Consider the following 113398-nt stretch of genomic DNA (forward strand, 5'->3'; position numbering starts at 1 on the left):
CGGAAAGGTGAACGGCTGATGACGACGCTGACCAAGTTCGACCAGCCGGTCAAGGCACCGACCTTCCGGGACATCAGCACCTCCCGCAAGGTCAAGAACCACATCGCCACCGCCGTGGTGAGCATCTGCTTCGCCGTCGCGCTGATCCCGCTGGGCTGGGTGCTGTGGATGGTGGTCAGCGAGGGCATCGGCGCGGTGCTCTCCTCCACCTGGTGGATGAACTCCCAGAAGGGCATCCTGCCGGACCAGTCCGGCGGCGGTGTGTACCACGCGATCTACGGCACCATCATCCAGTCGGCGGTGGCCGCGATCATCGCGGTGCCGCTGGGCATCATGGCGGCGGTCTACCTGGTCGAGTACGGCCGCGGCCGGCTGGCCAAGGTGACCACCTTCATGGTCGACATCCTCGCCGGCGTGCCCTCGATCGTCGCCGCGCTGTTCATCTTCGCGCTGTGGATCGCGACCCTCGGGTTCCCGCAGAGTGCCTTCGCGGTGTCGCTGGCCCTGGTGCTGCTGATGCTGCCGGTCGTGGTGCGCAGCACCGAGGAGATGCTCAAGCTCGTGCCCGACGAGCTGCGCGAGGCCTCCTACGCGCTCGGCATCCCCAAGTGGAAGACCATCGTGCGCATCGTCGTCCCGACGGCGCTGCCCGGCATGATCAGCGGCATCCTGCTGTCGCTGGCCCGAGTGATGGGCGAGACCGCGCCGGTGCTGGTGCTGGTCGGCTACGCCAAATCCATCAACACCAACCTCTTCGACGGCAACATGGCCTCGCTGCCGCTGCTGATCTACCAGGAGCTGGCCAACCCCGAGGCCGCGGGTCGGGAGCGGGTGTGGGGTGCGGCGCTGACGCTGATCCTGCTCATCGCCCTGCTGTACGCGGCGGCCGCGGTCGTCAACAAGCTGCTCACGCGGAACCGATAGAAGCGAACGGAAACTCACATGGCCAAGCGGATCGACGTCAAAGACCTCAACATCTACTACGGCAAGTTCCACGCCGTGGCCGATGTCTCGCTGACCGTGCTGCCGCGCAGTGTGACCGCCTTCATCGGTCCCTCCGGCTGCGGTAAGTCCACCGTGCTGCGTTCGCTCAACCGCATGCACGAGGTGACCCCCAACGCCCGCGTCGAGGGCGTCGTCGCCCTCGACGGCGAGGACATCTACGGCGAGAACGTCGACCCGGTCGGCGTGCGCCGCACCATCGGCATGGTGTTCCAGCGCCCGAACCCGTTCCCCACCATGTCCATTCGCGACAACGTGGTGGCCGGCCTGCGCTTGCAGGGCGTGCGCAACAAGAGCGAGCTCGACGAGGTCGCCGAGCGCTCGCTGCGCGGAGCGAACCTGTGGAACGAGGTGAAGGACCGCCTCGACAAGCCGGGCGGCGGCCTGTCCGGCGGTCAGCAGCAGCGCCTGTGCATCGCCCGCGCGATCGCGGTCTCGCCCGACGTGCTGCTGATGGACGAGCCCTGTTCGGCGCTGGACCCGATCTCCACCCTGGCGATCGAGGACCTGATCACCGAACTGAAGAAGGACTACACGATCGTCATCGTCACGCACAACATGCAGCAGGCGGCGCGGGTGAGCGATCAGACCGGCTTCTTCAACCTGGAGGCCCAGGGCAAGCCCGGCAAGCTGATCGAGATCGACGACACCGAGAAGATCTTCTCCAACCCCGGCCAGAAGGCGACCGAGGACTACATCTCGGGCCGCTTCGGCTGATCGACCCCGGATACCGGAAAGGCCCGCGTGAATCGCGCGGGCCTTTCCCGTCTTTCGGCGCTCTGCCCGGGCGTGACCCGGGCCGAGCGTCCGGTCTCAGTTCTCGACGTCGGGGTCGGGCGGCAGGGTGCCGGTGACCAGGAAGATGACCCGGCGGCCGATCTCCACCGCGTGGTCGGCGAAGCGCTCGTAGTAGCGCCCCAGCAGCGTGACATCGACCGCGGCGGCGACGCCGTACTTCCACTCCCGGTCCATCAGCAGCGTGAACAGATGGCGGTGGAGGTCGTCCATCGCCTCGTCGTCCTCGTTGAGCTGCGCGGCGCGCTGCGGGTCGCGGGTCTCGAGCACCTCCTTGGCGCCCTGGCCCATGCTCACCGCGATCCGGCCCATCTCGGCGAAGTAGCCGTTCACCGCCTCCGGTAAGGCGTGGTTGGGGTGGCGTCTGCGGGTGACCTTGGCCACGTGCAGTGCCAACGCGCCCATCCGGTTGACGTCGTTGACGATCTGGATGGCGCTCACCACCTGGCGCAGGTCGCCCGCGACGGGCGCCTGCAGCGCCAGCAGAGCAAACGCCCGCTCCTCGGCATCGGAGATCATCTCGGCGATCCGGTCGCCCTCGCTGATCACCTGCTCGGCCAGGGCCAGGTCGGCCTGGAGCAGCGACTGGGTGGCCCGATCCATCGCCGAGCCGGCCAGGTCGGCCATCTCGCCCAGCAGGCGGGCGAGATCGGTCATTTGCTCGTTGTAGATGACACGCATGAACGCTGACATTAGTGCGATGCGGCGACCAAGTCACCAACACCGGGTTAACCGGAGGTGGGCGCGTCCGCCGAGGTCACTCGCAGGTCACGGCCGCGCCCACCGGGTTCGATCAGCTGTAGACGTAGAACCGCCGCACCTGCCACGAAGATCAGCTTTCGTACCACCGGAACCCCCCTTCTCGATGTCGAACACCGTCGAGTACTGCGGGCGAGGTGGGAGTTCCGCGATTTCGCCTGCTGCCGAGCATATTCCGGAATGCAAGGCACAGCTGACGGACCGTCTACTTGCAGATCTCGTCGGCCGCGTTGACGTGTTCCAGATCCGCGGGGAGGACGGCCGGAGCCGACTCGACCGACGTGCTCGTCGCGACGTTGCTGATCACATCACCGACCGGGGTCGGAGCCTGCACGGTAACGCCGTTGGCGGAGTCGGTTCCGACGACCACCTCGACGATGCCGCCGAGGTCGTCGGCGGCCTCGATGGTCGCGCCGGGGACCGCCGAGGCCACCGTGGCGGCCTCGGCTTCGAGCCCCGCGCCGTAGCGAACCTTGGTTGTTGCCGATGTGCCGTTGGCGTAGTTGCTGACGTTGTAGATCGTGAAGCCGTGGTTGTCGAGCTTGGTGGCCGCGGTGCGGGCCAGGCCGTCGTAGCCGGAGCCGTTCGAGACCAGCAGCGAGACCGTGGAGGGGTCCACCGCCGTATACGTCGACGGGGTCGGCGCGGCCGGGGCCGGGGCCGGCGCGTCGGCCGGGGTCGTCGGCTTCTCGCCGGGCAGTGGCTGGTCGTCTCGGATCGCCTTGAAAATCGCCTTGATGTCCGATTCGCGAGGGATCTCGTTGCCGTAGGCGGTGGTGCCTGCGGTCGGCACGGTGAGGAAGGTCACCGTACCGGCGTCGAGTTTTTGCAACGAGCGGCCGAGCGTCAGCAGATCCTCGGGCTTGGTCGTTTCGTCGACCATCGTATGAGCGGTGAATTCTTTGATGAAACCGTTCAGCTTGCCCAGATCGAGGAACACATTGCTCGACAGGGCGCCGCGCAGCAACGAGGCGAGGAACCGTTGCTGGCGGTTGATCCGGTCGTAGTCGCTGCGCTCCTCGCCGTAGACGTGCCTGGCGCGCACGTACTTCAGTGCTGTCTCGCCGTTGATGCGTTGCTTGCCCGGTTTCTCCAAAATGGTGCCGAGCACATCGTCGACGAGTGGCTTGGTCGCGCAGACCTCGACCCCGTCGATCTTGTCGACCATCGCTTCGAAGCCGGCGAAGTCGATGGCGATGAAGTGATTGATCGAGGCGCCGGTGAGGCGCTGGATCGTGGAAACCAGGCACTGCGGGCCACCGAGGGCATAGACAGCGTTGAGCTTGTCGCCGATGGCGGGCGGGAAGGTCTCCTTGGTGTAGGTCTTGTCGCCATCCCAGCCGTTGCACTTCGGCCTGGTCACGTCGAGATCACGCGGGAAGGACACGATGACGACCCGGTTCCGCGCCTTCGGAATGTGCACGAGCATGGTGGTGTCGGCGCGAGAACCCTCGGCGTCGTCCAGGGTGCCTGCGCCCAGTTGCCCGTTGGCGCCCGCGCGGGTGTCGGTGCCGACGAGCAGGTAGTTCTCGTCACCGAGTTGTGCGTCGGAATCGACGATGTCCTCGGAGTTCTCGTCCAGCGCCGACACCTGGGTGAAGTCGTTGCCGGTGGAGCGCAGGTAGCTCCAGCCACCGCCGGTGATCAGCAGGGCAAGCACGGCGGACAGGGCCGCGGCCGAGCGGCCGAAGGCCTTGGCGCGCCGGGTGCGGCGCTGCCTGCTCGCGGCCAGCCGCGACAGCGGCGGGCTCGGCACGGCCTTCGGCTCGGCGGGCTTGTCCGGCTCGTCCGCCACGTCGTCGGTGGTGGGCCAGCCCATCGCGTTGCGGGCGGGCTCCGGCTCGGCGACCGGCGGGATGATGTCGGTGACCTCTTCGGCGTCCTCCGGCGGCGCCACGGGCTCGGCGTGCCTACGGCCGCTCGTCGGCTTGGGTGCGGCGGCCTGGCCGCCGGTGATGTCGTCGACGATGGGGGAGGACTTCGACCGGCGGCCCGGCTCGGGCCGTGCCGTGGGGGGTTGGGCTGGGCGGCGCGCGGACGGGGCTTCCTGGCGCGGGGCGGCGGGCGACGCGGCGCGCGGGTCGGTCGCGCGCGATGGTGTGGCAGGTGCGGCCGTGCGCGGGTCGGTCGCACCCGGTGCCGTGGCCGGCGGTGCGATGCGGGGGTCGGCTGACCGCGGCGGCGTGGCGGGCGATGCCGCGCGGGGGTCGGCCGAGCGCGGTGGGGTGGTGGGGATGCGGCGCGGGGGTCGGCCGAGCGCGGTGGGGTGGTGGGGGATGCGGCGCGGGGGTCGGCTGACCGCGGAGGGGTCGCGGGTGAAGCGGCGCGGGGGTCGGCCGAGCGGGGTGGGGTGGCCGCTGATGTGGCGCGCGGATCGGCGGCGCGGGGTCGGTGGCGCGCGGATCGGTTGCGCGCGGGGCCGGGCCGGGTGCGGCGGGCCGGGGCTCGGCGGCGTGGCCGGGCTCGCGGCGGGCGGTGCGGGCGGCGTCCGGGTCGGCGCGGCGGCGCCGGGCGACCCGCTCGCTGTCGACCTTCTCGACGAGGTCCTGAACGGTCAGCGGGGTGCCCTCGTCGGGGGCGTCGAGGTGCCGGGACCGCCGCGACGTGCGCGATCCCTCACGATCGGGCGTCTCCGCCGCGGGATAGCGCTCCCACGGGGCGCGACCTCCGGGCCGCTGGGCATGCCCGTGCCGATCGTCACCCACCAACGAACCTCGCTTTACTTCTTTGCTGTCGCCCGGGCCGAGCTCGACCGGCATGACACGATTGCGCCAATGATAACGATTCCGCCACGGTGAGCCACTCTGGTGCGAATCCGGCTGTGCCGTCACACCGTTTCCGCAGATCAGCCCCCGCTGTGCATGACGTCGGCCGCGGTGGGCACGGCGGGATCGTCCGGGTCGTCGAGCCAGCCGTGCGGCAGCGCCACCTTGCCCGGGGAGCCCTGGCGCCCGCGCGGGCCCTCGGCGTCCTTGGGGAACGGCGCGGTCGGATCGAGCCGGCCGATCAGGTCACGCAACTGGGCCAGGCTCGACACCGTCGCGAAGGACCGGCGCAGGTCCGCGCCGACCGGGAAGCCCATCAGGTACCAGGCCATGTGCTTGCGCAGATCGCGCATGGCCTTGTCCTCGCCGAGGTGTTCGGACAGCAGCGCACCGTGCCGGTACAGCACTTCGCCCACCCGGCCCAGGTTGGGCGGCTCCGGCAGCGGCTGACCGCGCAACGCCGCCTGCAACTCGGCGAACAGCCAGGGCCGCCCCAGGCAGCCGCGGCCGACCACCACGCCGTCGCAGCCGGTCTCGGCCATCATCCGCACCGCGTCCTCGGCGGCGAAGATGTCACCGTTGCCGAGCACCGGGATGGTGGTGACGGCCTCCTTGAGCCGGGCGATCGCCGACCAGTCGGCCTGGCCGGAGTAGCGCTGCGCGGCCGTGCGGGCATGCAGCGACACCGCGCGGGCGCCCTCGGCCTCGGCGATGCGGCCGGTGTCGAGGTAGGTGTGATGATCGTCGTCGATGCCGATACGGAACTTCACCGTCACCGGCACGCCCGCCGGTTCCGCGGCGGCGACCATCGCGCGCACGATCCGCGCGAACAGCGCGCGCTTGTAGGGCAGCGCGGCACCGCCGCCGAGCCGGGTGACCTTGGGCACCGGGCAGCCGAGGTTCATGTCGATGTGGTCGGCCCAGCCCTCGCCGACGATGATGCGCACGGCCTCGCCGAGCGTCTGCGGGTCCACGCCGTAGAGCTGCATCGACCGCGGATGCTCGTCGGCGTCGAAGGACATCATGTGCAGGGTCTTCTCGTTGCGCTCCACGACCGCGCGGGCGGTGATCATCTCGCACACGTAGATCGAGGTGGCGCTGCCGAACTCCCGGCACAGCTTGCGGAACGCGAGATTGGTGATGCCCGCCATCGGCGCGAGCACGACCGGCGGATCGACCGGATACGGGCCGATCCGCAGCGTCGAGGTCGCCTCGGTAGTCATCGTCACGCCCTCCAGTGTCTCATCAGGGCACTACCGGCTGGTAAGCGCCCGAGCGCGACCCCCTAGTCTGTGACCACCCACAATTAGCGATACCGGGCGTAACGCATTCATCTGGACGCCTGCACGACGACATCGGAGTTCCCCATGCCAGCCGAGGACATCGAACCGGGCCAGCCGCGCGAGGCGGCCGAGTCCGCGCCCGCCCGTCCGAAGGGCGCCACCGTGTCGATCCCGCTGTCGACGATCGGATGGTCGGTGGCGCTCGCCGTGGCCACCGTGCTCGCCGTGGTGTTCGGCGCACTGTGGTGGTCGGCCCGGGACGACCTGGACGAGCGTGACGCCCGCGCGGCCGACGAGCGCCGCGCCGAGCAGGTCGCCACCGATTACGCCGTCGGCGCGGCCACGGTGAACTACCAGGACGTCACCGCCTGGGTCGGCAAGCTGAAGGCCAACACCACCCCGCAGCTGGCGACCAAGTTCGACGCCACCGCGCCCAAGCTCGAGCAGATCCTGGTGCCGCTCAAGTGGACCTCCACCGCGTCGCCGATCGCCGCCGAGGTCGCCTCCGAGGCCGACGGCACCTACAAGGTGAACGTCTTCGTCAACGTCACCTCCACCAACGCGCAGAGCCCCGAGGGCGCGCAGACCACCGTCACCTACACCGTGACACTCGACAAGAACGCCGACTGGAAGATCACCGACGTCGGCGGGGTGGACGGCGCACTGCCGATCAAGTGACCCGACACGACAGCGCCGCCGCCGAGCGATTCGGCGGCGGCGCTGTGCTGTTCGGGAACGACGCGCTGTTCGGGAACGACGCGCTGTTCGGGAACGAGGCGCTGTTCGGGAACGAGGCGCAGTCCGGGTCGAGCTGTGGGTCAGCTCGCGGCGGCGTCCGCCATCTCGCGCTTCTTGGCCTCGCGAGCCAGCATGCGGTCGCGCTGCTCCTCGAACTTCACCACGTCCTTGGACAGCTTGTCCAGGAAGGCGGCCAGCCGCTCGCGGGTCTGCTCACCGCGCGCGGTGAAGTCGGTGCGGTCGAAGACGTTCCACTTCTTCAGCACCGGCTGGACGACCTCTTCCAGGTGCTGGCGCAGGTCGTAGATGCCGTGCTTGGCCATCAGCACGCCGTTGCGGCGGAAGTTGGGCATGCCCGCGCCCGGCATCTGGAAGTGCTCCAGGATCAGCGTGATCGCCTCGATGGCCTGGTCGGGCACCAGGTCCAGGGCCGCACCGCACATGTTGCGGTAGAAGATCATGTGCAGGTTCTCGTCCGCGGCCACGCGCTGCAGCATGCGGTCGGCGATCGGGTCGTCGCAGACCTTGCCGGTGTTGCGGTGGCTCACGCGGGTGGCGAGTTCCTGGAAGGTGACGTAGGCGACCGAGTGCAGGAAGCCCGCGTCGGCTTCGGCGGGCGAGGCGAAGCCGTTGGTCATGTGGATCATGCGGGCCTGCTCGAGCGCGACCGGATCCACACCGCGGGTGACCACCAGGTAGTCGCGCATCACGATGCCGTGCCGGTTCTCCTCGGCGGTCCAGCGACCGACCCAGGTGCCCCAGGCCCCGTCCTGGGAGAAGTTCTCCGCGATCTCGCGGTGGTAGGAGGGCAGGTTGTCCTCGGTGAGCAGGTTGGTGATCATGGCCGCCTTGGCGACCTCGCTCAACTTGGACTGTTCCGGATCCCAGTCCACGCCGCCGAGTGCCGCGAAGTTGCGGCCCTCGTCCCACGGGACGTAGTCGTGCGGATGCCATTCCTTAGCCAGGGAGAGGTGACGGTTGACGTTTTCCTCGGCAACCGGCTCCAACTCCGTGAGCAGCTCGAGTTGAGTCAGATCCCTTGCCATGTATCAGCCCTTCATTGTCTGCGTGCACGCTTGCAGGTCGTATTTCCGGAGTAGACCGTGCCCGATGCGGCCATACCTTACGGCACCGTAGGTGTGAGGCGAAACGCATCGGGCGGTGACAGGGGGAAGTCACGACCGAAGGCCCCGTCGGTTGGGACGAAGGTCCCGGTTTCGGCGGCGAAACCCGGCCCGACCTCCCCCGAGTGTAGGCGCAGGTGGCCGCCGAGTGGGCTCCTTGCTCGCTCGTTCGGTCCCCGACAATCACCGATCTATCGCCGCGCCCGCGCCGCCGTTACGCCGGATCGCCGGATTCAGCGCTTCCCGCCGAGCAGGCCGCCGAGCACGTTGCCGAGGGCGCCACCCGCGTTCTTGGCGATGGCTTCGCCGATGGCGCCACCGATGCCGCCCTTGCCGCCACCGAGCAGGCCACCGAGGATGTCGCCGATCGCGCCGCCGGCGGAAGGCGTGGGCGCGGGTGCGGGCGCCTGGGGTGCCGCCGCACCACCGGTGAGCTGCTTGGCCAGGTAGGCGAGCACGATCGGGGCCAGGATCGGCAGCAGCTGGGCCACCAGGTCGTTGCCGCCGGTTCCCGCGGTCGAGCCGAGCGCGCTGATGACCGTGTTCTTCTCCGCGCCGAACACCTTGTCGACGATCTTGGCGCCGTCCGCCACGTCCACCTGGGCGATGTCGACCGCGCCCTGGCCCTCGACCAGGCCGGGGTCGTGCTTGTCCAGCGCGCCGACCAGCGCGGTCGCGCCCGCGGGCTCGGCGGCGTTGGCCTGCAACCCGCCGAGCAGCGTCGGCAGCGCGGCCTGCACGGCGGTGCGCGCGGTGGACTCGTCCACGCCGAGCTTCTCGGCGATCTGGCTGATCGGAACGTTGGAGAGCAATTCGTCGAAGGAAGTCATCGGCTCCGCCTGTCTCGAAGGATGCCCCCGATGTGCCGGGGACGGCCTCACAGTAAAGGAAACCCCGGTCGTGCTGCCGACATTCATGGTTGCTGTGGCCGCTGGGACCGCCCTGTGTGCCGGCGGTGGATCCCCTGGGAACGACACAGGCGCCCGGGCGACCCCGGGCGCCTGCCGCCTGGTGCCCCCACCAGGGCTCGAACCTGGGACCTGCGGATTAAAAGTCCGTAGCTCTACCAACTGAGCTATAGGGGCGCGAGGGGCAAGTGTAATGGGCTCGGGCGGGGTTGGGGAAACCGGGGGAGCGGAGCCGCGGGGCGGCATGGTAACGGCGCGGCCGTGGTGACGGCAGCGGTGGGCTGGGCGTGGGGGCCGGGGGTGCTGGTCGCGGTATCCGGTTGGGGCCGAGCTTTGTTCATTTCGGCCGGGCGCGGATACTATCGAATCGTGTTGCCTACCAATCAGTTTGGTTTCGCAGTCGGTAGGTCGTCCGGCGCCGCTGCGGCGAGGGCCGGCGGATGCGGGTCGGCGCGGACGATCGGCGGCGGCGCCGGGCGCGGTCGCGTGGTGCCGGGATGTCGGCATCCGTGGTGAATTGGAAATCCGCCCCGGACAATCATTTTCGATTGCGCAATGTTAGCTGTCACAGTTATCCGCGCGGTCGGCTATCTGACTCGCCGGTTTGCCGCGTGTCGGAACGCGATTGCGGGTACGGTGACGCTCTGGTGAATTCCGGAAGAATCGCCGTGCCACCCGGGGCGGTCGGAATTCGACTCGTCATCGTGGTGCCCGCAGGTGTTGCGACCGGCCGGTCCGGTTGTGGCAATCAAGGAGTCTATGCCGCAGGAGGCTGATCCGAGACAGGTCCGAGACGTAGGTACGCCCGGGTGCGCACCCCCTGCGGCGCACCCGGGCAGAGAAATTATACCAGCTGGTGTGTTTAACGGAATTCTCGAGTTTTCGTACCTCAGGTCCGAATTTCCGCGAGAAACCGGGCTTCAAGTATTTACCTTTATTAACTGTGCGCCAGGGGTCCAGTCCTACGGGGGGCTTCGATTGGCGGTGAGTAGCTTCGGAGGCGTTTCGAGCATGGCACGGCAGCAAGAGCGGGCCCGCCGGACACGGGCGGCGATTATCAGGTCCGCCGCCGTCGAATTCGGGAAGAGCGGCTATGCCGCGGCATCGCTGAACCGGATCCTGGAAGGATCGCGCGCGACCAAGGGTGCGATGTACTTCCACTTCGACTCCAAGGAGGACCTGGCAAGGGCGGTGCTGGAGACCGCGGTCGAACGCTACCGTTCCTCGGCCGAGAGATGGCTGGCCAGAACGGATCTCGGTCCACTCGACGTACTGCACGGCATGATCGACGAGCTCGCGCTGCGGCTCGAGCACGACATCATCGTGCAGGCGGAGTACCGGCTCATCATCGAGCCCGACTTCTATCGCGACGTGCAGGTCGGTGGTGGGCGCATCCTCACCCGCGCCACCCGCTCGCTGGCGGTCCGCGCGATCGACCACGGTCAGCTGCGCGAGGACGCCGACCCGGACCGGTTCACCCGCACGCTCACCGCGGCGCTGGCCGGCCAGCGCTACCTGGTGGACCTGCTCGGCGGCGCGTCCGATCTGCGCAGCCGGTTCCAGGAGGCGCTCGAGGTCGTCGTGGCGTCGATGGCGACGCCCGAGTGGTGCGAGAAGTTCGCGGTGGACGGGTGGGGTGCCTCGGCACGGCTGGAAGAGCTCGGACTGGGCCTCTGACCAGCCGATTTGGGAATCTCGGCGAAGCTGTCATAAGCTATGCGAGCTCCCAACGGACAGCCGTTGAAAGCCGGTCCGGAGAAATCCGGGACGAGCCCCCTTCGTCTAGCGGCCTAGGACGCCGCCCTTTCAAGGCGGTAGCGCGGGTTCGAATCCCGTAGGGGGTACGGTCCACGGATCGTTGGTAGCAGAGCATGGCCCTGTGGCGCAGTTGGTTAGCGCGCCGCCCTGTCACGGCGGAGGTCGCGGGTTCGAGTCCCGTCAGGGTCGCAAGTAAGCGCCGGAGCAATCCGGCGCTTCGCGTATGGCAGCGTTTCGCGCAGTAGCCCGGAACGGGTGCCTGCGGCCAGGTAGCTCAGTTGGTACGAGCGTCCGCCTGAAAAGCGGAAGGTCGCCGGTTCGATCCCGGCCCTGGCCACCGAGAAGACCACCTGGTGACAGGTGGTCTTTTTTCGTCTCCGGGGCTGGATGCGCCGGGCGGGGTTCTGGAATCGAGTAGTGCGGTACGCGTTCGCGGACGAGTCCGCCTCCCTACCGTCGTCGGTGTGATTCGGCGCACTCTGTGGTGATCTCCGCTACGGCGCCGATCCGGCCGGGCCGCACTCGCGGGTGCCGGTCCGAGCCGTCCTCGGTGGAGGAGGCGATGGTGGTGCGCGGCGCGGTGGTGGGAGTGCTGGCGGTGATCGGGGTGGCGGTGCTCGGGTGCGCGGAGGACGGCAGTCCGGCCGGACGGGAGCCGGTCACCCGGGCCGGTGCGGGGGCCGTGACACAGGACGACTCCGAGGGTGGGCCGCAGGCGCCGGGGATGCCGGAAGGCGGGAACTCCCAGGGCGCACCGGGGAATCCGGGCGGGCAGCAGCAGGGACGGGTCGCGAAGGGGCTGCCGGTCGATCTGGGGGAGTACCAGTTCAGCTTCCAGAACACGGCCCAGTCCGTGGCGGAAGTGCTGGCGGGCCGGGTGGCGGTCGGGTGCCGGGCGCAAGGGCTGCCCGCGGACTGCGTTCAGGTGCGGGTGGTCGTCGATCCCGCGGCCGTCGAGCCGGAATGCCCGAACCCGTCGGGCGAAGAGACCCCCTACCCGGCGGGGACCGTGCTGCTGTCGAGCGCGTCGGGCGTCAACGGGATCGACCGGCCTTTCCCCTCGGGCGGTGTCGGGCCGAAGGCCACCGCCGCCCCCGGCGAGACGGTGACCGTGTACGGCGTGCCGTGCCGCGCCGCGGTCACCACCGCGGGGCCGACCACCGACACCGGGCCGTCGACACCCGAATCGACCCAATCGACCACACCCGAATCGACCCCGCCCCGGGCGACCACGACCGAACCGATCGAACCGGGCCCGACCGAACCTGGCCCGACCGAACCGGCGAATCGGCTTCCCGAGGGCACCCCTGCCGCTACGGAGCCCGGCCATGGCTGACGAGCCGGCCCCGGTCCGCGACAATTCCACCTTCGCCGGCCTCTCCCAGGTTGCCCACGTGGTCGGCCAGTTCGTCGCGCCCGCCACGCTGCTGGCCGGTCTGCTGTTCTACTGGGGCTTCTTCCACGCGCGGGGGTTCTGCGGCTACCTCGGTGTGAAGTCGGATGTGCTCGGCCTGAGCACCACCGACTACGTGATGCGCAGCGCCGACGGGCTGTTCGTGCCCTTGGCGGTGGTGGGTGTGACCGCGCTGGCGCTGCTGTGGGGCTGGGGCGTGCTGCCCAACCGGGTGCGCCGCGCGCCGTGGCCGCCGTGGCTGCTCGTCGTTCTCGCCGGGCTCGCGGTGCTGCTGATCGCCAACGGCGCGTCCCGATTGCTGTTCGAATGGTGGGGCAACCGGCGTCTCGCGGTCGCGCCCGCCTGCCTGATCGCGGGTGTGCTGCTGTTGCGGGTGGTGGTGCGGGCGCGCCAGTCGCCGCTGCACCGCGCCGACGGCGAGCGCGGTGCGGTCGACCGCTCGGTCGCGCCGCTGGAATGGGGCCTGGTCCTGCTGCTGGTCGGCGGCGCGTTCTTCTGGGGTGCGACCGACTATTCGATGGCGGTCGGCACCGGCCGGGCGGCCACCTACATCGCGGAACGGTTGGCGAAGGAGCCCGGCGTCACCGTCTACAGCGAGAAGAACCTCGAACTCGCCGTGCCGGACGTCACCGCCACCGCCTGCACCGACCCGGCCGCCGCCTACCGTTTCCGTTACGAGGGCCTGGTGCTGGTGATGAGCACCGCCGACAATTTCGTCCTGCTCCCGCGCACCTGGAAGCCCGGCACGGGCACCGCGGTGGTCCTGCCGCGGTCGGGTATCGGGGCCACCAGGGTCGAGTACTCCGGTACCGACGCGGGGCCGCGCCCGGCGTGCTGATGCGCGCCCGGCGCCCGCAGCGTGGTGACCCGCCTGTCGAGGGCGCGCCGCACCTGGCGCGAACCCGACCCAGCGAACCGCGGAGGTGGGATGCTGGGGGTATGGCTGAACGGTGGTACTACTGCTTGAAGCACCAGCGTGCCGAGCGGGGCAGGCAGTGCTGGTTCCGGGACCGGATGGGGCCCTATCCGGACCGCGCGACGGCCGAGCGCGCGCTCGAGATCGCCCGGGCCCGCAACGAGTACGAGGACGCCCGCGACCGCGCCTGGCGCGAGGGCGACCGATAGCGCCGCTGCGGCGCAACCCTTTTCACCGGCCACACCGGTGCGGCGGCGTCGTCGCAGGTCGGTGACTTGATCTTGGTCCGGCGCCGGGGCGCCGGCCGGGTCGCGGCCGCTCAGGTCCTCGTCAGGTGGATCAAGTACGGTTTCTCAGAAATCGACGATTGCTCGGCGGTCCGGCGTGGGCCCGCGAGCTGGACCAGGTGAGCAGGGAGGGCGACCCTTGAGGGTTACCGTTGTTGTGCCGACCTACAACGAGCGGGAGAATCTGCCGGTGGCGGTGGCGCGGCTGACCGCGCTGCCGGTGTCGGACCTGCACATCCTCGTCGTCGACGACAACTCGCCGGACGGCACCGGGGAGGTGGCCGACAAGCTGGCCGCCGATCTGCCGAATGTCGTCGGGGTCCTGCACCGCACCGAGAAGGACGGCCTCGGCCGGGCCTACGTGGCGGGCATCACCCGCGCGCTCGACGAAGGCGCCGATGTGGTGATCCAGATGGACGCCGACCTCTCCCATCCCGCCGAGGTCATCCCCGCGATGCTGGACAAGCTGCGCGACACCGACGCCGGTGTGGTGCTCGGCTCCCGCTACGTGCCGGGCGGTTCCACCGCCGAGGAGTGGAAGTGGTACCGCAAGGCCCTGTCGGCCTGGGCGAACTTCTACGTCAACCTGATCCTGCGGCTCGGCGTCAAGGACGCGACCGCCGGGTTCAAGGCGTGGAAGGCCGAGACCCTGCGTGCCATCGACGTCGCCTCCATCCGCAGCAACGGCTACTCGTTCCAGGTGGAGATGAACTACCGCACGGTCAAGAAGGGCATCACCATCGCCGAGGTGCCGATCCGCTTCGAGGAGCGCACCAAGGGCGCGTCCAAGATGAGTCTGAAGGTGCAGCTGGAGTCGGCGCTGATGCCGTGGAAGCTGCTGTTCGGCCGCTCGGTCTGAGTCAACGGTCCGGCTCCGGCCAGTCCAGCAACGTCCGCAGGAACAGCAGGCGGACCTGCTCGACGCGTTCGTCGAGGTCGGCGGGATCCCAGCCGCGCACGTCGATCGGGTCGAGGATCGCCACGTCGACGGTGCCGCTGCGCGCGATCATCGAGTTGCGCCAGGCGATGTCGCCGGCGTTGCGGATCACCACCGGGATCACGGGCACACCCGCCTGGAGCGCGATGTGGAAGGCGCCCTTCTTGAACGGGCCCACCTCCGGGCTGTAGGACCGGGTGCCCTCGGGCGCGACGGCGATCGACAACCCGCTGCGCAACGTGTCCACCACCGGGGCCAGTGCCGCCCTGGCCCGTTCGGTGCTGGAGCGGTCGATGAAGGTGACCCCGACGAACCGCATGAGCGGTCCGAACACCGGATTGCGGGTGAGCTCCTTCTTGCCGATGCCGGTGACCCCGCCGCCGAGCACGTACGGGACGATGATGACGTCGAATTGGCTCTGGTGGTTGAACAGGAACACCGCAGGCCGCGGCGAGCGCGCGTTGTGCGCCCCGCTCACCCGTACTCGCACGCCCAGGGTGGCCAGCGTGGCCCGCGTGCCGAGGGCCATCAGCCCGTCGGCCATCGCCCGGCGCCGCCGGGTGGGCGCCTTGACCAGCACACCGGCCGACGCACCGCCCAGCAACGCCGCGAACCCGGCGACGGTGCGCGCGTAGTCCACCGGCCGCGGGTTTCGCCTGCGGCGGAACGACGCCGCGTCGATCGGCGCGGGCTCCGGGCACACCGGAACGGGGTGACCGGCCAGGCCGAGCAGCGCGGTGTCCCCCGCGTTACCGGTGTAGACCCAGCCGCGGGCGGGATCCAGGCCGCGCGCCCGTGCGAAGGCGCGGACGGCCTCGGCTTTGTCGCCGCGCCACAGCGCCTTTCCGCGTACCTGGCCGGTGAGCACGCCGTCGCTGTCGGTGTCCAGGGTGGTGCCCAGCACGTGCTCGATGCCGAGTTCCTCGGCGACGGGGGCGAGCTGGTAGCGGGTCTGCTCGCCGACCAGCACCACCGTGTGCCCGCGGGCCCGGTGGGCCCGGACCAGCTGCCAGGCTTCGGGATACAGATGCCCGTAGACCCTGCTGCGGAACAGTCGGCGGCCGACCGCGGTGATCTCCTCGTGCCGCCGCCCCGCCAGCGTCGTGCAGGCGCGGTGCAGGAACCGGCTGTACCGGCCGTCGTCCATGCCGCCGCGCAGGCCGTCGAGCAGCACCCGCGCGACCGGGTCCGTGCGCCGGGGCAGCAGGCGCCGCGGCGGCGGGGTCTCGTCGAGTACGGCCGACAGATCGAAGACCGCGAGCACCGCGGGGCCTTCGGGTGCCGCGCGCACGGCCGCGAGCAGCTCGTCCTGCCGCACGCTCATCGCGTCACCGGGCCGAGGGTGTTGGAGGGGTCGAGCGTGGCCGCCAGCGAGATACGGGCCCCGATCGCGCGCAACTGCTCGGCGAATTCGGCGCGGCGCCGGGCCAGGTCGGCGCGCTCGGCGGTGTCCTCGGGGTCGGCCGGGCCGAGCAGGTCGTGGTTGTCGGCGAGTTTCACCGCGGACGCGAACAACTCGGTCGACACCGATTCCGGGCTGTGCAGACGCCGTTGCAGCAGCATCTGTCGGCCCACCGCCACGCATTCGGCGATGAGTTCCTTCCGCTCGATCGGGGTGGCCGGGTCCTTGTCGGCCAGCCGCTCGGCGAGCACCAGTTGCGCGTCGAAGAAGGAGCGCAGCACGCGGTGGGCCATCATGAAGCCCGAGGCCCGCAGCTTGGCGACGATCTCGCTGCCGAGGGTGTCGCGGCGGCGGCCGTTCCAGTCCGGGTCGACCAGCAGCATCTCGGCGGTGAGCTGCGCGGTGAACTCGGCACGGTCGGGGAAGAAGAACTCGAACTTCAGCAGGTCGCGCAGCCGGAAGGCCTCGTCCCAGCCCGCGCGCAACTCGTCGGTGCCGGTCGTCTCCACGGCGGCCAGGATGGACAGTTCCATGATGGCCCGGTTGACGAACCAGTGCACCGCGCTGTTGCGGTAGAACGCCGCCTCCAGATGCGCGCCGCTCTCGATCGAATACACCGGCTCGATACCGCCGCGATAGACGGTCACCACCTTGGCCAGCGACAGTTGTTCCAGCACAACGGCCAGCGAGCGCTCGTCGCACAACGCGTCCAGCTCGCCCGAGGGCAGCTCGCGTTTGCGGATGTAGTCGATCACCGGCGCCAGCAGGGTGCGCACCTCGCCGAGGGTGAGCGCGCGTTCCTCGACCCCCAGCAGGGCCAGCGTGACCAGTGCGTTCACCGTGATCGGGGTGACCTTGTTGATGCCGACGGCGACCTCGAAGGCCAACCGCTGCACGGCCCGTCGCTCGCGGTCGGCGAGTTCGGCGTCGGCCTGTGTCGCGCCCGCCTGCTGCCCGTCGCCGCCGTGCAGCGGGATGGTGAGCGGCGGAGCGTGCAGCGGGTCACCGTGCGCGGCGAGCCGCTCACGCGCGGAGAGCGGATCGCCGAAGCGCACGTAGACGTGCCCGGCCGAATGCTGCTGGCTGCGGATGTAGCGGGCCAGCCAGGTCAGGCCCTCGGGTTTCTTGGTGCCGCCCAGTTGTTCGGTGGCGATGGCGCCGAGCTCGTTGAGCCGTTCGTAGGTGATCGAGACCGGCACCAGCATCACGTCTTCGATCCGGTCGGTGCGCACCGCGGAGGCGAGGTAGTTCAACAGGCCGTAGCGGGGCGGGCGCAGTTTGCCGGTTCTGGTTCGACCACCCTCGAAATACCACTCCATGTTGAAGCGCTTGGTCAACAGGTAGGCGAAGTACTCCTCGACGACGGCCTTGTAGACCTCGTCGTCGCCGAAACTGCGGCGGATGAACACGGTTCCGGTGCGCCGGGCGATCGGCCCGATCGGCCAGAACCGCAGGTTCGCCCCGCCGATGACGTGGTTGGGCGGGAAGTCGTTGCGGGCGAGCACGTCACCGAGCACGAAGGCGTCCACATACGAGCGGTGCGAGGGCAGGAACACCAGCGGATACCGCCGGTTGAGCGCGCGCAGCTGCGCCAGGCCGGAGGAGTCGGTGTCGACTTTCCAGGTCGAGGCGTGCACCGGCCGCATGGCCTGGGTGAACAGGTCCGACACGAACCGGGATTGGGCGGCGACCAGTTCGTGCAGCGCCTTCTCCGCGCGGCGATACACCTCCTGCGGATCGGCGCCGATCCGGTCGGCGATCAGTTCGAGCCTGCGGAGGAAGTCCGGTGAATCCAGGATCTCCTCGGCCACCAGCCGCGGCACCTTGTACCGGTTGCCGATGATCGATCGCTCGGCCCGCTCCAGTGCCACCACCGCGGCGCGCACGATCGCGCGGGCGAACGGTTCGCTCGTTCCCGCGGCGTGCAGCGCGGCGGCTTCGGGGTTGTTGGCCCGCAATTCGCTCAGCCGGGCGGGCTGACCGGTCAGGATGACGTGGCGGTCGGGCGCCTTGCGCACCAACCGCCGCTGCACCAGCCGATTCGGCTTGCGCGGGTTGGTGAGCAGCGCCAGGTCGGCGAAGCTCATCCGCCGCACGCCGTCGCGTTCGGGCGGTAGCCACAGAACCCGGACCGGCACCACCAGCGGATCGTCGCGGCGGCCGACCAGCCGGGCGGCGACGGCCTGCGCGTCGAGATCGAGTTGCGTGACGGGCGCGCCGGTGCCGCATTCGCGGGCGACGCCGCCCTCGGCCACCCAGGTGCCGATCAGCTCGCGTTCCACCCCGGAGCTCGCGTCGACCAGGGCCACCACCGACCGTGGCCCCGCGTCCGTGGTGTCGGGAACGCCGGCGTGATCGATCATGGGGGCCTCCGTGTCTGTCTGCCGTGCCGGGCATCCCGGCGGGCTCCCCATTGTCGCGCGCCGGGTCCCGCGCGCGCCGCGACTTCGCCGTAGCGGGTGCGTTGCGGGGGACGTGCCGCGGTCTCCGCTGTGGTCCCGGGCACACCCGTGCGACACCGAGGTAATGCTAACCTTACCTCTCACAAGTTAGGTCAGCTTAACCTTTGGAGGATCGTTGTCGACCACGGACGAGCGCTCGCGCGTTGAGTATGTGACCGATCCGGCGGCAGCGATGTCCCGGTTGGCGTCGGCGGACCGGTTCGGCGAATACGTGATGTACGAGCGCCCCGGGCAATGGGTGTTCGCGGCCGACCCGATCGGCAGCATCGAACTCGACGCCAGCGAACTGCGGGTCACGTGGGAAGGCGAGACCACGGTGTCGCGGTGGGAGGGCTCGCCCGCGCGCGCCCTGGACCGCGCGCTCGGCATGCTTCCCGCGGGCTCGGCCAAGGCCTACGGCTGGATCGGTTTCGAGTTCTGCGCGTGGGCGCTCGCGGCCACCGACCACGTCGACGAGCGGACCTCGCTGGCGCACCTGATGATTCCGCGCATCGAGGTGGTCGTGGACGAGTCCGGCGTGCGGGTCGGCGGCGCGACGCCCTCGGAGACCGCCGACATCCACGATCTGATCGCGGCCGCCCAGGACACCGACCTACCGCAGCCGCATCCGATCGACGTGCGCATCGATCCCACCGGCTATCGGGACCGGGTGGCCGAGGCGGTCGCCGAGATCGGCGCGGGCCGCTACCAGAAGGTGATCCTGTCGCGGAAGGTCGACTTGCCCTTCACCGTCGACGTGCCCGCCACCTACCGGCTCGGCCGCGCGAACAACACGCCCGCGCGCTCGTTCCTGCTGCGGCTGGGCGGCCTGGAATCGGCGGGCTTCAGCCCCGAACTGGTCGCCTCCGTCGACGAGGACCGGGTGGTCACCACCGAGCCGCTGGCGGGCACCCGCGCCTTCGGCCGCGGCCACGAGGTCGACATGGCCGCCCGCGCCGACCTGGTGAGCGACCCGAAAGAGATCGTGGAGCACGCCATCTCGGTGCAGACCTCCTTCGCCGAGATCAGCGCGGTCGCCGATCCGGGCACCCCCGCGGTGTCGGACTTCATGGCCGTGCGCGAGCGCGGCAGCGTGCAGCACCTGGCCTCGACCGTGCGCGGCAGGCTCGCGGCCGACCGCTCCAGCTGGGATGCCCTGGAAGTGCTGTTCCCGTCGGTCACCGCGTCGGGCATCCCCAAGCGCGAGGGCGTCGACTCGGTCTTCCGGCTCGACGGCGCACCGCGCGGCCTGTACTCCGGTGCGGTGGTGACCGTTTCGCCGACCACCGGCGCGCTGGAGGCGACGCTGGTGCTGCGGGCGGTCTACCAGACCGCCGAGGGCGCGTGGCTGCGCGCGGGCGCGGGTGTGGTCGGGCAGTCGCGGCCGGAGCGGGAATTCGAGGAGACCTGCGAAAAGCTCGGCAGCATCGCGCCCTACGTGGTCAAGGCCTGAGACACCCGAGACGACACCGGCGAAACCACAACGGGCGGCGCACCTTTCCGGTGGGCCGCCCGTCGTCGGTCTCAGGAGTCGGCCTCGGCGACGGGTGTCAGGACTGGGTGGCCCGCAGCACCTTCTTGTCGATCTTGCCGACCGCGGTGAGCGGCAGGGTGTCGGCCTGGCGCAGCACGTCGGGCAGCTTGAAGGTGGCCAGGCCGCGGCCGAGCAGGAACTTCTTGACCTCCGCCAGACTCGGCATGTCCCCGTCGACGACCAGCACCGCGCAGACCTTTTCGCCGAGGGCGGCATCGGGCAGCCCGACCGCGGCCGCGTGCCGCACGGCCGGATACGCGAGCAGGTGCTCCTCGAGCTCGTCGCAGGAGATGTTCTCCCCGCCGCGGTTGATGACGTCCTTGATCCGCCCGGAGACGATCAGGTGTCCCGACGGCAGCACCCGCACCAGGTCCCCGCTGCGGTAGTAGCCGTCGGGGGTGAACGCGCGGGCGTTGTGCTCGGGGGCGCGGTAATAGCCGCGAATGGTGTAGGGGCCGCGGGTCAGCAGCTCACCCTCCTCGCCGGGCGCCACGTCGTTGCCCTCGCCGTCGACGACGCGCACCTCGTCGGCGGGGGAGAGCGGGCGGCCCTGCGTGGTGCAGATCAGGTCCTCGGGGTCGTCGAGACGGGTGTAGTTGAGCAGGCCCTCGGCCATGCCGAACACCTGCTGCAACGTCGCGCCCAGCGCGGGGGTGACCTCCCTGGCGTTCACGTCGGCCAGGCGCGCGCCGCCCACCTGCAGCAGCCGCAGCGAACCGAGGTCGGCCTCCTCCCATTCCACGGCCGCGCACCACAACTGGGCCAGCGGCGGCACCACGGCGGTGACGGTCACCCGGTGGCGTTCGATGACGGCGAAGGCGTTCTCCGGGCTGGGATCGGTGACGAAGGCGACCGCCGCGCCGACGCTCACGCTGCCCAGGATGCCGGGGCAGGCCAGCGGGAAGTTGTGCGCGGCGGGCAGGGTCGCCAGGTAGACGTCCTCGGCGGTGAGTTCGCAGAGCTCGGCGCTGGCGGTGGCGTTGTAGACGTAGTCGTCGTGGGTGCGCGCGATCAGCTTCGGCAGGCCGGTGGTGCCGCCGGAGACCAGCATCAGCGCGATGTCGCTCGGGTCGATCTCGGGCAGCGAATCGCCGTCGCGGGCAATGCCGCTCAGGTCGGTGAACGGGCCCGCGTCGCCGAGGACGAGCACGTGCCGCAGGCTCGGGACGTTGTCGCACACGGTCGCGGCCAGTTCGCGGTAGTCGAAATCGCCCTGCCGGTCGGCGATGATGTAGGCGACGGCCTCCGACAGCGTGGCCAGGTGCTCGATCTCGGCCCGGCGATGGGCGGGCAGGGTCAGCACCGGGATGATGCCGGCACGGAGCAGACCGAACAGCACGGTGAGGAATTCGGGCACGTTGGGGAGCTGGACGACCACCCGGTCGCCCGGGGCGATGCCCAGCGCGAGCAGGCCGTGGGCCATCCGGTCGGCCTCGGCGTCGACCCAGGCGTAGTCGCGGGCGCCGTCGTCGGTGAGCAGGGCGGTGCGGCCGGGATGGGCGCTCGCGGTGGCGCGCAACAGGTCGCCCAGCGGCCTGCCGGTCCAATAGCCCGCGGCCCGGTACGCCTCGGCCGTCTCGGCGGGGAAGGGCACGTAGCCGTCCCGATGGTCGGTGGTTGTCGTCACGGTTGCCTCACAGGTCCGGATATTTGGTTAGGCAACCCTATCTCAGTCCTCGGCGGCGCGGACCCCGGCGGGCTACACTCGCCGCATGAGCCGTTGGGACACCGCGAACATCCCGGATCAGAGCGGTCGGACGTTCATCGTCACGGGGGCCAACAGCGGGCTCGGCGCCGTCGCCGCTCGCGCGCTGGCACGGGCGGGCGCGGACGTCGTGTTGGCCTGCCGCAACCTCACCAAGGCGGAGAAGGTGGCCGCCGAGATCGGCGCGCGGGCCACCGTCCGCGAACTGGACCTGGCGGATCTGGCCTCGGTGCGGGCCTTCGCCGCGGGTACCGAGCGGGTGGACGTGCTGATCAACAACGCGGGTGTGATGGCGGTGCCGCACCGCACCACCGCGGACGGTTTCGAGATGCAGATCGGCACCAATCATCTCGGTCACTTCGCGCTGACCGGGCTGCTGCTGGACAAGATCACCGACCGGGTCGTCACGGTGTCCAGCGGCGCGCACGCGGTCGGTCGGATCGACCTGGCCGATCTCAACTGGGAGCGGCGCCGCTACCAGCGCTGGCTCGCCTACGGTCAGTCCAAGCTGGCCAATCTGCTGTTCGCGTACGAATTGCAGCGCAGGCTCAGCGCGGCGGGCTCACCCATCCTGTCGGTGGCCGCGCACCCCGGCTACGCGGCCACCGAATTGCAGTCGCACACCGAGACTTTCCTCGATTCGGTGATGAACGTGGGCAACCGCATCCTCGCGCAGACCGCGGAGATGGGGGCGCTGCCCGAACTGTTCGCGGCCACCATGCCCGTCGAGCCGGGCGCCTTCTACGGCCCCACCGGGCTCGGCGGCATGCGCGGCTACCCGGGCCGCTGCGGCTCGACCAAGGCCTCCCGCGACGAGCGGGTGGCCGGCGAGCTGTGGGCGTTGTCGGAACGGCTCACCGGGGTGACCTACTCGTTCGACTGACCGCGCTCCGGTTGCTGTGACGGGCCTCACAATTCGCGGTGTCACAGTCCGGCGGGCCACGTCGTCGTCTCGGTATACACGCCCGGTGACGGACCGGGCGGGAGACGTGACAGGAGCAGGTCATGGAACAGCGGTTCGACTTCATGGGGCAGCAGGCCGGCGCGAAGTTCATCAAGCGGATCAACAACGCGGGCATGGTGGTCGGGGAGACCACGCTGCCGCGGTCGACGCAGGAACTGGTGCTGCTGCGGGTGAGCCAGGTCAACGGCTGCGGGTTCTGTGTCGACATGCACTACAAGGACGCGGTGCACGAGGGCGAGGATCCGGTGCGGCTCAACCTGGTCGCCGCCTGGCGGGAGGCGACGGTGTTCACCGAGGCCGAGCGGGCGGCGCTGGCCTTCGCCGAGGAGTCGGCCCGGCTCGCCGACGCCCACCAGGGCGTGTCCGACGAGACCTGGGCGCAGGTGCGCAAGCACTACGACGACGATCAGATCGCGGGCCTGATCATGGTCGTCGCACTGATCAACGCATACAACCGGATCAACGTCATCACCCGCACCCCCGCGGGCGGATACGTGCCGGGGCAGTTCGCGTGAGCGTCGCTCGGGCGACATCGGGCACTGCCTGAGGGTGAATTCGCGGGGGTCATCGGCGTCCTCCGTTGGCCCCCGCGTCACCCGGCTGCCTGTGCCTGGTACAGTCTTCGTCGTGCAGCGCGCGTATTTCTGGTTTAGCAAGCCGGCCCTGGGTGGGTCGGTCTGCGGCAACCACATGCGCTGACTCTTCCACCCCGAGCCGGATGATGGACCGGCTCGACGGTGTTCGCAATCTTCCGTGGGTCGGCCTGACGAAAAGGAAACCGACACACGATGACTACCGCAGCCGATGTCGACGCGCGGCATTCCGATCTCGACGACCAGCGCACCCTGTCGGTGAGCCCGTTGCGCTCGCCCGCCGAGGTGCGCATGGTGCACCCGATCACCGACGACCTCGCCGATACCGTCCGGGCGGGCCGTAAGGCCACCGTCGAGGTGCTCGACGGCACCGACGACCGCCTGATGGTGATCGTGGGCCCGTGCTCGGTGCACGACCCCGCCGCCGCCCTCGACTACGCCCGGCGCCTGGCCGCCAAGGCCGCCGAACTCGACGACCGCCTGCACGTGGTGATGCGGGTGTACTTCGAGAAGCCGCGCACCAGCCTGGGCTGGAAGGGCCTGGTCAACGATCCGCACCTGGACGGCTCCTTCGACGTCAACACCGGTCTGGGCATCGGCCGCAAGTTGCTGGTCGACATCACCGCGCTCGGCCTGCCGGTCGCGTGCGAGTTCCTCGATCCGATCACCCCGCAGTACATCGCCGATCTGGTGTCCTACGGCGCGATCGGCGCGCGCACCGCGGCCAGCCAGGTGCACCGCCAGCTCAGCAGCGCGCTGTCCATGCCGGTCGGCATCAAGAACGGCACCGACGGTGACGTCCAGGTCGCGGTCGACGGTGTGCGCGCGGCCGCGGCCAGCCACGTCTTCCCCGGTACCGATCTCGACGGGCGCGCCGCGCTGATCCGCACCACCGGCAACCCGGACTGCCACGTCATCCTGCGCGGCGGCAGCAACGGCACCAACTACGACGCGGCCTCGGTGGCCGAGGCGTGCCTGCGGCTGGAGAAGGCCGGGCTGGCGCGCCGGGTCGTCGTGGACGCCAGCCACGGCAACAGCAACAAGGACCACAACAAGCAGGTCGACGTGGTGGCCGACATCGCCGAGCGGATCGCGGGCGGTGAGCGCGAGGTCGTCGGCGTGATGCTGGAGAGCTTCCTGGTGGCGGGCCGCCAGGACCTCACCCTCGGCCGGTCGGCGGATCTGGTCTACGGCCAGTCGATCACCGACGCCTGCCTGGACTGGGAGACCACCGCCGCACAGCTCGACCGCCTGGCCGAGGCCGTCGCGGCGCGCTAGCCTCGCGCGATGGGCGACGAGCGGTTCGGCTGGTTCGCCGAGATGCTCGACCTCGGCGAGGGTGATCTGGTGCTCGAGATCGGCCCCGGATCCGGCGCCTCGCTGGGGGAGCTGGCGCGGCGGCTGGTCCGGGGGCGGGTCGTCGGCATCGATCGGTCGGCCACCGCGGTCGACCGCGCCGCCCGCAGGTACGCCGCCGCCATCGAGTCGGGCCGGATCACGGTGGCGCACAGCGACTTCCGTGCCCTCGACGCCGGCCGGGTCCGCGCCGACTTCGACGCGCCCGCGGGTTTCGACCGGATTCTCGCGGTGAACGTCAACCTGTTCTGGACCACCCGGGCGAGTGCCGAGCTCGCGTTGATCCGCGCGTTGCTCGCGCCCGGTGGTTCGCTGCTGCTCGGTTACGGCTACGGCGTGGTGTCCGAGGGCCCGGTTCCGTCCGCCGACCGGCTCGTCGAGCATCTGGCCGCGGCGGGTTTCGGGTCCGAGGTCCGCACGCGTGGTGCGCTGCTGGCGGTGCGGGCGAGGCCGTCCTGACCGGGAAACGGCGACGGTGCCGCACGAAGAACTCCGTGCGGCACCGTCGTCCGGCTCGTTCGGGAAGGATCACGGGTAGCTCGAGCCGGTGAACCAGTCACCGGTCGAGGAGCCGACACCGCCGTCGGGGGTGGACGAGCCCAGGCCCGCGTCTCCGGTGGAGGAGCCGGTGAACCAGTCACCGGTGCCCGCGATCAGATCGTGCGCCACTTCGCGAACCAGACCGAGTACCGTTCCGGCGACCTCCGACGCGGCCGGATGCAGCAACAGGTCGAGATAGGCGGCCATGTGCGCCCCTTTCGATGCACCGCCGCCTGGGCGGCGGCTGTGTTGTGAGGTAGAACACGCAGAGGCTAGCTGTCGCTCGGTCAATCCACAACAGCGCAGGTAGAAGCGCGAAATTGAATGTGAAATATAGCCTTTCGCTATCTGTTCGCAACTTTGGCGATCGCCCGGCTAACCCGACTACCCTCCGGATATGCCCTCACGCCCCGCCACGGTCGAGCGCCTGCGCCCCTTCGCCTCCACGATCTTCGCCGAGATGACCGAACTCGCCGTCCGGCACGAGGCGGTGAACCTCGGCCAGGGCTTCCCGGACACCGACGGCCCCGCCGGGATGCTCGAGGTGGCACGGCAGGCCATCGCCGACGGCGTCAACCAGTACCCGCCGGGCCGCGGCATGCCGGTGCTGCGCCGGGCGATCGCGGCCGACCGCGCCCGCCGTTACGGCACCGAGTACGACCCCGACACCGAGGTGCTGGTGACGGTCGGCGCGACCGAGGCGATCAGCGCCGCCCTGCTCGGGCTGGTCGAACCCGGCCAGGAGGTGGTGCTCATCGAGCCCTACTACGACTCCTACGCCGCCGCCGTCGCGCTGGCGGGTGCCCACCGCCGCACCGCCCACCTGGTCGCCGACGGCGACCGCTTCGTGCTCGACCTCGACAGCCTGCGCGCGGCCGTCACACCGCGCACCCGGATGCTCGTGGTCAACTCCCCGCACAACCCGACCGGCACCGTGCTCGGCCGCGCCGACCTGACGGCGATCGCCGAACTGGCCCGCGAGCACGACCTGCTCGTGCTCACCGACGAGGTGTACGAGCACCTGGTCTACGACGACAACGAGCACATCAGCCTGGCCACGCTGCCCGGCATGGCCGAGCGCACCATCGTGGTCAGCAGCGCGGCCAAGACCTTCAACGTGACCGGGTGGAAGATCGGCTGGGTCTGCGCGCCCGCCTACCTGGTGGATGCCGTGCTGGCCGCCAAACAGTTCCTCACCTTCGTCGGCGGCGGACCGTTCCAGCCCGCCGTCGCGCATGCGCTCACCGAGGAGCAGGAGTGGGTGGCCCGGATGCGGGAATCGCTGTCGGACAAGCGGATCCGGCTGTCGGCGGCGCTGGCCGAGACCGGCTTCGGGGTGCGCGCGAGCGGGGGCGGGTACTTCGTGTGCGCCGACGTCACCCCGCTCGGCACCGCCGACGGACTCGCGTTCTGCCGCGCCCTGCCCGGCACGCTGGGGGTGGCGGCGGTGCCGGTGAGTGTGTTCGCCGACGACACCGCCGCCTGGAACCACCTGGTGCGCTTCACCTTCTGCAAGCAGGACCGGACCCTCGACGAGGGCGTGCGGCGGCTGCGGGCGGGCGCGCGAGTCGGCTGAAAACCCTGCCGCTCGTTGTCAGGTTTTGCTGCGACGATCGCTGCATGACGACGACGCAGTTCTACACCGCCACCACCCTCGACGGCTTCCTCGCCGATTCGGACAATTCGCTGAGCTGGCTGTTCGCCGTGCCGGGTGCGGGGGACGCCGAGGCCGAGACCGAGACGTTCTTCGCCGGGGTCGGTGCGATGTGCATGGGCGCCACCACCTACGAATGGATCCTGGCCAACGACGCGCCGGAGAACTGGGTGAAGAGCTACGGTGACACGCCCTGCTGGGTGTTCACCCACCGCGAGCTGCCGCGCGTTCCCGGCGCGAACCTGCACTTCGTCGCCGAGGACGTGCGGCCCGTCCACGAGCGCATGCGCGAGGCCGCGGGCGGGGCCAACATCTGGGTGGTCGGCGGCGGGGATCTGGCGGGCCAGTTCGCCGACGCGGGTCTGCTCGACGAACTGATCCTCGCCTACGCCCCCGTCACCCTAGGCGCGGGCGCGCCCCTCCTGCCCCGCCGCATCCTCGCCGACCGCCTCACCCTGACCAAGTCCACCACCGTCGGCCAGTTCGCCATGCTCACCTACCGCCTCGCCGCCCCCGCCTGATCGGGATCAGGTGCCGGGCTCGGCGCCGTCGGGAGCGATCGCCGGCAGTCGCGGGCGGTAGGTCCGGTAACGCGCGACGTCGCGCGTCGACAGCCGCGGTCCGGGCACCGCCGCGGGTGGGCTCGCGGCGGTGCCCGGACCGGTGTTATGCGGGGGTCGGGCGGGTGCGGTCGGTGACGAGGGCGAGGGCGACGCCGGCCAGGGCGGTGCCCATCAGGTAGCGCTGGGTGCGCAGCCAGGCGGGGCGGCGGGTGAGGAAGGCCACGAGGGTGCCCGCGCCGAGGACGATGAGGGCGTTCACGGCCAGGGCGACGGTGATCTGGACGGCGCCCAGGCTCAGGCTCTGCAACCAGAGATGACCGCGGGCGGGCACCACGAACTGCGGGATGAGCGCCATGTACATCACGGCGATCTTGGGATTGAGCAGGTTGGTGACCAGGCCCATGGTGAACAGCCTGCGGGCCGGGTCGGCGGGCAGGTCGGCGGGCTCGAACACCGAGGCGCCGCCGGGACGCAGCGCCCGCCACGCCAGCCACAGCAGGTAGGCCGCGCCGGCCAGCTTCACCGCCAGGTACAGGCCGGGCACCAGGGCGAAGACGGCGGTCAGGCCGGCGGTGGCGGCCGCCAGATAGACCGCGAATCCCGCCGCGACACCGCCGAGCGACACCAGCCCGGCCCGCCTGCCCTGCGCCACGGTCCGCGACACCAGGTACATCATGTTCGGTCCCGGCGTGAGGACCATCGCCAGCGCCGCCGCCGCGACACCGAGCACCGCCGCACTCTCGATCATGTCTCGATCCTGGCCCGGCCCGGTGGTGCCCGTCTCGGTCCAGTCGGACATCGCTGGACCGCGCATTCCCGGCCCGCGCATGTCTGGACCGAGCATCCCGGCCCGCGCATCTCTGGACGCGCGTCTCTGAACGCGCATCTCTGGCCCGCGGAACAAAACGCGCACGTCGGACGCTGGAGGGGGGAGAGTGTGCCGCGGGGCCTGTCGGTGGGGTCGGGGACAATGGGCGGCGAATCACGAGTGCGCGGGCCGACCCTGCCCGGCGTGCCGACGACGAGGAGAGACTGTGACCGACGGTCCGCTGATCGTGCAGAGCGACAAGACCCTGCTGCTCGAGGTCGACCACGAGTCGGCCGATATGGCCCGGCAGGCGATCGCGCCGTTCGCCGAGCTCGAGCGCGCCCCCGAGCACGTGCACACCTACCGCATCACGCCGCTGGCGCTGTGGAACGCGCGCGCGGCCGGGCACGACGCCGAGCAGGTGGTCGACGCGCTGGTCAGCTACTCCCGCTACGCGGTGCCGCAGCCGCTGCTGGTCGACATCGTCGACACGATGGCCCGCTACGGCCGGTTGCAGCTGGTCAAGCATCCCGCGCACGGGTTGACCCTGGTCAGCCTGGATCGCGCGGTGCTGGAAGAGGTGCTGCGGCACAAGAAGATCGCGCCGATGCTCGGCGCCCGCATCGATGACGACACCGTCGCCGTGCACCCCTCCGAACGCGGCCGCATCAAGCAGATGCTGCTCAAGATCGGCTGGCCCGCCGAGGACCTGGCCGGTTATGTCGACGGCGAAGCGCATCCGATCGAACTGGACTACGAGGGCGGGCACTGGACGCTGCGCGACTACCAGGAGATGGCCGCCGACTCGTTCTGGGCGGGCGGCTCGGGCGTGGTGGTGTTGCCGTGCGGCGCGGGCAAGACGATGGTCGGCGCGGCGGCCATGGCCAAGGCCAAGGCGACCACGCTGATCCTGGTCACCAACACCGTCGCGGGCAGGCAGTGGCGGCGCGAGTTGCTGGCGCGTACCTCGCTCACCGAGGACGAGATCGGCGAGTACTCCGGTGAACGCAAGGAGATCCGCCCGGTCACCATCGCCACCTACCAGGTGATCACCCGCCGCACCAAGGGCGAGTACAAGCACCTGGAGCTGTTCGACAGCCGGGACTGGGGCCTGGTCATCTACGACGAGGTGCACCTGCTGCCCGCCCCGGTCTTCCGGATGACCGCCGACCTGCAGTCCCGGCGCAGGCTCGGCCTGACCGCCACCCTGGTGCGGGAGGACGGTCGCGAGGGCGATGTGTTCTCCCTCATCGGGCCCAAGCGGTACGACGCGCCGTGGAAGGACATCGAGGCGCAGGGCTGGATCGCGCCCGCGGAGTGCATCGAGGTGCGGGTGACCCTCACCGACGCCGAGCGCATGGCCTACGCCACCGCCGAGCCGGAGGAGCGGTACAAGCTGTGCTCCACCGCGCGCACCAAGATCCCCGTGGTCGAGTCGATTCTGGCCAAGCATCCGGATGCGCCCACCCTGGTGATCGGCGCCTATCTCGAGCAGCTCGAGGAACTGGGCGCGGCGCTGGACGCCCCGGTGATCCAGGGGTCGACGAAGAACAAGGAGCGCGAGGCGCTCTTCGACGCCTTCCGGCGCGGCGAGATCCCGGTGCTGGTGGTGAGCAAGGTGGCCAACTTCTCCATCGACCTGCCGGAAGCCTCGGTGGCCGTGCAGGTTTCGGGCACCTTCGGTTCCCGGCAGGAAGAGGCGCAGCGCCTGGGCCGGCTGTTGCGGCCCAAGCACGACGGCGGTCAGGCGCACTTCTACTCGGTGGTCGCCCGCGACACGCTCGACGCCGAATACGCCGCGCATCGCCAGCGTTTCCTCGCCGAACAGGGCTACGCCTACCGCATCACCGATGCCGACGATTTGCTCGGCCCCGCCATCGGATAAGCGGAGGCAAATCCTCCGCAACGTGTGCTAGGAAGGGTACGTGCGACGCTTCGAATTCGCGGTGGACCGCGGACATGCACACGCGGTGAACGAAGTGCTCGCCGCCATGCGTCGCAGGCGCGTGCTCGCGATCGCCACCGCGATCGCGGCGGCGCTGATCACCGCCGGTCTGATCCGGCTCGACCACCCGTGGTCCTACCTGCTGGCCGTGGCCTTCGCCCTGTGCGCGGTCACGGCGCTGTGGGTGGCGCTGTGGGCGCCGCACCGGTTCGGCATCGAACGGCTCTACGCCGAGGGGGAACTCGTGCCCGCGGTGGTCTCGCAGACCCGCCCGCGCGCCCTGGTGCTGTTGGCGCTGGTCGACGTCTCCGGGCCGGACGCGGCCGATCCGCGCTACGCCCTGGTCACCCGCAAGGTCCGCGAGCTGCCGGGGCACGCGAAGCGGCGCGGGGAGCGGGTGCCCGCCGTGACCGTGCGCACCGACGGCGCGCCGCGCCGGGTGGGGGAGCGCAGGCAGTCGGTCAGCGCGATGCCGATCGCCTGGGCCACCAGGGACCCCGCGGTGATCGACAGGGCCCGCGCCGCCATCACCGAAGTCGAATGGCGGCTGCTCACCGAAAACCTGGATCTCGCCGAACGGGTGCGCCGCACCGCGGCCAAGCGCCTGCTGCTGGACAACCGGTATCTGCCCGACCTCGGTTCCTGACCACCGCCGGTGCGGCATCATGGGCAGATGGTGCCCATGGCGAACCTCCTGGCCTTCACGGCGGCGGCCACCCTCATCGTGGTGATCCCCGGTCCGGGCGTGCTGTTCGCGATCGGCCGGGCACTGGCCCTCGGCCGCCGTGCCGCGCTGGTGTCGGTGGTCGGGCACGCCGCGGGCGTGCTGGTGTGCCTGCTGGTCGTCGCGGTCGGGCTCGGCACCGTGCTGGCCGCCTCGGCGGTCGCGCTGACGGTGGTGAAGATCGCGGGCGCGCTCTACCTGATCCACCTGGGCGTGCAGGCCATTCGTGAGCGCAAGGCGCTGCACACCGCGCTCGGCGCGCCGGTCGCGGCCTGCGCCGATGCGCGGGTGTTCCGCCAGAGCGTGCTCGTCGGGGTGACCAATCCCAAAGCCATCGTGTTCTTCTCGGCCGTGCTGCCGCAGTTCGCCGATCCCGCGGGTTCGCTGCCGGTTCAGTTCCTGATCCTCGGCGCGGTGTTCCTGACGATCGCACTGGTCTCCGACAGCGCCTGGGCGTTGCTGGCGGCCTCGGCGCGGTCCTGGTTCGCGCGCTCGCCGCGCCGGCTGGAAGCTGTCGGCGGCGCGGGGGGAGCGATGATCGTCGGCCTCGGCGCGTCGGTGGCGTTGACCGGTACCGCGAAGTGAACCCGCTACCGTGCTGGTCGAGCCGGTGCGACCGCACCGGCGCGGGGCACGGTCGGAAGGGGTGGTGGCGGGTGCGCTGGGCGGTTCTCGCGGGTGTCGCGACGCTGGGGCTGGTGCTGACGGGTACGGGCGCGGCCCCGGCCGGGGCCGATCCGTTCGTCGGGGCGCCCGGGCTGGACGACCCCTACTATCCGCTCGACGGCAACGGCGGCTACGACGTGCGCCACTACGACGTGCGCATCGGCTACGACCCGCCCAGCCGGTGGCTCGACGGCACCGCCCGCATCGACGCGGTCGCCGCCCAGCTACTGCGCGCCTTCAACCTCGACTACAGCGGTCCGCCGGTCGACGCGGTGACGGTGAACAACCAGCCCGCGGCCTTCGAGCGACACGGCGAGCACGAACTGACCGTCACGCCACTGCTGCCGCTGCTGCCCGGCCTCCCGTTCACCGTGACCGTGCACTACGCCGGACCGGCCGCCGACACCGCGGGCGCGGGGTGGACGCTCACGCCGAGCGGCGGTGCGTTCGCCGCGGGCCAGCCGCATTCGGCGAGCACCTGGTACCCGCTCAACGACACGCCACGCGACAAGGCCACCTTCGCGTTGCACGCCACCGTCCCCGCCGAGTGGGAGGTGGTGTCGAACGGAGTGCGCACCGAGAACACCGTCCGGGACGGGTCACGCACGGTCGGCTGGGCATCCGCGTACCCGGTGATCGGCTACCTCACCACGATCGCGATCGACCGGTTCTCGTTCCTGGAACAGGCCCGTGCGAACGGCACCCCGATCCTGAGCGCGTTCGCCCCGGCGGCCGAGCGCAACCGGGCGACCGAGCAGCGGCTGCCGGAAATCCTCGATTTCACCGAGGAACTGTTCGGGCCCTACCCGTTCGACGCGGCGGGCGGCATCTACGTCGACGCCGACCTGTCGTTCTCGCTGGAGACCCAGACCCGTCCGGTCTACGCGCCGTGGACCGACCTGGCCACGGTGGTGCACGAGATCGCACACCAGTGGTGGGGCGATTCGGTGTCGGTGCGGTCCTGGTCGGACATCTGTCTCAACGAGTGCTTCGCCAGCTACACCGCCGACTATCTGTGGCCGGAGCGGATGGACGGGGTGGACGTGGACGCCCGCTATCGCGAGACCGTCGCCGAGTTCCACGACAATCCACGATTCTGGGAGATCCCCCTGGAGAATCCCGGCGCGGGGCGGGAATTCACCTCGGTCTACTATCGCGGGCCGCTGTTCCTGCACGCGCTGCGCAGGCAACTCGGGGACGAGGTGTTCTTCCCCGCGCTGCGCGAATTCCTCGCCACCCACGCCTACGGCAACGCGTCCATGCCGGAACTGCGCACCTTCCTGCAGTCGAAGAGCGCCACCGACCTGACCGGTTTCTTCACCGCCTGGCTGAACGACACCGCGCCGCCACCGGCGGAATACCTCTATCCGGGGACGCTGGGCACGCCGGACCGCTGAGCGGACCGGTGCGCCGACCACGGTCGGGCACGGCTAGGACAGGTCCTCGACGCGGGCGCGCGCCCGCCGCGCCCAGCGCTCGACCCGATCGAATTGCCGCTGGGCGGTGCGGAGTTCGTCCTGCGCGGCGCGATCGGCGGTGCGGGCGAACTGTCGCTGCTGTTCGGCGCGTTCGAGTTCGGCGCGCAGTTCCTCGATCCTGGCCTCGTCGTCGGCCAGCGTGCGCGCGGCCTGCTCGGCCTCGGCCTTGGCCGAATCCAGTGCGGTGCGGGCGGATTCCACGGCCTCGAGCGCGTCGTCGAGTTCCTGGCGGGCCTCGTCGAGTTCGCGCCGCGCGGCTTCCTCGGCCTCGCGCGCCTTGCGCTGCGCGTCGCGCGCCTTCCGCTCGGCCCGGGTGCCGCCCTCGCTCCCGGTGTCGCGGCGCGCGGGCTCGGTGTCGCGAGAACCGGTGCGGCGCTCGGTCTTCGGGGACGCGCCCCCGTCCAGCGCCACCAGCTCCGGGCCCGCCGGGCCGAAACCCTCGTAGCTGGCGGCGGTGGCGAGCGTGCCGCTGCGTACCTGCTCGGCGACCTCGGCGTCGGCCAGTGCCGCGGTCAGGGTCTGGGTGACCTCGCGAAGAATGTTCTCGCCCACGGGCTTTCCGTGCTCCTCGGCGATGGCACCGGCGCGGCGGGCCAGCGCGGAGACCACCTGCTGGCGCTGTGCGGTGAGGGCGCGCAGCTGGTCGCCGGACAGTTCTCGCTGCGCCTTGCGCAGTGCGTCACCGAGGGCGAGCAGCGCGTTCACCTCGTCGGGAACCGTCCTGGCCAGCAGATTCACCGTCCAGGCGGTGACGGTGGGCTTGCGCAGCTTGCCGATGGCGACGGCGAGCTGCTTGTCGCCCGCCTTCTTGGCCGCGGCGACCCGCTCGGCGCGGGCGGCGACGAACTCGGACGGGTCGATCCCGTACAAGTCGACGGCGACGTCTTCGAGCGTCATACTTGCCAAGCGTAACGACCCGGCTCCGGGCGACGACACAGTCCAAGAATTGGACATACGTCCACATAGTGGACGTTCTGCGAAAGGCTTTGTCAGTGGATTACTTCGGATACCAATTGCTCGGCCAGCTGCTTCCGCGCGTGCTCGGCCTGTCCCTGCTGGGGATGTACGGACTGAGCATCTGAGGCCGGGCCGGGGTCAGGGTATCCTCACTCCGCGTTCACGACCAGCGTGAACGCTTTCGGTGAGAGAGGTTTCCACGTGAAGTTCCCAGGAACGAGGCTGCTGGCACGGCTCGTGCTCGCCCTCCTGGCGGCGGCCGCCCTCGCGGTGGCGATGAGCGGCTGTTCGGTGATCGATGACGCGACGAAATCCGACGTCGCCAAGACGAAGGTCGGTGACTGCATCAACATCACCGACAACTCACCGACGGCCACCGAAGGCGAGCCCATCGACTGCTCCTCGCCCAAGGCCGTGTACAAGGTGCACCAGACCTTCGACGAGGCCACCCAGTGCGCGTCGAACGAGTACACCAGCTACACCGAGCAGCTGCCCAGCGGCGGCACCACCTTCATGTGCCTGGCCCCGAACTTCGCGCAGGACAACTGCTACAACGACGTCAGCACCTCGCCGTACATGTGGGTGGACTGCTCGTCGACCGAGGCGACCTTCAAGGTGTTGCAGCGCATCGACGGCCAGACCGACGAACTGCTCTGCGAGAGCGGCGACGAATTCCTCGTCGTCTCCGACCCCAAGACCCTGTTCTGCCTCGGCAAGCCGAACGCCTGAGACACTCCAGCGCCTGAGGCGATCCGGCGCACGAGTCACTCCAACAGGGCGACCGACGCGATCCGGTGCAACGTGAAGTGCCGGACCGTGCCGGTCACCGGATCGAGCGCGTCGAGCTGGCCGTTGCCGACCTTCAACGGCTCGACCACCCGCTGGGACGCGACGCCCTGCGCGTCGACGTAGCCGATGTTCACCGGCCGCCGCACCCGCGCCGCCAACTGCAGCAGCGCGAGTGTGGCGGCCGTGCTCGTCCTGGTGCCGTCGGTGCGCACCGACCGGGCCGCGCGGGCACTCGCCGCGCGCTCGCCCGCGCGCAGTTCGGCCACCAGCAGTTCGAGTTGTTCGGTGGTGGGCGGATTCGGCCGGTAGCTCTGCCGCGCGTTCGGCCGGGTCGCGATGCGGGCACCGCGCGGGCGCAGGTCGACGATCCCGCCCGCCGAATCCTCGCCCGCCGGTGCGAAACCCGCGGCGCGCAGTTGTTCGAGCACCTCGCCGAGCGGAGCCTGGGAGATGGCGACCGTCGGCGCGACGGCCCGCAGTGCGAGCACGCCCGCCACCGGTGCGGACAGCACCTGGGCCAGCAGCGCCGGATCGTCGCTGCGCACGAACGACTGCGCCATGCCCGCCCGCAGCTGGCCGTGGCGGCGGGCGACGTCATCGATCAGGTAGGTCAGCGCCTGCGGTACGGGCGTGCGCGAATGGGTGGCGAACAGCGCGTGCAGTTCCGCGGCCGTCAACCCGGCGTCGAGCGCGCGCCGCACCGAACTCTCGCCGATGCGGTAGACGGTTGCCGCGCCCGCGGATTCGACGTCGGCGACCAGTGCGATGCGCTGGGCCAGTTCGGGCACCAGCGGGCCGGGCGCGACCACCGTCAGGTCGGCCTGCACCAGCACGTGGTCCACCGGCTCGGGCAGTGCCGCCGCCATCTCGGCCTCGGCGTCGGCGGCGCTGGTGGCCGCGCCGTGCAGCAGGGCACGGGCGGGGGAGGCGAGCGCGCCACGGCCGAGCAAGCCGAGCGCTGCCGCCTCGGCGAGGGTGTGCTCGACCGCCTCGCGCCGGAACTGCCTGCGCCGCCGCGGCTGCCGCCAGGCCAGCACCCGGCCCAGATCCGCAGGATCGAGCGCGGTGCCCGTCGGTTGCTCGGCCAGCAGCCCGAGAATCGCCCTGCGGTCGCGCGGCGCGTGCGGCACCCGTAACTCCACCGACAGGGCCGCCAGCGGCTTGTCGTTGGTGTCGCGCATGCCGATCATCCACGGCATCCGGTCCAGATCCAGCCAGACCATCGCCAGCACCGTCCAGCGCCGGGCGGGCGGGCTCTCCAGCCAGCCGTCCGACGCCGGGGTCGGCGCCCAGAAGTCGTCCACGGAATCGATGTCCGGGGGCGGCTCGGGGATGCCCTTCTCGATCAGTTTCGCCGCGGCCAGCACCTCGACCAGCAATCCGGCGCGGGTCTCGTCGATGCCGGTCTGCTTGGCGATGCGGCGCAGTTCCCGCACCCCGAGACCGCCCGCCCGGAGTGCGGGCGCGGGCGACTCGCTCAGCGCGGCCAGGATGTCGGCGCAGTGCCGCAGCAGCTCGCCGACCTCGCCGGCGGCCACCGCGTTGACCTCGGCGGGGGTGTGCTTGGTCGACGGCGGCTTCGGCGGGGTGAGCACGCTCGGCGCGGTGACCGGTTCCCGGCGCAGGACCTGCCCGACCGTGACGGGCAGCTCGACGGTCTCGTCGTCCACCCGGCGCAGCAGCCCGCGCGCCAGCAGCCGCGGCACCGGGCGGTCCGTGGGCGCGTCGGGCGCGGCATCGCGGGTGCGCCCGCGCGGACCGGTGGTGGCCAGCTTGTCCAGCAGCGCGCGCTCGGGCGGGGTGATCTCGGCCAGCGCGGCGTGCACCTCGGGCTCGGTGAGCGCGTCGGAGAGTTCGGTGGCGCTGCCCATCGGCCACGGCAGCGCCTCGGCCGCGGCGGGCACCAGGTGCAGGGCCTCGCCGTCGGTCCACACCAGGGCGCGGTCGGTGAGGCGTTCGAGCGCGGCATCCACCGCCGCCTTGGTCGCCCGTCCTTTCAGGTGCGCGTGCAGCGCCTTACGGGTGAGCGGGGTGCCGTCGCCGGGGGCTTGCCGGGTGCCGTGCACGGCCAGGCTCTCGATGATCGCGAAGTCGAGGGTGTCCAGCTCCTCGGTCGCCCGCAACACCGAGGCGCGCTGTTCGGCCCTGGCCGCCAGCACCGTCATCGAGGAGGGCAACGGCACCGCCAGATCCGGCCGCAGCTGCAGCAGCGCCACCAGTCGGGCATCGCTCCGGGATCCCAGCCATCCCGCCAGTGAATCGGTCGCGCTCATCCTGACCAGCCTACGACCCGCTCGGTCGCGCTCCGGCGGCGCGGCGGATTCTGCCCATGTCAGAATGACCTTGTGGTGAACAAATCGAAGAAGCCCTATGTGGACAACGGTTGGCCGAAGGTGGCGGACGGAGACCATGCGGTCACCGAGCTTGCCGCCAGCAGGGCAGGCAATCTCTCACCCTTCGGGGAGGACACCGAATTCCCGGTGCCCGCCGAGCAGTTGCCGTACCGGCACCCCTACACGGTGATCAACCGCTGATCCGGGGCGCGTGTCGCGGATACGAATCAGGCCCCCGCCTCGAAAGGCGGGGGCCTGATTCGTGTTCGGGGGAGGATTACGAGGGCAGCAGGCCCTTGTTCGCCTCGAAGAAGTTGACCACGTGCGGGTCGAGCTGCACGTTGTTGGCCTTGGCGGCGTTGAAGAAGTCCAGCGCGGGCTGCGGGATCTGCACGCCCTGCTGCTGCACGGTGGCGATGGCGCGGTCGACGGCCTGGAACAGTTCCTGGTTGGCGTCGGGCGCGGCCTGCGGTGCGGGCTGCGCGGGGTTCCAGCGCGGGGTCTCGGGGGCGCTGGGCACCTCACGCGGGGTGGCGCTGCTCTTCAGGCCGAGCGCGGCCGAGCAGGACGGCCAGGCGCCCCAGCCCTGCGAGGCGAGCACCTTCTCGGCGACCGCGATCTGCTCTTCGCGGGTGGCCTGGTTGGCGGTGGGTGCGTACTGCTGGCCGCCGTGGGCGGTCCAGGTGCTCGGCGAGAACTGCAGGCCGCCGTGGTAACCGTTGCCGGTGTTGATGGCCCAGTTGCCGCCTGCTTCACACTGCGCGAGGCGATCCCAGTCGGAGTCGGGAGCCGCGCTGGCGTTTCCGGCGAGGGCGGCACTGGCGGTGCCGAAGATCGCGCCGGTGACGGCGACCTTCGCAACGGTGCGCCCGGTGGAGGTCGGCTTGCGATGGCGTCCACTCATATCGGGTGTCTTCCTCTCGTACGCACCTGCGAGGATTCGCTCGGGTTCGGACTGAGAGGTCGTCCGTCCCGCCCTCGCCCCTGGCTCCGTCGGGGTCCGGTACCCGCGGGGCGAGGTTCGGTGCGGCGGGCCGGTGGTGCCGGGTGTCCCCGGCTGGGATAGACCGTACGACGATCGCCGCGAAAAATCACTATTTGGTAACCGGCGTGTACGGACCGGTCTCAGGGCGTTATCGGACACTCGCGGAGGGCGTCTGCGCAGCTAGAAGTGGGGTCTGGCGGGCCTTGCGCCGCCGTGCCCGCGCCGTTACCTCGCCGTTATGTGAGGAGGATCACAATACGATCGGTAACGATCACCGCGCGGGTATCCCGGAGGGCGGCCTTCAGCGGGCGCGGCGGCCCGACCACAGCGCGAACACGATCGCGCAGAGGAAACCCAGCGGGGTCAGCATGGCCGTCAGATACAGCCACAGGCCCGGCTCGCCGTCGGTGAGGATCGGGGTCAGGAAGATCGCGATGATCGCCACCAGGCCGACGGTGAACAGGGTGAGCGCCAGCTTGAGCAACCAGGTGGCCGACTGTCGAGAGTTCGTCACCGCAGCACCGTAAAACTGATGTGCTCGGCGTATCGCCACCGGGGTAGACTCGACACCGATCGCGTCCTGCACCGCTTGTGGGGCGCGTTCTTTTGCAAACTGGCCGAAGTTGTCCCGCGCGGCTCTCGCGCGGTGGCTTCGAGCAGACGGATGTGCTCGGACCAGATGGGTTCGAGTGTCGAACGATGAACGGGTGAGCGCAGTGCCGACCGGCAGGGTTAAGTGGTACGACGTCGAAAAGGGCTTCGGCTTCCTTTCCCAGGACGAGGGTGAGGACGTCTACGTCCGCTCCTCGGCGCTCCCCGAAGGGGTCGAAGGGCTCAAGCCGGGGCAGCGCGTCGAGTTCGGAATGGCCGCGGGCCGTCGCGGCCCGCAGGCGCTGAGCCTCAAGCTCATCGAGGCGCCGCCGTCGCTGCGGCAGGGCCAGGACCGGGGCCGCAAGGAGCCCTCCGGCCCGCGCCGCACGCCCGACGAGCTACACGGCATGGTCGAGGACATGATCACCCTGCTCGAGACGAAGGTGCAGCCGGACCTGCGCAAGGGTCGCTACCCCGACCGCAAGACGGCGCGCACCATTTCCGAGGTCGTGCGCGCCGTCGCGCGGGAGCTGGATCACTGATCGCCGGCCTCGCCCGCGCGCGGCTGGGTGCTGATGCTCCAGGACGCGTGCGGGACGGTGGTCTCGCGGCCGAACTCGTCGATCGCGGGCACCGGTAGCTGGATCTCCACACCCACCAGACGCAGTTCCGGCGCGGGCTGGGAATCGATGGTCAGCGCGGGCGTGCCCTTCGGGTGGTCCTTGTGGCTGATCACCTCGGTGACGGTGGTGTCGTCGGGCAGCGCGTAGACCAGGTAGGCCAGCCACGGCGCGTCGGCGATATCGCGCGGCAGCGACAGCTGCAACGGGTAGCCGGGCGGCACCTCCAGCTCGACCGGCTCGCCCTGCCTGCAGTTCGACATCTCCAGCCGCTCCTCGTCGAGCAGGCGCAGGTCGCAGAACTGGTAGGGCGGCACGGTCACCGCCCGGCCGTGCGCGTAGGCGGTGATCTCGGGATCGTGGTCGGGCGCGTCGCGTACCGCCAGCGCCACCGTGCCCGCCACCACCGCGACGAGCAGCAACAGGCCCGCGCCCACCAGCGCGGCGATCAGGCGTCCCCGGCCGCGGCTCACGAGCGCGTCCCCGGTTCGGTCGGTCGGCTGGAGCTGCTCGGCTCACTCACGGATCGGATCTCCCGTCGCTGGTCGGCTGGTCGTGGTCTGCCCGCGCGCGGTGTGCGCCGCCGGGACTTCTTGTTCGGCGTGCTGGGGTCGATTGCCGCCGAGGCCGGGCAGCAGGCTGTGGCCGCGGTAGCTGAGGAATGTCTGGATCAGCCCCAGCACGAGTATTCCCGACACCACCGCGAAGCCCTTCCAGTAGTCGGTCGGCAGCAGCACCCCCGCCGCGCCGCCGATCACCCAGCTCAGCTGTAGCACCGTCTCCGACCGGCCGAACCCGGAGGCGATCGACTCCGGCGGCAGGTCGTCCTGGATGGAGGCGTCCAGCGAGACCTTCGCCAGCGCGCTCGCCGCGGCCGCCACCAGCGCCGCCACCGCCGCGCCGAGCAGGTTGTCGGTGAACACCGCGAACAGCGCGACGGCCGCGCAGGCCGACGTGCAGCCGATGACGATCACCGATGGCCTGCCCAGCGGGATGCGGGCGCCGGTGGCGTTGCCGGTGAAATTGCCGATCGCCGCGGCCGCGCCAACCACGCCGAGCATGGTGGCCTGCTGCAACGGACGGTGCTCGGTGGCCTTGGCGACGAAGGCCACGTAGAAGGTGAGGAAGCCGGTGAGCACGCGGATCGTGCCGTTGCCCCACAACCCGGACACCACCGCCCGGCCCAGCGGCTGGCGGCGCTTGCGCGGCGGCACCGCCGATTCCGCACCGGGCGCCAGCACCTCGGTGCGGGTGTCGTCGCCGCGATAGGTCAGGGTCGCGGGCACCTCGCCCTCGGTCACCTCCACCCAGCGTGGAATGCGCAGGCTCAGATAGGCGCCGCCCGCGGCGATCAACCCGGCCAGTACCAGCGCGCCGGTCGACCCGGCCAGCGCCGCCACCAGGGCCGCCACCGAGCCCGCCCCCATGGTGCCGCCGACCAGGCCGAAGACCGTCAACCGGGAGTTGGTGCGGACCAGATCGATCTCCGGTGGCAGTACCCGGGGTGTGACCGCGCTCTTGAGGACGGAGAACGACTTGCTGCCGATCATCATGCACAGCGCCAGCGGATACAGCGCCCAGGTGTCGAACTCCAGGATCAACACCACGGCCAGCACCGCGCGCACAGCGAAGGAGGTGGCCAGTGCCAGCCTGCGGCCCCGCTGCAACCGGTCGAGCAACGGGCCGATGAGCGGTGCGATGACGGCGAACGGCGCGATGGTGATGAGCAGATACAGCGCGACCTTCGATTTCGATTCCGCGGTCGCGCTGGCGAAGAACAGGGTGTTGGCCAGCGCGACGGCGATGGCGGCGTCGAGGGCGAAGTTCGCCATCGTCGCGTAGGTCAGCGCGGTGAGCCCGGACTTGTCGGCACCGTCGGCCTTGGCGGCGCGCTGGAAGGTGGCGATGCCTTTCTCGGTGAGCTGACGCGAGCGCATCGCGGCGACCCTGGTGACGGTCAGCTTGCGCGGCATGCGCGGCGCGCCGGGGCCGGTCTCGGCCTGCTCGTCCACGGCATCGGTGGCTGGCGGAAGCTGCGGGGAGGTCCGCCGCACCGGCTTGTCGACCCGGCTCGTCGATCCCCGAGTCCCCGGGTCGTGTTCCGGTGGTCCACCCCGTTTCCCGAGCGGGCGCAAGGGGGGCGGCGCGGTGTAGCGGTCGGGGTCCAGCGGCGGCAACGGCCTGCGGCGCCGCGTGGGCGCGTTGGGCGGGGGATACCGGTCGTAGCCGGGATGCCGTTCGATCGGCGGCGTCTCCTCGTCATCCCACGGACCACGCTCGGGACCGTAGGGATCGCGCGGAGTAGTCACCCCTCAATTCTGGCGTACAACGCGGTCGGCGGTTCACCCGCGCTCGTCGTGGCGCGCGAAGGTGAGCGAACCCACCCTCACTCGGGAACGAAGCGGACCTCGAACATCGTCGGCCAGTACTTGCCGGTCAGCAGGAACCGGTCGGTGCCGGGTAGCGCGGCGATGCCGTTGGGCACGTCGGCGTCGGCGCGTTCGGCGCGGGTGAGCAGGCCGCCGGTGTCGGCCACCCCGGTGACCTCGCCGGTGTCGGGATCGATGCGCAGGATGCGGTTGCTCGGATAGTCGTTGGCGTAGACCGAACCGTCGGGGGCGCAGTCCAGTTCGTTGAGCCGGGCGCCGCGCCGGTCGCGCAGCGTGCGGGTGCCGGTGACGGCGAAGGTCTCCGGGTCGCGGAAGGTGAGCGTGTCGCTGCCGTCGCTCATCACCAGGCGCTCGCCGCGCGTGCACAGTCCCCAGCCCTCGCCCTCGTAACGGACCTCGCGCAGCACCCGCAGCGTGGCCGGATCGCGGGCGAAGGCCACCCCGTCGCGCCAGGTGAGCTGCCACAGCGTCGCGCCGGCCTTGGTGATCCCCTCGCCGAAGTACTCGCCGGGCACGTCCGCCCGCGCCAGTTCCGCACCGGTGGCCAGGTCGGTGGCGCGCACGAACGAGCGGCCGGTGAGCCCGGTGCCCTCGTAGAGCACGCCGCCGGCGACCTCGAGGCCCTGGGTGAAGGCGGTCCGATCGTGCGGCCGGGTGGCGACCACCTCGATCCGCAGCCGGGGTGCGGGGTCGGCGGGCCGGCCACATCCGGCCGCGACGAGCGCGCCGACCAGCACCGCGACGGCCGACGAACGCCGATTGCGTTCCATACGGCAAAATGTAGGCCGTGAGCGCAGTTTCTGTTTCCGAGCCCGACGTGCGGCCCGTCCTGGCCGATGCCGTTGACCTGGCTCGCCGTGCGCTCGTGGAGCTGGAACCGGACGCGGTCGGCGCCTACCTCGGCGTCACGGCCGAGGACGAGACGGCCGCGACCCACCGTTTCGAAGCCACCCTGCCCGGCTATCGCGGCTGGCAGTGGGCGGTGGTCGTGGCCGCGCCGCCCGGCGCCGCGCATGCCACGGTGAGCGAGTCGGCGCTGCTGCCCGGCCCCGAGGCATTGGTCGCACCCGAATTCGTGCCGTGGGAGCAGCGCATCCGCCCGGGCGACCTCGCCCCCGGCGACCTGCTGGCCCCGCCCGCCGACGACCCGCGCCTGGTGCCCGGCTACGTCGCCAACGGCGATCCGGAGATCGACGAGCTCGCCCGCGAGGTCGGCCTGGGCCGCACCAAGGTGATGAGCCTCGAGGGCCGCCTCGAAGCCGCCGAGCGCTGGTACGCCGAGCACGGCCCCGACACCGAGATGGCCAAGGCGGCGCCCGCCACCTGCGGCACCTGCGGCTTCTACCTGCCGCTGGCCGGTTCGCTGCGTGCCGCCTTCGGCGTGTGCGGCAACGCGATGGGTGCCGACGGGCACGTGGTCCACGTCGAATACGGTTGCGGCGCGCATTCCGACGTCGAACTGCCCACCGGCGACGGGTCGCCCCGATACGAGGCGTACGACGACGCGGCCGTCGACGTCATCCCGGTCGAGGAACTGCGCGGGGACGCGGGGGAGTCCGGTGGCGCGCAGGCCGCGTCCGGGGACACGACGGCCGCAGGCACCCCCGCCCGCGTCGGCGGGGTGGCTGCCACGGCCGCCGGCGAATCGGAAGCGCCTGGCTCCGAAGGCGGTTCGGGTGACGTCGCCGCCGACCCCGCTCCGAGCGAGGAGGCCGCCGCGCCCGCCGATCCGGTGGACGAGGATTCGGCGCCGCGCATCGCGCTCGGGGGCGAGGCGCCGGGCGCGGTGCGGCCGGAGGCGTCGTCATCGGCGCAGAGCTGAGCGGCTCGGCGGATCCGTTCGGGACGGCGGGGCTGCGCGCGGGCGTGCTCGCGGCGTGGCGGGATTCCCCGACCCGGTTGCGGGAGGACGCCGCCACCGAAGCGGATCTGGTGCGCGCGGGCTACCGCGACCGGCTGCTCACCGAGCTGGCGCAGAACGCCGCCGACGCCGCCGCTCGGGCCGGCGTGCCAGGCACCGTGTGGGTCCGGATCGACGGCGCCGAGCTGCACATCGCCAACACCGGTGCTCCGCTGGATCTTTCGGGCGTGCACGCGCTCACCGCTCTGCGTGCCTCCGGCAAGACCGGCACCGCGGTCGGCCGCTTCGGCGTCGGTTTCACCGCCGTCCGTTCGGTGAGCGACGAGATCGAAGTGCGCTCCCGGCACGGCGGTCTGCACTTCTCCCTCGACCGTACCCGGGCCGCCCTCCGCGAGTCCGGCATCACCGCGACGATCACCGCGCCCCCGGTGCTGCGCCTGGCCTGGCCCGCCGCCACGCCACCCGCCCCGGACGCCGACACCGAGGTCGTGCTCCGGCTCCGCCCCGGCGTGGATGCCGCCGCCCTGCTGTCCGCCATGCGCGCCGAAGCCGTCGACCTCCTGCTGGAACTCCCCGATCTGCGCGAAATACACATCGGCGCAGACAGATTCACCGTCCGGTCGGCTCCCGTGGCATTGCCCGGTGATCGCGACGGCGCGGGCGGGATCGAGGACGTTCGGATCGCGGGCCCGGAGGGGGAGAGCCGGTGGTGGCAGTTCCGAACCCGTCGAGCGCGCTGGCTCCTTCCGGTTCGTGACGGCCGTCCGGTCCCCGCGACCCCGGACGTGCTGCGCGCCCCGACCCGCTCGGACGAGGAACTCTCGCTGCCCGCCCTGCTGATCGCCGACATCCCCATGCAGCCGGACCGCCGTCGCCTGCTGCCCGGCGCCCGCGTGCGCGAACTCGCCGAGGGCTACGCCGATTTCGCCCGCGCCCTCCCCGAACTCGACCGCCTCGTCCTGGTGCCTGCCCCCGGCTTCGCCCGCAGCGAAGCCGACAGCCTGATCCGGGAGGCGCTGCTGCACGAATTGCGCACGCGCGCCTGGCTGCCCGTCCTCGGCGCGCCCGAGACAGCGCGATCGCGCCGCGCCGAGGAAGTCCTTCCGTCCGGCGGATTCGCCCCCGACCTCGCCGACCGGGGGATCACCGGACCCGAGCCGGGCCCCGACGGTTCGCCGCGCTCCGGCCCGCACGGCGTCGCCGTCCCCACCCGCGCGAGCGTCCTGCCCGGCCTCACCGCCGATCTCGCGTCGGTGCTCGGTGAGCTGACCGGTCCGCTCGTCCCGCCGGAGCTGTCCACCCCCCGCTACCTCGAACAGCTGGCGGTGCTGGACGTCCACCGCCTCGGCTTGGCCAGGTTGGCGGAGTTGTCGGCGGGCCTGGAGCGTTCGCCGTCGTGGTGGCGGGAGTTCTACGCGGCGCTGGAGCCCTTCGTGGTGGATCCGCTCGCGGCCGAGGAACTCGGGGCGCTGGCGGTGCCGCTGGCCGACGGCAGGCTGGTCACCGGCCCGCGCACGGTCCTGCTGGACGACCAGCTCGCGGAGGTCGTGCCACTGCACTGGGCGCGGCTGGTGCATCCGGAGGCGGCGCATCCGCTGCTGTCGCGGCTGGGCGCGCGGTCGGCGACGGCCGCGGACCTGCTCACCGACCCGGCCCTGCGCGCCGAGCTCGAGGACCGCCCCGACGACGAGGACACCGTCGACGCCGTGCTGCGGCTGGCGCCGCACGTCGCGCCGGAGGCCAGGCACGGCTGGCTCGGCATGCTGGAACTGCCCGACGACAGCGGCGGCACACTGCCCGCCGACGAGTTGCTGCTGCCGGACGCCCCGCTGCGGGACCTGCTCGTCGCCGACGCGCCGTTCGGGACGGTCGCCCCGGCGATGGTCGAGGCCTACGGCGCCGAGGCGTTGCGCGCGGTGGGGGTCGGCTGGGACTTCACCCTCGTCGCCGAGACCGACCCGACCGGCCCGGACCACCACCTCGACGACGAGGAGACCTGGTGGGCCTCGCTCGACGAGGATCCGCCGACCCTCGTCGCGGTTCGCGACCTGGACCTGATCGACGACCGCGCCTGGCCGCGCGCCCTGCGGCTGTTGGCCGCCGACCCGCGCACCCGGCCCCTGCTGGCCGATCCCCGCGGCTACACGCCCTGGTGGCTGCGCAGGCACGCCCACCTCGACGGCATTCCGCTGGGCCACCATCGGCATCCGGCCGATCCCGAATTCACCGGTCTGCTGCCCGACTTCCCGGCCGCGGGCTTCGATCCGGCCGAACTCGCCGCCCTGCGCCCGGTCCTGGCCGATCCGGAAGCGCTGGACCTCGATCTCGCCGAGGCGCTGCTCGCCGCCCTCGCCGACCCGGATCGCAGCCCCGAGCCGGGCGTCGTCGCGGCCGCCCACCGCAGGCTGGCCGCCGCCGTGCAGGCCGGCCGGCTCGAGGTGAGCGACCTGGAACCGCCCGAGCGGGTGCGGGCCCTGTCCGGCGCGGCCGTCGATCCCGCCGACGCGATGGTGCTCGACGCGCCCTGGTTCGGCCTGGCGGTGGCGCCGAACCGGCTCGTCGCCGGAGCCGCGGACACCGCCGACTCGCTGGCCGCGCTGTTGGACCTCCCGCTGGTCTCCGAGGCGGTGACGGCCGAGGTGCTCGGCGAGGGCAGGCGCACCACCTGGGCGGCCGAACCGCTCGCCGTGGTGCTGCGCGAAACCCTGACCGCCCCCGCGGACGGCGATCTCGTCCTGCACGAGGAGTTGCGGGTCCGGCTGGACGGCGCGGTGCGCGGCACGGTCGAGGTGCCGTGGTGGCGGACGGGCACGACCACGCACGTGCGGGCGCCCGAACCCCTGGGCTGAGCGCGCGGTCGGGTCAGGCGGCGTACCCCGCGACCATTTCGGCCAGGAGGTCGAGCTGGTCGCGCACGGCGGCGCTGTCGTTGTCGACCAGCCAGCGCAGCACCAGGCCGTCGATCACGTTGAGGGTGAACCGGCTCAACGTCTGCACGGGTACCGACCACTGCGTGCCGGTCGCGTCGCGCGCGTGATCGAGGATGTCGGCGACGGTGGAATCGTTGAAGGTGTACTGCTCCCGGGCGATGGCCAATTTCGCCGGGGTCTGCTCACCTTCGCGCAGGGCGTAGGTGGTGGTTTCGTAGGTGAGCAGTTGGCGTTCCGGGGTGGCTTCGATGTTCAACCACATCAGTTCCAGTCCGGCACGGACCAATTTCTGAAGCGCATCTTTTCCGCTTCCGACGTCCTGCCACACCGTTTCGTCGGCGTCCACGGAATCGCGCAATTCCATGGACAGCGCTTTGACCAGCTCGGTCATCAGCGCGTCCTTGTTCTCGAAGCAGTAGTGCACAACTCCGAGCGAAACGCCGGCCGCCTGCGCGACATCGCGCGTGGTCACGCCCGCGACGCCCTTTTTCTCGGCGAGGCCGATGGCCGCCTCGATAAGGTGGGCCCGTCGTTCTTCGACGCTCAATCGGGGGGACACCCCAGCGAGTTAAGCGCTCGTGACGCGCACAGTCAATTCTCCCCGCTGGATTCCGGCACTGGACGAGCGTCCAGTTGTGTGGTTCGCTGCCTGAATGACCGGATGGCTGGAGGGAGGCCGGATGACCAGGACGATCGAGGGCGAACAGCGCGCGGGACTGGACCGCCGAACCCTGCTGGCGCGCAGCGCGGTCGGCACGGTCGCGCTTGCCACGGTCGGCACGGTCGGCCAGGGCGTCGCCGCCGCGCCCGCGCTCGCCGCACCCGATTCCGGATACCGGGTCGGGCTCGGCATCTCCGACATCACCGGTCCCGCCGCCGAGTGCGGCATGATGGGCTACTCACAGTTCGGCCAGGACACCGCGGGCATCCACCTGCGGCCGCGAGCCCGCGCGTTCATCTTCGAGGCGGGTGCGGCCAGGGTGGTGTTCGCGGTCGCGGAGAACGGGATGATCTTCCAGTCGGTGCACCGCGGCGTGCTGCTGGAACTGGCCCGTCGCTTCGGCGACCGCTACACCGAGCAGAACGTGCTGCTCACCTCCACCCACTCGCACGCCACCTGCGGCGGCGCCAGCCACGACTACGCCTACAACCTGTCGGTGCTCGGCTTCCAGCAGCAGGTCTACGACGCCGAGGTGCAGGGGATCGTCGAGGCGATCGTCGCCGCGCACGAGGATCTCTCCCCGGCCACCCTCGCGCTCGGCCGGGCCGAACTGCACGACGCGAGCGTCAACCGCTCCCGGGTGGCGTTCGAACGCAATCCGGCCGAGGACCGGGCGCACTTCCCCGGCGCCATCGATCCGGCGGTCACCGCACTGTCGATCCGCAAGGGCGGCAGGGAGGTCGGGGCGATCACCTGGTTCGCCACCCACAACACCTCGATGACCAATCAGAACCGGCTGATCAGCTCCGACAACAAGGGCTATGCCGCCTTCGCGCACGAGCACATCGAGCACGGCGTGCGATACCTCGACGGCGCACCGGAATTCATCGCCGCCTTCGCCCAGACCAACGCGGGCGACATGTCACCGAACCTGAACCTGCGCCCCGGTTCCGGGCCCACCGACGACGAGTTCGCCAACACCCGGATCATCGGCGAACGCCAGCACGCGGCCTCGAAAGCCGCACTGGCCCAGGCCGCTCCGGTGCGCGGGCCGGTCCAGTCGCTGCTGTGCTACATCGACCTGGCCGACATCGCCGTCGACGGCCGTTTCACCCCGGACGGGCAGCCGCGGCGCACCGCGCCCGCCGCCGCGGGCGTCTCGCTGATCGCGGGCAGTGTGGAGGACGGTCCCGGGCTGCCCGGCGCGCCCATCCCCGAGGGCGTGCGCAATCCGTTGATCGACGCGCTCGGCGACCCCCGTCGCCCCGCACCGTCCTGGCTGGCGGATGCCCAGGCCCCCAAGGTCATCGCCGCCCCGCTCGGCCTGCTGCCGCCGGTGCCGTGGGTGCCGAACGTGGTGCCGATCCAGCTGGTGCGCATCGGCGAGCTGTACCTGGCGGCCGCGGGCGGTGAGTTCACCATCGTGGCGGGGTTACGGGTGCGCCGCGCGGTCGCCGCCGCGCTCGGTGTCGACCTCGAGCAGGTGCTGCTCCAGGGCTACGCCAATGCCTACCACCAGTACGTCACCACGCCCGAGGAGTACGACGCCCAGCAGTACGAGGGCGGCTCGACGCTGTTCGGCCGCTACACACTGCCCGCCTATCAGCAGGAATTCACCCGGCTGGCAACGGCTTTGGCCACCGGCGGCACGGTCGCGCGCGGCCCGGCCCCGCGCGACGTGTCCCACCTGCAACCGAATCTGGTGCCCGCACCCGGACCGGACACCGCCCTACCCGACCGGACCTTCGGCGACGTGCTCGTCCAGCCCGCGCCCGGCTACGCGCGGGGCGAGCAGGTGGTGGCCGAGTTCGTCTCGGCCCACCCGAAACACGACACCCGCCGCAACGGCACCTTCCTCGAGGTGCAGCGCCGGACGGCGGACGGCTGGGTGCGCGTGGCCAACGAGGGGGAGTGGGCGGTCCGCTTCCACTGGCGCAAGACCGGCACGGCCACCTCGATCGCCCGGTTCACCTGGGACATTCCCGCCGACGCCGCACCGGGCCGATACCGGTTCGTGCACTTCGCCGGTCGGCTCGCCCCCGACGGCAGCCGGCATCCGGTCACCGGGGTCACCGACGAATTCGACATCGCGTGAGCGCTCAGAGCCCGGTCTGGGCGCCCTTGTCCCCGCGCCGGGCGGCGCGGCGTTGAATCAGGAAGATCACCAGGCCGATCAGGCCGACGACCAGGCCCATGACGCACACCGGGCGAGCGGCCTCCCACCGCGGGCCGCCGACCCAGACCACGACCAGCGCGACCAGCCACAGCAGGCTGCCGACGGCGAGCACGGGCCGCGGGTCGGTCAGCCGCGGCGGGATCTGCGGCACGTTCGGGGTCACCACCCCAGCGTAGCGGGACAGATCGTGCGCAGCGGCGCCGGCGGTTCCCGTATCGTTTGGCGGGTGACGACGCCATCGGATGTGAGAGCCCTGGCCGGCGAGCTGTCGCTGGCGGTGGTCCGGCTCACGCGGCATCTGCGCGGTCGCCGCACCGATTCGCCGGTGTCGCTGACGCAGCTCTCCGCGCTGGCCACGCTCGCCCGCGAGGGCGCGATGACACCGGGCGCGCTGGCGGCCAAGGAACGGGTGCAGCCGCCGTCGATGACGCGGGTGATCGCCTCGCTGTCGGATCTGAAGCTGGTGGAGCGCAAGCCGCATCCCACCGACGGCCGCCAGATCATCGTCTCGCTCTCGGAGTCGGGCCGCGCCCTGATCGCCGACGAGGCCAGTGCCCGCGAGGCATGGATGACCGAGCAGCTGTCCGGCCTCACCGGCGAACAGCTCGACGTGCTCGAGCAGGCGGTGGCGATCATGAAGCAGATCGTCGCCGAGTCGGAGTAGCGGCCGAGTCAGCGCGCGCCGAAAGGCTGGTCGCTGTCGACGATCTCGCGGCCGAGCGGGAACAGCGACAGCGGGATGAATTTCAGATTGGCCCAGCCGAACGGGATTCCGATGATCGAGACGAACAGCGGGATGCTGGTGAGCAGGTGCCCGATCGCCAGCCACCACCCGGCCACCAGGAACCAGATGATGTTGCCGATCAGCGAACCCGCTCCCGCGCCGGGCTTCTCGACGGTGGTGCGGCCGAACGGCCACAGCACGTAGGCGGCGATGCGGAACGAGGCGATCCCGAACGGGATGGTGATGATCAACACGCAGCAGATGATCCCGGCCACGATGTAGCCGAGCGCCATCCAGAATCCCGCGAAGATCAGCCACAGGATGTTGAGCACCAGCTGAATCGGCTTCACGCTCTCCAGGATGCCAGCTCGGCGCGGTGCCCGCAGGCGGTCGCGGACACCCGGCGGCCACCGGGCAGGATGGAGACGTGGCCGAAGTGATCGACGTGGACGACCCCGCCGACCCGCGGGTGGACGACTTCCGCGACCTGTCCGACGCGGACCGTCGCCCGGACCTGCCCGGCGGCAAGGGACTGGTGATCGCCGAGGGCGTGGTCGTGGTGCAGCGGATGCTGGACTCGCGGTTCACCCCGAGTGCGCTGCTGGGCGTGGCGCGGCGCTACGACCAACTCGCCGCCGACCTGGCCGCGGTGGAGGTGCCCTACTACCGCACCAGCGCGGAGGTGATGGCCGAGATCGTCGGCTTCCACCTCAACCGCGGTGTGCTCGCCGTGGCCCGCCGACCGCCCGCGCTGAGCATGGCCGAGGTGGTGGCCCGGGCCCGCACGGTGGCCGTGCTCGAGGGCGTGAACGATCACGAGAATCTCGGCTCGATGTTCCGCAACGCCGCCGGGCTCGGCGTCGACGCCGTCCTGTTCGGCGACCGCTGCTCGGACCCGCTCTACCGGCGCTCGGTCCGGGTGTCCATGGGGCATGTGCTGCGGGTGCCCTTCGCCCGGGTGCCCGCCTGGCCGGACGGGCTGGCCACGCTGCGCGAGCACGGTTTCCAGCTGATCGCGATGACACCCGATCCGACCGCGCGCACTCTGGCGAGCGCGATGACCGGCGAGCGGGTGGCCCTGCTGCTCGGCGCCGAGGGCCCCGGCCTCACGGCCGAGGCGATGCGCGCCTGTGACGTGCGCGCCCGCATCCCGATGACGCCGGGCACCGACTCGCTGAACGTCGCCACCGCCGCGGCGATGGCCTTCTACGAACGGGTGCGGACCGCATGAGGGGCGTGACCATGACCGAGAATCCGCCGGTGCAGGACCCCACCCCGTGGGCGGCGGGCATCACCGTGACGGTGCTCGTCGCCGCGCTGGCCACCGTCGCGGTGTACGCGTTCGGCGCCGCGCTGGCGCAGGTGCATCCGGCGCTGGCGGTGCTGATCAACCTGATCGCCGTCGGCGGCGCGGCGCCGACGGCGTGGCGCTGGCGGCACACCCCGGTCACCCGCTGGGTGCTGCTCGGCTGCGCGGTGGGCGTCGGACTCGGCTGGCTCGGATTGATCATCGCCGGTCTCGCCGCGCTGTGATGCGGGGATCAGCCCACGTGGTCACCGCGCAGCCAGCCGAGCAGCCCGCGCCGCTGTGGGCGGGGCGGTGAGTGCGGGGCGGGGTCGTCGGGTGCGTCGTCGGTGAGCGTCTGCCCCTTGGGCACCAGGGTGAACCCGCAGACCGCGACGTCGCCGGGCACGAGCGCGCCCTCGGCCGCGGGCGCGCGGTAGTGGAAGCCCAGCCACTCGTTGTTGGCGGCGTCGGCGAAATCCGGCGGATCGAACGGCAGGCACTGCGGGTCGGGCAGCTCGCCCGCGCGCCACTGCACCGGGTGCTCACCCGCCCAGAACGGCCGCTCCCACACCAGCGGCAGACCCTCGTCCTCGAGGATGTTCACCCGCGAGGAGGAGAACGCGCGACGGAATTCGCCGCGCTCCCACTGCGCGAACGCCCCCCAGCCCATCGTGACGTCGAACGCCACCAGGTAGGTCTGCTCGGAGGCCAGCGGGCGGATCAGCAACTCCGGCAGCGCGGTCGGCCTCGGCAGGCGCACCTGCCGCGAGCACACCACCGTGACGCCGGGATAGCAACCGATGTAGACCTCGTCGGCGTCCGGGCCCGCGCACCCGGCCAGTGTGCCGACCATCTTCGGCACCACGTCGTAGTCCTCGTGCAGCTGCTTGGCGAGCGCCTGGGCCGCACCGGGATCCGGATCGGGATTCGCACGCAGCACGGCCAGCGGGTCGGCGGCGTCGACGTACCAAACGGTTGAGGCTCTGGACAACATTTCCGGCACCTCCGATCGCTGCGCGAGTCACCTCGCGAACTCTCCGCTACCGTACGTGTCCACGGTACGTGCCGGAAAATCGGACACTCCGGAAAATGGACCGCGAACAGCTCGGATCGTTATCCACGCGGTGCCGAGAAAGGGAGTGCCGCCACCGCTCAGTGGCCGGAGCTGCGCACCCCGAGCAACACGTCCTCCCAGGAGGGCATGGGCGCCTTGCCGCGCTTGGCGCGCGCAGGCTTGGCCGGTGCCTTCTGTTCCTTCTCGGCGGGCTCGGGCGTCGCGTCGGCGGCCGGAGCCTTGGCGGCCGCGTCCGCGGTGGCCGCGGCCGTCGCAGGCTCGACCGCAGCCGCGGACCCGGCCACCGGCGCCGCCGGAATGGCCGCGGCACCGCCACCCGCGGCGACGGCGCGCTTCTCGAAGTACTCCTCCACCACCGGCTGGGCGGGGCGGACCGGGGCAGCGGCGGACTCGCGCGGCTCCACGACCGGCTCGGCGGGCCCGGCCGGCTCGGGCTCGGGCTCGGTCGGCAGGATCGTCGCCAATCCGCGCAGCGCGCGCCCGAAGTCCGGATCGATCAGGTCGGCGGCCGGATCGTCCAGCGGTGCGACCGTGCCGCCGTGCGCATCGGGCTGGTAGCGCCAGTGCGCGGCGATCTCGGAACGGCCGTTCTGCCACTGCAACTGGGCGATCCAGAAGCCCTTCTCGTCCTTCCAGGCGTCCCACTCGGCGTTCTCGAGCGTGTGCCCGCGCTCGGTGAAGGCCGCGGTCACCACCTCGATCAGGGTCTCCACGGCGGGGCCGTCGGCACGCACCGGATGCGCCTTCTGGGCCAGTTCGGCCGCCCGGGCCCGCTCCAACAGGACCGGGTAGGCGAATCGCTCGACGCGCGCGGCGGGCATCCCCGACTCGGCGGTCACCTGCTCGACGGACGCGCCGGCCCGGATGCGGGCCTGAATATCGCGAGGGCGCATGGACGCCTCCGTTTCGATCTCGATCTGGCCGAACCGGGCAAGGTCGCCGCGCGCCGCGGCGCGAAGCTTGTCATCGGCGGGGAGCCGGAACTTCTGGCCGGACTCGGTGTCGACACACACGATGTGCGTGGAGTCGGGCGTCAACCCGATCACACGAAGTTCACGCACCGCAACCTCCTTATCGCGTCGACTCGCGACACCGCCCACTGTTGGCAACAGTAGTGCACACAACTGGGTCTCGAGGCAAGACACGCGGCGGAATAATCCGCGAAGTGGCGAAGAAAGCGCTAATGTTTGTGGATTTCACTGGGGGGTATAGATGTTCGTCGGCGCACCGATGCCACGGAAATGCCTGCGGCGCCGGACCCTTCACGGGTGCCGGCGCCGCGGGAACGTCCGGTGTCAGGACAGCTTTTCCACGACCCAGTCGATGCTGCGGGTCAACTGGCTGACGTCGTCCGGATCGATCGCCGGGAACATGCCGATGCGCAGCTGGTTGCGACCGAGCTTGCGGTACGGCTCGGTGTCGACGATGCCGTTGGCGCGCAGGATCTTCGCCACCTGGGCGGCGTCCACGCTGTCGGCGAAATCGATGGTGCCCACCACCTGCGAGCGGTGCGCGGGATCGGTGACGTACGGGGTGGCGTACTCGCTGGACTCGGCCCACTGGTACAGCCGCGAGGACGAATCGGCGGTGCGCTTGACCGCCCAGTCCAGGCCGCCGTTGCCGTTGAGCCATTCGATCTGGTCGGCGAACAGCAGCAGGGTGGCGATCGCCGGGGTGTTGTAGGTCTGTTCCTTGGTGCTGTTGTCGATGGCGACCGGCAGCGACAGGAACTCCGGGGTCCAGCGTCCACTGGACTTGATCTCCTCGACGCGGGCCAGCGCGGCGGGGCTCATCAGCGCCACCCACAGGCCGCCGTCGGCGGCGAAGCACTTCTGCGGGGCGAAGTAGTACACGTCGGCGTCGGTGATGGTCACCGGCAGGCCGCCCGCGCCCGAGGTGGCGTCGATGGCGATCAGCGCGTGCTCGGAGCCCGCGGGCCGCTGCACCGGGATGGCGACACCGGTGGAGGTCTCGTTGTGGGCCCAGCCGATCAGGTCGGCAGCGGGGTCGGCCACCGGCTCGGGGGCGCTGCCCGGCTCGGCCGAGACGACGATGGGATCGCCGATGAACGGGTTGCCCTTGGCCACGGCGGCGAACTTGCTGGAGAACTCGCCGTTGGTCAGGTGCAGCGAACGCTCCCGGATCAGGCCGAACGCGGCGGCGTCCCAGAACGCGGTGGTGCCGCCGTTACCGAGCACCACCTCGTAGTCGTCGGGCAGCGAGAACAGTTCGCGCAGGCCGCTGCGCACGCGCGCGACCACATCCTTGACCGGCTTCTGCCGGTGCGAGGTTCCGAACACCGAGCCGCCCACCCGCACGAGGGACTCGAGCTGTTCCGGGCGAACCTTGGAAGGGCCACAGCCGAAGCGTCCGTCGGCGGGCTTGAGGTCGTCGGGGATGGTGGGGAACGCAGTGGTCATGCGCACCAGGGTAAAGCGTGTCCGACCTGCCCGATCACAGCGGGTGGGGGTCGGCGCCGACAGGACACGCCGGTCCGGTTCCGGCCGTGTGACGAGGGTCGCAGTGGGCGCGGGGCGACTAACGTATCGACCCATGGGCAAGGCGGCAGCGAACTCGGGATGGCGACCGCGCGGTCGCCGCGCACGAGCCCGTGAATCGACCGGGACCGCCCTTCCCGCGGCGGTCCGGCAGGAGCTGTTGCTGCGCGGAACGCCGGGGAACGCGACGATCCTCGGCGTGCGCCCCGGCGTACGCGGCACGGCGTGGCCGTTGCCCCGCAGGCGCGCCGGGGGCGCGGTGGCAGCCGGTGGGCAATCCGGCGCGACGGAACCCGAGCAGGTGTTCCGGGTCCGCGTCCAGCCGGTCGGCCGGCTGCCCTACGAAGCGACCGTCCGCCAGCCCGTCCGCCCCGCCGACCTGTCCGTCATGCGCCCCGGCGACACCGTGCGCTGCCGGATCGACCCCGACGACCCCGCGCGCCTGGTGCTCTACGTCGACCAGACCACCGACGACGCGACCACCGGCCGGACCCGCATCCTCGCCGACGGCCGCCGCGCCGAGGCCACGGTGTTGGCCGCCACCCCCGTCGCCACCGACTACGGCGGCCGCGACGACCCGGTGCTGCGGCTGGACCTGGAACTGCGCGCGTGGGACGAGCCGCGCCCGTGGCGGGTGCGGGTGATCGAGCCGGTGCCGCTGGCCGCGCTGGAGCTCGTCGACCTGGGCAAGCACCTGCGGGTGGCGTTCTTCACCGTCGACCGCGGCGAGTCGGTGGCGGTGGACTGGGCGGCCTCGGTGGCCGAGGACTGAACGACGACGGCCCGCGCCCCCGGACGGGAGCGCGGGCCGTGCGGCGTGCTCGGCTCAGTTGGCGTTGAGCAGATCGATCACGAAGACCAGGGTCTTGCCCGAGAGCTTGTGCCCCGACCCGGCCGGGCCGTAGGCCAGCTCCGGCGGGATGGTCAGCTGACGGCGGCCGCCCACCTTCATGCCCGGGATGCCGTCCTGCCAGCCCTGGATCAGGCCGCGCAGCGGGAAGGTGATCGACTCGCCACGGCTCCAGGACGAGTCGAATTCCTCGCCGGTATCGAATTCGACGCCCACGTAGTGCACCTCGACGGTGCCGCCGGGCACGGCCTCCTTGCCCTCACCGACGATGATGTCCTTGACGACGAGCTCGGTCGGCGGCGGGCCCGCCTGGAATTCGACTACCGGCTTGGTCATTCGCTATCCCCTTCGATAGTTGATGTGGATTGATTCAGCGTTCGGTGATCCGGCTGTAGTCGCGCGCACCATACCCGGTGTAGATCTGTCGCGGGCGGCCGATCTTCAGCGGCTCGCTGTGCATCTCGCGCCAGTGCGCGATCCAGCCCGGCAGCCGGCCCATCGCGAACAGCACGGTGAACATCCGGGTGGGGAAGCCCATCGCCTTGTAGATGACGCCGGTGTAGAAGTCGACGTTCGGGTACAGGCGGCGCTCGACGAAGTAGTCGTCGGTCAGCGCGGCCTCCTCCAGCGCCTGGGCGATCTCGAACAGCTCGTCGTCGCCGCCCAGCTTGCGCAGGATGTTGTCGGCGTGCTTCTTGGCGATGGCGGCGCGCGGGTCGTAGTTGCGGTAGACGCGGTGCCCGAAGCCCATCAGCTTCACGCCGTCTTCCTTGTTCTTGACCTTGCGGATGAACTCCTTGACGTCACCGCCCTGGGCCTTGATGTCGTCGAGCATCTCCAGCACGGCCTGGTTCGCGCCGCCGTGCAGCGGGCCCCACAGCGCGTTGATGCCGCCGGAAACCGAGGTGAACAGGTTGGCGTCCGAGGAGCCGACCAGGCGCACGGTGGAGGTGGAACAGTTCTGCTCGTGATCGGCGTGCAGGATCAGCAGCATGTCCAGCGCGGCCGCGACCTCGGGATCGACCTCGTAGGGCTCGGCCGGGAAACCGAAGGTCATCCGCAGGAAGTTCTCCACCAGGGTCAGCGAGTTGTCCGGGTAGAGGAACGGCTGGCCGACCGACTTCTTGTAGGAGTAGGCCGCGATGGTGGGCAGCTTGGCCAGCAGGCGGATGGTGGACAGCTCGACCTGCTCGGGGTCGCGCGGGTCCAGCGAGTCCTGGTAGTAGGCCGACAGCGCGTTGACCGCCGAGGAGAGCACCGGCATGGGGTGCGCGTTGCGCGGGAAGCCGTCGAAGAACCGCTTGAGGTCCTCGTGCAGCAGGGTGTGGCGGCGGATCCGGTCGGTGAAGTCGTCGAGCTGGGCCTGGGTGGGTAGCTCGCCGTAGATCAGCAGGTAGCTGACCTCGATGAAGGTCGAGGAGTCGGCCAGCTGCTCGATCGGGTAGCCGCGGTAGCGCAGGATGCCCGCCTCGCCGTCGATGTAGGTGATCGCCGACTTGGTGGGGGCGGTGTTCATGAAGCCCGGGTCGTAGGTGACGTATCCGGTGCTGGCCAGCATTTTGCCCAGATCGATACCGTGGTTGCCCTCGGTGGCCTCGGTGATCGTCATGGCGTATTCGCCGCCCGGGTAACTCAGTACCGGCTTGGCGTCGTCGATGTGGTTCTCGGGCACGGAAGGATCCCTCTCAGGCTAGGACCGTCGGCATCGAAGTGCGGTCGGCACGGCGGTGCGATTACCTAGACGCTAGTCGCTGACATGCGCCCGCCCGGCATGAGGGGGCGCAGTGCCGATTTTCCTCGCGGGGTGGTCGCGGCACGTTCGCGACCCCCCGATTCGCCCGTGGGTCGCTCGGCGCGGTGGTCACGCGGAGCCCGGTGCGGAGCGCGGGTCGGGGGCGCGGTCGGGCTCGAACTCGCCTGGTCGGCCGCACAATTGGCGGCGCGGGCGGGTGAGTGGCGGCGCACGGCCCGATCTGCCTGGTCATCGGCATGTCGCCGAATGTCGGAAAGGCTCCGGTGCCCCGCCGCCGGGCCGGGGTGACCCCGCTCCCCGCGGGCCCCGCGCCCGGGTGCGCGTCGCGGTGTCGGCCGGGTCGGTCGTCGCCCCGGCAGCCCACCCGCGCGAACGGCCGGTGCGGCGCCGGTCGCCGGATTCGCCGCCCAGCGGTACCCGGCCCGGCCGCGGCCGAAACCGTGGGAAATATCACGCGCTCGATCAGGGCTGAAGCCGTTCGACCGTCATCCGCTCGCCCGCGACCCGCACCAGCAGCCGGTTGTGCAGCCGCCCGCGCCGCCCCTGCCAGAACTCCACCTGCTCCGGCCGCAGCAGATAACCACCCCAGTGCGGCGGCACCGGGATCTCTTCGACCCCGGCGAACCGGGCGGTGACCTCGGCCAACGCCCGGTCCAGCGCCGCGCGGGAGTCGATCGGCCTCGACTGCTGGGAGGCCCAGGCGCCGAGCTGGGAGTCGCGCGGCCGGGAGCGCCAGTAGACCGCGGTCTGCTCGGCCGAGGTCCGCTCGACCGGTCCGCGCAGGTGCACCTGCCTGCCCAGCGCGGGCCAGACGAAGGTGGCCGCGGCATAGGGCACCGCGGCCAGCTGGGTGCCCTTCGCCGAGTCGTAGTTCGTGTAAAAAGTCACACCCTCGGGCGAGAGCCCTTTACACAGTACGGTTCTGGACGCGGGCCGGGGCACCCCGTCCACCACCGCGACGGTCGCCAGCACCATCGCGTTGGGCTCGGCGATGTCGACCGCGGTGGCCTGCTCGATCCAGTTGCGCAGCAACGGTTCCCAGCCACCGGCCAGCCACGCCTCGTCGAGATCGACGTCCTCGCCCGAACCGGAGGGCACGCCGCCGTAGTCGACGCGCATGGCCGCCAGGTCCGCGGCCACCCGCCGCAGGGCCGCCCGGTGCTCGGCCTCGGAGGCGGGCCGGTCCGCGCGCGGCGCCGAATTGTCCAGGTCACGCATGGGGCTGACGTTACTCCGCGGTAGCAGCGGGATAAGGTTTTGGTGATCGGCATGTGCTCGGCGAAACACCACCCCCCTCGGCGAGAACTCATGCGACCCGAAGTGCAAGGAGAGTCGACACCATGACTACCAGCCCCGCGGTTCCCGGTGGACAGGCCACCGTACCCAGCGATTTCGTCAGCGGTCTCGAGGGCGTGGTGGCCTTCACCACCGACATCGCCGAACCGGACAAGGACGGCGGCGCGCTGCGCTACCGCGGCGTCGACATCGAGGATCTGGTCGGTAGCCGAGTGACCTTCGGCGATGTGTGGGCGCTGCTGGTCGACGGCGAGTTCGGTCACGGCCTGCCGCCCGCCGAGCCGTTCCCGCTGCCGGTGCACACCGGCGACGTGCGCGTCGACGTGCAGGCCGGCCTGGCCATGCTCGCGCCGATCTGGGGCTACCAGCCGCTGCTCGACATCGACGACCAGACCGCCCGCGAGAATCTCGCGCGCGCCTCGGTGATGGCGCTGTCCTATGTCGCGCAGTCCGCGCGCGGCATCTACCAGCCCGCCGTGCCGCAGAAGAAGATCGACGAGTGCAACACCGTCACCGAGCGGTTCATGACCCGCTGGAAGGGTGACCCGGACCCGCGTCACATCGAGGCCATCGACGCCTACTGGGTCTCCGCCGCCGAGCACGGCATGAACGCCTCCACCTTCACCGCCCGCGTCATCGCCTCCACCGGCGCCGACGTGGCGGCCTCGCTGTCCGGCGCGATCGGCGCGATGTCGGGCCCGCTGCACGGCGGCGCCCCCGCCCGCGTGCTCCCGATGATCGAGGAGGTCGAGAAGACCGGCGACGCCCGCGCGCTGGTCAAGGGCATCCTCGACCGCAAGGAGAAGCTGATGGGCTTCGGCCACCGGGTGTACCGGGCCGAGGACCCGCGCGCCCGCGTGCTGCGCGCCACCGCCCAGCGCCTCGGCGCGCCGCGCTACGAGGTGGCCGCGGCGCTCGAGCAGGCCGCGCTCGCCGAGCTGCGGGAGCGCCGCCCGGATCGCGCGATCGAGACCAACGTCGAGTTCTGGGCCGCGGTCATCCTCGATTTCGCCGAGGTGCCCGCGCACATGATGCCCGCGATGTTCACCTGCGGCCGCACCGCGGGTTGGTGCGCGCACATCCTGGAGCAGAAGCAGCTGGGCAAGCTGGTCCGCCCGGCCGCCATCTACACCGGCCCCGGCCCGCGCAAGCCGGCCGAGGTCGCGGGCTGGTCCGACATCAGCCACCTCTGAGCGAGGAACCCCCCTGAGATCGTGCCCGGGTCACTCCCGGACGATCTCGACCGGATCGGTCAACGCCGAGGCGATGGCGGACTGCTGGGCGCTGCTGCGCACCGGCAGTGCGTCCATCGCCTTTCCCGTCTGGGTGCCCAGGTTGGTGACGATGGTCTGCAACTGCTCGACCCCACCGGTGAGCTGACCCATCGCGTCGATCAACTGCGCGCCGCCCTGCTCGGCCAGCTGCGGCAGGCCGGCGGCCAGTTCCGCACCCTGGGTGAGCTGGGCGCTCGCGGCGGTGAGACGGTCGACCACCGTGCGCAACAGGGTGCCCAGATCGGTGTCCGGATCCACCGATCCGCCCACCAGCGTGCCGATCCCGGTCAACTGCGAACCGGCCTGGCCCGCCAGCGCGCGCAGCCCCTCCAGCTTGCCGATGATGTCGGCCAGCGCCGGGTCGCCCGCGAACGGCAGGCCGCGCAGTAGCGGCAGGATCTGGTCCAGTCCGCTGCCCACGGCCTGGGCGGACTGCTCGACCTGCGCGATGGTGACCCCGGTGCTGTCCAGGGCGGCGGCCAGCTGCTCGGCCTGCGCGGTGGCACCCGCGACGGTGCTGTTCAGCAGTTCGATGGCCGAGGTGAGCTGGGCCGCGCCGGACTTCGCGAAGTCGAGGAATCCGAGCATCTGCTCCGCCCCGGCGTTGAACTGGTCCGCGCCTGCGGCCGCGACCTGCACCCCGGCCCCCAACAGTTGCGCGGTCAGCTGCACGCCGGTGAGCTGGGTGCGGGCCTGGGCCACCGCGGTCAGGGCGGCATCAACGCCGGTGGCGCCGATCCGTTTGGTGAGCACCGCGGTGGCGCCGTCGACCAGGTGCGGGTCGGCGTCCTCGTGGGTGGCCACGGTGAGCTTGGCGCGCTGCGGCTGCGGGCCTGCCAGCGAGCCCATCGCGGTGGTCAGGTCGGCGGGCAGGGTGATCACCGCGGCGTAGTCCGCGGTGCTCGCGGCGCCGGGCTCGACCACGGTCCAGTCGTATCCGCCGCCATCCTTGGTCAGCGACTGCGCGATGCGGGCACCCGTCGGGCCGGTATCGGTGTCGACCAGGGCGATGCCGGTCGGCGGCGGATCGGTGCGGGTACACGCGACCGCGCCGACCGCCCCGGCGGCGAGAATTCCGACGACAAGGACCGCCCACCGGGCACGAAGTCTGCTCACGGATTCCGACCCTAGGGCGAGAGATATTCGCCGCCATGGGATTTCTCTGAGAGTTCTCTGAGGCTCACCCGGCTGGCCGGCGCGGTCGGCGCCGGGAAATCCTCAGTGCGAACGCAATCCGGCGGAATCGATGTGCTGATCGGAATTGCGGTCGGGTTGCGGCAATTCCAGCACCAACCGCGCACCGCCGAGCGGGCTGTCGTCGAAATACGCCCGACCGCCGTGCAATTGGGCCTGCTGGGCGACCAGTGCCAACCCGAGACCGGACCCGCCCTTGCTGGCCTGGCTGCCGCGGAAGAAGCGGCGGAACACCAACTCGCGTTCGTCGGTGGGGATACCGCGGCCGTTGTCGTCGACGGCGATCACGATGCCGCCGTCGGCGCCGCGGTGAGCCGAGACCACCGCCTCGGTGGCCCCGCCGTGCTTGACCGAGTTGGCCAGCGCGTTGTCCACCGCGAGCCGCAGCCCGGCCGGGAGACCGCGGGTCACCAGGTCGGCGTCGGTGTCGATGCGCACGGTCAGGCCGGGGAAGTGCCGCATGGCGTCGTGCGCCGCCTGATCGCACAGTTCGCCGACGTCGGTGTCGACGTGGTCGCGCGCGTGGGTCAGGTCGCCGGTGGCGAGTCGTTCCAGGGCGGCCAGCGTCGATTCCACCCGGCCCTGGCTGCGTTGCAGGTCGGCCAGGATCTCCGCGCGCTGCTCCTCGTTCAGGTCCAGGGTGCGCAGCACCTCGAGGTCGGTACGCATGGCGGTCAGCGGGGTGCGCAGTTCGTGGGCCGAGACCGCGGCGAAGTCACGCGCGGTCGCCAGCGCCGCCGCGGTCTCGGCCTGGGCCTGGTCCACCCGCGCGAGCATGGTGTTCACCGCCTCGGCCAGCTGCTCGGACTCGCGCACCCCCGAACCGTCCACCGGCGGGCGCGCGTCATCCGCCCCGAAGGCGCTGCGGGCACCGACCTGCTCGGTGAGGTCGACGATCGGCCGCACGGCCCGCCCGGCCAGCAGCCAGCCGAGCGCGCCCGCCGCCGCGACCGCGAGCAGCGCGCCGCCGAGCACCCAGCGCTGCTGTTCGGCGGTCACCCGGGCGGCCTCGTCGGCCGGAATGCCCAGGGAGACGGTGCGACCCGCCGGCTGGTTCTCGGTCGTGGTCAGCACCCGGTACTGCGTCCCGGACACGGTGACCGTGCGCGAGCCGGTCGGCAGATCGGGCAACCGCACCGGGCTGCTGGCCACCACCGCCCCGCCGTCGCGCACGGTGACGGCCATGTCGTCGTTGAGCCCGGTGAGCCCGAGCACGCCGACGGCGATCACCGGGTCGATCAGCACCAGCCGCGAGGCGACCGACAACTGCTGGTCGCTCTGCTGCAGATTGATCCGTTCGATGGCGCGCACCGCCACCGCGCTGAGCAGCGTGACGATGATGACCGCGCCCGCGGCCGCCGCGCCCGCCACCCGGGTGCGCAGCGAGAACGTCCGCCGCCGTCGGGCTTTCGGGCGCGGCGCGCTCATTTCGGTGCCCGCAGCACGAACCCGACGCCGCGGATGGTGTGCAGCAGCCGGGGCGTGCCGTCGGCCTCCAGCTTGCGGCGCAGGTAGCCCACGAACACGTCCACCACGTTCGTGTCGGCGGCGAAGTCGTAGCCCCACACCAGCTCCAGCAGCCGTTCCCGGCTCAACACCACGCCCGCGTTGCGCGCGAGCGTGGACAGCAACTCGAATTCCCGCTTGGTCAGCTCGATCTCCCGGCCGTGCAGCAGCGCCCGGTAGCCCGCCTCGTCGACCTCGAGCGGACCGACCGTGATCGCGCCGGGGGTGGCCGCCGCGGCGGGCGCGTCGGTGCGGCGGCGGAGCAGCGCCTTGATCCGGGCCACCAGTTCGGCGAGCACGAACGGCTTCACCAGGTAGTCGTCGGCGCCGGATTCCAGGCCGGAGATGCGGTCGTCGACCGAGGCGCGGGCGCTGAGCACGCAGATCGGGACGTCGTTGCCGAGGGCCCGCAACGCCGTGACCACCCCGGCGCCGTCGAGCACCGGCATGTTCATGTCCAGCACGACGGCGTCGGGGCAGTCGGCGTTGACGCTGCGCAACGCGGCCGCGCCGTCCCGGGCGACCAGCACGTGGAAGCCGGACAGGCGCAGCCCGCGTTCGACCGAGGCGAGCACGTCCTCGTCGTCGTCGACGACGAGGACGGTCGGGGTGGGGGAGGTGCTCACCCCACCCATTCTGCCGCCGGAGCCACGTTCACCCCGGCGACCCGACGATCAGTAGTTGTGACAGGTCGCCGCGACCGCGGCGAGTGCCTGGCTCAGCTGGGCGGCCCGCGGATCGCTCTCCGCCTGCGCCGCCAGGTCCGGGTTCTGCTCGATCAGCATCTGGAAGTCGGCTCGGCGCTGCTCGACCGGCTGGTCGAAGCGCCGCTGCAGTTCGGCCTTCTGCGCGGGATAGGCGTCGAGCATGGCCGCCAGTTCCGGCGCCTCGGCGTGCAGGGCCGCGTCGACCTGGGCGAAGGTGCAGTCGGTGCTCAGCAGCGGCTCGGCCGACTCCAGCGGGCCTGCCGCGGCCACGCCGGTGCCGAGCAACACCGCGGCGCTCGCGGCGGCGCCCGCGGTGAGCGCGGCCAGGCGGGTACGGGTGCGGAAACGATTCATCGGATGGTGCCTCCAGATCTTTCGGGGTGTTTCTGTGAAGCGACCCCGACGCTATGGGCGGTCTTTGGCAGTCCGATAAGGGTTCGGTGAGGAAACTCTGAGGAGGCGCGGTCGACGCTGCGGAGGTGTCGGGCCGGCTCAGGGCCGGGCCGCCGGGTCGGACGCGCCGAGCGCGCCGTCGGTGTCGGGCGCCTCGCCCGCCGCCTCGGCGGCATCGGCCCTGGTGGTGAGGATCTGGTCCTCCAGCGCCGCGAGCACCGCCGGGTCCTCGATGGTCGAGGGCACCTCCACCTGCTCGCCCGCGCTGATCTGCCGGATCGTCTTGCGCAGGATCTTGCCCGAGCGGGTCTTGGGCAGCCCGGCCACGATCACCGCGTCGTGCAGGGCGGCGATCGCGCCGACCTGATCGCGCACCCGCGCGATCAACTCGTCGCGCAGGGTGGCCGGATCGACCTCCACACCTTCCTTGAGCACCACGTAGGCGATGGGCTTCTGCCCCTTCAGCTCGTCGGGCAGGCCGATCACCGCGCATTCGGCCACCGCCGCGTGCCCGGAGATCGCGGCCTCGATGCTGCCCGCCGAGAGCCGGTGCCCGGCCATGTTGATCACGTCGTCACTGCGGCCGAGCACGAACAGGTAGCCGTCCTCGTCGAAATAGCCGGAGTCACCGGTGGCGTAGTGCCCAGGGAAGGCCGACATGTAGGAGCGGGCGAACCGGGTGTCGTCGTGCCAGAGCCCGGTGAGGGTGCCCGGTGGCATCGGCAGTCCGATGACGATGTTGCCCTCGGTGCCCGCGGGCACCGGATTGCCCTCGGCGTCGAGGACGCGCAGCCGGTAGCCCGGCACCGGCACCGACGCGGACCCCGGCTTGACCGGCAGTTCCTGCAACCCGAGCAGATTCGCGCAGATCGGCCAGCCGGTCTCGGTCTGCCACCAGTGGTCCACCACGGGGCAGTCCGGCCGCTCGGCCAGCAGCGTGCCGCGCGCCCACTCGTAGGTGGCCGGGTCGAGGCGTTCGCCCGCGCAGAACAGCGCGCGCAGCGAGGACAGGTCGTGGTTGCGGGCCAGCTTGGCCTCGCCGTCGGCCTTGCGGATGGCGCGCAGCGCGGTCGGCGCGGTGAACAGCACCCGCACCCGGTATTCGGCGACGATCCGCCAGAACGCGCCCGCGTCCGGGGTGCCCACCGGCTTGCCCTCGTAGAGCAGCGTGGTCGCGCCGACCAGCAGTGGCGCGTAGACGATGTAGGAGTGCCCGACGACCCAGCCGACGTCGGAGGCGGCCCACATCACCTGGCCCGGGCCCACGTCGTAGATGTTGCGCATCGACCAGGCCAGTGCCACCGCGTGCCCGCCGTTGTCGCGGACCACGCCCTTCGGCTTTCCGGTGGTGCCGGAGGTGTAGAGGATGTAGAGCGGATCGGTCGCCGCCACCGGCACCGGCTCGGCCTTCGGCGCGTCGCGCACGGCGTCGTCCCAGTCCAGCCACTGCGCCGCGGTCTCGGCGGGCGGGAAGTCGGGGGAGAAGTGGACCGGGCGCTGCTTGACGATGACGTGGCGCGGCGCGGCGGTCTGCGCGAGCCCGAGCGCGCGCGCCACGATCGGCGGGTACTCGATCTTGCGGTTGGGTTCCAGGCCGCCCGCGGCGGTGACGATCAGCACCGGTTCGGCGTCGTCGATGCGGGCCGCGAGCTCGGGCGCGGCGAAGCCGCCGAACACCACCGAATGCACCGCGCCGATGCGGGCGCAGGCCAGCATGGCGATCACCGCCTCGGGGATCATCGGCAGGTAGATCACCACCCGGTCGCCGCGTGCCACCCCGAGCCGCTGCATGGCGCCCGCGAAGGTGGCGACCTCGTCGAGCAGCTGGGCATAGGTGTAGACGCCCTTGGCGCCGGTCATGGCGGAGTCGTAGATCAGGGCGGGTTGATCGGCGCGCTCGGGGAGGTGACGGTCGAGGGCGTTGACCGAGGTGTTGAGCTGGGCGTCGGGGAACCAGCGGGCCGCGGGCTTGGCCGCGGGATCGACGATCTGGGTGGGCGGGACGTCCCAGTCGATGGCCTCGGCCGCGGTGGTCCAGAACTCGGCGGGGTCGACCAAGCTGGTCTGATAGACCGGTCGGTACTCGTGCTTCGCGTTCAACTCCCGTGACTCCCTAGCCCTCGCTTCGATCCCGCCTCGATAGATCTGTGTGATTGTGGCAGACTTCACGCGACGCCCGGGTGGGCGCCGCGACCTTTGGTTTTGCCCGGAACGGGCAGGTCAAGTCCCGTGGCGCTACCTGATGTCGCCCAAGCTGTTATTGATCCGTTAGAATCTGATGTCACTTATTTCGGCCGTCGTAGACGCAATTTCTCGGCCAGCCGCAGTTCTCGGCCAGCTCCACCCGTCGAGCCAGTGCGATTGTGGAGGTTCGCTGATGGCGCGTGGATGGGGCCAGTTTGGAAAGTGAGTGGGAGATGCGTGACGCCGCAAGGTCCGGCAAGAAGCGCTGGGCGCTCGGCAATTGGGACCTGCGCTGGAAGGTTACGGCCGTTCTCGCCGTGCCGCTGGCTGTCGCGGTGGGTCTCGGCGTGTCGAGGATCACCTCGGAGTTCACCGAGGCCAACCGCCTCGAGGGCGTGGCCGAGAACATCGAGGCCATTCCGGCTGTCACCGGCCTGAGCGCGGCCGCGGCCACCGTCGCCGGTTCGCAGATGGTGTCGCTGATGCCGGGCGCGTCGGTGGTGACCGACCAGGACCTCAGCCAGCTCGACCAGGCCATCACCACGGCCCAGGACGCCGGTGCCAAGCTGCGCGGGCACAGCAAGGCCGAGGCGTCGCTGGAGACCATGATCACCGAGGCCAGGGCCATCCTGGCCAGGGGTAAGGCCGCGGCGCAGCCCACCGACGCACTGGGCGGGATCGACCGGATCCGCAACGAGAGCGTCAGCATCGTCGAGAGCACGGTGTCGCAGGTCAGCGACCCGGCCATGGACGCGGCCAAACTGCGCCTGGTCGACTCGCTCAACACCCGTGCCACGCTGGTCGCCGAGCTGGCCGCCTTCAACGAGGTGCTGCACGACTTCAAGGCCGGTGTGCAGACCTTCACCACCGCCTCGGAAACCGAGCGTCAGCTGCTCAACGTCCTCGCGCACCGCTTCCCCGACGGCGACTCCGCCATCGCCGACCTGCGCGCCGGCGTGGACACCCGGCTGTCGCTCATCAACAGCCCCGAGGCCCAGGCGGGCAGGCTGCCGCTCGGCGAGCTGAAGAACTCCCTCACCACCAGCGTCGACGTCTACGAACGCGTGGTCGCCAAGGCCACCAAGGACATCGACAGCGCGATGGACAACCTGGCCGGCCGGGCCAACCGCGACGCCTGGACCTACACCGCCGTCGTCATCGCGACCATCCTGGCCGCGCTGCTGCTGGCCGTGTTCGTGGCGCGCTCGATGATCGTGCCGCTGCACCGGCTGCGCCTGGCCGCCCTGCGCGTCGCCGAGAGCGACCTGCCGCACGAGGTCGCGCAGCTGCGCAACGGCGCCTCCCCGGAGGACGTGCCGCTGGAGCCGATGCCGATCCGCAGCACCGAGGAGATCGGCCAGCTGGCCCGCGCCATCGACGACATCCACGGCCAGGCGCTGCGCCTGGCCTCCGATCAGGCGCAGATGCGCTCCCAGGTCAACGACATGTTCGAGACGCTGGCGCGCCGCTCCAAGTCGCTGGTCGACCATCAGCTCAGCCTCATCGAGGCGATGGAGTACGACGAGAAGGACCCCCGCCTGCTGGAGAACCTCTTCCGGCTGGACCACCTCGCCGCCCGCATGCGCCGCAACGGCGACAACCTGCTCATCCTGGCGGGCACCAAACAGCGCCGCGCCAAGTCGGCGCCGGTCGAGATCGGCGACGTGCTGCGCGCGGCCATCTCCGAGGTCGAGGACTACGAGCGCGTCAAGCTGGGCGCCACCCCGCGCGGTGCGCTCAAGGAGCCCGCGGCCTCCGACCTGGCCCACCTGTTCGCCGAGCTGCTGGACAACGCGCTGCGCGCCTCGCCGCCGGAGACGGACGTGAAGTTCACCTTCGCGCAGGCGCACGACCAGGGTCTGCTCATCGAGGTCGCCGACCGGGGCATCGGCATGCCGCCCGCGGAGATGGCCGAGATCAACCGCAAGCTCGAGCAGACCGCCGAGCCCGGTCCGGACACCGCCCGCCACATGGGCCTGTTCGTCGTCGGCCGGCTGGCCGAGCGGCACGGTCTCACCGTGCGGCTGCGCCCGACCTTCGACACCGCGCGCGATCCGGGTGTCACGGTGACCGTGCACGTCCCGGTCGGCCTGATCGTGCCCGCCGGCCAGGCCTCCGGTCCGCAGGCGGTCGTCAAGGCCGCGCCGGTGCAGCCGAACCCGCAGCATCCGACGCCGTCCATGCAGACGCGCGCGATCACCCGCACGTCGGCGGGCAACATGATGGTCACCGTCGACCCGGGTGTCAGCGGTCCCATCCAGACCGGCTCCGGTCCGCTCACTCCGCCCGCACCCGCGCCCACCGGCCCCGGCGGCCTGCCGCAGCGTCAGCCGGGTTCGGCGATGGCGGGCGGACTGCGCCAGGAGGGTTCGGCGAGCCTGCGCGAGTCGAGCGCCGCGGCCCAGGCGAACGGGCCGCAGCGCGGCAAGCTCGCCGCCGCCAGCCTGCCCAAGCGCAATCTCGCCACCGGCGGTCCGGCCGCCGCGCAACGGCCATCGGTCACGCCGCCCGCGACGCCCGGCACGGCCGGCCCCGCGGGCACCACACCCGGCGGTCTGCCGCAGCGTGAGCCCGGCGCCAACGGGGTGCCGCAGCCCGGCGCGGGCGGTGGCCTGCCGCAGCGTCAGCCGGGCGCCAGCGGTGCACCGCAGCCCGAGGCGGCGGCCTGCCGCAGCGTCAGCCGGGCGGTAACGGTGCGCCCGCGCCCACCGCCGGTGGCCTGCCGCAGCGTCAGCCCGGCGGCAACGGTGCGCCCGCGCCCACCGCGGGTGGCCTGCCGCACCGCGAGCCCGGCGCCAACGGTGCCCCGGAGCCCGACGTGGCCCGCGGGTCCGCCGCCACCGGTCTGCCCCAGCGGGAATCCGGTCCGGCGCGTCCGGGCGGCAACGGCCTGCCGCAGCGTCAGCCGGGTGCCACCCCGGGCCTGCCGCAGCGGGAGCCGGGCGCTACCGGCCTGCACCGCGAGGGCGGGGCAGCGGGTCTCCCGCCGCGTGAGGGCGGCCCCTCCGGTCTGCCGCAGCGTGAAGCGGGTCCGAACGGCCTGCCGCAGCGCGGTGCCCCGGCGGGCGGTCTCCCGCCGCGCGACGGCGGCCCCTCCGGTCTGCCGCAGCGTGAGGCGGGACCGAACGGCCTGCCGCAGCGCGGTGCCGCGCCGGGTGGTCTCCCGCAGCGCGAGGGGCCGCCGGTCTCGCCCCGCGTGACGGCGGCGCGCCCGGCCTGCCGCAACGCGAGGGTGGCGCCACCGGTCTGCCGCCGCGGGACAACGGTGCCACCGGCCTGCCGCAGCGCGCGCCCGGTGGTCCGGCCGCGGGCGAGGGCGGGCCGAACTCGACCGGTCTGCCCCAGCGGGGCGCCAACGGGCTCCCGCAGCGTGGCGGTCTACCCCAGCGGGACAGCGGCCTACCCGAGCGCGAGAGCGGCGCCAACGGGCTCCCGCAGCGCGCGCCCGAACCGAGCCGTCCCGCGCCCGGTACCGGTCTGCCGCAACGTGATCCGGGTGCGCGGCATCAGCCGCTCGGCGAGGTGCCGCCCGGAGTGGGTCTCGCACAGCGCGATTCCGGCACCGAGGCCGGTGACGGCGCGTCCGAATCCGCCCCCGCGCGCGATCCCGGCAAGCACAGCTACAAGTCCAACCCCGCCAAGACCGCGTCGTTCTTCCAGACCCGGTTGCAGCCCGCGGTCGAGCCGGGGTCGTCGATGGACAGCCCGATCTTCGCCGAGATGATGTCGGCGTGGCTGGCCGATCCGAACCCGGACCGGTCCCAGGTCGCGGCCTCCTTCGAGTCCCCCGGTGACGAAGGCTGGCAGGCGGCGCGGCGCGCGAGTGAGGCCCAAGCCGAGAAAAAGACCGCTGCGGGCTTGCCGCAACGCGATCCGGGCGGGAGGCTAGTCCCCGGCGCCGTGAGCGGCGCCGCGGATCGGGCACCTCGCCGTGATCCGGAATCGATCAGGTCCAGCTTGAGTCGTCACCAGAAGGGCGTCCGGGATGGCCGCGCAATGAGAGCAATGAACCTAACCGGAGACAAAGGAGACCGATGAACCCCGATCTAGGTGGTACGAACCGTCAGCTGGATTGGCTGGTTTCGAACTTCGCCAACGAGGTTCCTGGCGTAGCTCATGCCGTCCTGGTCTCGGCTGACGGCCTGTTGATGGCCGCGAGCGCCCAGCTGCCCGTCGATCGTGCCGAACAACTCTCGGCGGTCACCGCCGGTCTGGCCAGCCTCTCCGTCGGTGTCTCGAACCTGTTCGAGGGCGGCACCGTCCTGCAGTCGGTGGTCGAGATGGAGCACGGTTACCTGCTGCTGATGGCGGTGGGCGACGGCTCCTACCTCGCGGTGCTGACCAACACGTCCTGCGACATCGGACAGGTCGGCTACGAAATGGCGCTGTTGGTCGAGCGGGTTGGCCAGACGGTCCAGGCCACGCCACGCGTCACGATGGGTTCCTGATGGTCGGATGGACATAGAAGATCACCGCGTAGGGAGTGCCGAGCCGAGCCTCGTGCGCCCGTACTCACTGACCGCGGGTCGCACCAGGCCCAAGGTGGAGTTGGCGCTCGAGGCCCTCGTCGCATCACAGCCGGTCGCGTTGGAGCGGCAGTTCGAGCTGACCAACATCGAGACGTCGATCGTGGAGTTGTGCAGAGAATCGCCGTCCGTCGCGGAAGTGGCGGCACGGCTCGGGATACCGATCGGGGTGGCGCGTGTACTCGTCGCCGACCTGATCGATGCCGGGCACGTGCGCGTTTCGGCGACATTGAAAGAGGATTCCAGCGACGATGAACGTCGCGAGTTGATCGAAAGGGTTCTCAGTGGACTCCGGCGTATTTGATTCGACGGCGCAGGTCGATACCCGCACCAGCAAGCCGACGTCGGCCAAGATCGTGGTCGCCGGCGGCTTCGGTGTCGGTAAGACCACGTTGGTCGGTGCTGTCTCGGAGATCGTTCCGCTGCGCACCGAAGCACTGGTCACCAACGCCAGTGCCGGCATCGACAACCTGACCGGCATCCCGATGAAGTCGACCACCACGGTGGCGATGGACTTCGGCCGGATCAGCCTCGCGGACGACCTGGTGCTGTACCTGTTCGGTACCCCCGGTCAGTACCGGTTCTGGTTCATGTGGGACGACCTGATCCGCGGCGCCATCGGCGCCGTGGTGCTCGTCGACACCCGCCGACTGGAGGACAGCTTCGCGGCCGTCGACTACTTCGAAGCCCGCAACCTGCCGTTCCTGGTGGCGCTCAACGAGTTCGACGACGCCCCGCGCTACCCGATCGAGGACATCCGGCAGGCGCTGGCGGTCTCCGCCGACGTGCCGATCCTGTCGATCGACGCGCGGCGCCGGGAGCCCGCCAAGCAGGCGCTGGTGTCGCTGACCGAGTACGCGCTGCGCAAGGTGATGCAGGGCTACTGAGACCGGCCGGATACGCTCGCGCCATGCGGATCTCGGCGCGGGAGTTGGTCGGGCAGCTGCTCGACGCGGAGTCGTTCGTGAGCTGGGACCGGCCACCGGTGACGGTGGCCGCGTCCCCGCGCTATCGCGACGAGCTGCGCGCGGCGGCGGACGCGGCGGGTACCGACGAGGCGGTGCTCACCGGTGAGGGGTTGCTGCGCGGGCGCCGGGTGGCCGTGATCGCCTGCGAGTTCGGCTTTCTCGCCGGTTCGATCGGGGTGGCCGCCGCCGAGCGGATCGTCGCCGCGGTCGAGCGCGCCACCGAGCTCGGGTTGCCGCTGCTCGCGTCGCCGACCTCCGGCGGCACCCGCATGCAGGAGGGCACCATCGCCTTCGTGCAGATGGTCAAGATCGCGGGCGCGGTCGCCGCGCACAAGGCCGCCGGGCATCCGTACCTGGTGTATCTGCGCAATCCGACGATGGGTGGCGTGTTCGCCTCGTGGGGCTCGCTGGGTCACATGACCTTCGCCGAGCCGGGCGCGATGATCGGCTTCCTCGGTCCGCGCGTGTATCAGGCGTTGTACGGCAAGGACTTTCCCGAGGGCGTGCAGACCGCGGAGAACCTGTACCGGCACGGCGTCATCGACGGTGTCCTGCCGGTCCGCGTCTTCCGGCGCATCGCCCACCGGGCGCTCAGCGTGTGCAGCGGCGTCGTCCTACCGGATCAGCCCGCCCCGCCGCCGGTGGTCGGTCCGCCGACCGCCGCCGAGCAGGCCACGGCGGGCGGCGATTCGGGCGACACTCCGGGGCCGGAAGCAGCCACCGCCGGTTCTCCCACCTGGCAGTCGGTGTTGATCTCCCGACGCCCCGATCGTCCCGGTGTGCGCGAGCTGCTTCGCCATGTCACCCAACGGGTTCCGCTCAGCGGCACCGGTCAGGGCGAGTCGGATCGGACCACCCTGCTGGCGCTGGCCCGGTTCCGTGGCCAGCCGTGCGTGGTCTTCGGTCACGATCGCGCGGGCCAGCGCGGCGAGCAGACGATGGGCCCGGCGGCCTTGCGGGAGGCGCGGCGCGGGATGGCGCTGGCGCAGGAGCTGCGGTTGCCGCTGGTGTCGGTGATCGACACGGTGGGTGCCGCGCTGTCGAAGGAGGCCGAGGAGCGGGGCCTGGCGCCGGAGATCGCCCGGTGCATCGCCGACCTGGTCACCCTGGACACCCCGACGGTGTCGGTGTTGCTCGGCCAGGGCACCGGCGGTGGCGCGCTGGCGCTGCTGCCCGCCGATCGGGTGCTGGCCGCGACCCACGCCTGGCTGGCGCCGCTGCCGCCGGAGGGCGCCAGCGCCATCGTCCACCGTGACACCGCGCACGCCCCGGAGCTGGCCGACGCCCAGCGCATCGGCGCCGCCGACCTGTGCGCGGACGGTGTGGTGGACCGGATCGTGCCGGAGCGTCCCGACGCCGCCGACGAACCGGTCGACTTCGCCCGCCGCATGGTCGCCGCCGTCGCCGACGAGCTGGCGCGGCTGCGCGCGCAGCCCGCCGACGAGCGCCGCCGGACCCGTCACCTGCGGTATCGCCGCCTCGGCAGCCCCCGCCCGTGACCGAACACGCCCGTAAGCGTCGTTGACGGTTCGGCCGCGCACTTCTACGGTCGGAACGTGACCTTCCGCAGCGAGACCTCCGCCGTGCCGTCGATCGTGCTCAACGACGGCAACGTCATCCCCCAGCTCGGGTTCGGCGTGTTCCAGGTGCCACCCGACGACGTGTTCGACGTGGTCACCACGGCCTTGCGGGCCGGGTATCGCAGCATCGACACCGCGGCGGTGTACGGCAACGAGGAGGGCACCGGCCGCGCGATCCGCGCGTTCGGACTGCCGCGCGACGAGGTCTATGTCACCACCAAGCTGTGGAACTCCGAGCAGGGCTACGACTCCACCCTGCGCGCGTTCGACGACAGCATGTCCAAGCTGGGCCTGGACTACCTGGATCTGTACCTGATCCACTGGCCGGTCGCCGCCGCGGGCAAGTTCGTCGACACGTTCCGTGCCTTCCAGGAGCTCAAGCGGCAGGGCCGGGTGCGCTCGATCGGCGTGTCCAATTTCACCGTGGACAACCTGCGCACCCTGATCGCCGAGACCGGCGAGATCCCCGCGGTCAACCAGATCGAGCTGCATCCGGCGCTGGCCCAGCGCGAGCTGCGCGAATTCCACGCCGAGAACGCGATCGCGACCGAGGCGTGGAGCCCGCTGGGGCAGGGCACCCTGCTGGAGGACGCCACCATCACCCGCATCGCGCAGGAGGTGGGCCGCACCCCGGCGCAGGTGATCATCCGCTGGCACCTGCAGTTGGGCAACGTCGTGATCCCCAAGTCGGTCACGCCCGCCCGCATCGAGGCCAACTTCGACGTGTTCGGCTTCGAACTCAGCCGCGAGCAGATGGCGGCGATCGACGGTCTGGACCGGGGCGGCCGCATCGGCCCCGACCCGGACACCTTCAGCGCGGGTCTGTGAGCCGCGCGATCCCGAGATGGGCCGTCAGCTCGACGGCGGCCGCCCGGCCCGCCCGGTTGGCGCCGATCGTGCTCGCCGAGGGCCCGTAACCGATGAGGTGGATGCGCGGGTCGGCCGCCACCTGGGTGCTCAGCCGCCCGGTCATGGTGATGCCGCCGCCCGGCCCGCGCAACCGCAGCGGTGCGAGATGATCGAGGGCGCTGCGGAATCCGGTGGCCCACAGGATCACGTCGGCGTGCTGGAAGCTGCCGTCGGCCCAGCGCACGCCGTCGGGCTCGATGTGGTCGAACATCGGGCGCCGGGCGAGTGCGCTCCGGCGCTGGGCGGCGCGTAGCCGGTCGTTCCACAGCAGCCCGGTCACCGAGACGACCGAGCCGGGCGGCAGCCCGCGCCGGACCCGGTCCTCCACCTGGGCGACCGCCGCGCGGCCCGCCTCCGGGGTGAACTCGCCCTCCCGGAACACCGGCTCGCGGCGGGTCACCCAGGTGGTGCTGGTCACCTGGGATATCTCGTCGAGCAACTGCACGGCCGAGATCCCGCCGCCGACCACCACGACATGTTTGCCCGCGAACTCGGCGGCGTCGTGGTAGTCGCGGGTGTGCAGCTGCCTGCCGGTGAAGCTCTCCTGCCCGCGATAGCGGGGCACGAAGGGGCGCTCCCAGGTGCCGGTGCCGTTGATCAGCCCGCGTACCCGCAGCGTGCCCGCGGTGTCGGTCTCGGCGTGCAGCACCTCGCCACGGCCGTCGCAGCGGGTGCCGTCGGCGGTGCGGTCACAGACCACCCGCACCGAGACCGGACGGTGCACGCGCAGGTCGAAGCGCTTTTCGTAGAGCTCGTAATAGTGCGGCACGGCGGTGGCCGCCTGGGCGTTCGCCGAACCGGGCGGCAGCGTCTCGGCGAAGGACATGCCGGGCAGGTCGTGCACCCCGTTGACGGTGCTGAGCGTGAGCGAGGGCCAGCGGTGCCGCCACGCGCCGCCCGGCCCGTCGGCGTGATCGACGACGAGGAAGTCGCGCTCGGGGACCAGGCCGAGCCTGCGCAGGTGATAGGCGGCCGACAGCCCGGCCTGACCAGCACCGATCACCAGGATGTCGTAGTCGCTCGGCACAACAGTCGATGGTATCGGCTTCCCGGTCACCGCCGGTGGGCTGTGGCAGAGTGAAGACATCCACACGAACGGCCAGTTGGGGAGGATGCATGCTCGGAGTCAGCCGCGATGGTGACGTCGTCACCATCGAACTGCGACGCGAGGAGCGACGCAACGCGCTCAACGAGGAGCTCGTCGGGCGGTTGCGCGAGGCGGTGCTGACGGCCGTCGCGGAGGAGGCGAGGGTGATCGTGCTGACCGGCCGCGGTCCGGTCTTCAGCGCGGGCGCCGATCTGTCGGGTGTCTACTCCGAGTCGTTCCTCGCCGCGCTGATGGATATGCTGCACACCATCGAATCGGCGCCGGTGCCGGTGATCTCGGCGATCCACGGGGCCGCGCTCGGCGCGGGCGTGCAGCTCGCGCTGGCCTCGGACCTGCGGGTACTCGCGCCGGACTCCTACATCGCCATCCCCGCCGCGAAGCTGGGCATCTCGGTGGATCGCTGGACGATGCGCAGGCTGGCGGCCCTGATCGGCGGCGGCCCGGCCCGGACCCTGCTGCTCGGGGCCGAACCGATCTCGGCGAGCGACTGCTACGCCTTCGGTTTCGCCAACCGCATCGGCACCCTGGCGGACGCGCAGGCGTGGGCGAAGTCGATCGCGGAGCTGGCGCCGCTGTCGCTGCGGCACATGAAGCTCGTGCTCAACGACGACGGCACCCGCGATCCGGAGACCGTGCAGCAGCGCGAGGCGCTGCAGGCCGCCTGGACCAGCGACGACGCCAAGGAGGGCAGGCTGGCCAGGGAAGAGAAGCGCACCGCGAAGTTCGTGGGGAAATGATGCGCGTCGGCAAACCGCTCCTGCTGGCCGCCGTCGCGGCGGGTGCCGCCTGGGCGGTGCGCGCCGCCTGGGGTATCCCCTCGGCGCTCGGCGCGTCGATGTCGACGATCCGGCCGTCCGCCCGCAGCCTCGCCAACTATCGCGGCGGTCGCTTCCACAACACCGAGCCGAGCGTCCAGTTCGAGACGGGTTCGGTTGCGGCGCTGGTCGTCTCGGCGTGGACCAAACGCAAGGCCGGGCATCCGCGCGGCCCGATCCCGGTGGTGCGGCCCGAAACCCCGGCCGAGCCCGGCGATCTCGCCGTCACCTGGTACGGCCACGCCACCACGCTCGTCGAGGTGGACGGTTACCGGGTGCTCACCGATCCGGTGTGGAGCGAGCGGGTGTCGCCGTCGACCCTGGTCGGCCCGGCCCGGTTGCACCCGGTGCCGCAGCCGCTCTCCGCGCTGCCCGAGCTGGACGCGGTGCTCATCTCCCACGACCACTACGACCACCTCGACAAGGAGACCGTCCGGGCGCTGCTCGCCGGGCAGTCCGCGCCGTTCGTGGTGCCGGTCGGCATCGGTGCGCATCTGCGGCACTGGGGGGTGCCCGAGGACCGGATCGTCGAGTTGGGCTGGGGTGCTTCGGTGTCGATGCAGGCGCTCGGCCGTGCCCGTGACGGTGGTGACCTGGTGCTCACCTGCACCGAGGCCAGGCACTTCTCCGGCCGCGGGCTGGTGCGCAACACCACGCTGTGGGCGTCGTGGTCGATCGTCGGCCCGACCCGGCGGGTGTATTTCGGCGGTGACACCGGCTACACCAAGGCCTTCGCCGAGGCGGGCGCGGCGCTGGGCCCGTTCGACCTCACACTGCTGCCCATCGGCGCCTACGACGAGCACTGGACCGATGTGCACATGAATCCCGAGGAGGCGGTGCGTGCGCACGCCGACCTGTGTGTCGGCGACGCCGGGCACGGCATGCTCGTGCCGATCCACTGGGCCACCTTCAATCTGGCCTTCCACGGGTGGTCGGAGCCGGTGCGCCGGATGGTGTCGGCGGCGCGGGCGGCGGGTACCCGGGTGGCGGTGCCCAAACCGGGCCAGCGGGTGCTGCCCGCGGGCGCGGCGGAACCGGATCCCTGGTGGGAGAATGTAGGTTGACCTGTCGGTTCCTCCCGGCACTTCAGCAGTCGGCGCTTCGGTGGTCGGCACCTCGGTAGTGGAAAGGAACGATGGCGATGAGTTTCGCGGACAACCTCAAGGGCCTGATCGGCAAGGGCAAGGAGGCGGCGGCCAAGAACTCCGACAAGATCAACCAGGCCGTCGACAAGGCGGGCACTTTCCTGGATCAGAAGACCCAGGGCAAGTACTCGGACAAGATCGAGAAGGGTAAGCAGGCCGCCAAGAAGGTGGTCCCGCCCGAGCAGCCCGGGCACAACCCGCACGCATGACCGACCGCGACACCGGCCGGTCCCCGCGGCCGGCCGGCGTCGCGGAGGCCAGGACATGGCGTCGCGCAGAGCGTTCGACGGCGGGGCGGGCAGGCCACCGGTCGAGGTGGAGCTGAGCAACCTCGACAAGGTCCTCTACCCGGCCACCGGAACCACCAAGGGCGAGGTGATCGCCTATTACACGGCCATCGCCGAGGCGATGCTGCCGCACATCGCTGGGCGCCCGGTCACTCGCAAGCGCTGGCCCAACGGTGTCGAGGCGCCGTCGTTCTTCGAGAAGAACCTCGCCGAGCACGCGCCGCCGTGGCTCGAGCGGCGGGTGCTCGAGCATTCCGACCGTCGCGTCGCCTACCCGCTGATCGATTCCGAGGCGGGGTTGGCGTGGATCGGGCAGCAGGCGTCGTTGGAAGTCCATGTGCCGCAATGGCGTTTCGACGGTGCCGCGATGGGCCCGGCGACCCGCATCGTGTTCGATCTCGATCCTGGGCCGGGCGTCGGCCTGCCCGAATGCGCCGAAGTGGCGTTGGCCGTGCGGGACATGATCGAGGACATCGGCATGCACGCCTTCCCGGTGACCAGCGGCAGCAAGGGCATTCACCTCTACGTGCCGCTGGACCGGGTGCTGAGCCCGGGCGGCGCGTCCACGGTCGCCAAACAGGTGGCGACCAATCTGGAGAAGCTGCGGCCCGACCTGGTGACGGCGACGATGGCCAAGGCGGTGCGCCGCGGCAAGGTGTTCCTCGACTGGAGCCAGAACAATCCGGCCAAGACCACCATCGCCCCCTACTCGTTGCGCGGCCGCGCCGAACCCAACGCCGCCGCCCCGCGCACCTGGGCCGAGATCGAGGACGCCGCCACCCTGCGCCACCTGCGCTTCGACGAGGTCCTCGCGCGCTGGCGCGACGACGGCGACCTGCTCGCCGACCTCGATCCGCCGCTGTCGCGCCGCGGTGCCGACGCCCTGCCCGGTGGGGCCGACGCGCTCGCCAAGTATCGCTCGATGCGCGACCCGGCCCGCACCCCCGAACCGGTGCCCGCCGAACCGCCGAGTCCCGGCGCCGACAACCGCTTCGTCGTCCAGGAACACCACGCCCGCCGCCTGCACTGGGATGTGCGGCTCGAACGCGACGGCGTGCTGGCTTCCTGGGCCGTGCCCAAGGGGCCGCCCACCACTCCGAAACAGAACCGTCTCGCCGTGCACACCGAGGACCATCCCCTCGAATACCTGCACTTCCACGGAGTCATCCCCAAGGGCGAATACGGCGCGGGGGAGATGACCATCTGGGACACCGGCACCTACGAGACCGAGAAATGGCGCGACGACGAGGTGATCGTGCGCTTCCACGGCAGCAAGCTCACCGGCCGCTACGCCCTCATCCAGACCAACGGCAACCAGTGGTTGATGCACCTGATGCGCGAGCAACCGGCGGACGCGGAAACACCGGTGGGCGCGGAAACCCCGGTGGGCGCGGCGGATTCGGGCGGGCCGGTGGTCGACGCCGAGATACGCGACGAAGCAGGCGACGCCGACGCGGCCGGGGGACGGCGATCGCGCACGACGGCCGGTGCCGAGGCAGGCCGCCGCGGCGATACGCCGGTGCCGCGCGGTCTTTCGCCGATGCTGGCGGTCTCCGGTGAGGTCGGGCCGCTCGACGGCGAGCAGTGGTGTTTCGAGACGAAGTGGGACGGGTTCCGGCTGATCGCCGAAATCGACGCCGGCGCGGTGACGCTGCGCAGCCGGGCGGGCAACGTCATCACCGACCGGTACCCGCGGATCGCCGCGGTGCTCGCCCAGGAACTGGCCGGGCACCGGGCGGTGCTCGACGGCGAGGCGGTGGTGTTCGACGAACACGGCGTCGCGCAGGTCGCCCTGCTGCAAGCCGACCCGGCCCGCGCCGAGTTCGTCGCCTTCGATGTGCTCTACCTGGACGGAACGTCCCTGCTGCGCAAGCGTTTCGCCGACCGGCGGCGGGTGCTGGAGGCGCTCGGCGCGGCCGCACCGTCGCTGCGGGTGCCGCCCGCCCTCGACGGCCCCGGCGCCGAGGCCCTGCGCTACAGCGAGGAACACGGCCTCGAAGGCGTCATCGCGAAACGCTGGGACTCGGTCTATCTGCCCGGCAAGCGCGGCCACTCCTGGGTGAAACAGCGCAACTGGCGAATCCAGCCCGTCGTCGTCGGCGGATACCGCCGCAGCGGCGCCCGCGACTTCAAATCCCTGCTCGTCGGCATCCCGCACGACGGCGAACTCATCTATGTCGGCCGGGTCGGCACCGGGTTCGACGAACAGGACATGACCGCCCTGGCGCGCAGGCTGCGCGGCCTGGAACGCAAGACCAGCCCCTTCGCCAACGCACTCACCGCCGAGGAACGCAAGGAGGCGGTGTGGGTGCGCCCGACGATCACCGGCCGGGTGCGATTCATGAACTGGACCGACACCGGACGGCTCTGGCACCCCGCCTGGCTCGACGAAGACGAGTGACGGCGACCCGCCGACACCGATCGCCACCTGTTTGCCGACCACCGTTCACGGCCGCTGGGTATGGTGAGCGCGCGTTGTTTTCGATCCGAATACGAGGAGCACAGGGTGGACTTCAAGAACCTGGCCGGCAAGGCGATGGACCTGGCGGCGCAGAACGCCGACAAGGTGGACGTGGTCATCGACAAGGCGGGCGATCTGGTGGACGAGAAGACCGGCGGCAAGTTCGCCGGCCAGGTGGACGCGGCCCAGGACGCCGCGAAGAACGCCATCCGTAACGAGGGCTGAGCGGGGCTCACGCCCAGACGACGACGCGGCGCGCGCCGACCGAAAGGGGTTGGCGCGCGCCGCGTTCGGGTGTGTGCGGCCCGGATGGCCGGGTCGCGTGGTTCAGCGTCCGGTCTCGTCCATCCACTTGGTGGTGCCGGGCGGTGCGGTCAGCGTGTTGATCAGGTCGATACCGGCCACCACCAGCGCGGGTCCACCCACGACGAGGGTCCCGATGATCGCCCCGACACTGGCGCCCGCGATCACACTGGCGATGACCGTGGGTCCGCCGATGATGCCGGTCAGCCCGACGAGAGCACCCAGCGCGGTGCCGATGAATCCGCCGATAGCCGTCGCGATGCCGAACTGGGCCGCGAACGCGTCCATCGCCCGCTGGTTCTCCTCCAGCGACGCCACCGGCGTCACCGGAACCGGCCGCGCCTTCGACGCGTCCTTGACGGCGGTCAACTCCAGCACCCGGCCGTCCTCGCGGACCTGGTGCCCGAGCGGGTATTCGAGGCCCGCCTCGCGGAAGGCCAGCGGGAGGGTGACCACGGCGTTGCCCGCGGCGTCCCGGATGTCGACGGTGGCGCCGTTCACCTGGAACGTGCCGCCGGTGAGGGTGGTGACGATCTTGTCGCCGACGAGTTTCGCCTCGTAACCGATGTCCGGGACGGGCGCCGGAGCGGGCTGGGCCTGTGCGGTGCTCGCACCGACGGTGACGGCGGCGAGCAGCGGTACGACGACCGCCGAGAGCTTGCGGAAGAGCATTCGAGGAATCCAATCTTGACGAAGTCGAGCGCGACGAAGGCCCGCGCGGCGAGTAAAGCTCCCCTCGACGCCGCGGCGGACCTCGGATGATCCACGGGACAGCTAAGTCTTCGTAACCCTACTGCCCGCTCCGGAATCCGGAGGGAAAACCCCCACCAATAGGGGCAGTCGGCGCCTTCGGGTTTGTTCTGGCGGGTCTGCCGATCCATCGCAGGAGACTATAGACACAGTTCAGCGCGATATCGGGGAACCGCAGACGAACTCGTGTCGCCGAGGCCGAAAGCGCTGGCCGGTGTCCGTTGTGCCCGCCGACCTCGAGTCATGCCGGAACCGAATGGTCTGGTGGCGGTTTCCGGCTGATCGCCCGTCCGGGGGTGAAGCTGGGGTGTCACGCGACCCGCGCCATCCTGGACGGTCTGTGCTGGCTATCGAACAGCAAACGGGCGCGCGGTGGCTCGGGTCAGACGAGCAGGTCGACCACGACGGCACCCGCGCAGGCGAGCAGCACGACCGCCAGCGCCACCGCGTCGCGGCGGGTCGGCGTCGCCGGATGAGCGGTCAACTCACCGGTGCCGCCGCGCGCGGTGATCGCCTCGCCCAGCTCGGTGGCGCGGCGTGAGGCCACCGCCATGGCCGCGGTGAGGATGTCGATGAGCGGGCTGTCGGTGGCCCGGTCGAGCAGCCGCTCCTTGGGGCGCAACCTGCGCGCGGCGCGCAGCACCCGGATCTCCTCGAGCAGCAGCGGGAGGCCGCGCAGGGTCAGCGCGACGACCACGGCCCACTCGTCCACCGGCACTTTGAGTTTGCGCAGCGGGGCGCCCAATCGGGCCAGCGCCGGGGCGACTTCACCCATCGGGGTGGTCCAGGCGATCAGGAACGAGGCGGTCACCAGCACGAAACCGAACACCACCACCTGCGCGTACCGCAGCACCGCCGCGCCACCCATCGGCAGGTTGACCAGCGCGCCCGCCGCGATCAGACCCCAGAACCACCACGGCAGCCGCGGCAGCGTGCCCAGCGGCAGCCGGGCCACCACGCCGATCGCGATCAGGAACGCGATCATCACCCCGAGCACCGGCCAACTCGGCCACAACATCAGCAGCAGGCTGATCAGGAACGCCCCGACCATCTTGGTGCCCGCCCACAGCCGGTGGACGGGGCTGTCCACCGGCACCTGACGCAACAGAACCGTGCTCATCGGCCACTCCCGTGTTCGAAGCCCCACGCCCTGCCCCGTCGAGCGGCGCGCGGGCGCAGCGGATCCTCGGTGATCGCGATGCCCTCGGCGGGCGTGGCTTCCTCGGTGCGCACCGGCGCGCCGACCGGTTCCCCCGCGACCAGACGGCCCTCGCGCAGGTGCACGGTGCGGTCGCAGACCGCGGACATGTCCTCGACGTCGTGGGAGATGACGATCAGCGTGAGCCCGGAATCACGCAGCCGGGCAAGCAGTTCCACGATGTCGGCGCGGCCCTTGGGGTCCAGCCCGGCCAGTGGCTCGTCGAGCACCACGACCTGCGGTCGACTCGCCACGATCGCGGCGAGCACCACCCGCCTGGCCTGCCCACCGCTGAGTTCCTCGATGGAGCGGGCCGCGAGCGCGCGATCCAGGCCGACCGCGTCGAGTGCCCGCCCGACCGCGCCCGAGCCGGTGGCGCGCCCGCCCCAGTCGGCGATCTCGGCGCCGACCGTCTGCTTCTGCAACTGCAACCGGGAATGCTGGAAGGCCAGCTCGACCCGCCCGATCTGCCGGGTCACCGGCCGGCCGGCCAGCTCGCAGCGGCCCGCGGTCGGTTTTATCAGCCCGGCGATGATCCAGGCCAGCGTCGACTTGCCGGAGCCGTTGCCGCCGACCACGAGCAGTGCCTCACCGCGCCGGACGACCAGGTCGATGCCGTGCAGGGCGGGCGCCTCCCACGGCGTGCCGCGGTTGTAGGTGTGGCGCACGCCGTGCAGTTCCAGCACCGGCGGGCCCATCGCCCGGCGGCGGGTGTCGCGCAGCGGCTGCGGCCAGACCGGCAGCCGGTCGACCATGCGGCCCGCGGCCAAGTGCACCACCCGGTCGGCGGCGGCCGCGTCGGCCTCGTGGTGGGTGACCAGCACGACGGCCATGCCGTGCCGCCGCGGCAGTTCGCGCAGCAGCGCCACCAGTTCGCGGCGGCCCTGCGGATCGATCATCGAGGTGGCCTCGTCGGCGATGAGCAGGGCGGGTCTGCGGGCCATCGCGGCGGCCACGGCCAAGCGCTGCTGCTGCCCGCCGGACAGCGTCGCGGTCTCCCGGTCGCCCATCCCGTCCAGACCGACCTCCCGGAGCAGCGCGGCCACGTCGACCTGGGCGGCGAGTTCGGTCGGCAGACCCCACACCACGTCGTCGGCGACCAGCACGCCCAGGGTCTGGCTCTCCGGCCGTTGCAGCACGAGCGCGGTGCCGCCGAGGTGACCCAGGCCCGCCGAGCCGGGCCGCCGCACCTCCCCGGACGTGGGCGGCAGCCCGGCCAGCAGGCGGGTGAGGGTGGATTTGCCGGAGCCGTTGTGACCGACGACGGCGACGAACTCGCCCGGCGCGACGGTCAGGTCGATCCCGGTCAGCGCGTCGGCGGCCGCGCCAGGATAGCGGAAACCGGCCGCGCGCAGCGTCACCGGCAGCGGTCCGATGGGCCGGTCGTCGACCGGAGCGTCCAGGCGATCGCGGCTGGGCAACCAGGCCAGCCGGTCCAGCACCGAACCGAGCACGAACCAGGAACAGACCGCGCTGACCAGGATGCCCACCAGCACCCCGCCGCCCACCCAGGCCCACCACCAGGTGAGCACCGCGTCGGTGGCCGCGTCGACGCCACGGCCCAGTGGCTCCAGTTCCGGCCGGCTCTCGGCCAGTTTGCGCACGCCGCCCGCCGTGTTGCGGATGGTGTCGAACAGCAGATTGCGGGTCTGGGCGAACACCAGCAGCGAGCCGACGGTGAAGGCCGCCCACAGCACACCGGCCGCCAGCGCGGCCACACACACCGTGAGCAGGCCGCGCCCGCTGCGCTTCACCCCGCCGATGATGCCGCCGATCGTGGCGGTGCCGACCACGCCGAGCGCGGGCATCACGCCGGCGGCCACGAACGTGACCAGGGTGGCCGCCACGGTCGCGGTGACCAGCGCCCGCACCCGGTACCGGTGCGCGAGCATGCCCATCGGCACCGCCGCCACCAGTTGCAGCGCCGCCGCGAACGGCACCACCGAGCCCACGGTGACCAAACCGACCGTGACGCCGCCCAGCACCGCACCCGCGGCCAGCTCGATCGGCCGCAGCGGCCCGCGTTCGGGGGGACCGGCGAGAGGGTCGGTCGGCAGATCACTCACGCGACAAGTCTGCCAGGACGGTGCCGGTCGGGGCCCAGCCGCGCGCTCGCGCGGGGGTCAGCTCGGTTCGCCGCGGCCCTCCCGGCTGCCGGAATAGGCGAGTTCCCGCACCCGGCCGACCACCTCGGGCAGCATGCGGACCTCGTCGGGGTGATTGGCCATCGGGTCGAAGAAATCCGTGCGATAGTCGCCCGCGTCGGCCGGATGCAGGGTCACCTCCGCGACCCGGCGCGGCGGGCCGGTGAAACCGCGGGCGCTGAGCACGAACGTCGCGGGCCGCTCGCGCAGGTGCGCCGCGAGATCGGCCAGCGCGGGCGACTCGGGCTGGGCCGCGTCGGGCTCGGCGAACAGCCACACCGGTGCGTCGGAGCCGAACCGGTAGGGCAGCAGGCTGCCGTAGCGGGCGCTGCGCCACCCGCGCGCCGGGGTGACGACGAACCGGGTGAGCCGACCGCCGCCGGTGGTGGCCAGCGCCAGGTCGAACGGCTGCTCGTCGCGGTCGAGCACCCGCAGGGCCAGGCCGAGCACGTCGGGCAGGCCCGCGGGCGTGCCGACACCCTTGGACAGCCGCGCCAGCACGGCCCGTTCCCCGGTGCCGAACAGTGGCTCGAACTCGGGTTCGGCATGCAGGCGACCGGAGAGCCGGAGCCCGTTCGGGTGGAAGACGCGGGCGTGCCGCAGGCGTGCGGCTCCCGCGAAGATCTGACGGAAGGGCTGGGTCATGTCGGCCGGGTGCCCGGTCGGCGCCGGGCCAAACGCGACCGCTCAGACCGGTGCCACGCCGAGGAAACCGCCCATCGGCACCGTGCGGAAATGCGTTGTCATGGAGCCGGATTCGTCGAAGACGTGCAGCGCCACCGCCGGGTCGGGCGCGTAGTCCATCACCCGGTGCGGCAACTCCACCTCCCAGGCCCCGCCCAGCACCGAGGCGGTGCTCGGCGCGATGAGCAGCGGGCGGCCCGCGAAGGTGGTGGCCGCGGCCGAATGGGCGTGACCGGTGAGCACGGCGCGGATGCGCGGGTCGGCGGCCACCACGTCGGCCAGCCGGTCGGGTTCGGCCAAGGCGATGTCGTCGACGATCGGGCTGTGCAGCCGCGCGGGCGGATGGTGCATGGCCAGCACGATCGGTCCCGTCGCGGGCGCGTCGGCGAGCACCTCGCGCAGCCAGCGGTAGGTGTCCTCCTCGATCCGGCCACCCGGCTCGCCGGGGATCGTGGTGTCGAGCATGATCACCGTCAGCGCGCCGACCCGGTGCACGTGATTGATCGGCGAGTCCGACGGCTGCTCACCGAGCAGTTCGGTGCGGAAGGCGGCGCGCTCGTCGTGGTTGCCCGGGATCGCCCACACCGGGATGTCGGCCTGCAGGGCCACCCTGGCCTCGGCGTACTGCTCCGGCTTGCCCGACTCGGTGACGTCACCGGTCACCAGGATCGCGTCCGGCCGATGCGCGAGGTCGGCGAGGAAGGCCATCACGCGCTCCACGCGTTCGTTGTTGCGCGCCCCGAGATCGAAATGGGTGTCGCTGACCTGGGCCACCAGGATCATCGGCGTTCGCTTTCTCTGCGGAGTCGCGGCATTGCGGCATGGCGTGACTGGCACGCGAGCAGGTGCACGTCACCAGGCTAATTCAGGTCGCGCTCAGGCGTCTGCATGAGGCTCGCCACGCAGCGACTCCGCGGCCCCCGCCAGCAGTTCGCCGGGGTCGGCGCTGGCACCGAGCGGCGTCCAGAAGCCGGCATCCGGCGGGGCGGTGAGGTCCAGTTCCGGCGGGGTGCGCCACGGCGCGTCGAGGACCAGCCGCCACGAGTGCAGGTGGGCGCGCGGGTGGGCAGCGCTCTTGTCGAACAGCGGATCGCCGACGATGGCGTGCCCGATCCAGGCCAGATGCACGCGGATCTGATGCCTGCGCCCGGTCACCGGCCGTAGCGCGAGCACCGTCCGGTCGGCCGTGCGGGCCAGGGTCACGAACTCGGTGCGGGAGGGGTAGTTCTTCACCGCGAGCAGATCGGCGTCGTCGACGAACCAGCGCCCGTCCTCGGCGCGGATCGACTCCCGCGGCGCCGCGATCCGCACCCGGTTCTTGCGTCCCACGCTCAACGGCAGTTCGATCACGCCGCGATCGGGCAACCCGCCGCCCGCCACCACCGCCAGATACGCCTTCTCGGCGGTGCGCTGGGTGAACTGGCGGGTGAGCGTGCCGTGCGCGGCCAGATCCTTCGCCAGCAGCACCAGCCCCGAGGTGACCTTGTCGATGCGGTGCACCGGAAAGAGCCGTTCGCCCGCCCCGGCGGCCAGCTCCACGATGTCGGTGTCGTGGCGTTCCCCGGTCACCGAGATACCCGCGGGCTTGTTCAACGCCAACACCGCGTCGTCCTCGGCGAGCAGACAGCGCTCCCGCAGCCGTGACCAGTCCGTATCCACGCCACGACCTTACGGCCGCCACCGCGCGCTACCGTCTCCGGCCGCTGACCGCTACCGCCTCCGGCCGCTGACCCGCTCAGGCGGTGTCGGATTTCGCCTGAGCGGGGCGGCCTACGTGGTGACGCTGCGCTACCGCCTCCGGCCGCTGACCCGCTCAGGCGCGGCGCAAGAGGTGGGGGCGTAGCCGGTTGAAACCGCGCACCCGCACGCTGCGCAGGTGCCGCACCCGGAATTCCTTCTCGTCGGCGAGTTCGGCGGCCGCGCCGTCGTCGATGAGCACCGTGCCGGGCCGGGCGACGCCGGTGAGCCGGGAAGCGATGTTCACCACCGACCCGTACAGATCCCCGAACCGCTGCAACACCGGCCCGTAGGCGACGGCGACCCGCAGCTCCGGGCTGCCGCCGACCATCATCGTCGACTCCTGGATCGCCAGCGCGATGCGCGCGGCGTCGGCGGCCGTGTCGGCGGCGAACATCACTTCGTCACCGACGTTCTTGATCACCCAGCCGTTGTTCTCGGTGATGGCGGCCGTGGTGGTCGACTCGAAGGCGTCCAGCAGGGTGGACAGCTCGTCCGGGTGCAGATGCCTGGTCAACCGGGTGTAACCGACCATGTCGGCGAATCCGACCGCCAGCTCCCGCGTCGAATCCTCACCCGGCGCCGCGCCGTCGAGCGAGCGGGCCAGCGCGGCGGCCAGGTGCCTGCGCCAGGCGTAGCTCTGCAAATCCTCGACCGCCGAGATCGTCTCCTCGGTGGCGCGGCGGGCGCTGACCGCCGGGTCCTCGTCGGACTCGGCGATGCGGGTCGCGATCTCGGCGAGCACCAGGTCGGCCTGCCATTCCGCCAACCGCGCCATCGCCTGGCCGATGGTGCGTGCGGCCGAGGACTGCCTGCGCAGATCGGCGTCGGTCACCACGCGCAGCGAGCGGAACTCGCGCACCGCCCGCACGTCGGCGTCGGTGAAGTCGACCGATTCGTCCGGGCTGGCCGGGAAGCCGAGCGCCGTCCACAGCCGCCGCGTCACCTCCGCGGAAACACCGGAGCGCTCGGCGACCTCGGTTCTGCTGAAGGCACGTTCGCCCCCGAGCAGATGGGACTCGATCACCGATTCGACCAATTCGGGCAGTTGCGACGACGCCATGCCGCCACCTTACGGCCCGCCGACGCCCCCGGCGAGAGTCTTCAGTTCGCCACGACGCGCAGGGTTTTCAGCTCCGAATCGGCGGCGTCGGGGATGTTCATCCCCGCCTCGTGCGCCGAGCGCAGATACTCCACCACCGGCCGGTTCAGCAGCTCGCCGGGCAGCGCCGCCGGAATCCCCGGCGGATACGGCGTGATCTGTTCGGCGCAGATCCGTCCCGGTGCCTCCTCGATCGGCACCGTCTCGACCCGGCCGAAGAACGCGTCCCGCGGCAGCATCACCGACTCCAGCTGCAGCTCGTCCGGCTCGGGCAGCCGGATGTGGTGCGGCGCGGGCTCCGCCAGCTGTTCCCGCCAAGCCGCCACCGCGTCCACCAGCGTGGTGATCGTCTCGTCGTCGTCGGCCAACGACAGCGTCGCGAGGATCCGCCGGTGATCGGAGAGGCCGACGTCGATGCGGCGGTTCTCGCGCAGCCAGTCCGCGGCCTCGTAGCCGGTGGCGCCGGTACCGGAGATGTCCATCAGCACCTGCAACCGGTCCAGGTCGTGGGAGGCCTCCACGCCGAGCAGTTCGTCCTCCATCACCTCGATGCCCGGGATCTGCGCCAGCTCGGTGCGTGCCCGCCGCGCCACCCGCAACGCCTCGCCGAGCAGTTCGCGCCCGTGCTCGACCATCTGCCTGCGCCAGCCGTCCAGCGCCGTGTAGACCAGTACGTTCGGGCTGGTCGTCATCAGCAGGTCCGCGCACGCGCTCAACCGGGCCGGATCCACCAGGTCACCCTGCAGGTGGAACACCGACCCCTGCTCGAAGCCCGCGCCCATCTTGTGCACACTCACCACGCACAGATCCGCGCCCACATCCATCGCCCACGTCGGCAGGTCGGGATGGAACGGCAGATGCGCGCCCCACGCCTCGTCCACGATCAGCGGTTTGCCCCGCTCGTGACACACCTTCGCGATGCCCTCGATGTCCGCGCACGTCCCGTACGGGCTCGGGCTCACGATCAACGCCCCCGCCGCGTCCGGGTGCCGCTCCCACGCCTCACGCACCTGCTCCGGCGACGGTGGATGCGAAAAGTGCCGCTGCTCATCCCATCTCGGCGTGATCCACCGCGGCTGCACTCCCGCGAAGATCAACCCCGCCACGATCGACTTGTGACTGTCGCGCGGCACCAGCAGCCCGCCGTCCTGCCCGCCCGCGACCGCCATCATCGCCGCCTTCACCGACAGCGAACTGCCGCAGGTGGAGAAGAACGCCGTATCCGCCCCCACCGCGTCGGCCATCAACTTCTCCGCGTCCGACAGATACCCACCCCGCGAGAGCCGATCGTCCAACCCCGCCGAGGCCAGCACGTCCGCCCGGAACGCGTCGGCCCCGATCACCTCCAACACCCGCTCATCGGCCCCCCGCCCCTGCCGATGCCCCGGCGGCGTGAACCCGTACCGCCCGAGCCGGTGATACTCCTCCAACGCCTCGACCAGCGGAGCTCGCGAATGATCCATACCCGGGAATTACCCGGCGACCCACCCGCTAACCGACGGCGTTCGGCAGGTCGTACACCGTCGCCTTGCGCTCGCCGATCCGTATGAGCTTTCCTCGGTCGACCATGCGGCCCAGCAGCCGCGTCGCCTGCTGGGGGTCAGCAAGCAGAGTTCGGCAGCCTTCCCGCGGGTGATGGGGCCGAATGATTCGACATACTGCAGCACCATCTGCTCGTGCTGGATCGACTCGGTTCCTCGTATCCGCACATAAGCATGAGAGTTGTCCATGGCTCGGTACACGGCGGCGGACAGGTGGTAGATCCGTCGGCTCCCGGTGCCGCGCTGCTCCACCAGTCCTTCTTCCAGCATCCTGTTCAACCCGGCACGAGTCTCACCGAGCGTTCGGTTGAGTTCGTGCGCGATCTCCGTCGCCGACAACTTGCTCTGTGCGCGGAGCTCGTGCAGGACCTGCAGATCGAAAAGGCGCATCGGGCGGCCCCTGTCGTTCTCACGCTGCGCGACGAACCGCGCCATGGCAATGTCGGCCTTGCCGAATGAACATCAAACTCACCCCGCGGCCACTGCGCTCGACAACGCCTGCCCGACGGAAGGCGTCGGCGAGAATCGGGCTGCGGGGCTGAGAAATGGTGAGGAGATTGTCCAACCGAACTCCTGGCGGAAACCCGCCCGGACTAGTGACTTCGAAAGCGTCCTCACTGATCGTGACCCGAGTGGGGCCCACGGCGGTGTAGTCGCGATGTACCAAGGCGTTGGCGATCGCTTCGCGAGCAACCTGTGCGGGGAGGGCCGGCAGTGCGATGCGCAGCATCCCGAATTGCAACTCCTCCTCGCGATTCCAGACCGAGACGCGGTGAAAAACGTCCTCAGCGGCCTTGAACAGTGGGGACTTGGTGAAGTGGTTGATCTCGAGTGACAACCCGTCGAAAACCTGGAAGGCCACCTCATGGTTCGGCACGTGCCTGCTGATCGCGGCCTCGGTGCCGAACAGCAAGACTGCGCCGAGGGTCGGGCGCTCGACGCCGTCGTCGGCAGTCCGCCACACGCCGAGAGCACGGCATATCTCGAGATCCGAGAGCTCGGACAGGATCGGTTCGGCCCCCGACACGGAACTGAGGCGCCGAAACCTGTCGAGCTCCGCCGGGTCCAGATCGCTCGCTGTCGCGCCGCGAGCGGGTATGGCCGCGAAGTCCACTGCCCCTCGGTCGATTTCGTGGGCGAGCATTTCGTGCGCTGGGAACGGGACGCAGTGCGGGCTACCGTCCACCTCGAGCGCTCGCCGCACAGTACCTCTGGATGTCATGCGTCATAAATGATGCAAAAGCGGTGCTGCGGCCTCGCCACCGGCCGGGTTCCATCGGAGGATGCTGTCGGCCGCCACCAGGCGACGTTAAGAGCATCGTAAGCGGCCTCCACCACCGTCGGCGCATCCCAGCCCCGACAGGAGAACCGTTCGATGAGCACCACCACCGCCACCGCCCGTCCCGACACCTACGAGATGGTCGTCGTCCACAAGGCCTTCCGCACCCACTTCACCGCACTGCCCGACCTCGTCGCCGCCGTCGCCCCCGGTGACACCGCCCGGGCCCGGCGCCTGATCGCCTTCCTCGACGAACTCGACAGCGGCCTGCACCACCACCACACCGGCGAGGACGAACTGATGTGGCCGATCCTGCTCGACCGCGCTCCCGCCGACGCCGCCCTCGTGCAGCGCATGGAATCCCAGCACGAGCGCATCGCCACCCTCATGAAGCGCGCCGACCGCACCGGCGCCGAATTCGCCGCCACCGCCGACCCCACCGTCCGCGACGACCTCGCGGCCGTCCTGCGCGACCTCGCCGCCGCCCTCGACGAACACCTCGCCGAGGAAGAACAGCACATCCTGCCCCTGGTCGAGCAGTACATGACGGTCCCGGAATGGGAAGCCCTCGGCGAGCGCGGCCGCGCCCACATGCCCCAGGACCGCCAACTCGTCTTCCTCGGCTTCATGCTCCTCGGCGCCACAGCTGCCGAACGCGCGAAGTTCCTCGCCGAAATGCCGCTGCCCGCCCGGCTGGCCTGGCGGTTGCTGGGGCGTCGAGCGTTCGGGAAGGAATACCGGGAGATCTACGGGCAGAATCCGATCTGGTGAACTCGATCGGCGGGAGCGTCGCGACGACGGTGACGCACGCCGAACCTCGGATGGCAGGTAGCGGGATCACCACCGATCCATGCGCGCGTTTCGGCAGCTCATCCAGCCGATGTCCGACGGCAGGACCGGGCCGCACGGGGACACGGTCCTGCCGAACTCCAGTCCGCTGGTTCGGAGCTTCCCGGCAGGGTCTGCCACCGCGTACCCGGAATACCGCGCCGAGTTTCCAGGCGCTGTCCAGCCCGGCAATATGGGGACGCTCACGGTGAATCCCACGCCAATGTGGCCGTCCGACTACGACGACCCCCGCTGAGCGTGCCGTCAGGCCGGGACGAGTTCCAGCACGGTGATGTCGGACGGGGCGGCGACGCGCACCGGCGGCCCCCACGCGCCCGCGCCCCGCGTGACGTAGAGCTGGGTGTCGCCGTAGCGCTCCAGCCCGGCGACCGTCGGATTGGCCAGGCGGGCAAGGAGATTGCCCGGGAAGATCTGGCCGCCGTGGGTATGACCGGACAGGACCAGGTCGACGTCGTAGTCCACGGCGTCGTGCACCAGCACCGGCTGGTGCGCGAGCAGCACGCACGGCCGCGCCGGGTCACGTCCGCCGAGCGTGGCGTCGAAATCGGGCCCGCGGTCGTAGGCTTCGCCCTCGATGTCGTCGACACCGGCGATGTCGAACCACGGCAACTCGGCCCGCTGATTGAGCAGCACCCGCACGCCGAGACTCGGCAGGTGCTCGATCCACTCGTCCGGCGCGGAGTAGTACTCGTGATTGCCCATACAGAAGAACACACCCTGCGGGGCGCGCAGGTCCGCGATCGGGGCGGTGTAGGTGCGCAGGTCGGCCACGGTGCCGTCGACCAGGTCACCGGCGATGGCGATCAGATCCGGTTCGGTGCCGTTGACCGTGTCGACCACCTTGCGGGCGAAGTCGGCGTCGAGGACCGGACCCAGATGCAGGTCACTGACCAGGGTGATGCGGAACCCGGCGGCTTCGGGCGACAACCTTCGGATGGGGATCCGCACGTGGTTGACGGCGGGGCCGTTGAGGACGTTGTGCGTGCCGCCCGCCACCGTCGCGACGGCCGCCAGCGCGGTGGCACCGGCCAGCGCGCGGTTGACGAACAGGCGGCGGGAGAGGGTGGGAACGGTTGTGGATGGATTCGGCGCTTCAGGGGCGGGTGCAGCAGGCTCGACCCTGCCCCGTCCGAACGGCAACCGCACCAACACCGGCCGCAGGACCTCCCCGACGAGCACCCCGAGCAACAGGTACACGAACACCGCCGCCCACAGGTACCCGACCGTCGACACGACCCGAACCACCGCGAACGGCACGAAGTCCGCCCGCGTCGCCAGCGTGCCCACCAGGAACACCCCGCCGACCACCATCACACCGGTGCCGACCCGCCGCCCGACCGACACCGCCGCCGTGGTGTCCCGAACCAGCCGCCGCCACACATACCAGTGCGCCAGGCCGAGGATCGCGACCAACACGGCGATCACCAGCAACGCCACAACTCTGCCCACACCCACACCTTCCGAAGGTCTCCTGCCCCCCGCGAATCTACGCGTTTCCGGCAGGCCGCAGCTGGTAGCGGATGGGCTGAGGCACCCTAATCGAGGAAGAAGGCGTCGACCTTCTCCTCGGAATCCAGGATCTCGTCCGAAGCCACGCCGATTTCCACCGCCAGCTCGACCGAGCCGACAAGCGCAACCTGCACGTCAGGCGAGAAAGCCCGTTCGAGCAACCCGAGATAACGCGACATGCTCCGGTCGAGGCTGTCCAGGAGGGCCTGGTGCTCCGCGGCGAGTTCCTTGTCGAGCGTGCGCTGCTCGTCGAGGTAGCGCTCGATCAGCGCCGCCTCTCGCTTCGTCAGCGACGATGCCGCGGCCTTGTACATGACAGTGCCGACGGCGGTGCCGATGACAGCGCCGAGGATCGGGATGGGGATGGTGGCCTGGCCGACGAGCGAGGACAGCGCACGTACTGCGGCCTCCAAGGCGATGAGCTCGGAGTTCTCGATGAACTCGAGTTCGTCGATCTGGCCTCGCCGGAGCTTGTTCGCTTGTTCCGCGATATTGAAGGACGTGGTGACGATCGAACCGGCGACCGCAGCGGAGGTCGCGGTGAAATTCGTGAGCGCGTAGATGCTCATTCCTCGGACGCCGCCCTTGCCGAAACTCGAGCCGGCCGCGCCGGCGAGCTGCATCCAGTCGGTGGCGCTGAACTCGTTCAGCCGCTTGCCTTCCCGGCGTTTGGCGACCACGGCCAGCACGAATGCGGTGCCGCCCGCGGTCGCTGCGGCCATGAGTGTGGCCCGGCCTCCTTCTCCCGGCGTCGGCAGGCTGCGCTGGTGGGCATCCTCGCGCAAGGACCGGTCCATGGCGCGGAGCGAGTCTCTTTCGGCCGCCATGGTCGCGGTGTAAGCACCGCGCTGCACGTCGCCGTACTCGAGCATCGAGGGTTCCAGTGATTCGAAGCCGACCGACCCGTCTCGGAAGAACGCCTGGACCCGCTGCCAGTCTCGGAGGGAAGGTCCGTCGCCGCTGCGCGACAGTAGCTTGCTCGCTTCCTCGGGGGACATAGCACGTAGCCGCTGGATCACCTCGAAATGATCACGGGGGATCTGGTACTTCCCACCGTTGCGCACGTACTCGGGGTACTTCTGGAAGTGCTCGGCGATCGCGCCCAAGGAAAAGCGGCCACCCGCTGCGACGAACTTCTGCTGGATCTCGACACTTCCGCGCATCAGGTCGACGGGTCCGTTGTCGTCGACCCACTGGTAGATGGCCTCGTGGCCGAGGATCTGCCTTCGGGCGTTGCCGATACCGACCTCGGCGACCTCGGCAATGAAGCCGTGCATACCGGACTGTCCGCCGCGGTTGGCGGCGACCACCTCGAGGTCGATCGTCTTGACGGCTTCCATTGTGTGCCGGTCTCGTCGTGCGGGATGAAATGGCCTGGGGCTACCGACAGCCCATGGCTTCCGTTCAGCAGCTCCGCGGTTGGATGTTCACGCCGCTGATCTGTCAGGCTGCCGTGTTACCTGGCGCCGCATGACAATCGATTGACGGGTCCCAGAAGTGCTCTGGGCTCGTATCGCGGTATACAAGGCGGCTCGGTGCCGCCGCTTTCGACGGCTCGCGCGATCTCGCTGATCCCCTGGTTGGTGTGCGCGACGGGCGGATCTCCAACGAGGACGGTGCGTGCCTTTCGCTGGTGGGTGCGGAGGCGGCATGGGAAGTGATCTGGGATTGTCTGGGCCTCACTCCCTTCCAGTGTTTGAACGCGTGGATGAAGCTCGCGGATTCGGCATAGCCGAGGCGGATGGCCACGTCTTGTACCGAGAGCGCGCCGGTGCCGAGCATCTGTTCGGCGAGTGTTTCGCGAACCTCGTCGCGCAGGATCTGATAGCTGGTGCCTGCTTCGCCCAGTCGTCGTCGCATGGTTCGGGTGCTGAGGTGGAGGGCGCGGGCGACCTCGTCCGGACCTGTTGTCCAGGTCGACGTTTGTGAGCAGGTCTCTGACCTGGGCGGCGATGCCGTGGCGGTGTCGGCGTGCGGTGACCAGTCGTCGGCACTAACTCTTCGCATCGGGCGAGTGTGCGTGGATCGGCTCGGGGGAGCGGCTGGGTGAGCAGGTGCGGGTCGAACGCGACGATGTTCCTCATGTACCGCCCCAACACCAACCTCGGCACCGGCTCGATCAGCTACATGCTGGAACGGCAAGCCCGCTACATCCGGCAAGCCGTCGAGGTGTTGGCGCGAGACCCGGGTGGGGTCCTGGAGATCCGCGCGGAGGTCGAACAGCGCTACGACGACGAGATGCGGCGACGCCTTGCCGGCTCGGCGTGGGCGGGTTGTGTGAGTTGGTACAAATCCGCCTCCGGTCGCACTTCCAGCAACTGGCCGGGTTTGGTCTCGGAGTATTCCCGGCGGACGGCGACGTCGTCGCTCGCTGACTTCCAGGCCGATGCGGTCTGGCGAGAATCGGGGGTCGCCGAACGCGACACCTTCTTGACTAGCGTTCAAGAAGTGCCTACCGTGGTCGCCACGCGGTTCTTGGACAACGTTCAAGAGCGCTGGGTTCGCTGAGCGGAAGGATCAAGGATGGCGACCGACGAGTCGATCGATCGAGGTGCGGCCACCGCGGCGGTTCAGCGGCGCGATGTGGAGTTCCTCTCCGACGGCGTGCCGTGTGCGGCGTGGTTGTACACCACGCCCCGCGCGCCCGGGCCTCGACCGATCGTGATCATGGGGCACGGGCTGGGCGCGGTGCGGGAGATGCGCCTGGCGGCGTTCGCCGAACGGTTCGCCGCGAACGGCTGGTCGGTGCTGGTCTTCGACTACCGCCACCTCGGGGCCAGCGGCGGCCGGCCGCGCCAGCTTCTCGACATCGGTCGCCAACTCGCGGACTGGCGGGCCGCTGTGGCCTTCGCGCGCACCTTGCCCGAGGTCGATGTCGACCGGATCGCCTTGTGGGGCACCTCATTCGGTGGCGGACATGTCCTGCAGGTCGGCAGCGGCAATCCGCAGGTGGCGGCCATCGTCGCGCAATGTCCCTTCACCGACGGACCGGCCTCGCTGATCTCACGACTGCGGACCGGGCCGCTGAGCGCTGTCGCGCTGATGGCCGTGGGCATCCTCGACACCGCACGTTCCTGGCTCGGTAGCAAGCCCATCCTCATGCCGATGGCCGGAACCTCGTGGATGCCCGCATTCGTGGCCTCACCCGACGCCATCGCGGGCGCGTCGGCGCTGTTGCCGCCCGGCACCCGGCTTTCCCGGCGCTCCAGCGCCCTCCTGCGGAGGTTGCCCTCGGTGCGTGCGCGGCTGTCGGAAAACATCGAACTGACGATCGCCGACGACCGCGAGCCCGTCACGAAGGTGGACCGCGACTCGATCTGGGGCGTGCTCCGAGGCCCGGACAACGACTTCGACGCCGCCAATGCGCTGGCCGCCCGCTTGGTGTTGCGGCTACCGCTGTACCGCCCCGGCCGTGCCATGGCCCGCTCCGGCGTGCCGACCCTGCTGTGCGTCTGCGACAACGACGCCGCCGCACCCGCCGAAACCACCAAGCGCCGCGCGCGGGGCCTGGCACATGTCCGGGTGAAGACCTACCCCTGCGACCACTTCGACATCTACATCGGCACCTACTTCGAAGACGCCGTCCGCGATCAGATCGACTTCCTGGCAGAGCAATTCGCCGACACCGTGCCCGCCGCGACCTGAACCCGCACGACACGCGGCTCGCGTAGCCGTCCGCTGATCACCTCAGCGGGCGGCTACCGCTCTTGCGCGGGCGCTCTGGATCAGCGTTTCCATCACCGCGCGTTTGCCCTCGTCGTCGACCGGATGCATCAGGAGTCCCTCGACCACGAACACCCCGATCGAGGTCATCGCGTCCAACTCGTCCGCGGGAAGCCCGATCATGGCGAGATCTGCCCGGAACAAGCCCTCGGCCAACGCGTGGAACTGCTCGTGCCAGTCCCGAACCGCCTCCGACTCCTTCGCGCGAGCGTGCACGGTGGTCACCAACCGGCTCACCTGCTCCAGCTCCGCGACGACCCATACCAGTCGGTCGACGATGTCGTTGTCGAGGACCTCGCCGTACCGGGCCATCGAGTCGGCCAGGACATCGTCCAGTACCGCTGTCAACACCGCGTCCTTGTCCCGGAAATACCAGTACAGCGTGTTCGACACCACCCCGGCGTCCTGAGCGATTCTGCTCACGGGGACCGCGTCGTATCCCTGTTCGGTGAACAACCGCCGCGCGGCAGCGACGATCTCGGCGCGCTTCTCCTCCCGATCGCGGGGGCGTCTGTTTCTCGGCACCGGCAGTCCTGACTCATCGCGTCCTGCGAACCAGCCTATCTTGGTCGTCCCTCGAGAAAGCAGTCGGCAGACGTCACGACGCGCCGTGCACCCCGGCGCGAAATAGTCCTCGTCGGCGTGCCCGCATCGTCTTCGGGCGGGCGCAGTGACGCAGGCCCGGTCACGCCTCCGGTGCCGATGAACCGACCCCAGACAGCCGCGTCGGCCTCGGCACACGGAGGTGCCGAGGTTGGCGCCGGTGCCGAGCACGGCCGCGCCGCAGAGAAGTGGATGCTCGCCGGCCTCGAGCCGAACGCTGATCCTGGCGGAACTACTCGGTTTTGGGCGCCCGTTCACTGTGCGCGGCGTCGTCGGCCTTGTCGACTGACCGGTCCAGCACGACGTGCGGAAGCCGCCCGGCTCGGGACGCCCGTATACGGAGTGCCGATCGGCCGACTGTCAGCCCCGTTCGGACGCAGCCGAACGGGGAAAGTGCGCCGGTGAAATCGGATTTGCAACGACAAAGGCGGCGATGGCCTGCAGAAACGCCATCGCAAATTGGTGCCCTCGGCAGGACACACAAAACATGGGCAACCGGAAAACGCCTGGTCATTGTGGATGAGTATTCTATCTGACGGTCTGTCGGCCGATGCTTCTGCGGTACTCCTCGTCATTGAATAGGCGATCACGTTCGGAGTGCGGGATCGACGGCCGGAGGCCGGCCGGAAGGTGATCCCCTTCTCACGCGCTGGGATAGTTGTAGTCCTTGTCCGCGATCGAGGTCTCGATCCGGTGCTGTGGCCGGCTCGGCGGCTGCCGGCTGGCCCCGCAGAGGTTGCAGCCGCATGGACAGCATCAAACCTCTCCGCCTGCGTGACTCAAGCAGGCGCGTCGACACTGGAGCGCCACAAGATGTTGATTCGACTGGAGTAGTGTGCTCCGCGAAGATCGCCCGGGTACTCAGAACCTGAAGGATGCGCGGTGACCGTTGCACAGCAAGATGCACGTCTGCTCGTGGAAGAACTGACAGCGCAGGTACGGCCAATCGACGAGCGTGAGCTCGACGACCGCGCGGAGGTGTTGCGTTGGATTCGGTCCGGTGCCCAGCTGTATCGGATCGTGCCTCCTGCCACACCAGAGCAGCATCTGTGTGTCTACTTCGCGCTCTTCGATGAATCCTCCAGGTCGCTGTTGCTGGTCGACCATGTCAAAGCTGGGCTGTGGCTGTTCCCCGGTGGGCACGTGGATAACGGTGAAGACCCGCGAGTAACAGCGCTGCGTGAGGCGCGCGAAGAGCTGGGACTCGACTGCCGGTTCCATCGCTGGTTCGGCGATGTCCCGTTGTTCGTCACCGTTACCAAGACCCGAGGCGAGTTCAGCCATACCGACGTGTCGTTGTGGTTCGTCCTTGCCGGAGACGATTCGGTGCCGGTCACCATAGATCGTCGTGAAGCCCATGAGGCGCGCTGGTTTGCCCTCGACGACCCGACAGCGTGGGTTCCGGATCGCTTCGAGCCCCACATGGCTCGATTCCGGGCCAAGCTCCAGCGCGCCACGTCCTCATACAGCGGCGATCAATAATCGTCGGGGCCTGATCAATGTGTCGGTTTCGGTTCGAAGGTCAGCAGCAACCCCGAGTGGTCGGAGAGGCCGTCCTGTCGATACGAGTGGTCGTATCGACTGTCGCTGACGATGCTGATCAGCTCGGTGTCTATGAATGCGTGGTCTAGGCGCTGGTTGCCGAATCGATCGCTGTACCAACTGTATTCGCCTCGTTCGGGGTTCTTGGCCACGTAGACATCCGACAGTCCGATGCTGGCGAAGGCGCGATAGAACTGGTGATCGTGCGCTGTGAAGGCGCTGAGGTGGCTCGACTGGACCGGATCGATCACGTTGAGGTCTCCGGTGACGAGCAGGTGATGGTGGTCGTTGCGTAGTTCGGTGAACGCCGCGATGGCTTCACGTTGCCACCGTTGTCGTTCGACTGAGCTCTCGGCAGACATGCCATTCGTCGGCGCGTAGGCTCCGACGAGCGTAATGGTGTGCTGGCCCAGAGAGATCCGTGCCGCGGCGGCGCGGGGGCCCAGCGGTATCGGTACTGGTGTCAGCTCGACCTCTCGGGAGGCCAGGGCAACGTGAAACCGCTCGTGTTGCCATCCCTCGGGCCGCGTCACCGAGTAGCCACCGAGTTCGAGTTCTTCGACGAGTTGAATCGATCCGGCCGCGGCTCTGAGTTCGGTCAAAACGATGATATCGGGCGCGTCGGCTCGCAGCCGAGCGGCGATCTGGAGAGCGCGCTGGGGTGACGGTGACTGCACGTTCAGGGCCAACAGGTTGACGGTGGTCGACGTTGCTGTTCGCGATGGTGGGTCCGGGGCATCGCCGAGGGCGCTGAACAGGGAGCCTTGAAACGGATCCATCAGAGCTTTCGGTGTCCTTCCGAGTGAGTGAGGGTGCGGATCTTGTGGATCACCTCATGCAGGACTTGGGGGTCCATACGCTTGGCGGCCGAGGTCTGCTCGGACTCGAACTGGTTTCCGTATACATGGAACGAATGTCCAGCAGCACGGTCGAGTATCAGGAACCGGTCGCGTACGGCTGGGCCGCGCACAACGAACGAAACGGTGTCGGCCTTGGCGACCACCGAATGTGTTGCATCTGCGCTCATCACGTAGCCGGTCCCGGCAGCCAGCAGGCTCTCCGACAGTACAGTCAGTTCGTTGTCGGGCGTCGCTGCGAGTTCCGGGGTCCCGAAGATGGTGTGTACATACTCGCCGGCCAGAACGACCGAGCCGAACGGCCAGCGGTGGTTGTGCGGCCTGTCGAAGTAGCCTGGACGGAAGAGATGGAAGCGTATCCGGACTCCTTCATCGCTGTCGAAGGCGACGACTTTGTCCATGAAATCGTAGCGTTCACACATCGCTTGCAGATGTGGGTCGTGCTCGGTGTTCGTCAGCAGAGCACGCAGGAAATCCTTGTCGTCGACCGCCAGGTCGAAGAGGGGCTGTACTGCCGACCGCACCGCCGGTGGGGAGGCCCAATCAACTAAGCGCACGGCGTCGAGGTGTTCCCGGTAGTGGTCCAGGCTCATGATGTATCGCCTCCTCGGCGCTGAGTGAGCGAATCGCGTACAGCGCGGTCCAATGCGGTGCGGAGTCGGTGATGAAGCCGAAAGTAGAGAGTTCCGCCTTCGATGCGGTGCTTCCACAGCGCGTTGTCGAGGTTTGGAGCTTGGTCCACCGCATCTGTGATGACCTGGACCTGGGCCTGGCGGACGCGGCGCCGCAGTGTCTGCAGCGGGAACACCGACATAGGTGCTGTGGCTATGACGGTTCCGATGTCCACACCGGTGGTGATGATCTGAGCGCTACAGCTGATGGTCGTGTTCTGCTCGATCAGAGCCCATCCCACAGCGTCCATGCCACGGTATCTCGGTAGTGCGCCGTTGTGAGCGTTCACGCATCCGATGCGAGGCGCCCTGACCACGGCTTCGGGAACCAGGGGCATGCCCGAAAGCACGCACAGGTCCAACTGTTGCCCGGTGATCCACTCGCCCAAAGCTTGGCTGGTGCCACGGTCAGCGGATGACCAGTCAGCACGGGATACTCGGACCGCTGGTTCGCTGTCTTCGGCCGGGTACCACGCAGCCGCGTAGCGCGAGTCTGCGGGCGAGGCAGGAGCTGGCGTGAACTCGAACAGGCCGACTGGTCCCGATTGTGCCAACCGGTCGTGTAGTCGCTGCACACCAGCTGAGCCGGACGGACCGGCTACCCCGATTCGGAGCCGAGAGTCGCGCGATCGAAGTCCCCGTCGGGCCTCGATATACCGGCCGGGCTGTGGTTCAGCATGTCGCAACCACTGGCGAGTCGTTTCCTCGATCTCGTTCACTCTCTCCGAGAGGAGGTCTGCCAACAGATGATCTCCGGCAGTCGGAGACCGCGTGGCTGTGCCGTGCTCCTGTGGCGACGATGACTGCAAGAACTCCGAAAGTTTCAAGGCTGTGTTCGTCGCACGCAGATCGGACGCCACGTACTCGCGGGTGCGCGAGGATCCCAGCAGGGCCGACCACCTGCGGATCGTCTCCGGATCCGGGCCGGGGATCAGGACATCGCGGCTGGGATGGAAGATCCCGGCCCCTTCCAGCCGTCTGATCGCCGCGGAATCGAAGACCGGGGGAGCGGGTGGCAGGCTAGGCACGCCGGGCACCGACAGTGCTGAGAGCATCGAGATACTTCTCGACAACGGTGTGATCGTCGTGGCCGATGAAGCTGAGCTTGAAGAACTCGGCAGCGAACTTTTCGACACCGCGGAGCGGCACGGACTTGGTCTGACCGCGGAACAGAGGCTGGTCGGCGATGCTCCTGGTGGAGCCGGGAATGTCGAACTCCCGACCTCCCGCAGCTTGCAGATCCGCCACGAGATTCTCTCGTGAGGTATCGGAGGCGGCCGCGTTGTAGCGGAAGCCGATGACGTAGAGACCGTGCGCGGACTCTGGATGCTGTGGTGTGAGGAGGTCGACGGCCGGAATCGTCGCGGTGACGTCGGCGATCAGTTGGAGGACCTGTCGGCGGCGTGCCTCGATGGCGGCTGCCTTGCTGAGCTGGTCGACACCGATGGCAGCGCCCAGAGTCGTGATGCGATGCTTGAGCCCGTACCCGGTGAAGGCGAACTGATAGTCCTCGTGGTCAGGAGAGACCTCCTGCAAGCAGCGTTTGTTGTAGTGCCCGAACAGCAACGCCTTGTCCTTGTACTCGGCGTTGTCGGTGACAAGTACGCCGCCTTCACCGGTCGTGATGGCCTTCTGGTTCGTGCTGAAGACCGCGATGTCACCCCATGTGCCGACTCTGCGCCCTTCGTGGGCCGCGAAGTGCGCGTGCGAGCAGTCTTCGAACAGGAGCAGGCCATGCTCGTCGCAGAACGCTTTGATCTCGGCCATCTGGCACGGGATGCCCCACATGTGGGTGACGATCACTGCCTTCGTCCGCTCGTCCACCAGGCGTGGGAGGGAGCCGGGGTCGAGGTTGCCCGAGGCATCGGCATCGGCAAACCGGACCTCGATCCCTTCGTAGGCGAAGGGCGAGGCGGTGGCGAAGAAGGTGTAGGCAGGGGCGATCACCACGTCGCCGGGCTGCAGCCCAGCACATCGTGTGAGGGCGTGTAGCGCCGCGGTGCCTGAAGCGAAGGAGACTGCGTAGCGAGTACCGACGAACGCGGCGAAGGATCGTTCGAACTCACCGATCACGCCGGAGGCATCTCGATCCGACAGAGATGACGACAGTTGCTGCAAGACACGAGATTCAAGCGCGTGATCCACGATCGGCCATACGTAGTCCTGACCGATGGCGGCACGGTTCGCGGTGGTCGGGACAGGCGTCACAGACATGGTCAGTCTCCGATCGAAGAGGTCGCACTGGCAAGGGCATGTCGGGAAAGCAGTTGTGAGACACGGCTGCTCGTCACCTCGACCGTCTCGTCGGATGCAACAGGAAGTGTCAGCCACCGAGAGTTCTGCGCGAAGGAACGTAGGTTGCGCATGCCGCGCCCTTGATACTCGCGGAAGGTGTCTAGCCCGAAGTCTGTGTAGCCGGCATGCATTCCCAGTTCGGTCGGGCTGAACTCGGAACGTCGGCGGTAGAGGGCGTCGATGTCGATGTCCAACAGGACTACCGAGTCGGGGGTGCGGGTGCCGGCGAAGAGAGTGGCGAGTTCGGCACGCTCGTAGCCCTGCTCGAGCAGCTTGCCCCAGAACTTGTAGATCCAGCCGTCGACGATCACGTCCCAGCCACGCTCGAGCAGCGGCGCTATGACGGTCTCGGAATGGGCGGTGAACCAGGCCGCCTGCAGGTTCACCCAGAACCGATCGGACAGATCGGTGGAGTGCCCGCAGCCCCACAGCATCGTCGCGGCATGGTCCATCAGCCGACCGGCGAACGACGAGGTTTCGGAGAGCTGGCGCCGCGACACGAAAACCAGGCCTTCGCTTGCTGTCTCGCCGGACAGCTGGCCGGAATACCTGTGTGCGGCGAGGCTCTGGGCCAACGTCGTCTTGCCGGCACCGTCGAGTCCTTCCAGCGCAATGAACCTGCCACTACCCATGCTTCCCCCAGCGTTCGAGAACAGTGCGTTCAAGATCGGATGATACGACCGGCCCCCGGCGCGTCATCGACTCAAAATCACTGAAATCAAAATCATTGTCGCACAGCGAGCTTCGGTGAAGTGTATGCCCGGAGGCGGCGCACTTGGTGGGCCGTAGGGGACGCACCTTGGGGGTTTCAGGTGATGGCAGAGCTGTCGAACCACGCATCCGGCTGTCCGGCGCCGGCTGCCGCCGAGCTGCGACTACCCGATCGCGGAGTCGGGTGTTGGGCGATCGGCGGACCCGCAGAAAACCTGGGCATGGCGATGGGCTGGTCGGGCATTTCCGACGAGCAGGTCGCCGAGGGTCTTCGCGCAGCGTTCGACAACGGAGCACGGCTGTTCGATACGGCCGATGCTTATGGGCTGGGGCACTCCGAGGCACAGCTGGGCGACTTCCTGCGAGGCGTCGACCGTGCCGAGGTCCTGATCGCCGACAAAGTGGGATACCTGCACTCGGTCGGAGAGCACGGACTGGACCCACGAAACATCCGCCACCAGTTCGGGGAGAGCCTCAAGCGGCTCGGAACCGACTACGTCGACCTGTACTCGTTCCATCACAACAACTTCGGCACCGGCACTGAATGGCTAGAACCTGCCGCGGCCCAATTCCGGCGCCTGCGGGAGTCCGGTGCGGTGAGACTCATCGGGATGCGTGGTCCACATCGGTTCGCTGCCGAACGGACCTCGGAGCCGCGGTCGGACAAAGTCGCGGACTTCATCCGGGCGTTCGACATCATTCGACCGGACTATGTCACAGTCCGCCACAACCTTCTGACGCCGATCGAGACCGGTCCGGCCGGCAGCATCGTCGACTACGTCACTTCGCGCGGTGCTGCGGTTCTCACCTACAAGCCGCTGGCACAGGGCCTGCTGCTCAGCGCGCGACCCCGGACCTACGGCGCAGGCGACCACCGCAGCCGCAAGGCCTGGTTCCGGTCAGGCAACCGCGCCCGGTTCGCACCATTTCTCGAGGCCCTCGGCGGCCGGTTCGGCACCAAGACGCCCGACAGGGTGGCGCTGGCATTGGGCTACTGCCAGACAACCGTGCCGACTTCCACCACGCTGATCGGCTTCACCGACGCCGGCCAGGCCGAGCTGAACACCACGGTATCTGCCCGATGTCTCGACGAGGAAGATCTCGACTTCATCGCCTGTGAGGTGGAAAAGCTTCGACAGGCGTTGCCGTCCTATTTCTCCGACAGCGACTGACTACTCGGCATCTGCCGTGCAAATTTTTGCTTCACTTGGGGGACTGCTGTGCGAAATCCTGCATCATCAGAGCTGGACGAATTCTGGGACGAGTTGAAAGTCCCGCAACGAAACATATCGACGCTGTCTTCGGCAGCAGAGGGCCACACCGACCCTAATTCGCTCAGAGCGTTGATCGCGGAAAATGCAGACCTCACTCTCGATAATGTCTTCGTCACAGGGAGCTTGGACCGTCGGCTGGTCATCGCACGAAGAACCCGCAACCATCAATGGTGGGCTGCAGAACTTTCGGGCCGACAGCTTGCCTCGCGATCGTGGCCGGAGTGGGTCGAAGGTCGACTCACCGTGGAGAGATCCGATCACGCTGTCTCCCCGGTTGGTCTGACCACCGACGGTCACCGACGTCTTGCCCATCCACACATTAAGCTGGTTGGCCTGTATCACCCAGAGTTCTTCCCGCTTCCCAGATTTCCGCTGGGCATCTCCGATCTTGCGCGATCCGTGCGGGCGACCTTGCTGGGCGTCACGTCACTGGTCGACATGCAACTCGGTACGAGCATGGACGAGCTGCTCGAACACCTCGAATCCGATCGACCCGAGATCCTGGGAATCTCTGCGACTTTCGGCCAACACGACCTGCTCGAGAAGCTTCTCGCCTATGTGGAGTCGCTGGTGGACCCGCCGATGGTCGTTGCCGGCGGCAGTCTGGTGGCACGCAACGAGCGGTCCCTGCTGGCTGACCACCCCACCATGCTTGTCGCACGCGGAGCCGGCGAACCGACGATCCAGGACGTCGCTGCCTACTGGCACGGCGACATCGCCATCCACGATGTCAGAGGAATCGGGTACGCCGGCGGCCCCCGTGGCACCGACGTACTGACCATCCGGCCCTACCGCAAAACAGCGGTCGTCCCGAACCGGCTGCAGACCGACATCCTGCCCGAACTGGACCTGCTCGAACCCACACTGCGCAGTCACGGGGTCGCCCAGCTGGAAGGCTCGCGCGGATGTACCAACTTCTGCTCGTTCTGCCCCAGGGGACACAAGGGCAGTTGGTGCGGTTCTACCGGAACCGACCTCAGCTGGATCCTCGACCGCATGCACGGCGTATTCCAGCGCCATCCCCACGTCTCACGAACCATCTACTTCGTCGATGAAGAATTCATCGGTGAAGATGACCGAGACGGTACGCGTACACGCGAGCTGGCCACGCAGATCCACTCCCGAGACTTCCGCTGGGAGACCAGCTGCCGGGTCGACCAAGTCGTAGACCCCGATCGCGACCGCGATTGGCACCTCGCCCGCATCCGACTCTGGCGCGATCTGCCACGGTTGGGCCTTCGCCGCTGTCTGTTCGGCATCGAGTCTGGTGTCACCACGATTCTCGACCGCTTCAACAAGGAGACGACCGCCGAGCAGAACGCGAAAGCCATTCGCACCCTGTCGATTCTCGGCGTGCCCACACGGTTCACCTACATCACCTTCGACCATCTGATGAGTTTTGAAGAGCTTGAGGAATCGGTCCGATTCCAGGGCAGAACCGACCTGATCCTCCGGCGCGACAGCGACATCGACGACGCGACGGCAGTCGACCGGCTCGATGATGACGAATTCGTCCGCGCACGCTCTGGCGGTGTCCCGTTCTATCAGGGAATCTCCTACATGCTGGTCAACATGGAATGCCTCATCGGGGCGGCCTACACCCGCAAGGTGGTCGATGCCGGCCTGGCCGGTGAGATCCAACCGAGCATGGGGCGAGTTGATGCCGAATACGCCGACTGGAGAATCGGGGTCCTGGCCGACTCCGGGCAGCGCTGGATCGACCGCAACTTCGCCCTGGACTACACCCTGAAGTCGCTGGAAAAGATCCTCGACGGCCACCACAAGACCGAAGTACGGTCGGCTCGCGTCCTTCTCAAGGACGCGGCCTACCGCCTGCTGGTCGAGATGGTCGACCTGGCGCGAGAGTTCGACCTGGACGTGGCCCAGAACGTTCTTCTGGCCGATCGCGTCCGTGAGGCCATGGACGCTCACCTACAAGATCTTGCCGACTCCGTCTCGGCGATGATCGATCGCCTCGCCAACGTCCTATCTGTCGACGAGAACCGGCTTCTGGCACAGCAATACGCGAACTGGACAAGCGTCGAGGGTTGGGAGTTGATCAATGCCGCAGACTTCTGCGAGTAGCCGGATCGGCGAGAGTGTCGCCCGAGCAAATCTCAACAATGCTGCCGCCTCGATCCCGGCCGAAGGAGTCGTCGCTGCTGTGACCGACTTCCTCGAAGCCGAGCAAACGCTCGGACCATATCCCGCGGCGAAACTGCATGCCGAGCAGTTCGACGACCTCTACTCGGTTCTTGCGGAATTGGTCGGGGTCTCTGCAGACGCCGTCGCAGTCTTCGACAGCGCGACGCGCGCGTGGTCGGCGTTTCTCGGGGGCATGGTCCTGTCGCGAGGTGACCGAATATTGCTGTCCACGTGCTCATTCGCGAGCATGGCTATCGCCGCGGAGACCCTCGCCGCGCGCGCTGGCGCCGCGGTCGAATACTTCCGCGCCGGCGGTGAGGGCCGCGGACTCGATGAGCTCGAACACATGTTGGACGAGTCGGTCCGGCTGGTTTCGGCACCTCACATCCCGGCCCACAACGGACGGGTTAACCCGGTGGCAGCCATCGGCGCACTGGTCGCTCCGACGGCGGCGCTGTACGTCGTCGATGCAAGCCAATCCGTCGGGCACGTTCCCGTCGACGCCACCAGGATCGGCTTCGATGCTCTGGTCGCCTCGGGAAGGAAGTACCTTCGGGGTCCCCGCGGAACCGGCTTCCTCGCGCTGGGATCGAACACGTACAAGACACGGACGGTGGACCCGGGCCTGCCCGACATCCATGCCGCGGCATGGTCACCGACGACGCCGCCGACGATCCGGTCCGATGCCAGGCGGTTCGAGTACTCCGAGCGCAGCTACAGCCTCCTCGCGGGACTACGCGTGGCTGCTCGCCATGCGACCCGACTCGGCGCCGAGCAGACTCAAGCCCGCGTGACTTGCCTCGCGACGCGTTTGGCGCGGCGCCTGTTGGAACTCCCGGACGTCACGGTCCACTCACCCTCGCCTTCGCCGTGCGGAATCGTCTCGTTCTCCATCGGTCGAACAAACCCTTACACCTTTGTGCAGTGGTGTGAGCAGAGGGGGATTTCGCTGAGCGTCACACGCGCAGAATCTACCCCCGTCGACATGCTGGCCGATCATCCAGCGGGATGGATTCGGGCTTCCCTGCACTACTACAACAACTCTCTCCAAGTAGACGAACTCGGAGACCTGGTCGAGAAATTCATTCAGGTCGAGGCGGCATTCGTCCTCGATCGCAGTTGATTGATAGTGGACCGTCCGGAGATCCGCTCCGAACGGTTTGGAGAAAGGAAACACAATGAACATCCTGCGCGTGGAGCTGCCCGCCGCCGAGATCGCCGCGATCGCCGGAGGCACGTCGACCGAGGTCACCGAGGTCGCGCAGCACTGCTTCATCTAGTTCGAAAGGGCCGGGACGCCTCTACGGGTCCCGGCCCTCGCTGGGCGCGTCGGAAAGGACTCGATGAAATACGCACAACTGGGTGCAGCGATGATCGCCGTACAGTTCATGGTCAGCCTGGATCAGTCGGTCCTGTCCGTCGGAGGGGTCCGAGTCGCAACCGAATTCGGTGACCCGCTGCTGCAGGTTTGGATAGCTGTCAGCTATCTCAGCGCGGTGATCATCATGACGCCGGTGATCGGAGCCCTGGCCGATGGACGCGACCTCGTGCCGCTGTTCCACCGGGCTATCGCGGTGTTCGCGGCCGGTTCGATCGCCTGCAGCCTCGCCGACGGAATCGTCGAACTCACCGCCGCACGAGTACTGCAAGGGCTGGGCGCGGGAGCGCTGTTGGCCTTGCCGCAAGTCGCGCTGACCAGAGTGCCGGACATGCGCATTCGGGAACGCCTGCAGTCGTCCTTCCTGATCGTCTTCGTCGTCGCCAGCATCTCGGGCCCGGCCATCGGTGGGGCGATTGCGGGCACGCACATCGCCGGTATCGGCGGGTGGCGCTGGATCTTCGCCGCCAACGTGCCGCTGTGCCTGTTGAGCGTGATCATGCTCGCCCGCACGGACCTGCCGGCCACCACGACCGCCCGCTCCGCCCCAGTGGACAGGGTCAGTTGGCTGATGCTCGGAATTGGGGTGGTGTGCACCACTGTGGGTCTCAACGGGATCGGCAGGTTCAGCATCGCCGCGGTAGCAGGGCTGCTCCTGGTAGCGGCCTGCGCGGGCGTGGCCTTCGGTGCCCGTGCACGCAAAGGCCGGTCTGTCCTGCCGACGATCTCCAGCCCAGCAAAACGTCACCGCGCACACCTCGGATTCGCAGCCACCTTCATCGCCGGCGCCGTGATGTTCGGCACTACTTGGTTGCTGCCGTCGTTCCTCCAGGGGCATCTGCATCACTCCGCGGTGGAAGCCGGACAATGGATGCTGCTGGTGGCGACCGGAACGGTGGCCTGCGCGCTGCTGGTCAACCGGCTCGCCTACCGCTCCACGCGCATCGTGTGGCTGCCCCAGACCAGCCTGCTGCTGCTAGCCACCGGTGCCACAGTGCTCTCGGTGGGTGGACCCAGATCAGCCGTTCTCGTGCCGGTGCTTCTAGCGATCGGAGTGGGATTGGGCGGTATCGTCGTGCCGTTGATGCTGCTCATGCAGCGGACCCTCGGCCCCGAGGTAGCAGGTGCTGCCACGACGACGACGATCTTCTTCCGCCAATTCGGGGGCATCTTCGGGGTCGCCGCCCTCTTCGGAGTGGCGGCCGTCATCGGCTTCACCGCTGCCTTGATCGCTGTGGCAGCAATAGCGATCACGGCAGCATTCATGCTGCAACTCATCGCCGAACAACCACCGAAGCCGCTGCGCACAGGCGGCCAGCTCAAGGAAGACGATGCACTTCGTCCAACCAGAACCCACTGACCCGATCGTCGACCGGCTGCTGCTCGCGCTCGCGGCAGAATACAGCCTGCGCTACGGCAGAACAGTTCAACAAGAACTCGAAGAGCTGCGGAACTATCCACACGCCAGCCTGCACGCCGAGGACGGCCTGCTCATCCTGGCTGTAGAAGCGGGCAGGCCGGTCGCCAGCGGCGGCTTCAGACGCCTGGACGCACACACTGCCGAGCTCAAGCGACTCTGGGTCGAGCCCGACCTGCGGGGACACGGCTTCGGAAAAGCCATTCTGGACCACCTCGAACGGCGCATCACCGAGCGTGGATACACCCGAATCTGGCTGCAGACCGGGCCAGCACAGCCGGAAGCCGTAGCCCTGTACCTGTCGGCAGGCTACACACCACACTTCGATCCGTCGTTGCCGCCGGCACGAGTCGGTATTCACCGATTCAGCAAGCAGCTTCACAACCGCGCCGGTGCACCCGGCCACGCAATCAAGGAGTCCACGTGACCACCGGCCTGAGCGATGCTCACCAGCTCCAGATCGAGAACACCATCAAACAGATCAGCGATCTCCACCCGGTCGAGGGCACCTACCTTACCGGCAGCCTCGCAGCCGACCTGGGCAGCACCCTGTCCGACCTCGATCTGGTCTGCGTCGTCGCCACAGCAGAACCAGTGCAACGTTTTCCGCTTCGAGGCGAACTTGCCCTGCACGAAGGCACTGTCGCAGACGCCGAGGTTCTCACCACCAGCCAGTACGGCGCCACAACGAAGATCGTCAACGCCTGGAACCCCGACGCCACCGGCCACTGGAAGGTATTCGGCCTCCGTGAGGAACTGCGTACGCTGAGCAGACTGCTCTACGGGCGACCTGTCACCGGCAACGCTGTGCACAGCCGCTTGATCGCCGACATCGACCTCGACAACTTCCGGCGCGCCTACACAACCTTCCACCTGGCCGATGCCGCGAACTACCTGCGCGACACCGTCGGCCTAGTGGAATCCGGCGACCTGGAGACCGCGTGGGAAACCTCGACACGGGTATCGCGGATCGCCGGCGAAGCCCTGCTCGGGGCATACGGCGACTACTACCACGCGGACAAGTTCATGCTCCGACGACTGAGGCGCCGGACCGAAACCAGCGTCATCGCCGAACAGTTCGCCGACGCGTTGTACTGGCCCACCGGGATTCGCGGGACCAACGCCGAACTGATCGACGCCATCGAGTGGCGAAAGACCCTCACCGGCCACATCAGTGCTGTGATCTTCTTGACCGGCTGGTCCGCAACCGCGACCGAAACCGTTCCCGAGCTGCCGACCCGCGCAGGGGCCTACCGACGCTCGACAGAGAGCCTGTTGATCCGCGCTAGCGACGGCGCGCTCATCCTCGGTCGTCACTCGTTGCGGCTGTCGGTCGCGCAAGGTCTGCTCTGGGCACTTGCTGACTTCGCCGAAACCCGCGACGGATTGATCGAATCCTTCTTGGACGCAGTAGGACTCGACACCAGCAACACTCCTTGGGTCGCGAACACTCTCTCGCAGCTGATCGAGCTGCGGCTGATCCAGTCGGCTCAGCCGTGACCGCGCCCTCCATCGCGATCCTGGGTCTTCCCGGCAGCGGGAAAGGGACTCAATCACAACTGCTTTCGCAGACGCTCGGATTGCCCCGTATCCCACCAGGGGAACTGCTGCGCGCAGAGATCGGCAAAGATAGCGACCTCGGTCGTCAAGCCGCCACGGCCGTGACCAGTGGCATTCCCGTCGCCGACGCCATCATCTTCGAACTGGTCGACCGTGTCATACCGGCCGACCGCCCATCGATTCTGGACGGGTTTCCCGCTGATCCAGGACAGGCCAGTTGGCTCCTCGCACACCCAGCGATGGCTACGACAACGCTTGTCGCCCTCCACCTTGTCGTTCCCCCACAGGTGGCGGCCGCGCGCCTGCTCGGTCGGTCGCACACACAAGCCCGTGCAGACGACACCGCCGAGATCATCGAGAAGCGTCTGAACCGGTCGCGCACCGCCGTGACGCAAACGGTGAGTTACCTCCAGGATCGGGCGAGCGTTGTGATCGTCGACGGTGAGGGGCAGCCATCTGACGTCAACGACGCTATTGTTGCGGCTCTGTCGCCATTTCTGCCCTGAACCCCTGGCGCAGCGAGCAGCGGAAAGCGGGCTGGATGAGCATCGACCTCGAGGCGATCGTTGGGTCTGGGTGGGTCACACTTGAGGAGCTCGAGCCTGATGACATGCACCTTGCGTGCAAGTACTGGGCACAGACAAGGGCCAGGGATCCGGAGCTGCAGTTGATCCAGCGGCATGCGACCGAACGGGTCTACCGCTGGACCGGACGACACCCGGCGAACATCGGCTCATCGGCTCTGTTGCTGAATACGGCCTCCAGTGACCTGGACCTCGGTATCGGTATTCCAAAGCAGTTATGGGAGTGTACGACTGCAAGTGTCGGTGCTCTGCAGGAAGCTCGGTGTGAGTCGACCCGATTCGGCAATACTCGGCTCGCCCACGGATGGACCGAAGGCAACGTCGAGATCGACCTGACGATTCTGGACACCCTGGACTTTCAGGAATCGATCGACATGATGAACCGTATACGCCGGCAAATGCGGCGTGACGAACGGATAGCCTTCACGTGGATCAAGCATCTCCTCGAGCAATCGGGTAACGCCGAGCTGCGCCGACGATGGAAGCTGGCGCCCTACATGCGGTATTGCTCCGACTTCTCGCCGATCAAAATCGTCAACGAAAGTGCGGAGTGATCACTGCCGCCGAGGGTTCGGGCCTCATGAACGTAGGTGCAATTCGTGACAAGGCTTGCGTGTGCGCGATCAATGAATGCATGGTCGAATCGGTATCCATTCCTGGATCCATCCGGCTGCTCCCTGCCGAACCATGAGTACTCCCAGGTGCCAGGGTTGCGCAGCCTGAACGCATCGCACATCCCGTTGTCACCGAAAGATCGGTAGAAGTCGTATTCCCACTCACCGAAGACCCGATAGCGTGGATGATGGTCCGGTTCCAGCACATTCAAATCACCCACGGCAACGCATGGTTGGTCAATCGCCAACCGCTCGACGAGACCTGGAATCGCCGAACTGACGCTATCCTGATACGCCCGTTTGTCGACATTGCGTCGCTGTGCAGACCCCCGAGACGGAACGTACATGCCGATCACTGCAAGGCGACCGCGGTCCGGCATGTCGATCTGCACTGCGGCAAAGCGCGCCGCAAGTGGTGAGTCCAACGTGTAGACCTCATCGATTGTGCCGCGCGCTGCAACAAGCACCCGGTACCCGTCTGCGCCGGCTTTCGGAAGGTAGGTGCAATACCCCGCGTCTCGAAGGTACTGGGCCGTAGACTCGCCCGCCTGCGATCCGGAAACCTCGGTAAGAACGAGGACGGCCGGTTGTACAGCAAGAAGCCATGTCAGCTGCCTCCGGGCACGAGAAACTGCTGCCCGCTGGACATTCCATGTAACGACAGTTGCCAGACCTAAGTGGTCATGCACTCGTCGGCCTCGGCATCCGATGCTCGTCGCGCTGAACGCTGATGTCACTGCCGGTCACTACCCCAGGCTACGCAGACCCCAGGTTTCGGCCAGTAGCCGGTGGGACTCCAAACGATGCTGTTGGCTATGAGTGACGCTGGTTATGACCAGTTCGTCGGCGCTGGTCAGTCGCTGGAGAGCGTTCAAACGGTCCGACACAGTTGCCGCCGATCCAACCATCTGGGTACTGACCCTGTCGAGGACCAGTTGACGGGCATCCTCATCCAACGGTGCCGTCGTATCAGGATCCAGATAGTGGGCTGCACCGGTACCTTGCCCACTCCGAATACTGTGTACCCAGTGGCCA

General features: G+C 69.8%; 108 protein-coding genes and 4 tRNA genes (2 of these 112 only partly in view). 58 read left to right on the forward strand and 54 right to left on the reverse strand.

The genetic code is table 11. From position 1 onward, the window contains the following. The 3 genes in view from pstC to pstB are tightly spaced (at most 18 nt apart) and all read left to right on the forward strand, a layout consistent with a single transcriptional unit that may run on beyond the window. Positions 1–19, forward strand: the 3' end of a protein-coding gene (gene pstC / locus CRM89_RS24995; RefSeq protein WP_011207133.1) for a phosphate ABC transporter permease subunit PstC. 956 nt of this gene lie to the left of the window's left edge; the window shows 19 of its 975 coding nt (coding positions 957–975); its start codon lies beyond the left edge, outside the window; it ends in the stop codon at positions 17–19. Continuing rightward, complete coding sequence (pstA, locus tag CRM89_RS25000) at positions 19–924, forward strand: phosphate ABC transporter permease PstA (protein WP_060593630.1); 906 nt, start codon at positions 19–21, stop codon at positions 922–924. The genes pstC and pstA overlap by 1 nt, the downstream gene beginning before the upstream one ends. 18 nt (positions 925–942) lie before the next feature. Beyond that, on the forward strand, positions 943–1719 hold the full coding sequence (gene pstB / locus CRM89_RS25005) for a phosphate ABC transporter ATP-binding protein PstB (RefSeq protein ID WP_011207135.1): 777 nt from the start codon (positions 943–945) through the stop codon (positions 1717–1719). Between the two features lie 96 nt (positions 1720–1815). Here pstB and phoU read toward each other — a convergent pair whose 3' ends face one another. The 3 genes from phoU to dusB form a co-directional block, all read right to left on the reverse strand. Then, the gene (phoU, locus tag CRM89_RS25010; protein WP_011207136.1) at positions 1816–2478 is read right to left on the reverse strand and encodes a phosphate signaling complex protein PhoU; all 663 of its coding nucleotides are present in this window, start codon (positions 2476–2478) and stop codon (positions 1816–1818) included. A gap of 283 nt (positions 2479–2761) precedes the next feature. Further along, positions 2762–4453, reverse strand: a complete 1692-nt coding sequence (locus tag CRM89_RS25015; RefSeq protein ID WP_253805100.1) for an LCP family protein — start codon at positions 4451–4453, stop codon at positions 2762–2764. Positions 4454–5401: 948 nt separating this feature from the next. Beyond that, positions 5402–6544 (reverse strand): tRNA dihydrouridine synthase DusB, encoded by a 1143-nt coding sequence (gene dusB / locus CRM89_RS25025; RefSeq protein ID WP_041559813.1) that lies wholly within the window; start codon positions 6542–6544, stop codon positions 5402–5404. Between the two features lie 144 nt (positions 6545–6688). Here dusB and CRM89_RS25030 point away from each other — a divergent pair, with 144 nt between their 5' ends. Continuing rightward, positions 6689–7282 carry a hypothetical protein gene (locus CRM89_RS25030; RefSeq protein ID WP_098086462.1) on the forward strand — a complete coding sequence of 198 codons (594 nt, stop codon included), beginning with the start codon at positions 6689–6691 and terminating at the stop codon, positions 7280–7282. 140 nt (positions 7283–7422) lie between these two features. On the opposite strand, the gene CRM89_RS25035 is transcribed toward CRM89_RS25030, so the two are convergent. The 3 genes from CRM89_RS25035 to CRM89_RS25045 form a co-directional block, all read right to left on the reverse strand. Then, entirely contained in the window at positions 7423–8388 is a 966-nt protein-coding gene (locus CRM89_RS25035) for an acyl-ACP desaturase (protein ID WP_011207140.1), read from the reverse strand. Between the two features lie 311 nt (positions 8389–8699). Beyond that, positions 8700–9296, reverse strand: coding sequence for a DUF937 domain-containing protein (locus CRM89_RS25040; protein WP_137354026.1), 597 nt, complete (start codon positions 9294–9296; stop codon positions 8700–8702). A 179-nt stretch (positions 9297–9475) separates the two neighbouring features. Further along, a tRNA-Lys gene (locus tag CRM89_RS25045) sits at positions 9476–9551 on the reverse strand. An 834-nt stretch (positions 9552–10385) separates the two neighbouring features. Between CRM89_RS25045 and CRM89_RS25050 the strand changes: the two genes are divergently transcribed. From CRM89_RS25050 to CRM89_RS25085, 8 genes are all read left to right on the forward strand, one after another. Continuing rightward, a complete protein-coding gene (locus CRM89_RS25050) occupies positions 10386–11051 on the forward strand; it encodes a TetR/AcrR family transcriptional regulator (protein WP_060593627.1) in 666 nt (221 codons plus the stop codon). Between the two features lie 94 nt (positions 11052–11145). Continuing rightward, positions 11146–11218, forward strand: a tRNA-Glu gene (locus CRM89_RS25055). A gap of 29 nt (positions 11219–11247) precedes the next feature. Next, a tRNA-Asp gene (locus CRM89_RS25060) sits at positions 11248–11321 on the forward strand. Positions 11322–11395: 74 nt separating this feature from the next. After that, positions 11396–11469, forward strand: a tRNA-Phe gene (locus tag CRM89_RS25065). Between the two features lie 144 nt (positions 11470–11613). Next, complete coding sequence (locus CRM89_RS25070) at positions 11614–12468, forward strand: hypothetical protein (RefSeq protein ID WP_127516303.1); 855 nt, start codon at positions 11614–11616, stop codon at positions 12466–12468. After that, on the forward strand, positions 12461–13384 hold the full coding sequence (locus tag CRM89_RS25075) for a hypothetical protein (RefSeq protein WP_098086465.1): 924 nt from the start codon (positions 12461–12463) through the stop codon (positions 13382–13384). The genes CRM89_RS25070 and CRM89_RS25075 overlap by 8 nt, the downstream gene beginning before the upstream one ends. 101 nt (positions 13385–13485) lie before the next feature. Beyond that, the gene (locus CRM89_RS25080) at positions 13486–13671 is read left to right on the forward strand and encodes a hypothetical protein (protein WP_060593614.1); all 186 of its coding nucleotides are present in this window, start codon (positions 13486–13488) and stop codon (positions 13669–13671) included. A 175-nt stretch (positions 13672–13846) separates the two neighbouring features. Then, positions 13847–14608, forward strand: coding sequence for a polyprenol monophosphomannose synthase (locus CRM89_RS25085; protein ID WP_255266262.1), 762 nt, complete (start codon positions 13847–13849; stop codon positions 14606–14608). Between the two features lies 1 nt (position 14609). Here the strand turns inward: CRM89_RS25085 and CRM89_RS25090 are convergent, their stop codons facing one another. After that, the gene (locus CRM89_RS25090) at positions 14610–16010 is read right to left on the reverse strand and encodes a 1-acylglycerol-3-phosphate O-acyltransferase (RefSeq protein ID WP_098086466.1); all 1401 of its coding nucleotides are present in this window, start codon (positions 16008–16010) and stop codon (positions 14610–14612) included. Continuing rightward, complete coding sequence (locus CRM89_RS25095; protein WP_098086467.1) at positions 16007–18451, reverse strand: glycerol-3-phosphate 1-O-acyltransferase; 2445 nt, start codon at positions 18449–18451, stop codon at positions 16007–16009. The genes CRM89_RS25090 and CRM89_RS25095 overlap by 4 nt, the downstream gene beginning before the upstream one ends. 214 nt (positions 18452–18665) lie before the next feature. Here CRM89_RS25095 and nbtS point away from each other — a divergent pair, with 214 nt between their 5' ends. After that, positions 18666–19982, forward strand: a complete 1317-nt coding sequence (nbtS, locus tag CRM89_RS25100; protein ID WP_098086468.1) for a nocobactin biosynthesis salicylate synthase NbtS — start codon at positions 18666–18668, stop codon at positions 19980–19982. A 97-nt stretch (positions 19983–20079) separates the two neighbouring features. Here nbtS and CRM89_RS25105 read toward each other — a convergent pair whose 3' ends face one another. Next, a complete protein-coding gene (locus tag CRM89_RS25105; protein ID WP_011207152.1) occupies positions 20080–21690 on the reverse strand; it encodes a (2,3-dihydroxybenzoyl)adenylate synthase in 1611 nt (536 codons plus the stop codon). An 85-nt stretch (positions 21691–21775) separates the two neighbouring features. Between CRM89_RS25105 and CRM89_RS25110 the strand changes: the two genes are divergently transcribed. From CRM89_RS25110 to CRM89_RS25125, 4 genes are all read left to right on the forward strand, one after another. Beyond that, on the forward strand, positions 21776–22651 hold the full coding sequence (locus tag CRM89_RS25110; RefSeq protein WP_098086469.1) for an oxidoreductase: 876 nt from the start codon (positions 21776–21778) through the stop codon (positions 22649–22651). A gap of 122 nt (positions 22652–22773) precedes the next feature. Further along, positions 22774–23247, forward strand: coding sequence for a carboxymuconolactone decarboxylase family protein (locus tag CRM89_RS25115; RefSeq protein ID WP_060593610.1), 474 nt, complete (start codon positions 22774–22776; stop codon positions 23245–23247). Between the two features lie 273 nt (positions 23248–23520). Further along, positions 23521–24603 carry a 3-deoxy-7-phosphoheptulonate synthase gene (locus CRM89_RS25120; protein ID WP_011207155.1) on the forward strand — a complete coding sequence of 361 codons (1083 nt, stop codon included), beginning with the start codon at positions 23521–23523 and terminating at the stop codon, positions 24601–24603. A 9-nt stretch (positions 24604–24612) separates the two neighbouring features. Beyond that, entirely contained in the window at positions 24613–25140 is a 528-nt protein-coding gene (locus CRM89_RS25125; protein WP_098086470.1) for a cyclopropane-fatty-acyl-phospholipid synthase family protein, read from the forward strand. Between the two features lie 69 nt (positions 25141–25209). Here the strand turns inward: CRM89_RS25125 and CRM89_RS25130 are convergent, their stop codons facing one another. Next, entirely contained in the window at positions 25210–25428 is a 219-nt protein-coding gene (locus CRM89_RS25130; protein ID WP_011207157.1) for a hypothetical protein, read from the reverse strand. A gap of 190 nt (positions 25429–25618) precedes the next feature. Here CRM89_RS25130 and CRM89_RS25135 point away from each other — a divergent pair, with 190 nt between their 5' ends. After that, a complete protein-coding gene (locus CRM89_RS25135) occupies positions 25619–26797 on the forward strand; it encodes a pyridoxal phosphate-dependent aminotransferase (RefSeq protein WP_060593608.1) in 1179 nt (392 codons plus the stop codon). Between the two features lie 44 nt (positions 26798–26841). Then, on the forward strand, positions 26842–27396 hold the full coding sequence (locus CRM89_RS25140; protein ID WP_011207159.1) for a dihydrofolate reductase family protein: 555 nt from the start codon (positions 26842–26844) through the stop codon (positions 27394–27396). A 145-nt stretch (positions 27397–27541) separates the two neighbouring features. On the opposite strand, the gene CRM89_RS25145 is transcribed toward CRM89_RS25140, so the two are convergent. Continuing rightward, entirely contained in the window at positions 27542–28186 is a 645-nt protein-coding gene (locus tag CRM89_RS25145) for a LysE family translocator (protein ID WP_098087116.1), read from the reverse strand. 286 nt (positions 28187–28472) lie between these two features. On the opposite strand from CRM89_RS25145, the gene CRM89_RS25150 reads away from it, so the two are divergent. The 4 genes from CRM89_RS25150 to CRM89_RS25165 all read left to right on the forward strand — a co-directional run bounded on the left by CRM89_RS25150 (position 28473) and on the right by CRM89_RS25165 (position 32978). Beyond that, positions 28473–30131 carry a DNA repair helicase XPB gene (locus tag CRM89_RS25150; RefSeq protein ID WP_098086471.1) on the forward strand — a complete coding sequence of 553 codons (1659 nt, stop codon included), beginning with the start codon at positions 28473–28475 and terminating at the stop codon, positions 30129–30131. 40 nt (positions 30132–30171) lie between these two features. After that, positions 30172–30837: a DUF3239 domain-containing protein gene (locus tag CRM89_RS25155; protein ID WP_060593606.1), complete on the forward strand. Its 666-nt coding sequence runs from the start codon at positions 30172–30174 to the stop codon at positions 30835–30837. 27 nt (positions 30838–30864) lie between these two features. Continuing rightward, positions 30865–31500 (forward strand): LysE family translocator, encoded by a 636-nt coding sequence (locus tag CRM89_RS25160; RefSeq protein WP_098086472.1) that lies wholly within the window; start codon positions 30865–30867, stop codon positions 31498–31500. Between the two features lie 71 nt (positions 31501–31571). Beyond that, positions 31572–32978: a M1 family metallopeptidase gene (locus CRM89_RS25165; protein ID WP_229434860.1), complete on the forward strand. Its 1407-nt coding sequence runs from the start codon at positions 31572–31574 to the stop codon at positions 32976–32978. Between the two features lie 33 nt (positions 32979–33011). On the opposite strand, the gene CRM89_RS25170 is transcribed toward CRM89_RS25165, so the two are convergent. Beyond that, positions 33012–33956 (reverse strand): hypothetical protein, encoded by a 945-nt coding sequence (locus CRM89_RS25170; RefSeq protein WP_172964570.1) that lies wholly within the window; start codon positions 33954–33956, stop codon positions 33012–33014. A 261-nt stretch (positions 33957–34217) separates the two neighbouring features. On the opposite strand from CRM89_RS25170, the gene CRM89_RS25175 reads away from it, so the two are divergent. Further along, entirely contained in the window at positions 34218–34745 is a 528-nt protein-coding gene (locus CRM89_RS25175; RefSeq protein ID WP_041559820.1) for a hypothetical protein, read from the forward strand. 35 nt (positions 34746–34780) lie between these two features. On the opposite strand, the gene CRM89_RS25180 is transcribed toward CRM89_RS25175, so the two are convergent. Next, positions 34781–37078, reverse strand: a complete 2298-nt coding sequence (locus CRM89_RS25180) for a helicase-associated domain-containing protein (RefSeq protein ID WP_098086475.1) — start codon at positions 37076–37078, stop codon at positions 34781–34783. Positions 37079–37150: 72 nt separating this feature from the next. Between CRM89_RS25180 and CRM89_RS25185 the strand changes: the two genes are divergently transcribed. Continuing rightward, the gene (locus tag CRM89_RS25185) at positions 37151–37339 is read left to right on the forward strand and encodes a hypothetical protein (RefSeq protein WP_011207168.1); all 189 of its coding nucleotides are present in this window, start codon (positions 37151–37153) and stop codon (positions 37337–37339) included. A 76-nt stretch (positions 37340–37415) separates the two neighbouring features. Here the strand turns inward: CRM89_RS25185 and CRM89_RS25190 are convergent, their stop codons facing one another. Together CRM89_RS25190 and CRM89_RS25195 are read right to left on the reverse strand one after the other, a co-directional pair. Continuing rightward, positions 37416–38042: a transglycosylase family protein gene (locus CRM89_RS25190; protein ID WP_011207169.1), complete on the reverse strand. Its 627-nt coding sequence runs from the start codon at positions 38040–38042 to the stop codon at positions 37416–37418. Between the two features lie 382 nt (positions 38043–38424). Further along, positions 38425–38637 (reverse strand): hypothetical protein, encoded by a 213-nt coding sequence (locus CRM89_RS25195; protein WP_041559821.1) that lies wholly within the window; start codon positions 38635–38637, stop codon positions 38425–38427. Between the two features lie 202 nt (positions 38638–38839). Between CRM89_RS25195 and CRM89_RS25200 the strand changes: the two genes are divergently transcribed. Beyond that, on the forward strand, positions 38840–39256 hold the full coding sequence (locus CRM89_RS25200) for a cold-shock protein (protein ID WP_011207171.1): 417 nt from the start codon (positions 38840–38842) through the stop codon (positions 39254–39256). Here the strand turns inward: CRM89_RS25200 and CRM89_RS25205 are convergent. From CRM89_RS25205 to CRM89_RS25215, 3 genes are all read right to left on the reverse strand, one after another. After that, positions 39250–39807: a DUF2771 domain-containing protein gene (locus tag CRM89_RS25205; protein ID WP_011207172.1), complete on the reverse strand. Its 558-nt coding sequence runs from the start codon at positions 39805–39807 to the stop codon at positions 39250–39252. The genes CRM89_RS25200 and CRM89_RS25205 overlap by 7 nt on opposite strands. A gap of 42 nt (positions 39808–39849) precedes the next feature. Beyond that, positions 39850–41643 carry an MFS transporter gene (locus CRM89_RS25210; protein WP_098086476.1) on the reverse strand — a complete coding sequence of 598 codons (1794 nt, stop codon included), beginning with the start codon at positions 41641–41643 and terminating at the stop codon, positions 39850–39852. 77 nt (positions 41644–41720) lie between these two features. Then, the gene (locus CRM89_RS25215) at positions 41721–42494 is read right to left on the reverse strand and encodes a glutaminyl-peptide cyclotransferase (protein ID WP_098086477.1); all 774 of its coding nucleotides are present in this window, start codon (positions 42492–42494) and stop codon (positions 41721–41723) included. A 17-nt stretch (positions 42495–42511) separates the two neighbouring features. On the opposite strand from CRM89_RS25215, the gene CRM89_RS25220 reads away from it, so the two are divergent. Further along, entirely contained in the window at positions 42512–43546 is a 1035-nt protein-coding gene (locus tag CRM89_RS25220) for a DUF3027 domain-containing protein (RefSeq protein ID WP_098086478.1), read from the forward strand. A gap of 44 nt (positions 43547–43590) precedes the next feature. Next, a complete protein-coding gene (locus CRM89_RS25225) occupies positions 43591–46434 on the forward strand; it encodes a sacsin N-terminal ATP-binding-like domain-containing protein (protein ID WP_098086479.1) in 2844 nt (947 codons plus the stop codon). Positions 46435–46447: 13 nt separating this feature from the next. Here CRM89_RS25225 and CRM89_RS25230 read toward each other — a convergent pair whose 3' ends face one another. Next, complete coding sequence (locus CRM89_RS25230) at positions 46448–47062, reverse strand: TetR/AcrR family transcriptional regulator (protein WP_220276344.1); 615 nt, start codon at positions 47060–47062, stop codon at positions 46448–46450. Between the two features lie 133 nt (positions 47063–47195). Here CRM89_RS25230 and CRM89_RS25235 point away from each other — a divergent pair, with 133 nt between their 5' ends. Next, positions 47196–49271: a neutral/alkaline ceramidase gene (locus CRM89_RS25235; protein WP_098086480.1), complete on the forward strand. Its 2076-nt coding sequence runs from the start codon at positions 47196–47198 to the stop codon at positions 49269–49271. Positions 49272–49275: 4 nt separating this feature from the next. Here the strand turns inward: CRM89_RS25235 and CRM89_RS25240 are convergent, their stop codons facing one another. After that, entirely contained in the window at positions 49276–49515 is a 240-nt protein-coding gene (locus tag CRM89_RS25240) for a DUF2530 domain-containing protein (RefSeq protein ID WP_062954269.1), read from the reverse strand. Between the two features lie 63 nt (positions 49516–49578). Here CRM89_RS25240 and CRM89_RS25245 point away from each other — a divergent pair, with 63 nt between their 5' ends. Beyond that, positions 49579–50016 carry a MarR family winged helix-turn-helix transcriptional regulator gene (locus CRM89_RS25245; protein WP_011207181.1) on the forward strand — a complete coding sequence of 146 codons (438 nt, stop codon included), beginning with the start codon at positions 49579–49581 and terminating at the stop codon, positions 50014–50016. 8 nt (positions 50017–50024) lie between these two features. Here the strand turns inward: CRM89_RS25245 and CRM89_RS25250 are convergent, their stop codons facing one another. Next, positions 50025–50417, reverse strand: coding sequence for a YccF domain-containing protein (locus CRM89_RS25250; protein WP_216363011.1), 393 nt, complete (start codon positions 50415–50417; stop codon positions 50025–50027). 86 nt (positions 50418–50503) lie between these two features. Here CRM89_RS25250 and CRM89_RS25255 point away from each other — a divergent pair, with 86 nt between their 5' ends. Together CRM89_RS25255 and CRM89_RS25260 are read left to right on the forward strand one after the other, a co-directional pair. Beyond that, a complete protein-coding gene (locus tag CRM89_RS25255; protein ID WP_098086481.1) occupies positions 50504–51307 on the forward strand; it encodes an RNA methyltransferase in 804 nt (267 codons plus the stop codon). 11 nt (positions 51308–51318) lie between these two features. After that, on the forward strand, positions 51319–51609 hold the full coding sequence (locus CRM89_RS25260) for a DUF2537 domain-containing protein (RefSeq protein ID WP_041560634.1): 291 nt from the start codon (positions 51319–51321) through the stop codon (positions 51607–51609). Positions 51610–51617: 8 nt separating this feature from the next. On the opposite strand, the gene CRM89_RS25265 is transcribed toward CRM89_RS25260, so the two are convergent. The 3 genes from CRM89_RS25265 to serC all read right to left on the reverse strand — a co-directional run bounded on the left by CRM89_RS25265 (position 51618) and on the right by serC (position 54859). Continuing rightward, on the reverse strand, positions 51618–52358 hold the full coding sequence (locus CRM89_RS25265; protein ID WP_086839437.1) for a hypothetical protein: 741 nt from the start codon (positions 52356–52358) through the stop codon (positions 51618–51620). A 158-nt stretch (positions 52359–52516) separates the two neighbouring features. Continuing rightward, positions 52517–53500, reverse strand: coding sequence for a septation protein SepH (sepH, locus tag CRM89_RS25270; RefSeq protein WP_086839439.1), 984 nt, complete (start codon positions 53498–53500; stop codon positions 52517–52519). Positions 53501–53734: 234 nt separating this feature from the next. Beyond that, complete coding sequence (gene serC / locus CRM89_RS25275) at positions 53735–54859, reverse strand: phosphoserine transaminase (RefSeq protein ID WP_041559824.1); 1125 nt, start codon at positions 54857–54859, stop codon at positions 53735–53737. 238 nt (positions 54860–55097) lie between these two features. Here serC and CRM89_RS25280 point away from each other — a divergent pair, with 238 nt between their 5' ends. Next, on the forward strand, positions 55098–55709 hold the full coding sequence (locus CRM89_RS25280; protein ID WP_098087118.1) for a hypothetical protein: 612 nt from the start codon (positions 55098–55100) through the stop codon (positions 55707–55709). Between the two features lie 54 nt (positions 55710–55763). Here CRM89_RS25280 and CRM89_RS25285 read toward each other — a convergent pair whose 3' ends face one another. From CRM89_RS25285 to pdxH, 3 genes are all read right to left on the reverse strand, one after another. Beyond that, the gene (locus tag CRM89_RS25285; protein WP_011207189.1) at positions 55764–56123 is read right to left on the reverse strand and encodes an FKBP-type peptidyl-prolyl cis-trans isomerase; all 360 of its coding nucleotides are present in this window, start codon (positions 56121–56123) and stop codon (positions 55764–55766) included. Positions 56124–56157: 34 nt separating this feature from the next. Then, complete coding sequence (locus CRM89_RS25290) at positions 56158–57459, reverse strand: citrate synthase (protein ID WP_011207190.1); 1302 nt, start codon at positions 57457–57459, stop codon at positions 56158–56160. Positions 57460–58002: 543 nt separating this feature from the next. Beyond that, positions 58003–58758: a pyridoxamine 5'-phosphate oxidase gene (pdxH, locus tag CRM89_RS25295; RefSeq protein WP_371392018.1), complete on the reverse strand. Its 756-nt coding sequence runs from the start codon at positions 58756–58758 to the stop codon at positions 58003–58005. A 122-nt stretch (positions 58759–58880) separates the two neighbouring features. On the opposite strand from pdxH, the gene CRM89_RS25300 reads away from it, so the two are divergent. Next, on the forward strand, positions 58881–60029 hold the full coding sequence (locus CRM89_RS25300) for a citrate synthase 2 (protein ID WP_011207193.1): 1149 nt from the start codon (positions 58881–58883) through the stop codon (positions 60027–60029). A gap of 30 nt (positions 60030–60059) precedes the next feature. Here the strand turns inward: CRM89_RS25300 and CRM89_RS25305 are convergent, their stop codons facing one another. The 5 genes from CRM89_RS25305 to CRM89_RS25325 form a co-directional block, all read right to left on the reverse strand. After that, a complete protein-coding gene (locus CRM89_RS25305; RefSeq protein WP_098086482.1) occupies positions 60060–61226 on the reverse strand; it encodes a hypothetical protein in 1167 nt (388 codons plus the stop codon). A 102-nt stretch (positions 61227–61328) separates the two neighbouring features. Next, positions 61329–62732 carry a sensor histidine kinase KdpD gene (locus CRM89_RS25310; protein WP_098086483.1) on the reverse strand — a complete coding sequence of 468 codons (1404 nt, stop codon included), beginning with the start codon at positions 62730–62732 and terminating at the stop codon, positions 61329–61331. Continuing rightward, positions 62729–63445 carry a response regulator transcription factor gene (locus CRM89_RS25315; protein ID WP_011207196.1) on the reverse strand — a complete coding sequence of 239 codons (717 nt, stop codon included), beginning with the start codon at positions 63443–63445 and terminating at the stop codon, positions 62729–62731. Before CRM89_RS25315 ends, CRM89_RS25310 begins: the two co-directional genes overlap by 4 nt. A 39-nt stretch (positions 63446–63484) precedes the next feature. Beyond that, complete coding sequence (locus tag CRM89_RS25320; protein ID WP_011207197.1) at positions 63485–63871, reverse strand: hemophore-related protein; 387 nt, start codon at positions 63869–63871, stop codon at positions 63485–63487. A 138-nt stretch (positions 63872–64009) separates the two neighbouring features. After that, a complete protein-coding gene (locus CRM89_RS25325) occupies positions 64010–66010 on the reverse strand; it encodes an AMP-binding protein (RefSeq protein ID WP_011207198.1) in 2001 nt (666 codons plus the stop codon). A gap of 317 nt (positions 66011–66327) precedes the next feature. On the opposite strand from CRM89_RS25325, the gene CRM89_RS25330 reads away from it, so the two are divergent. The 7 genes from CRM89_RS25330 (at position 66328) to CRM89_RS25355 (ending at position 73996) form a co-directional block, all read left to right on the forward strand. Continuing rightward, positions 66328–69294, forward strand: a complete 2967-nt coding sequence (locus CRM89_RS25330; RefSeq protein WP_216641985.1) for an ATP-binding protein — start codon at positions 66328–66330, stop codon at positions 69292–69294. Between the two features lie 334 nt (positions 69295–69628). After that, entirely contained in the window at positions 69629–70132 is a 504-nt protein-coding gene (locus tag CRM89_RS31440; protein WP_195007825.1) for a hypothetical protein, read from the forward strand. Then, positions 70129–70542, forward strand: a complete 414-nt coding sequence (locus tag CRM89_RS25335; RefSeq protein WP_011207200.1) for a roadblock/LC7 domain-containing protein — start codon at positions 70129–70131, stop codon at positions 70540–70542. Before CRM89_RS31440 ends, CRM89_RS25335 begins: the two co-directional genes overlap by 4 nt. A 7-nt stretch (positions 70543–70549) precedes the next feature. Then, positions 70550–70924: a DUF742 domain-containing protein gene (locus CRM89_RS25340; protein ID WP_011207201.1), complete on the forward strand. Its 375-nt coding sequence runs from the start codon at positions 70550–70552 to the stop codon at positions 70922–70924. Next, positions 70905–71507 carry an ATP/GTP-binding protein gene (locus CRM89_RS25345; RefSeq protein ID WP_170916205.1) on the forward strand — a complete coding sequence of 201 codons (603 nt, stop codon included), beginning with the start codon at positions 70905–70907 and terminating at the stop codon, positions 71505–71507. Before CRM89_RS25340 ends, CRM89_RS25345 begins: the two co-directional genes overlap by 20 nt. Positions 71508–71530: 23 nt before the next feature. Continuing rightward, the gene (locus CRM89_RS25350) at positions 71531–73087 is read left to right on the forward strand and encodes a carboxyl transferase domain-containing protein (RefSeq protein ID WP_098086484.1); all 1557 of its coding nucleotides are present in this window, start codon (positions 71531–71533) and stop codon (positions 73085–73087) included. Positions 73088–73144: 57 nt separating this feature from the next. Then, positions 73145–73996, forward strand: a complete 852-nt coding sequence (locus tag CRM89_RS25355; protein WP_011207204.1) for an aldo/keto reductase — start codon at positions 73145–73147, stop codon at positions 73994–73996. On the opposite strand, the gene CRM89_RS25360 is transcribed toward CRM89_RS25355, so the two are convergent. Beyond that, entirely contained in the window at positions 73980–75104 is a 1125-nt protein-coding gene (locus tag CRM89_RS25360) for an NAD(P)-binding domain-containing protein (protein WP_098086485.1), read from the reverse strand. The two genes, CRM89_RS25355 and CRM89_RS25360, sit on opposite strands and share 17 nt — an antisense overlap. Before the next feature lie 89 nt (positions 75105–75193). Here CRM89_RS25360 and CRM89_RS25365 point away from each other — a divergent pair, with 89 nt between their 5' ends. The 5 genes from CRM89_RS25365 to CRM89_RS25385 all read left to right on the forward strand — a co-directional run bounded on the left by CRM89_RS25365 (position 75194) and on the right by CRM89_RS25385 (position 80118). After that, positions 75194–75922: an enoyl-CoA hydratase gene (locus tag CRM89_RS25365; RefSeq protein WP_060593194.1), complete on the forward strand. Its 729-nt coding sequence runs from the start codon at positions 75194–75196 to the stop codon at positions 75920–75922. Further along, positions 75919–77064 (forward strand): MBL fold metallo-hydrolase, encoded by a 1146-nt coding sequence (locus CRM89_RS25370; RefSeq protein ID WP_371392019.1) that lies wholly within the window; start codon positions 75919–75921, stop codon positions 77062–77064. Before CRM89_RS25365 ends, CRM89_RS25370 begins: the two co-directional genes overlap by 4 nt. 77 nt (positions 77065–77141) lie before the next feature. Continuing rightward, on the forward strand, positions 77142–77354 hold the full coding sequence (locus CRM89_RS25375) for an antitoxin (RefSeq protein ID WP_041560639.1): 213 nt from the start codon (positions 77142–77144) through the stop codon (positions 77352–77354). A 55-nt stretch (positions 77355–77409) separates the two neighbouring features. Then, positions 77410–79833 (forward strand): ATP-dependent DNA ligase, encoded by a 2424-nt coding sequence (locus tag CRM89_RS25380; protein ID WP_098086487.1) that lies wholly within the window; start codon positions 77410–77412, stop codon positions 79831–79833. Between the two features lie 105 nt (positions 79834–79938). Beyond that, complete coding sequence (locus CRM89_RS25385; RefSeq protein ID WP_253805101.1) at positions 79939–80118, forward strand: antitoxin; 180 nt, start codon at positions 79939–79941, stop codon at positions 80116–80118. A gap of 102 nt (positions 80119–80220) precedes the next feature. Here the strand turns inward: CRM89_RS25385 and CRM89_RS25390 are convergent, their stop codons facing one another. The 10 genes from CRM89_RS25390 to CRM89_RS25435 all read right to left on the reverse strand — a co-directional run bounded on the left by CRM89_RS25390 (position 80221) and on the right by CRM89_RS25435 (position 90466). Further along, entirely contained in the window at positions 80221–80868 is a 648-nt protein-coding gene (locus tag CRM89_RS25390) for a hypothetical protein (protein ID WP_086839145.1), read from the reverse strand. Positions 80869–81328: 460 nt separating this feature from the next. Further along, positions 81329–82066, reverse strand: a complete 738-nt coding sequence (locus CRM89_RS25395; RefSeq protein ID WP_011207212.1) for an energy-coupling factor transporter transmembrane protein EcfT — start codon at positions 82064–82066, stop codon at positions 81329–81331. Further along, on the reverse strand, positions 82063–84210 hold the full coding sequence (locus CRM89_RS25400) for an ABC transporter ATP-binding protein (protein WP_098086488.1): 2148 nt from the start codon (positions 84208–84210) through the stop codon (positions 82063–82065). The genes CRM89_RS25395 and CRM89_RS25400 overlap by 4 nt, the downstream gene beginning before the upstream one ends. Before the next feature lie 57 nt (positions 84211–84267). Then, positions 84268–84933 (reverse strand): hypothetical protein, encoded by a 666-nt coding sequence (locus CRM89_RS25405; protein WP_060593189.1) that lies wholly within the window; start codon positions 84931–84933, stop codon positions 84268–84270. 42 nt (positions 84934–84975) lie between these two features. Further along, positions 84976–85755 carry a metallophosphoesterase gene (locus CRM89_RS25410; RefSeq protein ID WP_098086489.1) on the reverse strand — a complete coding sequence of 260 codons (780 nt, stop codon included), beginning with the start codon at positions 85753–85755 and terminating at the stop codon, positions 84976–84978. Positions 85756–85848: 93 nt separating this feature from the next. Next, a complete protein-coding gene (locus CRM89_RS25415) occupies positions 85849–86631 on the reverse strand; it encodes an RluA family pseudouridine synthase (RefSeq protein ID WP_098086490.1) in 783 nt (260 codons plus the stop codon). A gap of 154 nt (positions 86632–86785) precedes the next feature. Continuing rightward, a complete protein-coding gene (locus tag CRM89_RS25420; protein ID WP_011207216.1) occupies positions 86786–87772 on the reverse strand; it encodes an adenylate/guanylate cyclase domain-containing protein in 987 nt (328 codons plus the stop codon). A gap of 41 nt (positions 87773–87813) precedes the next feature. Further along, entirely contained in the window at positions 87814–89274 is a 1461-nt protein-coding gene (locus CRM89_RS25425) for an aminotransferase class I/II-fold pyridoxal phosphate-dependent enzyme (protein ID WP_098086491.1), read from the reverse strand. A gap of 9 nt (positions 89275–89283) precedes the next feature. Beyond that, a complete protein-coding gene (locus CRM89_RS32320; RefSeq protein ID WP_098086492.1) occupies positions 89284–89787 on the reverse strand; it encodes a winged helix-turn-helix domain-containing protein in 504 nt (167 codons plus the stop codon). Beyond that, positions 89762–90466, reverse strand: coding sequence for an ATP-binding protein (locus tag CRM89_RS25435; protein ID WP_172964571.1), 705 nt, complete (start codon positions 90464–90466; stop codon positions 89762–89764). The genes CRM89_RS32320 and CRM89_RS25435 overlap by 26 nt, the downstream gene beginning before the upstream one ends. A gap of 261 nt (positions 90467–90727) precedes the next feature. Here CRM89_RS25435 and CRM89_RS25440 point away from each other — a divergent pair, with 261 nt between their 5' ends. Continuing rightward, on the forward strand, positions 90728–91402 hold the full coding sequence (locus tag CRM89_RS25440; RefSeq protein WP_098086494.1) for a hemerythrin domain-containing protein: 675 nt from the start codon (positions 90728–90730) through the stop codon (positions 91400–91402). A gap of 321 nt (positions 91403–91723) precedes the next feature. Here the strand turns inward: CRM89_RS25440 and CRM89_RS25450 are convergent, their stop codons facing one another. The 3 genes from CRM89_RS25450 to CRM89_RS25460 all read right to left on the reverse strand — a co-directional run bounded on the left by CRM89_RS25450 (position 91724) and on the right by CRM89_RS25460 (position 94996). Further along, positions 91724–92929, reverse strand: a complete 1206-nt coding sequence (locus CRM89_RS25450) for a metallophosphoesterase (protein ID WP_098087120.1) — start codon at positions 92927–92929, stop codon at positions 91724–91726. Positions 92930–93015: 86 nt separating this feature from the next. Continuing rightward, the gene (locus tag CRM89_RS25455; protein WP_228821911.1) at positions 93016–94329 is read right to left on the reverse strand and encodes a hypothetical protein; all 1314 of its coding nucleotides are present in this window, start codon (positions 94327–94329) and stop codon (positions 93016–93018) included. A gap of 103 nt (positions 94330–94432) precedes the next feature. Beyond that, complete coding sequence (locus tag CRM89_RS25460; protein WP_216641986.1) at positions 94433–94996, reverse strand: helix-turn-helix transcriptional regulator; 564 nt, start codon at positions 94994–94996, stop codon at positions 94433–94435. Positions 94997–95071: 75 nt separating this feature from the next. Here CRM89_RS25460 and CRM89_RS25465 point away from each other — a divergent pair, with 75 nt between their 5' ends. After that, on the forward strand, positions 95072–95497 hold the full coding sequence (locus tag CRM89_RS25465) for a hypothetical protein (RefSeq protein ID WP_127516305.1): 426 nt from the start codon (positions 95072–95074) through the stop codon (positions 95495–95497). A 15-nt stretch (positions 95498–95512) separates the two neighbouring features. Continuing rightward, a complete protein-coding gene (locus tag CRM89_RS25470) occupies positions 95513–96634 on the forward strand; it encodes an alpha/beta hydrolase (RefSeq protein WP_098086497.1) in 1122 nt (373 codons plus the stop codon). Between the two features lie 42 nt (positions 96635–96676). Here CRM89_RS25470 and CRM89_RS25475 read toward each other — a convergent pair whose 3' ends face one another. After that, positions 96677–97237 (reverse strand): TetR/AcrR family transcriptional regulator, encoded by a 561-nt coding sequence (locus tag CRM89_RS25475; protein WP_098086498.1) that lies wholly within the window; start codon positions 97235–97237, stop codon positions 96677–96679. 960 nt (positions 97238–98197) lie between these two features. Here CRM89_RS25475 and CRM89_RS25480 point away from each other — a divergent pair. Further along, positions 98198–98797, forward strand: coding sequence for an NUDIX hydrolase (locus CRM89_RS25480; RefSeq protein ID WP_098086499.1), 600 nt, complete (start codon positions 98198–98200; stop codon positions 98795–98797). A 14-nt stretch (positions 98798–98811) separates the two neighbouring features. Here CRM89_RS25480 and CRM89_RS25485 read toward each other — a convergent pair whose 3' ends face one another. From CRM89_RS25485 to CRM89_RS25505, 5 genes are read right to left on the reverse strand one after another with little or no spacing between them, the layout of a single operon-like run. After that, positions 98812–99636 (reverse strand): endonuclease/exonuclease/phosphatase family protein, encoded by an 825-nt coding sequence (locus tag CRM89_RS25485; RefSeq protein ID WP_098086500.1) that lies wholly within the window; start codon positions 99634–99636, stop codon positions 98812–98814. After that, positions 99636–100307, reverse strand: a complete 672-nt coding sequence (locus CRM89_RS25490) for a hypothetical protein (RefSeq protein ID WP_098086501.1) — start codon at positions 100305–100307, stop codon at positions 99636–99638. The genes CRM89_RS25485 and CRM89_RS25490 overlap by 1 nt, the downstream gene beginning before the upstream one ends. Beyond that, positions 100304–101440 carry a formyltransferase family protein gene (locus tag CRM89_RS25495; RefSeq protein WP_098086502.1) on the reverse strand — a complete coding sequence of 379 codons (1137 nt, stop codon included), beginning with the start codon at positions 101438–101440 and terminating at the stop codon, positions 100304–100306. The genes CRM89_RS25490 and CRM89_RS25495 overlap by 4 nt, the downstream gene beginning before the upstream one ends. Continuing rightward, entirely contained in the window at positions 101406–102599 is a 1194-nt protein-coding gene (locus tag CRM89_RS25500; protein ID WP_098086503.1) for a DegT/DnrJ/EryC1/StrS aminotransferase family protein, read from the reverse strand. The genes CRM89_RS25495 and CRM89_RS25500 overlap by 35 nt, the downstream gene beginning before the upstream one ends. Before the next feature lie 2 nt (positions 102600–102601). Next, entirely contained in the window at positions 102602–103345 is a 744-nt protein-coding gene (locus CRM89_RS25505; RefSeq protein WP_127516306.1) for a hypothetical protein, read from the reverse strand. A 150-nt stretch (positions 103346–103495) separates the two neighbouring features. Between CRM89_RS25505 and CRM89_RS25510 the strand changes: the two genes are divergently transcribed. From CRM89_RS25510 to CRM89_RS30545, 8 genes are all read left to right on the forward strand, one after another. Next, positions 103496–104563, forward strand: a complete 1068-nt coding sequence (locus CRM89_RS25510; protein WP_098086505.1) for an aldo/keto reductase — start codon at positions 103496–103498, stop codon at positions 104561–104563. 345 nt (positions 104564–104908) lie between these two features. Next, positions 104909–106750 (forward strand): radical SAM protein, encoded by a 1842-nt coding sequence (locus CRM89_RS25515; RefSeq protein ID WP_216641987.1) that lies wholly within the window; start codon positions 104909–104911, stop codon positions 106748–106750. After that, positions 106728–107933 carry an aminotransferase class V-fold PLP-dependent enzyme gene (locus CRM89_RS25520; RefSeq protein WP_098086506.1) on the forward strand — a complete coding sequence of 402 codons (1206 nt, stop codon included), beginning with the start codon at positions 106728–106730 and terminating at the stop codon, positions 107931–107933. Before CRM89_RS25515 ends, CRM89_RS25520 begins: the two co-directional genes overlap by 23 nt. Before the next feature lie 220 nt (positions 107934–108153). Then, positions 108154–109548, forward strand: a complete 1395-nt coding sequence (locus CRM89_RS25525; RefSeq protein WP_098086507.1) for an MFS transporter — start codon at positions 108154–108156, stop codon at positions 109546–109548. Beyond that, positions 109520–110032 (forward strand): GNAT family N-acetyltransferase, encoded by a 513-nt coding sequence (locus CRM89_RS25530; protein ID WP_098086508.1) that lies wholly within the window; start codon positions 109520–109522, stop codon positions 110030–110032. The genes CRM89_RS25525 and CRM89_RS25530 overlap by 29 nt, the downstream gene beginning before the upstream one ends. Next, positions 110029–111105, forward strand: a complete 1077-nt coding sequence (locus CRM89_RS30540; protein WP_127516308.1) for a hypothetical protein — start codon at positions 110029–110031, stop codon at positions 111103–111105. The genes CRM89_RS25530 and CRM89_RS30540 overlap by 4 nt, the downstream gene beginning before the upstream one ends. Continuing rightward, positions 111102–111671 carry a nucleoside monophosphate kinase gene (locus CRM89_RS25535; RefSeq protein WP_172964572.1) on the forward strand — a complete coding sequence of 190 codons (570 nt, stop codon included), beginning with the start codon at positions 111102–111104 and terminating at the stop codon, positions 111669–111671. Before CRM89_RS30540 ends, CRM89_RS25535 begins: the two co-directional genes overlap by 4 nt. Before the next feature lie 35 nt (positions 111672–111706). After that, positions 111707–112303: a hypothetical protein gene (locus CRM89_RS30545; RefSeq protein ID WP_127516310.1), complete on the forward strand. Its 597-nt coding sequence runs from the start codon at positions 111707–111709 to the stop codon at positions 112301–112303. Here CRM89_RS30545 and CRM89_RS25540 read toward each other — a convergent pair. Beyond that, positions 112243–113100, reverse strand: a complete 858-nt coding sequence (locus CRM89_RS25540; protein ID WP_098086510.1) for an endonuclease/exonuclease/phosphatase family protein — start codon at positions 113098–113100, stop codon at positions 112243–112245. The genes CRM89_RS30545 and CRM89_RS25540 overlap by 61 nt on opposite strands. 9 nt (positions 113101–113109) lie before the next feature. Next, positions 113110–113398, reverse strand: partial view of an LLM class flavin-dependent oxidoreductase gene (locus tag CRM89_RS25545; protein ID WP_098086511.1) — the 3' end only. Its footprint extends 845 nt past the window's final position; the window shows 289 of its 1134 coding nt (coding positions 846–1134); its start codon lies beyond the right edge, outside the window — the gene reads right to left on this strand; the stop codon is at positions 113110–113112.

It is taken from the genome of Nocardia sp. FDAARGOS_372, assembly GCF_002554515.1.
In the GTDB taxonomy this organism is placed as follows: Bacteria; Actinomycetota; Actinomycetes; order Mycobacteriales; family Mycobacteriaceae; genus Nocardia; species Nocardia farcinica.

What these genes read in the sequence shown, in the direction of transcription:
- CRM89_RS25425 (WP_098086491.1), bottom strand. Translation starts at nt 89,274, where the DNA reads ATGGATCATTCGCGAGCTCCGCTGGTCGAGGCGTTGGAGGAGTATCAC.
- phoU (WP_011207136.1), bottom strand. Translation starts at nt 2,478, where the DNA reads ATGCGTGTCATCTACAACGAGCAAATGACCGATCTCGCCCGCCTGCTG.
- CRM89_RS25390 (WP_086839145.1), bottom strand. Translation starts at nt 80,868, where the DNA reads ATGCTCTTCCGCAAGCTCTCGGCGGTCGTCGTACCGCTGCTCGCCGCC.
- CRM89_RS25075 (WP_098086465.1), top strand. Translation starts at nt 12,461, where the DNA reads ATGGCTGACGAGCCGGCCCCGGTCCGCGACAATTCCACCTTCGCCGGC.
- CRM89_RS25260 (WP_041560634.1), top strand. Translation starts at nt 51,319, where the DNA reads ATGACCGAGAATCCGCCGGTGCAGGACCCCACCCCGTGGGCGGCGGGC.
- CRM89_RS25465 (WP_127516305.1), top strand. Translation starts at nt 95,072, where the DNA reads ATGTACCGCCCCAACACCAACCTCGGCACCGGCTCGATCAGCTACATG.
- CRM89_RS25375 (WP_041560639.1), top strand. Translation starts at nt 77,142, where the DNA reads ATGAGTTTCGCGGACAACCTCAAGGGCCTGATCGGCAAGGGCAAGGAG.
- CRM89_RS25300 (WP_011207193.1), top strand. Translation starts at nt 58,881, where the DNA reads ATGACTACCAGCCCCGCGGTTCCCGGTGGACAGGCCACCGTACCCAGC.
- CRM89_RS25495 (WP_098086502.1), bottom strand. Translation starts at nt 101,440, where the DNA reads ATGCTCTCAGCACTGTCGGTGCCCGGCGTGCCTAGCCTGCCACCCGCT.
- CRM89_RS25310 (WP_098086483.1), bottom strand. Translation starts at nt 62,732, where the DNA reads ATGAGCGCGCCGCGCCCGAAAGCCCGACGGCGGCGGACGTTCTCGCTG.
- CRM89_RS25050 (WP_060593627.1), top strand. Translation starts at nt 10,386, where the DNA reads ATGGCACGGCAGCAAGAGCGGGCCCGCCGGACACGGGCGGCGATTATC.
- CRM89_RS25340 (WP_011207201.1), top strand. Translation starts at nt 70,550, where the DNA reads ATGGACATAGAAGATCACCGCGTAGGGAGTGCCGAGCCGAGCCTCGTG.
- CRM89_RS25470 (WP_098086497.1), top strand. Translation starts at nt 95,513, where the DNA reads ATGGCGACCGACGAGTCGATCGATCGAGGTGCGGCCACCGCGGCGGTT.
- pstA (WP_060593630.1), top strand. Translation starts at nt 19, where the DNA reads ATGACGACGCTGACCAAGTTCGACCAGCCGGTCAAGGCACCGACCTTC.
- CRM89_RS25525 (WP_098086507.1), top strand. Translation starts at nt 108,154, where the DNA reads ATGAAATACGCACAACTGGGTGCAGCGATGATCGCCGTACAGTTCATG.
- CRM89_RS25285 (WP_011207189.1), bottom strand. Translation starts at nt 56,123, where the DNA reads ATGACCAAGCCGGTAGTCGAATTCCAGGCGGGCCCGCCGCCGACCGAG.
- CRM89_RS30545 (WP_127516310.1), top strand. Translation starts at nt 111,707, where the DNA reads ATGAGCATCGACCTCGAGGCGATCGTTGGGTCTGGGTGGGTCACACTT.
- CRM89_RS25140 (WP_011207159.1), top strand. Translation starts at nt 26,842, where the DNA reads ATGACGACGACGCAGTTCTACACCGCCACCACCCTCGACGGCTTCCTC.
- CRM89_RS25330 (WP_216641985.1), top strand. Translation starts at nt 66,328, where the DNA reads ATGCGTGACGCCGCAAGGTCCGGCAAGAAGCGCTGGGCGCTCGGCAAT.
- CRM89_RS25455 (WP_228821911.1), bottom strand. Translation starts at nt 94,329, where the DNA reads ATGGAAGCCGTCAAGACGATCGACCTCGAGGTGGTCGCCGCCAACCGC.
- CRM89_RS25180 (WP_098086475.1), bottom strand. Translation starts at nt 37,078, where the DNA reads ATGAGCGCGACCGATTCACTGGCGGGATGGCTGGGATCCCGGAGCGAT.
- CRM89_RS25530 (WP_098086508.1), top strand. Translation starts at nt 109,520, where the DNA reads ATGCACTTCGTCCAACCAGAACCCACTGACCCGATCGTCGACCGGCTG.
- CRM89_RS25035 (WP_011207140.1), bottom strand. Translation starts at nt 8,388, where the DNA reads ATGGCAAGGGATCTGACTCAACTCGAGCTGCTCACGGAGTTGGAGCCG.
- CRM89_RS25120 (WP_011207155.1), top strand. Translation starts at nt 23,521, where the DNA reads ATGACTACCGCAGCCGATGTCGACGCGCGGCATTCCGATCTCGACGAC.
- CRM89_RS25145 (WP_098087116.1), bottom strand. Translation starts at nt 28,186, where the DNA reads ATGATCGAGAGTGCGGCGGTGCTCGGTGTCGCGGCGGCGGCGCTGGCG.
- CRM89_RS25115 (WP_060593610.1), top strand. Translation starts at nt 22,774, where the DNA reads ATGGAACAGCGGTTCGACTTCATGGGGCAGCAGGCCGGCGCGAAGTTC.
- pdxH (WP_371392018.1), bottom strand. Translation starts at nt 58,758, where the DNA reads ATGCGTGACCTGGACAATTCGGCGCCGCGCGCGGACCGGCCCGCCTCC.
- CRM89_RS25520 (WP_098086506.1), top strand. Translation starts at nt 106,728, where the DNA reads ATGCCGCAGACTTCTGCGAGTAGCCGGATCGGCGAGAGTGTCGCCCGA.
- CRM89_RS25265 (WP_086839437.1), bottom strand. Translation starts at nt 52,358, where the DNA reads ATGTTGTCCAGAGCCTCAACCGTTTGGTACGTCGACGCCGCCGACCCG.
- CRM89_RS25160 (WP_098086472.1), top strand. Translation starts at nt 30,865, where the DNA reads ATGGTGCCCATGGCGAACCTCCTGGCCTTCACGGCGGCGGCCACCCTC.
- CRM89_RS25440 (WP_098086494.1), top strand. Translation starts at nt 90,728, where the DNA reads ATGAGCACCACCACCGCCACCGCCCGTCCCGACACCTACGAGATGGTC.
- dusB (WP_041559813.1), bottom strand. Translation starts at nt 6,544, where the DNA reads ATGACTACCGAGGCGACCTCGACGCTGCGGATCGGCCCGTATCCGGTC.
- CRM89_RS25365 (WP_060593194.1), top strand. Translation starts at nt 75,194, where the DNA reads ATGCTCGGAGTCAGCCGCGATGGTGACGTCGTCACCATCGAACTGCGA.
- CRM89_RS25420 (WP_011207216.1), bottom strand. Translation starts at nt 87,772, where the DNA reads ATGGCGTCGTCGCAACTGCCCGAATTGGTCGAATCGGTGATCGAGTCC.
- serC (WP_041559824.1), bottom strand. Translation starts at nt 54,859, where the DNA reads ATGACCACTGCGTTCCCCACCATCCCCGACGACCTCAAGCCCGCCGAC.
- CRM89_RS25380 (WP_098086487.1), top strand. Translation starts at nt 77,410, where the DNA reads ATGGCGTCGCGCAGAGCGTTCGACGGCGGGGCGGGCAGGCCACCGGTC.
- pstB (WP_011207135.1), top strand. Translation starts at nt 943, where the DNA reads ATGGCCAAGCGGATCGACGTCAAAGACCTCAACATCTACTACGGCAAG.
- CRM89_RS25320 (WP_011207197.1), bottom strand. Translation starts at nt 63,871, where the DNA reads ATGAATCGTTTCCGCACCCGTACCCGCCTGGCCGCGCTCACCGCGGGC.
- CRM89_RS25135 (WP_060593608.1), top strand. Translation starts at nt 25,619, where the DNA reads ATGCCCTCACGCCCCGCCACGGTCGAGCGCCTGCGCCCCTTCGCCTCC.
- CRM89_RS25040 (WP_137354026.1), bottom strand. Translation starts at nt 9,296, where the DNA reads ATGACTTCCTTCGACGAATTGCTCTCCAACGTTCCGATCAGCCAGATC.
- CRM89_RS25405 (WP_060593189.1), bottom strand. Translation starts at nt 84,933, where the DNA reads ATGACCCAGCCCTTCCGTCAGATCTTCGCGGGAGCCGCACGCCTGCGG.
- CRM89_RS25090 (WP_098086466.1), bottom strand. Translation starts at nt 16,010, where the DNA reads ATGAGCGTGCGGCAGGACGAGCTGCTCGCGGCCGTGCGCGCGGCACCC.
- CRM89_RS25395 (WP_011207212.1), bottom strand. Translation starts at nt 82,066, where the DNA reads ATGAGCACGGTTCTGTTGCGTCAGGTGCCGGTGGACAGCCCCGTCCAC.
- CRM89_RS25125 (WP_098086470.1), top strand. Translation starts at nt 24,613, where the DNA reads ATGGGCGACGAGCGGTTCGGCTGGTTCGCCGAGATGCTCGACCTCGGC.
- CRM89_RS25190 (WP_011207169.1), bottom strand. Translation starts at nt 38,042, where the DNA reads ATGAGTGGACGCCATCGCAAGCCGACCTCCACCGGGCGCACCGTTGCG.
- CRM89_RS25170 (WP_172964570.1), bottom strand. Translation starts at nt 33,956, where the DNA reads ATGACGCTCGAAGACGTCGCCGTCGACTTGTACGGGATCGACCCGTCC.
- CRM89_RS25500 (WP_098086503.1), bottom strand. Translation starts at nt 102,599, where the DNA reads ATGTCTGTGACGCCTGTCCCGACCACCGCGAACCGTGCCGCCATCGGT.
- CRM89_RS25235 (WP_098086480.1), top strand. Translation starts at nt 47,196, where the DNA reads ATGACCAGGACGATCGAGGGCGAACAGCGCGCGGGACTGGACCGCCGA.
- CRM89_RS25215 (WP_098086477.1), bottom strand. Translation starts at nt 42,494, where the DNA reads ATGGAACGCAATCGGCGTTCGTCGGCCGTCGCGGTGCTGGTCGGCGCG.
- CRM89_RS25485 (WP_098086500.1), bottom strand. Translation starts at nt 99,636, where the DNA reads ATGGATCCGTTTCAAGGCTCCCTGTTCAGCGCCCTCGGCGATGCCCCG.
- CRM89_RS25095 (WP_098086467.1), bottom strand. Translation starts at nt 18,451, where the DNA reads ATGATCGATCACGCCGGCGTTCCCGACACCACGGACGCGGGGCCACGG.
- CRM89_RS25350 (WP_098086484.1), top strand. Translation starts at nt 71,531, where the DNA reads ATGCGGATCTCGGCGCGGGAGTTGGTCGGGCAGCTGCTCGACGCGGAG.
- CRM89_RS25490 (WP_098086501.1), bottom strand. Translation starts at nt 100,307, where the DNA reads ATGAGCCTGGACCACTACCGGGAACACCTCGACGCCGTGCGCTTAGTT.
- CRM89_RS32320 (WP_098086492.1), bottom strand. Translation starts at nt 89,787, where the DNA reads ATGGCGCGGTTCGTCGCGCAGCGTGAGAACGACAGGGGCCGCCCGATG.
- CRM89_RS25370 (WP_371392019.1), top strand. Translation starts at nt 75,919, where the DNA reads ATGATGCGCGTCGGCAAACCGCTCCTGCTGGCCGCCGTCGCGGCGGGT.
- CRM89_RS25080 (WP_060593614.1), top strand. Translation starts at nt 13,486, where the DNA reads ATGGCTGAACGGTGGTACTACTGCTTGAAGCACCAGCGTGCCGAGCGG.
- CRM89_RS25030 (WP_098086462.1), top strand. Translation starts at nt 6,689, where the DNA reads ATGCCAGCCGAGGACATCGAACCGGGCCAGCCGCGCGAGGCGGCCGAG.
- CRM89_RS25510 (WP_098086505.1), top strand. Translation starts at nt 103,496, where the DNA reads ATGGCAGAGCTGTCGAACCACGCATCCGGCTGTCCGGCGCCGGCTGCC.
- CRM89_RS25130 (WP_011207157.1), bottom strand. Translation starts at nt 25,428, where the DNA reads ATGGCCGCCTATCTCGACCTGTTGCTGCATCCGGCCGCGTCGGAGGTC.
- CRM89_RS25410 (WP_098086489.1), bottom strand. Translation starts at nt 85,755, where the DNA reads ATGATCCTGGTGGCCCAGGTCAGCGACACCCATTTCGATCTCGGGGCG.
- CRM89_RS25460 (WP_216641986.1), bottom strand. Translation starts at nt 94,996, where the DNA reads ATGCGAAGAGTTAGTGCCGACGACTGGTCACCGCACGCCGACACCGCC.
- CRM89_RS25315 (WP_011207196.1), bottom strand. Translation starts at nt 63,445, where the DNA reads ATGGGTGGGGTGAGCACCTCCCCCACCCCGACCGTCCTCGTCGTCGAC.
- CRM89_RS25335 (WP_011207200.1), top strand. Translation starts at nt 70,129, where the DNA reads ATGAACCCCGATCTAGGTGGTACGAACCGTCAGCTGGATTGGCTGGTT.
- CRM89_RS25110 (WP_098086469.1), top strand. Translation starts at nt 21,776, where the DNA reads ATGAGCCGTTGGGACACCGCGAACATCCCGGATCAGAGCGGTCGGACG.